Source organism: Nocardia heshunensis (assembly GCF_054782115.1).
Genome location: NZ_BAAGTC010000004.1, coordinates 398,088 through 511,917, shown reverse-complemented (window position 1 = coordinate 511,917; position 113,830 = coordinate 398,088). Strand labels below are relative to the sequence as shown.

Below are 113,830 nucleotides of genomic sequence, written 5' to 3'. Positions count from 1 at the left end.
CCGGGCCGGTAACCCGCACCCGATCGCGCAGCACCTCCAGCGCGATGGACCGCAACCCCGTCACCTCCAGGGCGGCATAGCTCGAGCGAGCCTCGAGATATGCCGCCCCATCGGCGTTTTCGGCGGCCGTGCGGGCGGCGGCCGCGGACATGGTCGGATGGATCTGGTGCGGCGGATCGAACCGTTCCGCCAAGGCGGTCAGCCGAGCACCCGAAACCGATTGTCCACCTGCCAGATCCAGGGCCGCGAGGGCCGAAAGCACCGCGCCGCAGGCCGTCAGCTCGGCCAGATGACCCGACGGTTGATCCGACGGCCGCTCCAGCAACGCGATCGCCTCGCCGGTCAACTCGGCGGCGAGCGCGGCGACCAGATCCGGCCGGGCCTGCCGGGCATGCGCCACCACCGCCGCGGATCGGCCCTCCAGCGACCACACCCGCACGCCGCGCGGATCCGGCCGCTGGAACGGATTGTCCGGATTGGACACCGATTTCACGATCTCCCGCCAGCGCCACAGGCCGTCCTCGACCTCACCGCGCGCCAGCCGCAACTCGGCGTGCGCCACCGGCGCGTAGGGGTGCGCGAACGGGTCGGCCCGATCCGGCACCTGGGCCAGCCAGTTTTGCGCACCGTCCAGGTCGCCCAGTTGCAGGGCGGTCAAGGCGGCGGCGACCAGCAGATCACCGAGATCCGGACGCGGACCCAGCCCGTCGACCTGACGCAGCGCGACCTCCAGTTCCGCGCGCGCCTGCTCCGGACGTTCGGACAGCAGCGCCAGATGGCCGATGCGGCAGCGGGCTTGGAAGTTCAGCCAGCCGCGCGGCATCGGATCCAGCGTGGTGCGCATGCGTTCGGCGGCGGCGAGGGCCGCGGCCCGATCCCCGAACTGTTCGGCACGCACGCTCACCACCAGGTGTCCGAGCGCGGCGAGCAGCGGACGATCGCTCTCGCACAGGCGATTCAGCGCTTCCGGATCTGGCCCGAGCAGCCGGGGCGCAGCCAGAAAGACCGCGGCCAGCGCCCGGGCCGGAGTGTCGGGCAAGGCATCCGACAATCGGCGGAGCAACAACAGCGACCGTGCGTCGAGGCGACCCTGCACCGCGGCGTGCACCGCGCCGACGACGGCGGCCGTGCGGGCCGCCTCCACGAATTCCGGTTCCGGCCGGAAACGCGAGAGCAGCCAGGCGCATTCGGTCGCGGCGTCCGCAACGCGCGCGTAGTGGGCGCCGACGAACCAGTAGGAGCCCAGCACCGACCACACGGCGGCCACCGCCGGGGCGTCGGCGCGCTCCAACCCGAGGGCCAGGGCCCGCACGAGGTTGTCCTGTTCGGCCCGGATGACCGTTGTCTCGGTCAACTCGCCGAAGGCGCGCGAAGTACGAGCAAGACCGAAATCCTGTGCCCAGGCCAGGAATTCCCGCAGCGCGCGCTCGTCCTCGCCCGACTCGGCGCGCTGTGCGGTCGCGAATTCTCGCACGGTCTCCAGCATTCGGAAACGGGTGCCGGATTCGGACTCGGTCACCTGGATCAGGGACTGGTCGGCCAGGTAGGTGAGCACATCGAGCGTATCGACGAGATCCCCGGCCAGCAGCCGGTTTCCGGACTCGGCGGTGAACCCGCCGGGGAAGATCGACAGCAGCCGCATGGCCGCGCGGCCGGGTTCGTCGAGCAGATTCCAGCTCCACTCCACCACCGCCCACAATGTCCGGTGCCGTGCCGGTGCGTCGCGAGAACCGCCGCGCAACAAGGTGAATCGATCGGCCAGTCGGCGGGACATCTCCTCCACCGACATCACCCGCACCCGTGCGGCCGCCAACTCCAGCGCCAGGGGCAGGCCGTCGAGGGCGGTGCACAGGGCCGCGATCGGCTCGCGCGGCAGCTCGAGGTCCGGCCGCACCGCGCGGGCCCGCTGGGCGAACAGTTCGGCCGCCCTGTCCGATCCCAGGGTCGGAAGCTGATGCACCGCTTCGGCGCTCACCCCGAGCGGGGCCCGGCTGGTGACCAGCACCCGCAGCTCGCGGGTCAACGACACCAGCGCACTGACCAGGTCCGCCGCACCGTCCAGCACCTGTTCACAGTTGTCCAGGATCAGCAGCGAATCCGCGCCGAGCTTGCGGGCGATCCCGGCCACCGCCGTGCCGCCGCCGGGTCCGGCCTCGCCCGCGCCGACCGCGGCCGCCACCGCCGCGACCACTGCGGCGTCGTCGGTGAGGGCGGCGAGTTCCACCAGAAACACCGACCGCTGCTCGGCGGCTGCGCCCACGGCGTGCACCAGTCGCGTCTTACCCAGTCCGCCCGGACCGACGATGGACACCACCCGGTGCCCGTGCAGCAGCGCGGTCACCGCGGCGAGGTCGCGCTCGCGGCCCACCAGCGGATTCGGATCGTGTCGGATGCCCTGCCGCACCGCGGGTTCGCCCGCACGCAGCAGTTGCCGGTGGATCGACTTCAGCGTCTCGCCGGGGTCGGTGCCGAGTTCGTCGCGCAGCAGGCGGCGGTAGCGGTCGTAGCGGGCCAGCGCCGCGGCGGGTCCGGCGGTGTCGGCCTCGGCGCGCAGGAGTTCGGCCAGCAGCTCCTCGTCGCGGGGTGCGCGTTCGGCGATCGCGAGCAGTGGCCCGAGCGCTTCGGCATACCGGCCGGACCGGGCCAGGCTGAGCGCCCGGACGGTGGCCAGCGTGCGATGCGCGGGCAGCCGGGCGGCCCGCAATTCGGCGATCGGGTCGGCGGTGTCACGGAGTTCGTCGACGTCGCCGTCCCACAGCGCCAGCCCGGCCTCGGCCTGGGCCAGCGCGGCCGCCAGATCACCCGCGCGGGCATGTCTTTCGGCTGCCGCCGCATGGATCTCCAGGGCCGCCGCGTCCACCTGATCCGGTTCCAGAGCGAGCCGGTAACCGTGGGGAGTGCTGGCGATGAGCTCCGCGCCCAGCTGCGCTCGCGTGCGCGAGACCAGCACCTGCAATGCCTTCGCGGGATTGTCCGGCAGCGCGTCGGACCACACTCCGTCCACCAGCCGGGCGGCGCTGCTGCCGGCCCGCAGATCGGTGGCCAGCACCGCCAGCAGCGCTCGTACCCGCGGACCGCTGATCTCCTGCCCGCGCAACGAAACAGACGGGAGCAGGGCCAGCTGAATGGTCACCGATTCACCGTAATCAGTACCCCGTCAGGGGCTTTCAGCGCGTGGTGACCTCGTGCCAGAGATCGGCGTCATTGCGCTGACGCAGCTTGGTGAGCCCGAACACGACGGCGGCCACGACAACGATCGTGAGAACGAATTTCATGCCACCCACCCTACGTGGCGGAGTCTTGACGAACAAACATAGGACTCCTATGGTTCTCGACATGACGATCCCCGCCCCCGCCGGATACACCTACGACAGCGCGGAACTCGCGCCCTCGCCGCTCACGCTCGACCAACTCGCCGAACTCCAGAGCTCCCTGCTGTGGAGCCCCGACGATGCCGCCGCCCTGCGCCGCGCCGGGGAAATCCTTGTGCCACAAACCGATCGGATCCTCGACGTCTGGTACGGCTTCGTCGGCTCACATCCCCACCTGGTCGCCACCTTCGCCGGGGCCGACGGGCAACCCGATCCCGCCTACCTGGCCGCCGTGCGCGCCCGCTTCGGGCAGTGGATCGCCGACGTGTGCACCCGCGAATACGACGCGAATTGGCTTGCCTACCAGGAGGAGATCGCGCGACGACACCACACCACCGGCAAGAACCGCACCGACGGGGTGGCCTCCCCCGCCACCCACATCCCGCTACGGCACCTGATCGCATTCATCGTCCCGATCACCGTCACCATCCGCGAGTTCCTCGCCGCCACCGGCGCACCCGCCGCCGAGGTCGACGTCATGTATCACGCCTGGTTCAAGGCGATCACCCTGTCGGCGACGCTGTGGGCCAGGCCGTACAGTCCTGACCTGTGGTGAATGTGGGAGACGGCGAAGTATCGGAGAAGGTGGTCGCGGCGCTGGACCGGATCGCCCGCGGCGTCCGCGCCCACCGCCAGGCCATCGCCTCCCGCACCGGCCTGACGCCCCTGCAGGCCGAACTGCTGCGCGTCCTGGCCGACGGCCCGCCCCCGGAACCCCTCACCGGGCTGCTGGCCACCGAACTCGGGGTCAGCCAGCCCACGGTGTCGGATTCGCTGCTGGCGCTGGAACGCAAGGGCCACGTGGCCCGGCAGCCAGCGCCCGGCGATCGGCGCCGCAGCACCATCGTCCTCACCCCCGCCGGGACGAAACTCTCGGCCGAGCTCGCCGCCGGGGACGCGGTACTGCGCGACTGCGTCGGCGCACTGCCCGCCACGCAACAGGATCAGACCCTCCGCACCCTGCTCGACCTGATAGCCGGTCTGCTCGACGCCGGGGTGGTGCAGGTGGCCCGCACCTGCACCACCTGCCGCTATTTCCGTCCCGCCCACACCGGCGTCCCGCACTGCGAACTACTCGGGCAACCGCTGCCGCCCGCGGACCTCCGCGTCAACTGCCCCGAGCACCAACCGGCCGACTGAGCACGGGGTTTGACCTGGGCCAAGTCCGACATGTAACTTCGTGCAGGTCCGGGGCCTTAGCTCAATTGGCAGAGCACTGCCTTTGCAAGGCAGGGGTTAGGGGTTCGATTCCCCTAGGCTCCACAACGAAAGCCGCGGGCTGCGAATGCAGCCCGCGGCTTTTTTGTTTGCCCATCAACAGTCCCCGGATGGAGATATGAAAAAAGCCTCCCGGGAATCCGGAAGGCATTTGATCTTTGGAGTGGGCCTAGGAGGACTTGAACCTCCGACCTCTTCGTTATCAGCGAAGCGCTCTAACCGCCTGAGCTATAGGCCCTTAGTGGGTGTTCGAAAGTGTGTCACTCGAACGAGGCAGAAGATTACCGTACCTCAGCGCCGATAACCAAAACGGCCGGTCAGGGGCTCGGAGTGAGCCGACCGGACCGGCCGTCTAGGCGGATCGAAACAGCGGGTTTCTAGTCGGGGTCGGCCAGGGTCACCTGGATGCCGCCGACCAGATCGGTGCACTGGTTGTAGACGAAGACGCCGACGGTCGACAGCGCGGTCAGCAGGACCACATTGATCAGGCCGATGACGCCCGCGTAGCCGAAGACCGCGCCCGCGTCGATGAGCGACGAGGAGCTGCTGTCCGAGCTGTCGGTGAAGGTGGAGACGGTGGAGTTCAATCGCTCCCACACGCCCATGCCCTCGAGCACCAGGTACAGCAGGCCGACCGCCAGCATCCACACGAAGAACATGGCGACGCTGATCACCAGCGAGACCTTCAGCGTGGACCACGGATCGATGTGGCGCAGCTGCACGGTGGCGCGCAGCGGCTCACCGGTGGCCGCCGCCTGCGCGACCGCCGCGGGAGCGGACGGCGAGACCGGACCGGCCGGCGCGATCGGCTCCGGCGGCGGCAGCGGGTGCCGCAGCTCGGACAGATCGGGCAGATCCTTGACCAGTTCCGGGCGGGCGATGCTGCGGGTCGGTCCGTCGATGCCGACGGACTTCACCATGGCCGCCTCCTTGCGGGCCGCCTTGGCCGCCAGGTCGGCGGTGGTGCGGGCATTGGAGACGCCCGCGTTCAGGCCGCCGCCCGACAGCCCGCCGCTGCCCTTGAGGCTGCCGGTGCTGCCCGGGGTCGGGGACTGACCCGGCCGGTACAGGTTGGACTGCGGCTCCCGCTGCGGCAGCTGCGACCAACCGTCCTGGAACGGCGAACCGCCCTGGGCGTCCGCGGATTCCGCTGCGGGCTCTGCCGAATTGTTACCTTCCGGCCCGAAATCACCGGACTGGTCCGACAATTCGGGAGATTGCGGCGCACCGCCCTCGTGCCCGCCGGGGCGCGGAATCGGCCGCGGCGGAATAGGGGACGGGGCGATTCTCTCGGTCACGCCGTTGGCATGACCGCGCTGGTCATTCGGCTGATTCGTGGTCAATGGTGAATCCTTCGATCCGTTTGTGCCGCCGCTGCTGTGGTGAAACTACTGCTTCGCCGAACCGCTGGTGTCATCTTCGGCAACCTGGTCGGGCTCATCCGCGTTCCGAGCGATCGCGAGCAAAATATCGCCCTCGCCCAGGTTCATCAACCGCACACCCTTGGTTTGACGCCCGGCCTTGCGAACCTGGTGCGCCAGCGTGCGAATGACACCGCCGCCGGAGGTGATCGCATACAGCTCATCCTCGTCGTTGACGATGAGCGCACCGACAAGACTGCCACGCTTCTGGTCGTACTGAATCGTCAGCACACCCTTGCCGCCACGACCCTGCGCGGTGTACTCGTCGATGGCCGTGCGCTTGGAGTACCCACCCGCGGTCGCGACAAGCAGGTAAATACCCTCCTCGTCCCGAACCACGTTGAGCGACAACAGCTCATCGTCGGTATTGAAGCGCATGCCCTGCACGCCGGAGGTGGCGCGACCCATCGGGCGCAGCACCTCGTCATTGGCGTTGAAGCGGATGGACTGGCCGTGCGCCGAAACGAGCAGCAGATCGTCGTCGGCCGAACACAGTGCCGCGCCGACCAATTCGTCCTCATCGCGCAGATTGACCGCCACGATGCCGCCTGTGCGGTTGGAGTCGAAGTCGGTCAGCTTGGACTTCTTCACCAGGCCCTTGCGGGTGGCGAGCACCAGGTAGGGCGCGTCCTCGTAGGACTTGATCTGGATGACCTGGGCGATCTTCTCGTCCGGCTGGAACGCCAGCAGGTTCGCCACGTGCTGACCGCGCGCGGTGCGCATGGCCTCGGGCAGCTCGTACGCCTTGGCCCGGTACACCCGGCCCTTGTTGGTGAAGAACAGCAGCCAGTCGTGGGTCGAGGTGATGAAGAAGTGCTTGACGATGTCGTCCTGCTTGAGACCCGCGCCCTGCACGCCCTTGCCGCCACGCTTCTGCGAACGGTAGAGGTCGGTCTTGGTGCGCTTGGCGTAGCCGGTCTCGGTGATCGTCACGACCACGTCCTCGCGGGCGATCAGATCCTCGTCCTGCACATCACCGTCGGCGGCGATGATCTTGGTGCGGCGCTCGTCGCCGTACTTGTCGACGATCTCCGCCAATTCGTCACGGACGATGGCGCGCTGCCGCTCCGGCTTGGCCAGAATGTCCTGCAGGTCGGCGATCTCGGCCTCGATCTTGGCCAACTCGTCGAGGATCTTCTGCCGCTCGAGGGCGGACAGGCGACGCAGCTGCATGTCGAGGATGGCGGTCGCCTGGATCTCGTCGATCTCCAGCAACTGCATCAGGCCGGTGCGCGCGGTCTCGGTGTCGGCCGAGCGACGGATCAACGCGATCACGGCGTCCAGCTGATCGAGCGCCTTCACCAGACCGCGCAGGATGTGGGCCCGCTCCTCGGCCTTGCGCAGCAGGTAGCGGGTGCGCCGGACGATGACTTCCAACTGGTGATTCACATACAGCCGGATCATCTGATCCAGGCGCAGCGTCCGCGGCACCTTGTCGACGATCGAGAGCATGTTGCAGCCGAAGGAAGTCTGCAGCTGGGTGTGCTTGTAGAGATTGTTCAGCACCACCTTGGCGATGGCGTCACGCTTGACCGTGACCACGATGCGCAGACCCACGCGGTCGGAGGACTCGTCGTGGATGTCGGAGACACCCGCGATCTTGCCGTCCTTCACCTGCTCGGCGATCGCATTGACGAAGTTGTCCGTATTGACCTGGTACGGCAGCTCGGTGATGACAATCGTGGTGCGACCCCGGTTGTCCTCCTCGATCTCCACTACACCGCGCATGCGGACCGAACCGCGACCGGTGGTGTAGGCGTCGATGATGCCCTGGGTGCCCACGATCAGACCCGAGGTCGGGAAGTCCGGGCCCTTCACGCGCTCGATGCACGCGGCGAGCGTGGTCTCCTCGTCGGCGTCGTGGTTCTCCAGCGCCCAATAGATGGCCTCGGCCAGCTCGTTCAGGTTGTGCGGCGGGATGTTCGTCGCCATACCGACGGCAATACCGTTGGAGCCGTTCATCAGCAGGGCCGGCACCCGGGCGGGCAGCACGGTCGGCTCCTGCGTCTTCCCGTCGTAGTTCGGGATGAAATCGACCGTCTCGTGGTCGATCTCGCGCAGCATCTCCATCGCCAGCGGCGTCAGACGGCACTCCGTGTAACGCATGGCGGCCGCGCCGTCATTACCGCGCGAACCGAAGTTGCCCTGACCATCCACCAGCGGGTACCGCAGTGCCCACGGCTGGGCCATACGCACCAAGGTGTCGTAGATCGCGGTGTCACCGTGCGGGTGGTAGTTACCCATGGTGTCGGCGACCGGGCGCGCGGACTTCACATACCCGCGGTCGGGCCGATACCCGTTGTCGTACATCGCGTACAGAATTCGCCGGTGCACCGGCTTCAGACCGTCGCGCACCTCGGGCAGCGCGCGGCCCACGATCACGCTCATCGCGTAATCGATGTAGGAGTTCTGCATCTCCTGCTGAATATCGACCGGCTCGATGCGGTCGCCACCCGAGGGCGGAAGCGAAGTCTCAGTCATGAATTGGTCTCCAGGGGAAGTCTTTGGTGTGTGCGGGCAGCGCAGCGGGGGTTCGGGGGCTGGCCCCCGAATGGGGGTTTGGGGGCTTAGCCCCCTCCTCCCCTACCCCGGTCCGGGGGTGACCCGATCACACATCGAGGAAGCGAACGTCCTTGGCGTTGCGGGTGATGAAGCTGCGCCGAGCTTCCACGTCCTCACCCATGAGGATGGAGAACAGCTCATCCGCGGCAGCCGCGTCATCGAGGGTGACGAGGCGCAGCACGCGGACCGACGGGTCCATCGTGGTCTCCCACAGCTCCTTCGGGTTCATCTCACCGAGACCCTTGTAGCGCTGGATGCCGTCGTCCTTGTTGATCTTCTTGCCGGAGGCGAGACCGCGCTCCAGCAACCCGTCGCGCTCCTTGTCGGAGTACGCGAACTCCGGCTCCGACCGCTGCCACTTCAGCTTGTACAGCGGCGGCATGGCCAGATACACGTGGCCGTGCTCGACCAGCGGCCGCATGAAGCGGAACAGCAGGGTCAGCAGCAGGGTCGAGATGTGCTGGCCGTCCACGTCGGCGTCGGCCATCAGCACGATCTTGTGATACCGCAGCTTGGCGATATCGAACTCGTCGTGGATGCCGGTGCCGAAAGCCGTGATGATGGACTGGACTTCGGTGTTCTTCAGCACGCGGTCGATGCGCGCCTTCTCCACATTGATGATCTTGCCGCGCAGCGGCAGGATCGCCTGGTACATGGAGTCACGCCCGGACTTGGCCGAGCCACCGGCGGAGTCGCCCTCCACGATGTAGATCTCGGACTTGCTCGGATCCTTGGAGCGGCAGTCGGCCAGCTTGCCCGGCAGGCCACCCAGATCGGTGGCGGACTTGCGCCGCACCAGCTCTCGCGCCTTACGCGCGGCGACACGGGCCTGCGCCGACGAAACCGCCTTCTGCACAATGGTCTTCGCATCGGCCGGATTGGCCTCGAACCAGTGCGAGATGTGCTCGTTGCAGGTGCGCTGGACGAACGACTTCACCTCGGTATTGCCGAGCTTGGTCTTGGTCTGGCCCTCGAACTGTGGGTCGGCGATCTTCACGCTCACGATGGCGGCGAGACCCTCACGGATGTCGTCACCGGTGAGGTTCTGATCCTTCTCCTTGAGGAGCTTCTTGTCCTTCGCGTACTTGTTCACCACCGTGGTGAGCGCCGCACGGAAGCCCTCTTCATGGGTGCCACCCTCGTGGGTGTTGATGGTGTTGGCGAAGGTGTGGACCGACTCGGAGTAACCCGAGTTCCACTGCATCGCGACCTCGACCTCGTGGCCGGTGCCCTTACCGGTGAACCCGACGATCGAGTTGTGGATCGGCGTCTTGGTCCGGTTGATGTGCTTGACGTAGTCCTCGAGCCCACCCGGGTAGTGGTAGGTGCGGGTCTTGATCTTCGGCGCCGCGACGGGCGCGTTCTCGTCGAGATGCTTGGGCGCCTCGGCGGTTTCGCTCACCACCTCGTCGATGACATCGCCCTCGGCCACCCGCTGATCGGTCAGCGTGATGGTGAGGCCCTTGTTCAGGAACGCCATCTCCTGCAACCGCCGCGCCACCGTCTCGAAGCTGAAGGTGGTGGTCTCGAAGATCTCCGGGTCCGGCCAGAACCGGATGGTGGTACCGGTGCGCTTGGTCGGACCGCCCTGCACGAGCTTGCCGGGCTTGGAGTCCTTGTACTCCTGCGTCCAGTGGTAGCCGTCGGTGTCCACATCGGCCTGCAGGCGGGTGGACAGCGCGTTCACCACCGAGATGCCGACGCCGTGCAGACCACCCGACACCGCATACGATTCGCCGTCGAACTTGCCACCGGCGTGCAGCTGGGTCATGACCACCTCGATGGTGGGCACACCCTGCGCGTGCATCGCGACCGGGATGCCACGGCCGTCGTCGACGACCTCGACGGCACCGTCGGCCATCAGCGTGACGTCGACGCGCGAGGCGTACCCGGCCATCGCCTCGTCGACCGAGTTGTCGACGACCTCCCAGATCAGGTGGTGCAGACCGCGCTCACCGGTGGAACCGATGTACATACCGGGCCGTTTGCGGACGGCTTCGAGGCCCTCGAGCACGGTGATGGATTCAGCACCGTAGTTCGACGGCTTGCCGTTCTTCGGCGGGGTCGAGCCTTCTGCGTTGGAGTCCATGGCAGCCACTGGTGGGTAGCTCTCCTTACTTGCTGATCCTCCCGGCACAGTGCGGTGGCACGCGTGAGGCCGTCAGACACTGTCTGCTCGAGCTCCAGACTGTGTCTGCTCGAGAATTACGGGGGCTCACGCGCGGGCGCTGCGGAACGCGCCGGGAGATATCGCCGCTAGTTACTCCCCCATCCTACTGGTACGACCGACAGAGAACCCACCTATGACACCCCTGAGTGGGCCGTACGGTCGTGAAATCGACCAGCGATATGACCGGTTATAGGCCCAGGGGGTCCGGAGAGCTTCAGCGGGCGATGCGCGAGTGGCTCGGAGAGCGTTTGCGCGAGGGTTCGCGACGATCTCTCGAGCGTTCCACGTGAAACAAGATCTACCCGTAGGTGTCGCGCGGACCTCGGCCTTTGACGTGGCGGTCGCCATGCCGCCAACTCGGCGCGGTCGGACCATTGATCTTGAGCTGTTTCACCACGCCGTTGCCCACCGCCGCGGCGATCTTGGCCAGGATCTGCGACTGGAACATGCGCAGCTGCGTCGCCCAGGCGGTCGACTCGGCCTGAATGCTCAGGATGCCGTTCTCCAGCGAGATCGGCGTGGCATGCGAGGCGATGTCCTCGCCGACCACGGCCGACCATCGGCCGAAGACCGTCCCCTCGGCGACCTTGCCGGACCAGCCGCGACCCTTGGCCAACGACATGGCCAACGACGAGAGCGTCTGCGGATCACGCTCGTCGGGGTGTGCACCCGACCAGCCGCTGCGGCGACGCAACGCGCGGATGCCGCCCTTACGCGGCGAGGCCCGGCCCTGACCCACCGACTTCCCGGCCGCACGAGCTGCCGCCCGCGCTTCCTCGAGAGCGCGTCGGGCCAGGTCGACCCCGCGCAACTCCGGTTCCTGGTCGGTGGGTGCAGGGTTCACCTCGGGAGTATTGCGGTCGTCGGCTTCCGGCGGCTGCGCCATCCACAACTCCTTCCACACCTGGGAATCCCGATGCTGCCAATCCCGAATGATCGCCTTCGGTTCGTCACGTGATTCTGCCGCATCCCACCGACGGACTCACCGATCACCACGGTGAAGTCACAAGGACGCCGACTCGGCTATCCGGGACGCGCGATGGTCGGCCTCGCCGGTGGTCTCCACCCGCAGCGGCACCGCCTCGAGTTCGGCCGGGACATCCTCCGGCACCGCGGCCGTGATGAACACCTGCTCGGCCCCGGCGGCCACGGCGGCCAGCGCGGTGCGGCGACGGCGATCCAGTTCGGCGAACACGTCATCGAGGATCAGCACCGGATCGGATCCGGCCGTGCGCAGTAGTTCGAACGCACCCAGCCGCAGCGCCAAGGCGAAGGACCAGGACTCACCGTGGCTCGCAAAGCCCTTGGCCGGAGCCGAACCCAGCATCAGCTCCAGATCGTCACGATGCGGACCGACCAGACAGACCCCGCGTTCCAGCTCTTTCTGGCGGGCGGCGGCCAACTCCCGCAACAGGATTCCTTCCAGAGCCGCTTCGTCCTCAGGCTGTGGAGAACGGGCCGGATCCAGGTATTCCGGCGGCAAACTCGCAGATCGGTAACCGATTGTGGCGGGCCGGGATTCGGGAGCGATACCTGAATAAGCCTGTGCAAGATGTGGATAAAGCTCGTGCACCAACCGCAGCCGCTGCGCCAGCAACACCGCACCGTGCGCGGCCAGATGCCCGTCCCACACATCCAGGGTGCCCATCTCCGCGCCCCGATTGCCCGAACGGGCATTGCGCCCAGCGGTTTTCAACAGCGCCGAGCGCTGCCGCAGCACCTTGTCGTAATCCGCGCGTACCCCGGCCAAACGCGGCAATCGGGCCGTGGCCAGCTCGTCCAGGAAGCGGCGGCGCTCGCCGGGATCGCCGCGCACCAACGAGAGATCCTCCGGAGCGAACAGGACGGTCTGCAGAATCCCCAGGATCTCCCGAGGCCGCCGCACCGGAGAACGATTGATCTGCGCGCGATTCGCGGTGCCCTGATTGAGCTCCATATCCACCCGCAGCTCGCGCCCGGTGTTGACCACCGTCGCCCCGATCCGCGCCTTCTGCGCGCCGATCCGGATGAGCGGGGCGTCGGCCGCCACCCGGTGTGAACCGAGTGTGGACAAGTAGCCGACGGCCTCGATCAGGTTGGTTTTGCCGTTCCCATTGGAACCCAGGAAAACCGTTCGACCAGGCGAAAGGTCGAGCTCGGCGGCCTCCCACGAACGGAAATCGCGCAGCGACAGCGCACGCACGTGCATCGCGTCAGTTCACCACGCGTGTCGCGTTTTTCACAGGTTTGTCAACACTGTGCACAGGTGTGGACTCCGGTGTGCGATCAGCCCGGCAACCGCACCGGCATCAGCAGGTAGATGTAGCTGCCCGACAGCGCCGAGAAGGCACCCGACTCCAGCTGGGTGGGCTCTTCCTCGGGAGCGGGCAGGAAGACCGCGGGACGACTCGGCGTGGTGAACCCGAAGGTCACCTTCTCCGAATGCGCGGCCGAGAGGCCATCGAGCAGGTAGCCGGGGTTGAAGGCGATGGTCAGCGGCTCACCGCGGAAATCGGCCTCCAGCCACTCTTCTGCGCGACCGGCATCGTCACCACCGGCGGAGAGCAGCAGGCCCTCCTCGGAGAACTCCAGCCGCACCTGGGCGCCGCGCTCGGCCACCAGGGCCACACGCTTGATGGCCTCGGTCAGCGAGCTCACCGTGATGGTCGCCAGCGAGGTGTGCTCCTTGGGGAGCAGCTGACGGAACTTGGGGAATTCGGCATCGAGCAGACGCGTGGTGGTGCGGCGGCCGCCGTTCACGATGCCGAGCAGCCCGTCGGTGCCCGTACCGAAGGCCAGCTGTACCGGCTGATCGGACGCACCAAGGGTTTTCGCGGCCTCGGACAGGGTGCGGGCCGGAACCAGCACCGCGGTCTCCACATCGGCGCGTCCGGGCTGCCATTCCAGCTCGCGCACGGCGAGGCGGAAGCGGTCGGTCGCGGCCAGGACCACCTTGGGGCCCTCGATCTCGACGCGGATACCAGTGAGCATGGGGAGCGTGTCATCGCGACCGGCGGCGACGGCCACCTGGGAAACGGCCGCGGAGAACAGATCCACGCCGAGTTCACCGGTCTGCGGAGGCAGCTCGGGAAGCTGGGGATAGTCCTCGACCGGCATGGTCGGCAGCGAGAACTTGGCACTGCCACAGGCGATCAGCACGCGGGTGCCGTCCACCGACACATCGACGGGCTTGTTGGACAGCGCCTTGGTGATATCGGCCAGCAGGCGGCCCGACACCAGCACCTGGCCCGGACCGGCGACCTCGGCGGCCACCCGCATCTGCGCGGAGACCTCGTAGTCGAAGCCGGAGACCGTCAGTCCATCCTCATCGGCCACGAGGAGCACGCCACCGAGCACGGGAACCGGAGGCCGCGACGGCAGGCTGCGGGCCACCCAGGCAACGGATTCGGCGAAGTCCTCGCGAGCGACTCGAAACTTCATGCTTGCAAGCTCCATCGCCCGGTCTGTCCTTCCCAGTGACTTCGGTGAACTCTGCGGATTGCTGAATCAGCCGCCCACCCAGTCTGGCACGGGGGACTGACAGTGAACCGTACCCGCGCACGGCCCGACAACCAACGCCGACCCTCCGGGGCATCCGATGCGCCGGAATCCTGCCGCCCCTCTTCTCCTTGCTGATCGATCGGGTGTGGAGGGGCTGCCCTCCGACCGTGCTCCCCCAACCCGAGTTTCCACACACCCTGTTTTAGAAGAGCCTTCTCTAGATGAATAACTGAAGTAGTAGTAGGTCCTGTTAGTTCTGTGGACTTCGCCCGTTTACGCAGGTGGGGCCGGGCGGCGGCGTGTGGATGTCGTCTGGGTGGCTCGAGGATGAACAGCGGGTGGCTGTGGAGTCGATCCACTACTCCACATTGCTCCTCGAGTCATCCTCGAGTTGCTCCCCCATTCCAGGCCCCGCTGCTCACATCTGAGCGAATCCGGGGACAACTCGAGGATTCCTCGAGGAGCTGACATGGATTCCTCGAGGAATCCACAAGGGCAGAAGCGCATCCGGGCAGGTCAGCCCTCGAGGATGAATCCACCTGTGGGAACTGTGCACTACCACCTGTGCATCGCCGTGCACAGCGACCTGGGGGCAAACCGGTGCACAACAGTGGGATTCCTCGAGGAATCCCCAACCCATCCTCGAGGAGTCCTCGAGGAATCCACACCCCCGAAAACGAAAGACCCCCACGTCAGGAGACGTGGGGGCCTGTGGACTGTGGATCAGCGCGAACGCTGTTTAATTCGGGCTGTGAGTTCCTGAACCTGGTCGTACACGCGACGCCGCTCGGTCATCTCCTTGCGTACCTTCTTGTCCGCGTACATGACCGTCGTATGGTCGCGACCGAAGGCCTGACCGATCTTGGGTAGGGATAGGTCTGTCAGTTCACGGCACAGATACATGGCGATCTGCCGGGCCTGCGCCAGCGGCCGGGCCTTACCCGGACCGGTCAGCTCCTCCAGCGTGGTGTTGAAGTACTCCGCGGTCACGGCCATGATCGTGGACGCCGTGATCTCCATGGTGGTCGAGTCCGGCATCAGATCCCGCAGCACCACCTCGGCCAGCGAGAGATCCAGCGGCTGCCCGTTGAGCGAGGCGAACGCCGTCACCCGGATCAGCGCGCCCTCCAGCTCGCGGATATTGCGCTCCACCCGGCTGGCGATGAGCTCCAGCACGTCGTGCGGCACATCCAGGCGATCCATCCGCGCCTTCTTGCGCAGGATCGCGATGCGGGTCTCCAGCTCCGGCGGCTGCACATCGGTGATGAGGCCCCACTCGAAGCGGGTCCGCAGCCGCTCCTCCAGCGTCGCCAGCTGCTTGGGCGGCCGATCCGAGGACACCACGATCTGCTTGTTGGCGTTGTGCAGGGTGTTGAAGGTGTGGAAGAACTCCTCCTGGATGCCTTCCTTGCCCTCGATGAACTGGATGTCGTCGACCAGCAGGATGTCGGTTTCGCGGTAGCGGCGCTTGAACGCCACCTTCCGGTCGTCACGCAGCGAGTTGATGAAGTCGTTGGTGAATTCCTCGGTCGAGACGTACTTCACCCGCATGCCCGGGAACAGCCGCTGCGCGTAGTGGCCGGCCGCGTGCAGCAGGTGCGTCTTGCCCAAACCCGAAGCGCCCCAGACGAACAACGGGTTGTAGGCGCGCGCCGGTGCCTCCGCGATGGCGACCGCGGCCGCGTGCGCGAAGCGGTTGGAGGCGCCGATGACGAAGGTATCGAAGGTGTACTTCGCGTTCAGGCTCGCCGAACCCGACTGCGCGGGCGCGGGCTCGCGCTCGGGTGGCCGGTTGAAATAGGTCGGCCACGAATTGCGGACATTGACCACCGGCTCGTCGTCGTGGTTCTCGTCCACCGGTCGGCGTGCGGCGGATTCGTCGGAGTACCGCTGCGGTTCGTCGTACCGCTGGGGCTCGTCCGAATAGCGCTGCGGCTCATCCGAGTACCGCTGGGGTTCATCGGCGTAGCGCTGCGGTGCGGGCCGGGCCGGTTCGTCGTCGGGTTCCGGGGAGAACAGCGACTCCTGTCCGGGCGGCATGGGCGCGCCGCGGTGATTCTCGCGTCGGCGCTGCGGTGCCTGCGGCTCTCCCGCCGGCATCGGGCGCTCCGGGGCGGCCGCCGGCAACTCCTCGGCCATCTGCGGCTGCGCGAATTCCACAGGTGGATAAGCATCCCGGTCGTCGTACTCGGCCGGGTAGTCCTGGGGAGGAAGATAGCGCGGCGGCGCGTACTCCTGGGGCGCCTGGTACATCTGCTGGGGACGCTCGGCGGGCGGCGGTTCGGGCGCGTAGACCGGGGGTGCGGGCTCGGCTTCGCGGGGCCGTTCCGGCCGCGAGGTCATGCGCGCGTGCCGGGGAGCATTGCCCGAGCGACCGGCCGGCGGATTCTGCTGGGCGCGGATGCGCACCCCCAGGCCCTCGACCTGGAGACCGCGGCGGGCCAGCGAGCGCAGAATGAGTTCCCGCAGGTCACGTTCGACCGTGACCTGCGCCATCGTGCCCGGCACCGAGAGCAGCGCGAATCCCTGCGCGAAAGTGATGGGTTCGATAGTGTTCAGCCACGCCTTGTGGGCCTTGCTGACCGGCTGGATCTCCCCGTCCGCGGAACCGCTCGCCAACTCGGCGATCACCTCCGGCCAGACAGCCGTCAGCACATTCTGCTCGTCGTCCACGAAACGTAGTCCTCCCCGGAAATAGGTCGACAGAAGCAGACGGTCTGCGCTGCTCGGCTCCCCCAGTAACCGGGCGTCGGCGAGGTACCGTCGGCCCTACGAATATGCCACTCCAGGGGTCTTTCCACACAATTATCCACAGATGTGGAAAACCTGGGGATACACGCGACCGCGTGTCTGATTCCCCGAATCCGGCGCGTACCTGCGGGTTCACAGCTATCAGCTGGCAAAGTCAACCGCGGTCGCAACGGGAGTCCCGTCGATGGCCTGGAAAGGACCGTACACGACCCCCGCCCCGCGACACGAACGCCCAGGAAAGCGCCGCGCGGAACGATCGATCCAGTCCTGGAAACAGCCTCCTACCCCCGAGTTTGACCCTCGTCCAGGGGGTAAGTACCCTTCTACAGTCACCCTATGGTGCGGTGGCGGCTGTCTGCTGCCCGCGCCGACAAGGGTATTGCGCCGAAGGACTCCCGTTCTTCGAGAGCACCGTTTCACCGAACAAACTTCGGGCGTCACCAGGCGTCCACCACTTAGAGGAGTGTTGACCGTGGCCAAGGGCAAGCGGACGTTCCAGCCGAACAACCGTCGTCGGGCGCGCGTCCACGGCTTCCGTCTCCGGATGCGGACCCGTGCGGGTCGCGCCATCGTGTCGGCGCGCCGTGGCAAGGGCCGCGCCAAGCTGACTGCCTGATTCGGTAATCCCCGGATGCGGCGTCGTATGAGCGCTTCGCCGTCCGGTCTCCGGTCCCCCTTCCGCCCGCACTCCGCTGGATGCTCAGGTGCTGCCTGAGCCCTACCGGCTGCACCGGCGCACCGACTTTTCCCGGACGGTGCGCCAGGGCCGGCGGATCGGGAGACGGGACCTCGTTGTGCACGTTCTGCTACACGACGATGAACAAGCCAGCGGACCGATACCACCCATTCGGGTGGGCGGTCCGCATTTCGGCTTGATCGTCAGCAAGGCGGTGGGTCCGGCGGTGGTACGCCACCGGGTGGCCCGCCGCCTGCGTCATATCTGCGCCGACCTGAGGGATGAATTGCCCGGCGGCGCAGACATTGTCATTCGCGCCCTACCGGGTGCCGCCGACGCGCCCTCCGAAGAACTGCTGCGGCAGTTGCGGAGCGGGCTGCGCAAGTTGGGCATCGACGCCAAGCCGATAGTTGGCACCGACTCATGAACGCATTGCGCGCGGCTGCCCGATTCCCGGCCAAAGCTCTGATATTCCTCATCGAGCTGTATCGGACCTATATCTCCCCCACCCGCATGCCGACGTGCCGCTTCACGCCTACCTGTAGTGAGTACGCCGTGACGGCCCTGCGCACCCGCGGACTGTTCGTCGGTTCTGGACTGGCAGCCGTCCGTTTGGCGAAATGTGCGCCCTGGCACCCTGGTGGGTGGGACCCCGTTCCGGAGCGTAAGCAACGGCACGCGGCATCAGCTTGTGAAGGGTCATCGTCCGCGGTGACCGGCGATACGAACGACGGGAGTGCATAGAGCCGTGCTCGACTTCATCTATTACCCGGTGTCGGCCATTCTGTGGTTCTGGCACCAGGCATTCGGGTATGTGCTGGGCAAGAACAGCGGATTCGCCTGGGCACTGGCCGTGGTGTTCCTGGTGTTCACGCTCCGGCTCGTGCTCTACAAGCCGTTCGTGAAGCAGGTCCGGACCACCCGGCAGATGCAGGAACTGCAGCCTCAGATCAAGGAGCTGCAGAAGAAGTACAAGAACGATCGTCAGCAGATGACGGTCGAGATGCAGAAGCTGCAGAAGGAACACGGCTTCAATCCGCTCATGGGCTGCCTGCCCGTGCTGCTGCAGGTGCCGGTGTTCATCGGCCTGTTCCACGTGCTGCGGTCGTTCAACCGCGTCGGTGGTGGCGGCGGCTTCGCCGGTTTCGGTGGCAGCCACGGCATGACCGCGGAGCAGAACGCCAACACCGCGAACTACATCTTCAGCCCCGGCGATGTTCAGTCCTTCCTTTCCGCACGGCTTTTCGGCGCTCCCTTGTCGTCGTTCATCACCCAGCCCATGGCGCAGTTGGAGTCCTTCGCGCACTGGGGCGGCATGCCGAGCAAGGTGGCCATCGCGGCGGTCTCGATTCCGCTGATGATCATCGCCGGTGTCGCGACCCACATGAACGCGCGCGCGTCGGTCCAGCGTCAGTCGGCGGAGGCCGCGGCCAACCCGCAGGCCGCCATGATGAACAAGCTGGCGCTGTACGTCTTCCCACTCGGCGTCATGGTCGGTGGCCCGTTCCTGCCCGTCGCCATCCTGATCTACTGGGTGTCCAACAACATCTGGACCTACGGACAGCAGCACCTCGTCTTCGGCAAGATCGAAAAAGAAGAAGAGGAGAAGAAGCAGGCTGCCCTCGAGCGTCGCGCGCAGAACGCCCCGAAGCCGGGCGCCAAGCCGGTCGACGTTCGTAAGAAGCCGGCCGGCAAGACCGATGGTGTCCAGGACGCGGTCGAGGATGCGCCGTCGGATGCTCCGCAGGCGTCACAGAACGGTGCGAAGCCCGCGCCCGGCGCCCGGCCGAACACCGCCAAGAAGCGGTCCGGTAATCGTGGTCGCGCCAACCAGAAGCGGCGTCGCTGAGAGACTTACAACTCCAGATGAAGGAAACAACCATGACTGTTGAAACCGACGGAGGGGATCCCACTGTGACGGCTGCGACGGCAGCGGACACTGCGAGTGACGCCGCACCCGATACCGAGGAAGCTCTCATCGAAGAGGGCGAGATCGCCGGCGACTACCTCGAGCAGTTGCTCGATGTGCTCGACTTCGACGGCGATATCGATCTCGATGTCGAGGGCGACCGCGCGGTCGTGAGCATCGATGGCGGTAAGGATCTGGCGAAGCTGGTCGGCCGTCGCGGCGAGGTGCTGGACGCGCTGCAGGAGCTGACCCGCTTGGCCGTGCAGCAGGCGACCGGCGTGCGCAGCCGGCTCATGCTGGATGTCGCGGGCTGGCGCGCGGGCCGTCGTTCGGAGCTGAGCGCGCTCGGCACCGAGGCCGCCAAGCGCGTGCTGGAAACCGGTGTGCGGGAGGAGCTCTCTCCCATGACCCCGTTCGAGCGCAAGATCGTTCACGATGCCGTGGCCGCGCTCGACGGTGTGGTGAGTGAGAGCGAGGGCGTCGAGCCCAACCGCCGCGTGGTGGTCCTCCCCGCCTGACGCGGTGACGACATGACCGTAGGGCCCCCGAGTCGGATGGACTCGGGGGCCCTACGCTTATCCGGATCCCCCTTGCCGCACTTCGCCGTTCATTCGGAAGGATGTTTCACGTGGAACCAGAGACCGAGATGACTGCGCCGGGTCCGGTCGAACCCCCGGCCGCTGCCGCGGTCGTGTTCGGCGATCGGCTCGACAAGGCCCGGCTCTACTACACGGCTCTGGCGACGGCGGGGGTGGAGCGCGGCTTGATCGGCCCGCGCGAGGTGCCGCGGCTGTGGGATCGCCACATTCTCAATTGCGCGGTGATCGGCGACCTCATCCCGCACGGCGTGCGCGTGGTCGACATCGGCAGCGGCGCCGGACTGCCGGGCATCCCGCTTGCCATCGCCCGGCCGGATCTCCGAATCACCTTGGTGGAGCCGCTGCTTCGCCGGACCGTCTTCCTGGCCGAGTTCGCGGCCGCGGCGGGACTCGACAATGTTCTCATCGTGCGCGGCCGGGCCGAGCAGGCCGGGGTGAAGAAGGAGGCGGGCGGCGCGGACATCGTCACCTCCCGGGCCGTCGCTCCCCTGGCGAAGCTGGCGGGTTGGTCCATGCCGCTGGTGCACGAGCACGGACGGATGTTGGCGCTCAAGGGAATCAGTGCCGCCGAGGAGCTCGAGCGCGACCGCGACGATCTGACCAAGGCGGGCGCGGGGCACGCCGAGGTTCTGGAATGCGGTGTGGGAGTGCTCGAGACGCCCACCTTCGTGATCAGTGCCGAGCGTCTCGCGCGCGCCGAGCGCCGCGCGGAGCGTAAGAGCGAACGACGCGGGACCCCGGGTCCGAAGCGTCACTGACGAAGCTCCGTCGACCCGATTCCGGCGATGTTTCATGTGAAACATCGCGCGGAAGTGTTGTGAAGACGCCGATTCCGCGTGTCGTGGTGCGAAGCTTCCGTTTCAACTTCCGTATTGTGTTCCGTACTGGCAAGCTAGTGAACGTCGAGCGTGAGCACAGACTTGCGATGGCGTCCCTCTCGCATCTCGCATCTCCTCGGTGACAACGCAGCGTTGCGGCGCTGCTGCCAGGTGTGCGAATTCTGCTCGGCCACGTGTCTTTGAGTTCTCGGGGTTAGGAGCCTCTATGTCCAACGGTCCGCGGAATGTTTCACGGGAAACAACGTCCCGGGTTCCCGGCATGCTCGATAGCGGTCCCTTCGACACCGACGAGTTCAGCCGCACTCCGTTCGGGAACATCTCCCCCACCGAGACGCCGATCGCCGCCGAGGCGCAGCGCGCCAGTCAGGTGCTATCGGGCACCAACGTCCACATCCCGCGCCCGCACGAACAGCGCATCATCACCATCGCCAATCAGAAGGGCGGCGTGGGCAAGACCACCACCGCCGTGAATCTGGCTGCCGCGCTCGCCATTCAGGGCATGCGGGTGCTCGTCATCGATCTCGATCCGCAGGGCAATGCCAGCACCGCCCTCGGCATCGAGCATCACTCGGGCATCCCCTCCAGCTACGAACTGCTTATCGGCGAGTGCTCGGTGAGCGACGCCATCCAGCAGAGCCCGCACAATGAACGGCTGCTCTGCATCCCGGCCACCATCGATCTGGCCGGCGCCGAAATCGAACTCGTCTCCATGGTCGCCCGCGAGGGTCGGCTCAAGGCCGCCATCCAGGAGGCCAACCTCGCCGGGTACGACATCGACTACGTGATGATCGACTGCCCGCCGTCGCTGGGTCTGCTCACCGTCAATGCGATGGTCGCCGCCAAGGAGGTGCTGATCCCGATCCAGTGCGAGTACTACGCGCTGGAGGGTGTGGGTCAGCTGCTCCGCAATATCGGTCTGGTGCAGGCGCACCTGAATCCCGAATTGCATGTCTCCACCGTCGTTCTCACCATGTACGACGGCCGCACCAAGCTCGCCGATCAGGTCGCGGAGGAGGTGCGCTCGCACTTCGGTGACGCGGTGCTGCGCTCGGTGATCCCCCGCAGCGTGAAGGTTTCGGAGGCGCCCGGCTACGGGATGACCGTGCTCGATTACGATCCGGGCTCGCGGGGTGCGATGAGCTACCTCGATGCCGGACGAGAGATGGCGGCGCGTACGGCGCGCCATGCCGCGGCGGAGCAGGCATCCGACGCACAATCCGGTGTGTAGTTCCGATCGATGAGTATCGGTGGCGGTGGTGAACCTTGGAAGGGGTCGGTAAGCCGATGAGTCAGGCGAAGAAGGGTGGACTGGGGCGCGGTCTCGCGGCACTGATCCCGACCGGCCCGGCGACCACGCCGGGCGGGCTCGGCAGTGCCGCCGCCAATGTCGTCATTGGCCTCGACCCGGCCGGGCCGCAGCCCGCGTCGGCCCATCTGCATCGCGTCCCCGATCCGGTCGACGGCGTAGACGCCACCGATGCGGGCGCGGTGTACCGGGAGATCCCGCCGCAGCAGATCGTCCCCAACCCGAAGCAGCCGCGCAGCGTCTTCGAGGAGGAGGCGCTCGCCGAACTGGTGCACTCCATCAAGGAATTCGGTCTGATGCAGCCCATCGTGGTGCGTCAGGTCGAGTCGCTGCCGGAGCCGCGCTATCAGCTCATCATGGGCGAGCGGCGGTGGCGTGCGAGTCAGGAGGCGGGCCTCGCGGCCATCCCCGCCATCGTGCGCGAGACCGCCGACGACTCCATGCTGCGGGATGCGTTGCTGGAGAACATCCATCGGGTGCAGCTGAATCCGCTCGAAGAGGCGGCCGCGTATCAGCAGCTGCTCGAGGAGTTCGGCGTCACCCACGAGGAACTGGCTTCGCGGATCGGGCGCTCGCGTCCGGTCGTCACGAATATGATTCGCCTGCTGAAGCTTCCGATTCCGGTGCAGCGCCGGGTCGCGGCCGGTGTGCTCTCGGCCGGGCATGCCCGCGCCGTGCTGGCGCTGGAGGCGGGAGCCGATGCGCAGGAGGCCCTCGCGGCGCGCATTGTCGCGGAAGGCATGTCGGTGCGTGCCACCGAGGAAGCGGTCACGCTGGCCAATCGGAATCCGGATGCGATCGCTCCCCCGGCGCCCAAGCGCAAGCCGATTCAGATGCCCGGTTTGCAGGATGTCGCGGAGCGGTTGTCGGAGTCCTTCGATACCCGCGTGACTGTTCAACTCGGTAAGCGCAAGGGCAAGATCACTGTCGAATTCGGCTCCATCGATGATCTGGAGCGAATCGTCAGTCTCATGGAGCAGTCGAAGCCCTAGGGAGGGTCCACCCCGAGGGTCGCAGTGGAAACGTCACTGTGACGTTCGGGTTTATGGCCCTGGAGAGGCGTACAGCGTTGATCGCTTATTCTTTGTGGCGAGCACTGTCTTTTTGGCAAGCACCGTGTGATGCGGCGTGAGTGTGGATGAATCGGAAAGCTGGAGGCTGAGCAGAGCGGTGTCGACCAGCGTGACCGCACTTACCCTCGGCGGACTCGACAAACTTCCGGTACACGCGCGAAGGTGCGTGTTCTGGGAGATCGATCCGGCGGTGGCGGCGGATTCCCATGACTTCAGCGATCCGGGCTTCGAAAAGGAGGCCTGGCTCTCGACCGTGATGCTGCAGTGGGGTTCCTGCGGCCAGGTCGCCATGGTGGAGGACAAGTCGGCCGGGTGTGCGCTGTACGCGCCGCCCAGCGCGGTGCCGCGGGCCGGACTGTTCCCCACCTCCCCCGTAAGCCCGGACGCGGTGCTGCTGACCACGCTGAGCTCCGAAATCCCCTTCCAGGGGAACGACATCGGCAACCAGCTCATCCAGGCTGTAGTGGCCGATCTGGTGCGTCGTGGCGTGCGGGCGATCGAGGCGTTCGGGATTCGCAAGGATCCGCCGACCAGTCCGATGCCGGCGGTCGGTTCCATGACGCTGCGAGAGCGCATCGGCACGCCCTTACGGTCCCCCGCCCCGGCCCCGTCGGGGTGCTCGCCCGAGCAGTGCATGATCGAGGCCGACTTCCTGGAGGACGTCGGTTTCAAGGTGGTCGCGTCGCATCACCGCTTCCCGCGGCTGCGACTGGAACTGGATCACGAGCACCTGTGGAAGGAAGACGTCGAGCGCGCGCTCGATCAGCTTCTGGCCGCGGCAGCCCTGACCATGCCCACCCGGATGGCCACGCGCTGAGGGCCCAGCCCCTATGTTTCACATGAAACAAACCCCTCCAACCCAGAAGGGTTGGAGGGGTTCTTGTTTGGGGGGTTTGGGGGCGTAGCCCCCATCATGCCTCGCCTCAGAGGCGGTCGGCGGCAGCCAACTCTTCTGCGAGCAACTCGGCGAATGTGTAAGTCCCCGTGGGCTGATCGTCCTGGCCGAGCAGGTACAGCCGCTTGACCGAGATCAGGATCGCCTCGGCGATCACATCGCGCATGCGCGGGTTGGTCAGCACGCCGGAGTCGTAATCATTGGAGAGGTAACCGATGTCGACCTGGACGGTCGGCATCTTGGTGAGGCGCAACAGGTCCCAGGTGCGGGCGTGAGTGCGGCAGTCCTGCAGGGAGGTCCGCGCCACGATCTCGCGCTGGATGAAGCCGGCCAGCACCTGTCCGATCATGGAGGTGGAGCCGTGCGAATTGCCGAAGTGGAAGCTGGCCACCCCGCTCGCGGTGGTGCTGTCGTTATTGGCGCAGCGCAGCGAGATCATCAGGTCGGCGTCGAAGGTGTTGGAGGTCTCCGCGCGCTCGGCATCCGAGGGGTTCGCGCCCCACGGCCGGGACAGGAAGGTCTCCATTCCGGTTGCGGCCATGCGCCCTTCGAGTCGGCTGGCCAGATCCCAGAGGATCTCCGATTCGTAGACGTCGCCGAATTCGGTCGGTACGCCCGAACCCTTGTCCGGCCCACCCAGACCCGGATCGATGACGATCCGCTTGCCGGTGAGCTGCGGTCCGGCCCGGTGCACCACTTCTTCCTCGGCGATGCGGTGCGGGTTGCCGCCGGTGACGCGGGCGCCCAGCAGATCCAGTGAGCGCAGCGTGTCCGGACCGCAGATGCCGTCCGAGGACAGCCCGATCTCGCGCTGGAACGAGGTGAGTCCCTCGTGTGTGTGCGGCCCGAAATAGCCGTCCACCCGGTGCACATAGAAGCCCAGATCCTGCAGTCGCCGCTGGAGGGTGGCGACATCGTCGCCGTACAGCGGCGCGGAGAGCTGATAGATCAGCGTCCGTGCGCCGAGTCGGTAGGAGGCTTCCTTCAGCGCTCGGTAGGTGGCCGGACCGACCACGCCATCGACCAGGAGTCCGCGGTGCTGCTGAAAAGCACGCACCGCGGAGTCGAGATCATGGTCGAAGGTCGCTTCCGAGTCCTTCCAGTACTCCCCGCCGAGAAACTCCCCACCGGAACCCGAAGGGTCGGTATTGGGATGGGAATGCAGGAACCCGAGGCTTGCCAGGGTGCTCCGAACCTCTGCTACGGCTGGTCCTGTATCGCCGTGACGAAGTCGGTGCATGCGTGAGAGCCCTTTCCTTCCGCCAACCCGGGTACCCACTCATGCGGCGGTTCACACCTTCGCACGACCGGAGCGTTGAATGATTGTTTCAGACCCGGACCGAATTTCGGCAACTGTCGAGTGCAGGCATCCTACGGCGAGTCGTTAAAGAACATCTTGTAGTTCACGCAAGAGGGCGGCTTTGCCCTTTGCTCCGACGATCCGCTTGGTTTCCTTGCCCCCTTGGAACAGGACCATGGTAGGCAACGAGAGGATCCCGTAGTGCTTCGAGGTCTCCGGGTTGTTGTCGGCGTCGAGCTTGGCGATGGTGATCTTGTCGCCGTTGGCGGCCGCGATCTCCTCCAGCACGGGGGCGACCATCTTGCACGGACCGCACCAGGCGGCCCAGAAGTCCACGAGAACGGGCTTCTCGCTGAGCAGTACCTCATCGGCGAAGGTGGCGTCGGTCACCGTCTTGGTGGCGCTGGTCTTGGCATCGGACATTGCCATGCTCCTTAGTTACTGACTTCCACCGGCTGACCGGCGTGATCGAGGGTGTTGGTGGTGATGTCACCCTGGTCGGCGAGCCAACGCTCGGCGTCGATGGCCGCGCGGCAGCCGGTGCCCGCGGCGGTGATGGCCTGACGGTAGGTGTGGTCCACCAGGTCGCCGGCGGCGAAGACGCCGGGCAGCGAGGTGTAGGTGCTCTGGCCCTTGACCTCCACGTAGCCCTCGCCGTCCAGATCGACCTGGCCGCGCACCAGTTCGCTGCGCGGGTCGTGGCCGATGGCGACGAAGAGGCCGGTGGCGGCCAGCTCGGAGGTCTCGCCGGTGCGGGTGTCGCGCACGGTGAGGTGGGTGACGGAGGTATCGCCGTGCACGCCAATGACTTCCGAGTTCAGCAGGAAGCGGATCTTGTCGTTGTTCTTGGCGCGCTCGAGCATGATGCGGGAGGCGCGGAACTCCTCGCGGCGGTGGATGATCGTCACCGAGCTAGCGAACTTGGTGAGGAAGGTCGCCTCCTCCATGGCCGAGTCGCCGCCGCCGACCACCACGATGTCCTGGCCCTTGAAGAAGAAGCCGTCGCAGGTGGCGCAGGCGCTGACGCCGCGGCCGAGCAGTTCCTGCTCACCGGCGACATTGAGGTAGCGGGCCGCGGAACCCATGGCGAGGATCACGGCGTGCGCCTCGTAGACCTCGCCGCCGACGGTCACCTTCTTGATGGGACCGGTCAGGTCGAGGGCGTCCACGTCCTCGGTGCGGATGTCGGTGCCGAAGCGCTTGGCCTGCTCCCGCATCTCCTCCATGAGGTCGGGGCCCATGATGCCCTCGCGGAAGCCGGGGAAGTTCTCCACCTCGGTGGTGGTCATCAACGCACCACCGAACTGGGTGCCCTCGAAGAGCAGCGGTTCGAGTTCCGCACGGGCGGCGTACACCGCGGCGGTGTACCCGGCCGGACCGGAACCGACGATGATCAGGTCGCGAACAGGCGTGCTCAAGGGGCCCTCCGAAGCTGTTTGCAGATTGGCTCGAATTTTTCGAGCGTGAGCGTGTCGGTCAACAACAGCCTAAACGCTGTTGTTCCCGACCCTGTTCGCCCTCGGGCCTCAGCCGATATCGGCGCGTCCGAGGATTTGCGGATTGCCTGCGCCGCAGCCGGTTCCGAGAACCGCCGCGGTGATCTGCGGCGGGGTGGGCCCGGCGAGCAGCACCAGCACGCCCGGAGTGCCCGAGAACACAACATTGCGGGAGCCGAGCACCTGATGGTCCAGCCCGGCCGCCTGTAGGCAGGTGCTGAGGGCGTTGCCGGCGGCCAGCGGACCGGTGATGTCGTGGTGCCCCATGGCGGCGAGCAGGTTCGCGGGCGGCATGGTGGGGTCCAGATTGGCGTCGGCGGCCGATTGGGCGGCCGGGGCCACCGTATGGGTGCCGAGCGCGTCCACGGCCACCACAGCGCCCGCGACGACGGCTGCCGCTGCCGCTGCGACGGTGAGCCAGCGCAGGCGGCGAGACGGGCTCTCGGGCGGGACGGGCTCGCCCGGTTCCTCCTCCGGCTCCGAATCCGTGGTCGGATCCTTGAGTTCGTGGGGGTCGAGTCGCCCGGTGTCGAAGATCGATCCGTTGAGGATCGGGATGGGTGCGGTGGCGGCGGGGGCCGGATGGGTGGAGCGGACCACGGGTGGGGGCGCGACGGGCAGCCGGGTGACGGTGGCCATCCGGTCGGTGCCGGTGGCGAGGTCGGCGATCATGGCCTCGAGCCGGTCGGCCACCTCGGCGGGCATGGGGTGCGCGATGTGCTCGTCCTGGCCGAGATCGCGCAGGCGGGCGTCGACGCGGTCGAGGGAGCTCAGGTACCGCATGGCGTCGGGATCGCGGCGAACCGCGGGCCAGAGCCGCTCGGATTCGTCGGGTGGAACGCTGCCGGCGTGCAGGTCGGCCAGCAGTTCGGTGGAGAAGGGCGGCGTGGGCACCGTGGTACCGGCCATTGCTCCTCCTGTTTCATCCATTGCCCCTCCAGGGCGTCGAGATGGGAATCGCAGACCTGTCTTTGTATCTGACGCACCGGAACCGTACAAGGTTCCGCTGATATCCAGTTATTGCCAATTTCCGGTCGTGCTAGCGCAATTCAGGTGTCGAGCGAGCGGAAGTGCGTTTCGAGTCGCCGCCGCCCGCGGGCACAGCGGCTCTTGACCGTGCCTTCCGGAATACCCAGCAGCGCAGCGGCATCCGCGATGGAGTAGCCCTCCATCTCGACCGCTACCAGGGCGGTGCGCTGGTCTGCGGGCAGCGTGAACAGCGCGGCGTCGACCAGTAGGCCGGTCTCCAGGGCGGCGTAATCGTCTCGGGGGCACCGGGGTTCGTTCGCGGTGTCCTCGGGCAAGGGTTCGGTGCGGCGCAGCTTGTTGCGGCGGATGCGGTCCAGGCAGGCATTGAGCACGATGCGGTGCAGCCAGCTGCGCACCTCGGCATCGCCGCGAAAGCGGGCCGCGCCCCGGTGGGCGGAGAGTAGCGCGTCCTGGAGCGAATCGGCGGCGTCCTCGGGGCCGTAGGAGGCGCGTAGCGCGGTCTGCCAGAGATGGTCGTAGTGGCGGCGGAGGAGTTCGGCGAAGGCGTACGGTGCGCCGCCTACGTGGGCCGACAACAGGTCGCGATCGCTGACCTGCCGCTCCTGCACGAGTTCGTTCGCTGACGACAATGCATCCCCTCAGACCGGCGGGCACGGCCGCAACCACGGCCGAACGTCACCGAGTTTTTTTGGCTGTCCTCCGGAACCGTGAGACCTGGCTTCCGAGAGCTCCCCTTGCCGAGAGTACGCAAGATCATATCGAAGATAACGATTCGATAGCAACGGATCGCGCGAAAAAAGCCCTGGTAGGCGGGCTGTTCGGGCGAATCGGACGGAAGATGACCGCCCAGAATGTGATCAACCGGAAGTCGTCACGGCTGTCTTGAAACCCCCAGAATCCCCGGTACTACTGCGCCGCTTCGAAGCGGATTTCCGCGATCGAGGACTGGAACTGTCCCCCGTTGTTGGCCAGCTGCGTGATCCAGATGAGCACGTACCGGGCGGGCTGGTCGGCCCGCACCGGGATCTCGGTGGTGCCGTCGCCGAGCACCGCCGACCCGATCAGCTGAGTCTGATCGAGGGTCGGCGAGGCGGTCGGCGAACTGCGGATCTCGACCTGCGTTCCGGGCGAGGGCGATTCGATGATCACCTTGGTCAGCTTGCTGGGGCTGCCCAGGGTGGTCAGCACGCCCACGCCCTTCTTCAGGGCCGGGAACTGCTGGAAATAGGCATCGGTGCGCCAGGTGGTGGCCGGATTGTTGTCCAGCACCGCCCCGACGCTGCCGATGTTGTCGGGCGTGCCCTCGGGCGAGAACACGGTGGCCCCGGTGACCGGCACCGGCACGCCGCCGGTGGCGGGCGCACCTGCCGGGGTCTGCGGAGCCCCCGGGCTCGGCGGCGGGGTCGCCGAGGTGGTGAGGCCGATATTGTGCTGCTCGTTGAGCGGAGCGTTGGAGGAGCCGGGCGCGAACACGCTCAGCAGCCACCAGATGATGACGCCGACCGCGAGCGCGCCGAGCACGCCGAGTCCGACCAGGATCCACATCATCCGCTGCGAGCGTTCCTTCTCGGCGGCGAGCAGGTCCGGATCGGCGAGGGTCTCGTCGGGTGCGCTGGACGGCTTCTGTCCCAGTCTCAGCACCGGGATGAAGTCGGTCTTCTGGTCCACCACCGACGCCTGTTCCAGCACGTGCTGGACGGTGGCGGCGGTGCGCACGCCCTTGTTGGACTCCATCGACCGCACCGCGACCGCGGAGATCTCGAAGGGCACCTCGGGCCGAATGGTCCTGGGCTCCACGGGGGTTCCGTCCGGCCCGAAGTCGGCCAGCGGCAGCCCGCCGACGGTGGCCGCGGTCCCGGAGACGCCGGGGATGCGGATGGGCCAGTGCGCCGTGATGAGGGCGTAGAGCATGGCGCCGAGACCGCGCACATCGGACTGGGCGTCCGAGTCCGACAGTGTGCCCGGGAAGGCCAGCACGGCGTCACCGGTGGAGCTGATCCGGATTCGGTCGGGATCGTCGATGGACAGCGAACCGCCACCGCGGTGCGCCATTTCGGCGGCCGCGGCCAGCGCGCGGATGGCCCGCGCCGCGCCGATGGGCGAGGGCACCGTCTCCGCCATCTCCCGCAACGAGCGGCCGGGTGTCCATTCGGCCACCACGATGCCGCCCGAGGAGCCGCGCACCACGTCCAGCACGCGGGCCAGGCCGGGCGAGTTGATCCGCCCCAGGCGCAGCGTGCGGGACAGAATGGCCTGCGGCCCATCGTGTCCGGAGTTGTCGGTGGCCTGCTGGTCGGCGTCGACGAAGGTGAGCGCGACCTCGCGGTCCAGCTTCACGTCCAGCGCCTGCCAGAACTTGAGTCCGCGCGCGCCGCCGTGGCTGGCCAGCAGCCGGTAGCGGCCGCCCGCCACGGACGCGCCGGGCGTCAGTTTGGGGCCGCGCTGGATGCGCTTGCTCGGTGATTCCACCCGCATGGGCGGCATCATCGGCGAGACAGCCTCGTACACACCGGTTTCGGGACCGGGGTGGTCCTCCTCCGGTAGGTCCTCCGGTTCGCCGCGATCGCCGGACCCGCCGGAGCGGGCCTTGGATTCGGCTGGGCCACCGGATTTTCCGCCGACCTTGCCGGCTGGAGGGATGTCCGTGGAGAGCCCGCCGCCCGCGGCCGTTGCGGATTCGGCGGCCGGGACACCGCCCGCCGCGTCGTCGCTCACCCTCGTTCCTCCTTCGCCCTGATGTGTCGAAGACCGATGTGTCGGAGCCGGAACCGCTGCGCCGGTCTCCGGAGTATTGCGGAAGCCGCCGTCCGATGTGCCGCGGGAACTGTCCGTGGGCATGCCGGGTCGAGCAGTTGCGTTTGCCTGCGGAACAGGGTACGGGAACTCACCCGTCCCGGTGATGTCAACCGCGTCGGGCCGGATGACGGGCAGCACCATGGTCTGCGCGTCGAGGTACGGGTCGAAGCGGTAGTAGTAGGGCGCCGCGCGCAGATCCGGCTTGGGCAGCAGGGTGGTCGAGTGGACGTCCTCGAGCGGCGTGCCGTCGAGGTCGAGATCGGGTGCGGGCGGCGTGAAGCCGAGCCGCCGCGAGATGGCCACGGTGATGGCGACGATCTCGGGGATGCCGAGCAGCCGCATCAGGCCGAAGGCCACGCCGAACATGACGATGGCGGTGAGCCCGACCCGCACCAGCGAGCCGATACCGCCGAAGGATTCCGAAAGCCGGTGCAGCTGCAGCACCTTGTCGACGATCAGCATCACCACGCCGCCGGCCAGCGAGGCCAGCACGACGCGCGTGATGGTGCGTCCGACATTGGCCATGCGCAGGTCGCCGAGGCTGCGGTGCAGCAGCCAGCCGCCGATGATGGCGCCCGCCAGGAAGCCGAGGCCGTTGGCGACACCGAGCGCGATGACCACGTGCCGGTCGTCGACGACGTAGGGCGCGATGGCCGACAGCACGATCTTGACGCTGGTGATGCCGAGGATGATCCAGGTCGGGGTCCACGCCTGTTCGCGGGCGTAGAAGACGCGCAGGTGAATCAGCACCAGCGCGTAGGGAATCAGCGTGAAGGCGGACCAGGACACAGCCTCGCCGAGGCGTCCGGCGTGGTGGCCGAAGCGGCCGTATCCGTAGAGCGCCATGCCGATCTGGGGTCCGGCGAAGGTCAGGAAGGTGACGATCGGCATCAGCGCGATCATGGTGAGCCGGGTGGCGGAGCCGAGATCGTCGACCACGGCGGGCGTGTCGTCCGCGGCGGCATTGCGGCTCAGGCGCGGCATGATCGCGGTGAGCAGGGTCACACCGATCACGCCGTACGGCAATTGCAGCAGCGCCCAGGCGTTTTGGTAGATCGCGGGTCCGGCCTCGTCGGCGTGCGAGGAGACGCGGGTGGCGAAGGTCCAACCGGCCTGGCTGATGAAGACGTACAGCATGATGGCCGCGCCCATGCCCGCGAACTGCTTGAGCCGCTGGTCGACTCCCCACAGTGGGCGCAGGTCGATGCCCGCCCGGCGGATGGCGGGGATGAGGCTGCCCATCTGCACGATGACGCCGACGGTGACGCCGACGCCGAGCAGCAGCAGTTTCGGCTCGCTCATCTTGACCGGGTTCAACGTGATCTCGCCCGGGGTGATCATGTAGAGGCACAGCACGACCAGCACCACCACGTTGTTCAGAACCGGCGCCCAGGCACCGGGTTTGAACATCTGATGGGTGTTGAGGATCGCCATCAGCAGCGCGGACATGCCGTAGAAGAGGATGGCGGGCAACAACAGATAGGTCAGCGCGGTGGTGAGCCCGGTGTTGACCTTGCCGTCGTTGGACAGGAACAGGTGCGTGGTGAGCACGGGTGCCAGCGCGGTGGTGATGATGGTGCCGGTGGCCAGGATGGTGAAGGCCGCGGTGACGAGTCGCCGGACGAAGGCCGCACCGTTGTCGGCGTCCTCCTTCTCCGCGCGCACCAGGGTGGGCACCACGATGGCGGTGAGCACCGCGCCGAGCAGCAGCTCGGAGATCATGGTCGGGATGGTGCTGGCGACGGTGAAGGCCGAGGCGATGGCCGGGCCCAGCACGGTCAGCAGCAGGAGCTGTTTGGCGAAGCCGGTGATGCGGCTGACCAGGGTGGCGACGGCGATGGATCCGGAGTCGCGCACGAGGCGGGTGTTCGAGTTGTCCGGGCGCTCTTCGACTTGCACGGGAGCGGCAGGCCGGCGCGGCACCTGACGCTGTTGACCGCTGGGCGGTCCGGAGCGCGGGTTCGACAGTGGCGGCGTGGGATACCTCTGGCCCGGCGGCAGCGAGCGGGGTCCCGCGCCGACGGCGGCGTTGCCCTCGGTGCCCGGGTGTCCCCAGTGGTAGCGCTCTTCGTTCGGCGGCGGGCGGTGTCCCGCGGCGGGATCGGGTCGGCCTTGCGGCTGCCGGGGGCGATGCATGATGGGGCCGGATTCGGGTCCGGGCGGTACCTGTCGCTGCGGACCGGACGGTTGACCCGGATACGGGCGACCCGGAACCCCTTGCGGATTCGGCGGAATCGGCCGCTGGGCGCCGGAGGGCGGGCCCTGCGGGCCGGGTACGCGCGGCTGCTGACCGGATCCGGGACCCTGCGGTCCGGGTACCCGGGGCTGTTGACCGCTGCGCGGCCCGGGGCGTGGCGGCACGCCACGTTCCCAGGGTGCCGAGGGCGCGCGCCGCGGCGGCGGCCCGTCGGGTCCCTCTGGTCGGCCGGATGAGCGCGGCCCGCCGTACTCGCTCACCGTGCCTCCTGTCGTTTCGACTCCCGTTTACGCGCGCGCCGACTCTGCCGCGTCCCCGGGTCGAACCCTTCGTCGGCCGGATCGGACTGTCCGCGGAAGCGGTGCCACAGTCGGCGACCGACCAGCAGGAGCAGCAGTGCGCAGGCGCACGCCGTAATTATTGCCAACACCTGACCGTAGGCGTTGGACCGCACGGATACCGATACCGCATTGCCGAGTGGCACGCCGTCGGGTGTGGTAAGCGCGATGGGAATGACCAGGTTTCGGCTGTCCGAAACCTCGGTCGGGATCTGGAAGGACCGATTTCCCTTGGCGGGCAACTGCTGTTCGCCGATATCAGTGATGTTCGTCTCGGCCGGGGCGTCGATCTTGAACCGCACCCGGATGGCCACCGGCAAATCGTTGCGGGCCACCAGCAGCAACGGGCTCTGCTCGGAGGCGAGGGTGTAGACGCCGCCGGGCGGCAGCACGGTCACCGAACCGAACAGGTTGTCCAGGGTTTTGGTGGTCTGGTCCAGGCGGCGCTGGGCATTGGTGTCCGCGGTGGCGGCCGAGGCGCGGCGATCCGACAGCGTCAGTGTCCGGATCAGGTCGTCGCGCAGCGGGGTGAGGAAGGCGCGCGGGCTGAGTTCCTGCTGCGGCACATCCACCAGCGCGCTCATCAGTTCGGTGATGCGCTGGGCTTGCTGGTGCACGGGTTCGGCGAAGTGCGCGGGCACCGCGTCGTCGGCGGCGGCCGCGAGGTAGTCGAGGTCGTAGGGCTGCGGATCGGGCTGCTGCGCAAGCAGATCGGTGAGCGGCCGGGCGGTGGCGAGGCTGTTGCGCAGCATCAGATCCAGCTGCCCGAGCACCGCGGCGGCCTCGTCGCGATTGGCCCCCCACTGCTGCGGCGGCATCAGCAGCGCCGAGCGGGGCCGTCCGGGCTCGGGGTTGAGCGCGGTCCACGACAGCGCGCCGAGCGCGTCCTGCAGCCGGGCGGCGCGGGAGTCGACGGTGACGTCGTAGCGGACCTTGTCCGGGGTGAACGGCGGTGTGGGCGGGTTGGATCCGATGGCGGCCAGTGCGGTCGCGGCCCAGATGTCGAAGGTGGCGGCGTGCAAGGCCACCGGTGCGGGCGGCGGGTTCACGCCCGGGGGCGGCGGCATCGTGATGTCGGCCAGGTTCACCAGGTCCGGGGTTCCGGGCTCGGTGGCGGCGGGCGCGCCGGGTGCGGTCGGGGTCTTGCCCGCGGTCAGGTTGGCGCGGGCGTCGCCGGTGGTGACGGCGCTGTCGGCGAGCACGGTGGTGGTGAACCCGTGGTGCGCGAGCAGAGTGGCGGCGTCGGTGTCGAGGGTGCCCGCGTCCGGAACGGCCACGCCGCGCACCGATTTCACCGACAGCAGCGAGTCCACCAGGTCGGCGGGCGCGTTGAGCGCCCGGTCGGCCAGGGTGACGTCCCCGGTGGCAGCCAGCGCGGTGGGGTCGACCTGCGCGAACGGCAGTGCCACCACGCACATTCCGGTGGCGACCGCGCGCAGTCGTTCCAGCCACGCCTTGGCGGCGTGGGTGCCGGTGCCGTCGCGGGTGGACCCGTCCGGATCCGACGGGCTGGCCAGCACCCGATAGTCCTTGGTCATGTCGGACACCGTGATGAGCAGGTCCGGGTCGACGGCCAGGCACAGCGCGTTGATCAGGTTCTTGTCGCGCCCGCTGTCGGGTTTGAGCACGCTCTCGAGCGCCGACAGCAATTGGTCGAGCCGCCCGCCCTGGGCCAGCGAACCGGCCAGATCGTCATCGGTGAGCAGCGCCGCACCGTCCGGCGAGCCCGGCTGCCCGGCCACCAGTCGGGGCCGGTCGGCCAGCGGCCACAGCATGGTGGTGGCCACCGGTCCCCCGTCCGGGGCGGCCGGAGTCGGCTGTGCGCCCTGGTGTTTCGGGTCGGTGCCGCCGGGCACCCCGAGCACGGGCAGCAGGAAGCGGGCGTCGTCGAGACGGGCCTGGCCGCCGTAGTCGGGCTGGCCGTTCACGTTCAGCAGCAGCGGGTAGACGCCGGGCGCGGTGATGTCGATCGGCGAGACCCCGCTGGGCAGTTCGGTTCCCGAGTGCAGGGCGATGGTGAGGCTGAACTGTTTGCGCTGCCCGGCGGTCAATTTGTCCGTGACATCCTGGAATTCACCGTTGACGTCGTAGTTGATCTGATCCAGCCGCAGTGCCGAGCGCAGCCCGCTGGGATTGGTGACCGCGGCCCCGCGCTGGATGCGGATGCTGATGTCGTTGACCGGCCGGTCGCCGATATTGGTGACGGTTCCGGCCACCACGAAGTAGGGGTCGCTGCTCGCGGTGATGGCGGTGGGCGTCACCGAATCCAGGGACAGTTTCAGGAATTTGGGTCCGGTGGGCTGTCCGCTGCCGGTGCCGGTGGGTTCGGCCGCGGCAATGGGCGTGCCGAGTCCGGGTCCGATGATTCCCAGTGACGTGAGCACCGCCAGCATTACCGCGACGAGTGAAAGCAGCGTGCGCTGCGATCCCGCACGCGTCATTGTCTGCCGTTCTCCATCCGGTCGATCAGCCGGTTGGCGACCTCGGCCAGCCTGCGCTCGTCAGCGTAGGCGAGCCGGGAGTCTAGTTCGCTCAAGGGAACCCAGGCCACCTTGGTGACTTCCACGTCGGCGTCGGAGAGCTCACCGCCGAGTGAACGCATCAAATAGTGGTGCACGGTTTTGTGTACCCGCCGGCCCTCGGTGACGAACCAGTAGTCGATGCTGCCGAGTTCGGCGACCACGGTGCCGTGGATGCCGGTCTCCTCCTGGACCTCGCGAATGGCGGTCTGTTCGGCCGTCTCGCCCTCTTCGATGTGCCCCTTGGGCAGCGACCAGAGCAGCCGGCCGCGGCGGTCGGTGCGTCCGATGAGTGCGGCACAGCGCTTTTCCCGCGGACCGTCGAGTCCGTCGACGACCAGTCCGCCCGCGGAGGTCTCGCGGACGGTGCGCATGCGGGGTTTCGGCGCACCCGTGCCCGCGCCCGTGGTTTTCGCCGCAGTACCGGCCGAACCGCGCCGCCGGGGCTGGCGGCGTCGACTGTTCGCACGATCGGCCGGGGACACTGCGCCAGTCTATAGGTGAGTGTGGCTCTGCCCGCCCCACCGCGGTAGCTCCTCTATATAGAGAGCCCTCATAGCTGGTAGATGCCGTTCACGGCGCGGCACGCCGGGTCCGCGGCGGGGGTGACCGGAGGCTTTTCGGGAATCGGGTACCCCACCGACTAAGCTGCGTCTTTGTGGTTTCGCCGAAGTCCGAGGAAGCAGCCGTGGAGGATCGCCGTACCCGATTGCTGGCCGCCGCGGCGATAACCCTGGGACGGTACTCGGAGGTGCTCACCCCACTGGGTGAACTGTTCGCTCAGCACGGGCATCAGCTGTATCTGGTCGGCGGCAGTGTCCGCGATGCGGTGCTCGGTCGGCTGGGGACCGATCTGGATTTCACCACCGACGCCCGCCCCGAACTCGTGCAGGAAATGATGCGCGGCTGGGCCGATCACCTGTGGGACACCGGCGGTCTGGCGTTCGGCACGGTGAGCGCGTCCAAGGACGGGCAGCAGCTCGAGATCACCACCTACCGCGCGGATTCCTACGATCGGGTCTCGCGCAATCCGGAGGTCACCTTCGGCGACACCCTCGAGGGCGATCTGGTCCGCCGCGATTTCACCGTCAATGCCATGGCCGTGCGCATCGGTGAACTGGGCGAGCTGGAGTTCGTCGATCCCCTCGACGGCATGTCCGCCCTGCTGGAGGGCGTGCTGGATACGCCTGCGCTGCCGCAGGATTCGTTTGCCGACGACCCGCTGCGCATGCTGCGCGGCGCCCGTTTCGTCTCGCAGCTGGGCTTCGAGCTGGCCCCGCGGGTGCGGGCCGCCATCGTGGAGATGGCCCCGGAGATCGATCGCATCACCGCCGAGCGGGTGCGCGCCGAACTCGACAAGCTGATCGGCGGCGAATACCCGACCGACGGCATCGACATCATGGTGGACACCGGGCTGGCCGAGCGGGTGCTGCCCGAGGTCCCGGCCATGCAGCTGGAGATCGACGAGCACCACCAGCACAAGGACGTCTATCAGCATTCGCTGACGGTGTTGCGCCAGGCCATCGATCAGGAGCAGGGCGATCCGGATCTGGTGCTGCGCTGGGCCGCGCTGCTGCACGACATCGGCAAGCCGCCGACCAAGCGCAACGAGCCCGGCGGCGGCGTCAGCTTCCACCACCACGAGGTGGTGGGCGCGAAGATGGTGCGAAAGCGCATGCGCGCCTTGAAGTATCCGAAGCAGTTCACCGAGGACGTGGCGCGGCTGGTGTATCTGCACCTGCGCTTCCACGGCTACGGCAAGGGCCAGTGGACCGATTCGGCGGTGCGCCGCTACGTGACCGACGGCGCGGAACTGTTGCCGCGCCTGCACAAATTGGTTCGCGCCGACTGCACGACCCGCAACAAGCGCCGCGCGGCGCTGCTGCGCTCCACCTACGACGATCTGGAAGTTCGGATCGAGCGGCTGGCCGAAGCGGAGGATCTGGAGCGGGTGCGCCCGGATCTGGACGGCAACGCCATCATGGAACTGCTCGACCTGCAGCCGGGTCCGGATGTCGGCAAGGCGTGGCGCTTCCTCAAGGAGCTGCGCCTGGATCGTGGTCCGATGGACCGCGACGAGGCCGAGGCCGCGCTGCTCGAGTGGTGGCCGACGCAGTCCTGACGCAGGGTTCGACGCTCAGAAGATGATGAGCGTCGTTCCGGCGACGATCGCCGAACGCATCTGGGCCAGGTCGAACGACCCGGTGATTCCCGGCAGGTCCGCGCTGAAATGCACGTGCTCGCCGACCCTTTCGGCCCGGCCGATGCGCGCATCGCTCGGCAGCCCGGTCAGCGGGATCGGGTTGAGCGTGGTGAATCGCTTGGGCGCACGCAGTTTTCGCCAATGCGCGCGATGCACGGTGATGGACAGGACATTGTCGGTGATCTCGGCCGTGGCCAGCGCCTTGATCTTGCGGTGCCGATGCCGGGCGAGGATCAACCCGTCCTCGGCCGGTTCCAGCTCCCAGTCGGGCTGCCAGCCGTTGATCCAGTCCAGCAGTGCGGCAAGGGATATCACGCCGCTGAGGTCGAGCTGGGCAGCGCGCACCTTGGTGGGCACGCCGGGGATGAGCCGCACACCGTGCGCGATGACGGTCAGTTCCTCGATGGGATGCCGGTTCCAGTGCAGTCCGGTGAGCACGGTCTTGGTCTGGAAGTGCGCCCCGCGCCGCCGCACCTTGAGCGTCTGCAGGGTGGCCCGCAGGTCGTGGCCCAGCAGGGTCGCGCTGACCTCCTGCCCACCGAACTGGCTGAGGATTCCCTCCGACAGCAGCGTCATGAGCACATCGGGCATCAGCGCGGTGACTGTTCCTGCTCCGAAGTCGGCGGCTGGTTCGAGCCAGGCGGCGGTGAAGCTGGTCCACGCGCGCAGAGGTGACCAGGCCTTCGGATCGAAATACGTGGCCATGATTTTTCCGAGCGTACTGGCCACCGGTGACGGCGCGTAGATCTGAAAAGTGAACAGAAACACGGTCCCGACCCCTGTGATCCGCATCTACGGTTATATACGATTCGTCCTCCCGCAGTTGCGGGTCTATTCTCCCTTTCATGCCCGATATCCGGATTCGTGACGCCGCGCAGCTGCTCGGCGTCAGCGACGACACCGTGCGGCGCTGGATCGACAGCGACGTGCTCTCGGGGCGCAAGGACGAATCCGGTCGCCTGGTGGTGGATGGCAAGGAGCTGGCGGAATTGGCCGTCGAGCAGGCCCGCACTCCGCAGACCCGGATGGCTAGTGCCAGCTCGGCACGCAATCGATTCCCCGGACTGGTCACCAAGGTGGTGGCCGATACCGTGATGGCACAGGTGGAGATGCAATGCGGACCGTTCACAGTGGTGTCCTTGATGAGCAGCGAGTCGGTGCGCGAGCTGGGCTTGCAGCCGGGGAGCGTGGCGTGGGCCAGCGTGAAGGCCACCACGGTGGTCGTGGAAACGGCGGCCGAGGCCGGTGGCACCGCCTAGGCACGAAATCCGGTGCGGTGCTGGCCGCTTCGGCGGTGCTGGGCGTCGGCCTGCTGTCCGGTTGTAGCTCGTCCTCGACCAGCAGTGACACCAAGACCATCACGGTCTTCGCCGCCGCCTCGCTCAAGCAGTCGTTCACCCAGATCGGCACCGAGTACGAGAAGCAGCACCCCGGTGTGAAGGTGTCGTTCTCCTTCGCCGGTTCGTCGGATCTGGTGGCGCAGTTGAACAATGGCGCGCCCGCCGACGTCTTCGCCTCCGCCGATCAGGCGAACATGGACAAGGCGGTGAAGGGCGGCCGGATCACCGACAAGCCCGCCGTTTTCGCCACCAACACGCTGACCATCGTGACTCCGCCGGACAACCCGGCGCACATCACCTCGCTGGCGGATCTGGCGAAACCGGATCTGCGCCTGGTGGTCTGCGCGCCGCAGGTGCCGTGCGGCGCGGCCACCAAGAAGGTGGCGGGCGACGCGAACGTGGCGATCAAGCCGGTGAGCGAGGAGTCCTCGGTCACCGATGTGCTGGCCAAGGTGACCTCGGGTCAGGCCGATGCCGGTCTGGTCTACGTGACCGACGCCGCCGGTGCCGGCAACAAGGTGCAGACGGTGAACTTCCCGGAGGCCGCCAAGGCCGTGAACAGCTATCCGATTGCCGCCGTGGCCGATTCGAAGAACTCGGGCGCGGCCAAGGACTTCGTCGCGCTGGTCACCGGCCCGGACGGCCGCAAGATCCTGCAGCAGAACGGTTTCGTCCTGCCGTGATGCGACCCCCGGTCTGGCTGCTGGCGCCGGCGGCCATCGGCTTCGTGCTGGTGGCCGGTCCGCTGGTAGCCCTGACCGGGGCGGTGGATTGGTCGCATTTCCTGGACCTGATCACCTCGGAGTCCTCCCGGGTGGCGCTGCTGCTGAGCCTGCGCACCTCGCTGGCGGCGGCCCTCGCGTGCGTCGTGCTCGGGGTGCCGATGGCGGCGGTGCTGGCGCGTTCGCGCTGGCGGCTGCTGCCGGTTTTGCGCGCACTCGTGTTGCTGCCCTTGGTATTACCGCCGGTGGTCGGCGGTCTGGCGCTGCTGTATCTGTTCGGCCGCCACGGACTGCTGGGCCGGGAGTTGGAGTCGATGGGGATTCGCATCGCCTTCAGCACGACGGCCGTGGTGCTGGCGCAAACCTTCGTGGCGCTGCCGTTCCTGGTGATCACCCTGGAGGGCGCGATGCGTACGGCGGGTGACCGTTTCGAGCGGATCGCCGCGACGCTGGGTGCGCGCCCCTCGATCGTGTGGTGGCGGGTGACGCTGCCGCTGCTGCGCCCGGCCCTGGTGTCGGGCACGATCCTGGCGTTCGCGCGGGCGCTGGGCGAGTTCGGTGCGACGCTCACCTTCGCGGGCAGTCTGCAGGGCACCACCCGCACCCTGCCGCTGGAGATCTATCTGCAACGCGAGTCCGATCCCGATGCGGCGGTGGCGCTTTCCCTGTTGTTGGTGCTGGTGGCGGCGGTGATCGTGCTGGTGGCGTATCGGCGGCCCGGCGTCGCGGCCGACCGGGTGCCGGGCGGTGCGAGCTAGCGTGGCAGGCATGTCATCGGTTTTCGTTCCCCGCGCCGAGCGCATCGTCGATGCGCTGCTGACCGCCGATCCGCACCTGGCCACCTCGGTCGGTGATCACCGGGTCGACGATCGGCTACCGGATTGGTCGCGGGCGGCGGTGCGCGGCCGGGTCGCCATGCTGCGCGAGGCCTCGCACGCGCTGGCGGAGGTCGACGACGAGGACCTCACACCCGCCGACCGGGTCGATCTCGCGCTGTTGCAGCAGCGGGTCGACGGCATGCTGTTCGAGCTCACCGATGTGTGCGAGCACGAGTGGAATCCGCTGGTGCACAACCCCGGACCGCTGCTGCACCACCTGCTGTCGCGCCCCTTCGCACCGGCCGAGGTGCGCCTGGAGGCGCTGCACGCCCGGCTGACGGCGCTGCCCGACGCCCTCGCCACCGCCCGCGCGGTTCTGCGTGATTCGCCGCGCGTGCACGTCGAGACGGCGATCGGCCAGTTCACCGGGGTGGCGGCGCTGGTGCGTGATCAGGCCCCGGCGCTGGCGGCCGAAGTCCCGGGCTTCGAGCTGGAACCCGTTGCCGCCGCGGCAATGTCGGCGCTCACCGAGTTCACCACCTGGCTGACCGATCGGCTGGATGCCTCCGATCGCGATCCGCGCCTGGGCCGCCGACTGTGGGAGGCGAAACTCTGGCACACCCTCGACACCGACCTGAGTTCCCGCGAGATCCTGGAGCGCGCGTCTGCGCACCTGGAACACCTGACCGGCGAGATCCGTTCCGCCGCGGGGGAACTGCTCGGCATCGCGAATCCGGACGACGACACCGTGCGCAAGGCGCTGGCGCAGCTCTCGTCGGACCGGCCCGGCAATGACACGGTGGTCGCGGTCGCGACGGACGCGCTGGCGGAGGCCACCGCCTTCGTCCGGGAGCACGACCTGGCCTCGCTGCTCGAGGATCCGCTGGTGATCCAGGAGATGCCGGAGTTCGCGCGGGGTGTCGCGGTGGCCTACTGCGATCCGGTCGGCCCGCTCGAAACCGCGGAGCTGCCAACCTACTTCGCGATCGCGCCCACCCCGGCCAACTGGTCGACTGACCGGGTTACCTCGTTCTACCGCGAATACAACAACCACATGATGCGCAATTTGACCGTGCACGAGGCGATGCCCGGCCACTATCTGCAACTGGCCCGCGCCCGCCGCTTCCGCGGCTCGACCCCGGTCCGCGCACTGTGCTGGAGCGGCACCTTCATCGAGGGCTGGGCCGTCTACACCGAGAAGCTCATGGCCGACACCGGTTTCGGTGGCCTGCCGGTGCGCCTGCAGCAGTTGAAGTCCCACCTGCGCATGACCATCAACGCCATCCTGGACCAGTCGGTGCACTGCGACGGCATGACCCGCGCCGAGGCCATGCACCTCATGCTCGACCGCGGCTTCCAGGAGGAGGGTGAGGCCGCCGGCAAGTGGCGCCGCACCCTGCTCAGCTCCACCCAGCTGTCCACCTACTTCGTCGGCTACACCGAGGTCGCCGCCCTGGCCGCGGCCCGCCCCATGGTCACCCCGCTGCGCGACTGGCACGACGCCATGCTCGCCCACGGCTCCCCCGCCCCGCGGCACCTGCGCACCCTGCTCGGCGCGGAGGTGAGCTGATCCGGTGAGCGGCCTGAAGGTGGCGGCGCGCCTGGCGGATCGGGACTTCCGGGTCGAACTGGAGGTGCCGCCGGGCGAAGTGCTGGCGGTGCTCGGGCCCAACGGCGCGGGCAAGTCCACCTTGCTGGATGTGGTGTCGGGGCTGGTGATTCCGGACGAGGGCGAGGTCCGGCTCGATGACCGGGTGCTCACCGACACCGCGAAAGGCATTGCGGTGCTGCCGCATCGGCGCGAGGTGTCGCTGCTGGCGCAGGACGCCCTGCTGTTCCCGCACCTGTCGGTCGAGTCGAATGTGGCGTTCGGTCCGCGCAGCCGGGGCATGCGCGGCCGCGCGGCCACGGCCCTGGCGCGGGAATGGTTGCGGGCGGTCGACGCCGAGGAATTCGCGAAGCGATCGCCCGGGTCACTGTCGGGTGGGCAGGCCCAGCGGGTGGCGCTCGCCCGGGCGCTGGCGGTGCACCCGCGGGTGCTGCTGCTCGATGAGCCGATGGCCGCCCTGGACGTGACCGCCGCCCCGGCCATGCGCGCCCTGCTGCGCCGGGTGCTGCGCGAGCCCGCGGCCTGGAGCCCGACCGGCACCATCCTGGTGACCCACGACATCATCGACGCGGTGACCCTGGCCGATCGGGTCGCGGTCATCGAGGCCGGGCGGGTCATCGAATCCGGTCCGGTGGCAACCGTATTGGCGCGTCCGCGCAGCGTCTTCGCCGCGCGCATCGCGGGCGTGAATTTGATTCTCGGGACCGCTGCGAGTGGTGGCAGTGCCGGGCTGGGTGCCGTCACCGACGGCACCGCCGAGGTTTTCGGCAGGTCCGAGGACGGCTGGTCGAGCGGTGGCCGGGCGGCGGCGGTGTTCTCACCGGTCGCCGTGGCGGTGCACCTGCACCATCCGGAAGGCAGTCCCCGCAATGTGTTCCGAGTGCAGGTGGCCGAAATGGAGGATCGCGGCGGCATCGTGCGGGTGCGCGCGATGGACGGTCCGGGGGCAACCGCGGGCCTGGCGGCGGATCTGACTCCCGCCGCCGTGGCCCAGCTGGGTGTGGCCCCCGGCATGGAGGTGTATTTCGCGGTGAAGGCGACCGAGGTCGACGTCTATCCCTATTGATGGGAATGGGATTCGATCAGGCGGTGGCCAGCGCGCGCAGTCCGTCGGCGCAGCCCGGGTATTGCGGCTTCCAGCCGAGGCCGGTCTTGGCTTCGGCATTCGCGACCAGCATGTTCGCCCGGACCATCTCGTACAGGTACGGCATGGGCCGCAGCAGTCCACCCGGCACCGTGAAAGGCTTGGGCGTGCCGAAGGTTTCGGCCACCAGCCGCACGTGCGCACCGAACCCGAGCGGATTGTCGTCGACGATGTTGTAGGCCGTGCCGGGCACGCCGCCCTCGACGGCGGCCGCGACCGCCGCGCCCGCGTCGGCAAGGTTCACCCAGGGCAGCACCCGTCCATGGTCGTTGACCGCGGGCAACTGCCGCTTGCGCAGCATGTCCACGATCGCCTCGGTGCCGCCCGCGCCGTAGAAGAAGCCGAAGCGCAGCGCGATTCCCTCGATGCCCGGGGTGCCGAGCATCAGCTCCTCCTTGACCCGCATGCCCTCGAGGTGACGGACGACGGCTCCCTTTCCGCCCCGGCCGAATTCGTCGTGCTCGGTGAGCACGTGGTCACCGAAGTCTCGGTAGCCGTAGCCGAAGACCATCGACTCGGCGATCATGCGCCGCGCACCGACCAGTTTCGCCGCCTCCACCAGATTGGCGGTGCCGGTGACCCGCAGGTCATCGGTGGCGAACATGTCCCGGTGTCGCATGGGAGCCTTGCGCAGCGCGGTGGCCGCGTGCACGACGGTGTCGACCCGCAGGCCGTCGACCGCGCGCAGCAACTGGTCGCGGTTCATCAGGTCGGCCACGACGTCGTTGCCGGTACCCCGGCCGAGGGCCAGGACGGTGTAGCCGTGTTGCCGCAGTGCGTGGGTGATGTGTCCGCCGAGGACTCCGGTAGCGCCGGCCAGGAGGACGTTCTTGGTGTCGTTCATGCCCATGGGACAAGGGATGCCCGCGGAAAGTGACACCACACCCGTGTGAGCCATGACACAGTTTTCAGCGTGACATTCTTGTCGCCGGATGCGGGCACGCCCACAATCGGATCACGACGACAGCTGGAGGACGCATATGACGCTGGATCTGAACAGCGACCTCGGCGAGGGGTTCGGCGACTATGTGATGGCCGATGACGCCGCCATGCTGGACGTGGTCACCAGCGCGAACATCGCCTGCGGTTTCCATGCCGGGGATCCGGCCATCATGCGCCGCACCTGCACGCTGGCCGTCGAGCGGGGCGTCCGCATCGGCGCGCACGTCGGGCACCGGGACCTGCCGGGTTTCGGCCGCCGCGCCATCGCCATCACCCCGGCCGATCTGCGGGACGAGACGCTCTATCAGATCGGCAGCCTGGACGGCTTCGCCCGCGCGGCCGGAGACCGGGTGCGCTACGTGAAACCCCATGGCGCGCTGTATCACCAGGCCGCCGCGGACCGTGCGCTGGCCGACGCGATCGTCGCGGCACTGCACGACTTCGGCACCGAGTTGATGCTGCTCGGCCCCGCCGACACCGAACTCGAGCGGGCCGCGCTGGCGGCCGGAACCCCGTTCGTGGGTGAGGGTTTCGCCGATCGCGCCTACACACCGGCGGGCCTGCTCGCGCCGCGCGGCCTGCCCGGGTCCGTGCTGGACGCGGATGCGGCCGTGGCGCAGGCGCTTTCGATCGCCCGCGAGGGCAAGGTCACCGGTGTGGACGGCGGCACGGTGGCGGTGTCGGCCGCGAGCATCTGCGTGCACGGGGATTCCCCGGCGGCGGTGGAGATGGCCCGGCGGATCCGGGCCGCCTTGGACGAATCCGGCACGCCCGTCCGGGCTTTCGCCTGATCGCGGGTGAACGGCCATGACCGATCGTGAAGAGTTCGACATCGCCGGTGAGGTGCGGGCGGCGGGTGACCGTGCGCTGCTGGTGATTCCCCCACTGCGGGAGATGATCGCCGACCTGGTGTCCGCCCTGCGCCCGCGCCCGGCGGGGGTGGTGGACGTGCTGCCAGCCGCCGAAACCGTACTGGTCACGCTGACATCCCCGCTGGTGGCGGAGCGGGTGCGAGCGCACCTGCTGGTGCTGCTGGCCCGCCTCGACGCCCGGGCCCGCGTCTCCGTCGGCGACCGTGCCCTGCCCGACCGACCCGCGGACCCGGGGCCCGGCCAGGGGCCCGCCGCCGATCTCGTCACCGTCCCGGTCCGCTACGACGGCGCGGACCTGGCCGCGGTCGCCGGGCTGCTGGGCCTGACCCCGGCCGAGGTGATCGCCCAGCACACCGGCACCGTATGGCGTTGCGCCTTCGTAGGTTTCGCGCCCGGTTTCGGCTATCTGGAATCCCCGGACGGCCGGTTGGCGGTGCCGCGCCGGACGCAGTCCCGGACCGCCATCCCGCCCGGCGCCGTGGCGCTCGCGGGCGGCTATTCGGCCGTCTACCCGCGCAGCAGTCCGGGCGGCTGGCAGTTGATCGGCACCACGGAACTATCGATGTGGCAAGTGGATCGGGAGCCGCCCGCCCTGGTGCGGGCCGGTACCCGGGTTCGCTTCATAGATGCGGGGGTGCGCTCGTGAACGGTTTGCGTGTGGAGCGGGTGGGCCCGCTGGCCACCATTCAGGATCTGGGCCGTCCCGGCTGGTTCGACTCCGGGGTGGGCACCGCGGGCGCGGCGGACCGCGCCTCGCTGCGGCTGGCCAACCGGCTGGTCGGGAATCCGGAGGGCGCGGCCGGAATCGAGGTGCTGCTGGGCGGTTTGGAGCTGGTGGCACAGCGGCACGCCACGGTGGCGGTGACCGGTGCGTCGGCCCCGATCACCGTGGACGACCGGCCCATGGGGACGGCCAGCGTGCTGGAAATGGAAGAGGGACAGCGGCTTCGGCTCGGCTTCGCGACCACCGGGCTGCGCGCCTACGTCGGGGTGCGCGGCGGGATCGAGGTCGCGCCGGTGCTGGGTTCGCGCAGCCGCGACACGCTCTCCGGCATCGGTCCCGAACCGCTGCGCTCCGGTGACCTGCTGCCCGTGGGCCGTCCGCCGCGCAACTGGCCGATCGTGGATGTCGCGCCGGTACCGCCGCTGGGCAACGATCTGCTCACGCTGCGGGCCGTGCCCGGGCCGCGGGCCGACTGGTTCGCCGATGCCGCAGCGCTGTTCGCGGGCGAGTGGACGGTGTCCGCGGACACCGACCGGATCGGCGCGCGCCTGGACCGCCGCAGCGGACCCGACCTGCGCCGCAGCGTGTCGAACGAATTGCCCACGGAGGGCATGGCATTGGGCTCGGTACAGGTGCCGCCCAGCGGGCAGCCGGTGGTGTTCCTGGCCGACCATCCGATCACCGGCGGCTACCCGGTGATCGCGGTGGTGGTGGACGCCGACGTGGATACCGTCGCGCAGGCCCGGCCGGGTCAGGCGCTGCGGTTCCGACGACTCGAATAGTCTTCCGTCACTTCAGCGCGGCGTGCATGAGGTACACGTTGTAGCTGCCCCAGGCCGACATGGTGAAGTACAGATCCTTCCCGGTCGACCACGGGTGGATGTACCCGCCGTAGGTCGTCGGATAGTCGTCGGTGTCGACCAGCGGCACCGGATCGGTCCACGCTCCTTGCGGTTCGGCGGCCGTACGCAGCACGATGGCGTGCCGGTCGAGATCCAGGTAGAGCATCTGCCACTGCCCGCTCGACTCGTCGTAGCGCACCGACAGCTCACCGGCGGTCCCGGAAACGATGGGCGTGGCCAGTAATTCGTCCGGCCCGATCGCGGGCACCCAGGTCCCGTTGATCCAGTACTGGTAGGCCGACTTGTTGAGTACCTGGTCCGCGCTCACCCGCGCCAGCCCGATGGTGCCGAAGCGGCCGTTGGGGGTGCCGAACATGTAGACGTACCCGTCGTGCGGGGCCATGCCCACCACCTGGAAGCGGCCGAATCCGAAAATGTTGTCCCAGCGCGCCCATTCGGACTTGGTCCAGGTGCTGCCGTTGTCGTCGGACCAGGCCAGCCCGCCCAGATTGGTCCACCACATGCCGGGCTTGTGCCGACTCCACCGGGCCACCGACATATAGGTCAGGTACTGCCGCCCGCCCAGCGCGAAACCGGAGGTGGGGATGGTGGTGATCTCGAAGTTGTCGATCTTGCGGCTGCCCAGGATCTCGGCCGCGTGGCAGCGGCTGTCCTGGGCGAAGGTGTCGAGCTTCAGGCCCTGCGACAGATCGCGATTGCTGCTGAAGGCGATCGAGTTGCTGCGCCAATCCTGATCCCCGGCGCCCGCGCCGGGCGGCTCCCAGCCCTTGCCGAAGGTGTCCCCGAACGCCACCGCGACCTGCCCGGGCTTCGACTCCCACAGGATGCCGAGGTCGGTGCCGTCCACCGACCAGCGCATATCCGTCCGGTTGGTGGAGCCGTGCCCGGTCACCTGATTCACCAGGTCCAGCGAGTCGAGCTCGCTCGGTGCCACGGGCGCGGCGACCGGCGCGGGCGCCGGGAGCTGCAGGGCCGGAGCGGGTTGCGGCTGGGGCGGGGGCGGATCGCCGCCGGGCACCGGGATCGGGATGGTCTCGGGAATTTGATCGAACTGCACCTTCGGCAGCCCGGGCAGTTGGAAACCGTCCGCACTGCTACCGGACTGCGGTGCGGACGGTGCCGGAGGCGGTGGCGCCGGTGTAGGTGTCGGCTCCGTCGTTGCGGTCGAGTCGGAGACGGGCGGATCGACCGGATTCGCCTCCGGCGCAGCGATTTCCGGCTTGGGGCTCTGATCGTTGCGGATGTCCGGGCATGGATTCCCGCACGGGTCCGTGGGCAGCGGTGCGGGATCGATCCGGGTGTTGTCCAATTGCGGCCCCGGCACGGGTACCTGGGTGAATTGCGGGACCGGGATCTGCACGTGGATGGTGTTGTCCGGCGCGGGCGGCGGCGGGGGCGGCGGCAGGCTCGGATCGGGTTGCCGGGCCAGCGGATCGAATTTTGTTTCGCCGCAGTCGTTCATGGTGGGCGGTTGCCAGGGGGCCAGCGGACCGGCGGTGGCCGGGGCGGCGGGCAACAGCATGGTCGCCAGTACCGCCGCTCCCGAGAATGCCAGGGCGGCAGTCGGTCTGGAGCGTGCCGTACGCATCCCTGCCACCGTAGCCCGCGTGACGGCATCCGGGTAGCGATCTTGGCGTGTCGCGGAAGGGGTGTGATCGAGCCGATACCTCGGCCGCCCGCTATGCCGGGGTCGCGCGCCGCGAATTGGCCGCGATCGCAGCGATACCGCAGGCGTAAATCGCCGCCGCGCCCATCACCACCGCGGGCGAGCGCCCGTCGGCGGGCACGATCAGCGCCGTGCTCGCCAGCGCCAGCACGAAGGTGATGTTGAAAACCGTGTCCTGCAGCGCGAATACCTGGCCGCGATGGGCGTCGTCGATATCGATCTGCATGGCCGCGTCCCCGGCCAGCTTGATCACCTGACCGGCCAGGCCGAGCAGGAAGGCCGCCGCCAGTAGCAGCGTCTCGGCCCAGCGCTCGGCGTCCCCGGTGGCAATCGTGATGGGCGTGACCAGCAGCAACTGCACCCCGATCGCGGCCACCAGGCAGGTCACCACCGTGCGCGGCCGCCCGAGCCGGGGAATCAGGAAGGGGGCCACCGCGGCGGCCGTCAGCATGCCCGCCCCGGTCGCGGTGATGGCGACGCTGAACTTGGCCAGGTGCGTCCCGACCGCGCTGTCGTCGCCGCGCCGCAGCACCAGCACCATGAGCAGGGTGTCCGCGCCGAAGACGATGCGGTGCGCGCCGATGCCGAGGAAGGTCGTGGTCACCTCCCGCGACCGCCAGGCCGCGGTCGCCCCTTCGCGCAGCCCCGCCGCGATCGCCCGCGCGGTGCCGCGTTGGGCGGCCCCGGTTTCGGGTCCCAGTGCGCGGGGCCGGAATCCGGCCACCACCAGCGCGCCCACCACCGAGCCGACGGCACCGACCGCCGCCGCCACTGCCGCGGCGAGATCGCCCGCGCCGATCAGCCCGATGATCGAAAAGGCCAGGCCCGCGCCCAGAATCGCGCAGCCGGAGGCGACCGTGGCCAGTACCGAGTTCATCGGCACCAGCCAGCGTTGCGACAACACCCGGGGCAGGGAAGCCGCGACGCCCGCGCCGACGAACCGGCTCACGCCGACCACCGCGAGCGCGCCGAGCAACAGCGGGGTGGCATGGATACCGGCAAGCAGACCGCCCGCCGTGAGCAGAATGAACACCGCGCGCAGCAGGTTCGCGACCAGCAGCACCAGGCGGCGATCCCAGCGGTCCAGCAGTGCGCCGGCATACGGTCCGATGATCGAATACGGCAGCAGCAGTGCCGCGAAGCCGCCCGCGATGGCCAGCGGGTCGGTCTCGCGTTCGGGGTTGAACAGGATCGCTCCCGAGAGCGCGGCCTGGAACATGCCGTCGCCGAACTGTCCGGCCAGGCGGACCGTGGTCAGTCGCAGGGTGCCGGGATTCTCGCGCAGTCCGGTGCGGACCGCCGCGAACCGCTCGCGCAGGGTGCTGGGGGGCGCGGCCGCGGTCACGGTGACATCCCGCTGATCACCTGGCGGGGTGCGTGGTGACGAGCGCGAAGACGGCGGCGCGCATATCGTCGGCCATGGGTAGGTTGTCGACGGTGTCGGCGTCGATCCACTGGTAGCGGTCGTGTTCGTCGGGATCGAGCCGGATCTCGCCGTCCTGCGCCTCGACCACGAAGCTGTACTTGCGCACTCGTGATTTGGTGCGGGTGGCGTAGTCGAATCCGCCCAGCACATCGGTGATTCGCAGCACCCGCAGCCCGGTCTCCTCGAACAATTCGCGGACCACGCACTCGGCGAAGGATTCCCCGGATTCCACTCCCCCGCCGGGCAGTTCCCACATCCCCGCATTCGAGCCATCCGCGACACGCCGCACGACCAGCAGTTTGCCAGCGCGGAAGACGGCCACGCCCACCACGAAGTGGACGATGCCCTCACTCCCGGCCTGCTGTCGGAGCTCGCGTTCGATGCCCGCGAGTACCTCGGGTCGCATCCCCCTGCTCTCCCTCCCGTTTCGCTTGCGGCACATCATGATACGGTCGCCGACCGCGGCCCGCCGGGGCGTGAACGGGTCGCCGGGTATTTGCCTGAACCTACTGCCTGGGCCGAAGTGCCTGGTCGGCAGCGGGCGGAGCCACGGTGCTCCCACGCTAGACTATTTACCTGGAGTTCAGCGCGAGGCATAGATTGTGCCCCTACCCTGGAACCCGATCGGTGCTCGCCGGTGAGAGGAGTACGGCGGTGTCCACCCTCACGACACCACACATCGATATCCATCGTGGCGGCGACCGCATGAAAACCCGTGTGGCGTGGCTGGATTCGAAGCATTCGTTCTCGTTCGGGGAACACTACGACCCCGACAACACCCATCACGGCCTGCTGCTGGTGAACAACGAGGACATCGTTCTCCCCGGTGAGGGCTTCGAAACCCATCCGCATCGGGATATGGAAATCGTCACCTGGGTCTTGAGTGGCAGCCTGGTGCACCAGGATTCGCTCGGGCACAACGGCGTCATCTATCCGGGCCTGGCCCAGCGCATGAGCGCGGGCACCGGCATTCTGCATTCGGAGAAGAACGATTCCTGGCGGATCAGTGCCGCGCCCGAACATCAGGAGCCGGTGCATTTCGTGCAGATGTGGGTGGTGCCGGACGATTCCGGACTGACGCCCGGCTATCAGCAGCTCGAGGTCGACGACGAGCTCGCGGGCGGCGGCCTGGTCACCGTGGCCTCGGGGCTGCCCCGCTATCGCGACCGCACCGCCATCGCCATCGCCAGCAGTCACTCCGCCCTGCACGTGGCGCGGCTGCCGGGCGAGGCCGCCGAGGTCCGCCTGCCGGAGGCCCCCTACCTGCATGTCTTCATCGCGCGCGGCGAGGTGGAGATGGAGGGAGTTGGCACCCTGTACGAGGGTGACGCGGTGCGGCTGGCCCGCAGCGGCGGTCAGCGCGTGGTCGCGAACCTGCCCTCGGAGATTCTGGTGTGGGAGATGCATGCCCGACTCGGTGGGCAATAGCATCGCCTCATGAACCAGTACCCGCCGCCGGAGCAGTACGGTCAGCCGGGACCGGGCCAGTACGGTCAGCCCGGCCCCTACGGTCAGTACCCGTCGGCCCCGCCCGGAAGCTATCCGCCGCCCGGCGGACCGCAGTACTGGCAGGAGTCGCCGCAGGGCAAGAGCATGGCGATCACCGCCCTGGTCTTCGGCATTCTGGGCCTGCTCACCTTCTGGACCATCCTGCTGACGATCCTCGGCGTGCTGTTCGGGCTGATCGCGATCGTGCTGGGCGTGATCGCGGTGGTCCGGGCGCGGCGCGGCCGCTCCGGCGGGTTCGGGATGGCGTTGACGGGCGCGATCATGGGCGCCATCAGCCTGATCGGCGGCGTGATCATCGGCCTGTTCGTCTGGGTGGTCTTCAAGGACACCGGCGGCACCGACCTGATCGACTGCATCAACAAGGCGGGCGGCGATCAGTCCAAGGTCCAGCAGTGCCAGGACGAATTCAACAAGCGCGTCGAGGACAAGTTCAGCGTCACTTTGACGCCGGCGCCTACCCGCTGACGGGGCGACACTCGCGGGTTGCTGCGAGTACCTCGGCGAGCTCCGGCCGAAAGTCGCCCTCCGGCGGGTGAATCCACACGCGGTAGCCGCTGTGCTCGTCCGACGGTGAGGGCAGCACGATGCTGCTGCCGGGCAGCGCTACGGACGCGCAATCGCGAAACAGGTCCGAGAACAGGTCGGTGTCGAGGTACGAGCCGTCCATCGGACCGGTCAGGAAGGTCCATCGCCCCGAGCGCGGGTGGGCGATGACGGGTCCGCACCGGTGCCCGGCCACGAGCCGGTCACGGACCTGCCGTCCCAGGTCGGTGGGCATGGTGACGGCGCCGACGGCCCCGACCTCCAACATGATTCGGCCCAGGGCCGAGTCCACTACGCCGTAGAGGCCGTGCTCCTTGCGGTAGCGGCGGCACCGGGCCAGTGCTTCCTGCGTATCCGTGTATGAGGACGGGTCCAGCGCGCTCATGGCGAACCTCCTGCTACCGACCCTATGCCGGGGCAATCGGTATGACAATAGTCACACGCCAGCGAGTTGAGGGCGTAGCATCACTGACCATGGCACCCGTCTCGCCCACGGTCGCCCGGTGGGAGCTGGTCCTGCGGCTGCGTGAACTACGCGAGCAGCGCGGCTTCGATTCGGCGACCTTCGCCAAGCGCGTCGGCTTCACTCCGGCCAACTGGTCGCATGTGGAGAAGGGCCGGCGCGTGCTCACCGCCACCAGCATCGGCCCGGTGCTGGAGCTGCTCGAGGTGGAGGGCGAGGAGCACGCGGAGCTGCTGGAGTTGCTGGCGTTGAGCAAGGAGCGCGGCTGGTGGGCCAAGTCCTCGGCCCTGATCGGCACGGAGCTGCAACGGTATTACGGCATGGAACTGGGTGCGGAGAGCATCCGCAGTTACGACAGCCTGGTGGTGCCCGGGCTGTTGCAGACCGAGGAATACGCCCGCGCGCTCATCAGCGCCGACGTCATGATTCGGCCGGTGCAGGTGGAACAGCTTGTCGCCGTGCGGTTGCGGCGGCAGGAGCGGTTGCGCGGCGACGATCGGGTGGAGTTGACCGCCGTGATCGGTGAGGCGACACTGCTGCAACAAATCGGCGGCCCGAAAGTATTGCGCGGGCAACTGGAACATCTGGCGGATCTGCTGGACGAACTGGATTCGGTTACGGTGCGGGTGATTCCGTTCACCGCGACCCGCGGCGCACTGCTGGGCGGTTCGAGTTTTCATCTGCTGGATTTCGCTTCCGAAAATCTTCCGACCTTCACCTGGGTGGAGAGCGCGGTTTTCGGTGGGGCCGTGGAGGATCCGGAGCAGATTCGCGATCTGCGGTTCGCATTTGTGCGTGCACTGGACCAATCTCTAGGTCGCGCAGAATCTTTGGAGCTGATCAAACATTATTCGCAAGGGTAGGAGACGCATGCGTAACTGTAAAATGCTGCCCATGCAAACCACCGCGAAGTACCAGCCGGAATCCACCGGCTGGTTCACGTCGTCTCGTACCAATAACGGAAATCAGTGCGTGGAGGTTCGATTCGACGGTGATGCGGTGCTCATCCGCGACAGCAAGTACCGGCGCAATCCGGAACATCGCCTTGACGACGAGCCCATCATCACCGTCGCAGCGGCCGAATGGATGTCATTCCTCGCCACTGTGCTGGGCCGCCATATCCACCGCACCGCGCTCATCGCGGAGACCGGTGCGGACGGCCACACGACTCTCCGGCGCGGAGAGATCATCCTCGTTTACACCCCTGGCGAATGGGATGCCTTTGTCGCCGGGGTCCGGGACGGGGAGTTCGACCGGACACCCATTACGGCCTGACACCGCATTGCGTTCACTGATCGTGAACGCAAGGGGTGCGAAGTTCACACACACCGGCCGTGTGCCACCGGAGTGGGCATACTGGGAATCGTGACTTCGCAGCTGACGCCTCCCTCCGGTATCGACCTGTCCTTCCGTGACGCGGACGTGCGGGTGCAGGATGACCTGTTCGCGCACGTCAACGGCAAATGGCTGGACAGTTATCAGATACCGGCGGATCGGGCGGTCGACGGTGCCTTCCGCACGCTCTACGACCAGGCCGAACTCGACGTGCAGGCAATCATTCAGGATGCGGCCGCGTCGGGTGGCGCCCCCGGTTCCGAAGAGCGCAAGATCGGCGACCTGTACAACAGCTTCATGGCCGCCGAGGCCATCGAGGCCGCGGGCCTGACCCCGATCGCCGAGGAGCTGGCCGCCATCGCCGCCGTGTCCGACCGGTCGGATTTCGCCGCGCTCATCGGCCGCCTGCAGCGCACCGGCGTGGGCGGCGCGCTCGCCTTCTACGTCGACACCGACGACAAGAACTCCACCCGGTACCTGGTGCACGCCACCCAGTCCGGCATCGGCCTGCCCGACGAGTCGTACTACCACAAGGACGAATACGCGGAGATCCGCGAGAAGTACGTCGCCCACGTCCGCCACATGTTCGAGCTGGCAGGTCTGGAATACGACGCGCAGCGCGTGTTCGACCTGGAGGCCAAGCTGGCCGCCGGGCACTGGGACGTGGTGCGCCGTCGTGACGCCGAATTGAGCTACAACCTCACCACTTTCGAGGCGCTGGCCGCGGAGAACCCGGAATTCGACTGGGCCGCCTGGACTTCCGCGCTGGCCACGGGCGCCGAGCGCTCGGGTGCCGACCTGTTCGCCGAAGTGGTGGTCCGCCAGCCGGATTACGTGCGCACCTTCGCGCAGGTGTGGGCCGCGGAATCGCTGGACGACTGGAAGGCCTGGGCGGCCTGGCGGGTCGTGAAGGCCCGCGCCCCCTACCTGACCGCGGAGCTGGTGGAGGCGAACTTCGACTTCTACGGCCGTACTCTCACCGGCGCGCAGGAGAATCGCGAGCGCTGGAAGCGCGGCGTCTCGCTGGTGCAGGATCTGCTGGGCGAGGCCGTCGGCAAACTCTATGTGGCCCGGCACTTCCCGCCGGAGGCCAAGGCCCGCATGGTCGAACTGGTGGAGAACCTCCAGGAGGCCTACCGCCGCAATATCTCCCGGCTGGAGTGGATGGGCGCGGACACCCGGCAGGCCGCACTGGCCAAGCTGGAGAAGTTCACCCCCAAGATCGGCTACCCGGACGAGTGGCGCGACTACGGCAATATCATCGTGGATCCGGCCGACGTGGTGGGCAACTACCGCAACGGCTATGCCGCCGAGCATGATCGGGACCTGAACAAGCTGGGTGGCCCGGTGGATCGCGGCGAGTGGTTCATGACCCCGCAGACGGTCAACGCCTACTACAACCCGGGCATGAACGAGATCGTCTTCCCGGCCGCCATCCTGCAGCCGCCGTTCTTCGACATGAACGCCGACGATGCCGCCAACTACGGCGGGATCGGTGCGGTCATCGGCCACGAGATCGGCCACGGCTTCGACGATCAGGGTTCGAAGTACGACGGCGACGGCAATATGGTCGACTGGTGGACCGAGTCGGATCGCACCGAATTCGGTAAGCGCACCAAGGCTTTGATCGCCCAGTACAACCAGTTCTCCCCCAAGGACCTCACCGACGACCACACGGTCAACGGCGAGTTCACCATCGGTGAGAACATCGGCGACCTGGGTGGTCTGTCGATCGCGCTGGAGGCGTACCGGATCGCCACCGAGGGGCAGGACTCCCCCGTCCTCGACGAGCTCACCGGCCTGCAGCGGGTGTTCTTCGGCTGGGCGCAGGTGTGGCGCACCAAGGCGCGCACCGAGGAGGCCATCCGCCGGCTCGCCGTCGACCCGCACTCGCCGCCGGAGTTCCGCTGCAACGGGGTGGTCCGTAACCTGGACAGCTTCCACGAGGCGTTCGCGGTGACCAAGGGCGACGCGCTCTACCTGGAACCTGCCGAGCGCGTGAAGATCTGGTAGCTCAGTTCGGGTTACCCGCGTGGGTCAGGGTTTCCCAGAGGCTGAACATCAGCACGCCTTCCGGGCGTAGTTGATCGGTCAGCTTCTGGGTTTCCGGTAGGTCCTGGCCCATTCGGTTGTGCAGGGCGTTCAGCGCGACCTCGGTGGTCGGGCCCAGTTTCTTGTCGAACTTGCCGCCGCAGATATCGGCCGGGAGCGGTTCGCCCAGTTCGTATCTGGCGTGGAACTCGAAGGCGGCCCGCAGCCGTTCGCCGACCTGCGGGTACAGATCCTCGTGCTGGATGCGGCTGGTTTCGGCGATGTGCGCGATGGCGGAGAGTCCGTAGCCGGTGTGCTCGAAGTCGCGGCAGGTCTCCTGGGCGAGGCCGTCGACGAAGACGGACTGGTTCTGCCAGTACCGGACGATCGCCTCCGGAGTGCGTAAGTTGCTGCGCGCCGAGATCTTCGGCAGCGGGCCGTCGGAGGACAGATAGATGTAGGCCGGGACGCGGTCGAGGTACATGCCCACGGCCTTGTCGTAGGTCGGCCGATCCTCGGTGTACACCGCGATGCCGAGGGTGGCCTCGAGCATGGTGAGTTCCCAATTGCCGTTGGACTGCGAGCCGTTGATCACCTTGGGCAGGTACACGTTTCGCAGCATGTCGCCGAAACGCCCGGCCCCGGGCCAGTTGTAGGTGTACCGGACGACCTCGGCGGCGCGCGTCCAGATGGACGCCGCCCAACCGCTCTGCAGCGGTGCATTGGCATTGGTGTGGTCGGTGACCGTGCCCGACCATGCGTCCATGATCTCGATCGCCTTGTCCGCGTAGCGGCCGTCGCCGGTGAGATACCAGGCCAGCGCGTCGGTGTAGGCCGAGACGGCGTCCTTGCGCTCATCGGTACACCCGTTGTCCGGCTTGGAATACGATCCGCAGTCCACCACAGCCCGGGGTACGGGCACGTGGTCGAGTGCTGCGTACGAGCTCGCGATCAGCTGATCGAACGCGCCCTTCCAGGGCTGCGCCCCGGCCGCGACCTGCTGCTTGGCGAAGTCGAGTTGTTCCCGGGAGACCAGCACACCGGGATGCGCGAACAGCAGCGGCGCGGCATGACCCGCCGCCGGGGCGCACCCCGGCAGCAGGCTCAGCGCGGCGGCGGACGCGAGCGCCGCCAGGCCGCCTCTAGCGAAGGCGCTCTTCGGTTTCCGCATCGAAGAAAAAGAGTTCATCCTGCTTGGGAGTCAAGTACAGCCGGTCGCCGAGCGCCACCTGGAAGCGGCGATCGACGCGGGCCACGACCCGTCCCGAGCGGCTGGACCACTCGTCGGCGATGCCGTGGGAGTAGAGGAACGATTCCGAGCCGAGTTCCTCGAGCAGTTCCACCTCGACCGCGAGCGCATTGCTCGAGTCGGTGGTGACCTCCCAGGATTCGGGGCGGATGCCCACGACCACGTTCTTGCCCTCGACCGTGCGCGGCAAGGGAATCCGCAGTTCGTCGATGACGGCCGCGCCCTCGCGCACCGGTGCGGTGAGCAGGTTCATGCCGGGCGAGCCGATGAATCCGGCCACGAAGGTATTGACCGGATTGTCGTACAGCTCCCGGGGCGCCGCGACCTGCTGCAGCTTGCCGTCCTTCATGACCGCCACCCGATGCCCCATGGTCATGGCCTCGACCTGGTCGTGGGTGACGTAGACGGTGGTGGTGCCCAGCCGCTTCTGCAGCGCCGCGATCTGCGAACGCGTCGAAACCCGCAGCTTGGCATCGAGATTCGAGAGTGGCTCGTCCATGCAGAACACCTGTGGTCGCCGCACGATGGCCCGCCCCATGGCGACGCGCTGACGTTGTCCGCCGGACAGGCGCGCGGGTTTGCGGTCGAGCAGCTCCTCCAGCTCGAGCATGGCCGCAGCCTCCTGCACCCGAACCAGGGTGTCGGCCTTGCTCATTCCCGCATTGCGCAGCGCGAAGCCCATGTTCTCGGCCACGGTCATGTTCGGGTAGAGCGCGTAGCTCTGGAACACCATGGCCACGTCACGTGACCGCGGCGGCAGGCCGGTCACATCCAGGCCGCCGATGCGGATGTGCCCGCCGGTCACCGCCTCGAGACCCGCCAGCATGCGCAGACTGGTGGACTTGCCGCAGCCCGAAGGCCCGACCAGCACCAGGAATTCGCCGTCGGCGATGTCCAGGTTGAGGTCTTCGACCGCGGGGCCGGGCGCGCCCGGATAGGTGAGGGAAACTCCCTCGAACTGCACAGTCGCCATGCCGGCGGATCTCCTCGCTCAGTAACTTACTTGGGCAGCTTCGGCGTGATCTGCCGGTCGATGATGGTCTGCAGCTGGTTGGTGATATCGGCGAAAGTGGCTGCCGTATCCCGGTTCTGCAGGCCCATCTGCTCGAGCCCGGTGCCGATGATCTGATCGCCGCCGGGCACGAACACGCGCGCGTAGTTCTGCGGCTTGGTCAGCGGCAGCTGATCGATGGCCGTCTTGAAGTTGGGGTTCTTGGCCAGGAAGTCGGCCATGCTCGGATCCTGCTGCGCCGACTTGCGCACCGGCACATAGCCGGTGGCCTGCGAGAAGTAGGAGGTGTTCTCCGCATTGGTGATGAAGTCGATGAACTTCAGCGCGTTCGCCTTGCGGGCGTCGCTGATCCGCGACGGAATCGCCAGGCCCGCACCGCCGGTGGTGGCGCCGGCCAGCCCGTTCGGGTGCGGCAGGAAGCCGGTGCCGTACTGCACCTTGCCCGCGGCATTGGTGTTGATGCTCTTGAGGTCACCGGTGGAGCCGATGGCGGAGGCGATGATGCCGTTGCCGAAGTCGACCGCGTAGGTGGGCCGGATGCTCGCGTACTTCTTGGTGTTCATCGAATCGCGCAGGTAGTTACCGGCCTTGATGGAGGCCGCGTCGTTGAACTTCAGCTTCCAGTCGTCGGAGTACGCGCCGCCGAAGGTCCACAGCGGGCCCTGGAAGGTCCAGGCCAGGTAGTTCTTGGCGTCACCCCAGCCGTGCGCCCACTTCTCGCCGCCGCCCATGACGCTCTGGATCTTCGGGCCCCACTCGTCGAACTCGTCCCAGCTGTTCGGGGTGCGGTCGGGCAGTCCGGCCTTGGACCACAGGTCCTTGTTGTAGTAGAAGACCTGCGTCGAGCGCGAGTACGGCAGTGCCCAGGTCTTGCCGTTGAACTTGTAGTCGCCGATGAAGGTGTCGACGTAGTCGGACACGTTCACATTGGCGGAGGCGAAGTGGCTGTCGAGCGGTTCGATGGTGCCGTTGAGCGCGTAGTTGAACCACCACACGTCCGACAGGATCACCACGTCGGGCAGGTCGCCGCCGGAGAGGGCCGCGTTGAACTTGGTCGCGACCTCTTCGTAGTTCTTGCCCGCGTCGACGAGGTTGACCTTGAGGTCCGGGTACTTGGCCTGGAACCGGTTGATGAGCTCGGTTTCCTGGTCCTTGGAGGTGCCGGGGTGGTTGGACCAGAAGGTGATGGTCTTGGAGTCACCACCCTGGGTGCCGCTGCCACCGGAACCGGCGCACGCGGTCAGCGCCGCCGCGCCCGCGGCCGCACCGGCCAGGCCGAGAAACCCGCGCCGTGACAGACCGGGAAATCGTGATTCGGACACGTGAATCTCCTTCTGGGACTTCATAGGTAAGGCACTCAGCCCTTGACCGCACCGGAGGTGAGGCCCTTGATCATCTGGCGCTGGAGTGCCAGGAAGACGATGAGGATGGGGAGCATGGTCAGGATGACGCCGGCCATGACCGGTCCCCAGTTGGTGACGCTGGGGTTCTCGGTGTTCTGCAGCAGGGTGAGGCCGACCGGCAGTGTCGCCACGCGCGCGTCGTCGGCCATCAGGAACGGCCAGAGGTATTCGTTCCACTCGTTCACCAGCGTGACCACCGCGAACGCCACCATGGTCGGCCCCGACATGGGCAGCACCACCCGGGTCAGCAGCCGCCACCAGCCCGCGCCGTCCATCCGCGCGGCCTCGATGACCTCGCTGGGCAGCGACAGGAAGTGATTGCGCATGAGGAAGGTGCCGAAGGCGACGCCGCAGAGCGGAAGAATGATGCCCGCGAACGTGTTTCGCAGACCAGCCTGCGACATCAGCGCGTAGTTGGAGATGATGGTGATCTGGTTGGGCACCATGAGCGCCGCGATGATCACCAGGAACACGATGTTCTTGCCGGGGAATCGCAGGAACACCAGCCCGTAGGCGCTCAGCACGCCGAGCACGAACTTCACCCCGGACACGATGACGGTCACGATGATCGAGTTCCGCAGGAACTGCCAGAACGGCAGTGTCGTGGTGGCTTCCTTGTAGTTCGACACCAGCCAGTGCTTCGGCCAGTACGTCACCGGTTGGGTGTAGACCTCCGCGTGCGCCATGAACGAGCGGGTCAGGATGTAGTACAGCGGGACGCCGACGATGATCAGCACGCACAGCATGGCGGCGTAGCCGAACACCTTCGCCCAGAGCTCTCGATTGTTGCTGAGCGCGTTCACTTCTCGTCCCCCCGGTCCATCATCCGCACCTGTACCAGCGTCACGATCAGCAGCACCAGGAACATGATGGTGGCGACCGCCGCCCCGTATCCGGCGCGCTGGTTGACCCAGGATTCGCGATAGACCTGATAGATCATGGTGGTGGTGCCGGTGCCGATGGGCCCGCCGCGCGTCATCACGTTGATGAGGTCGAAGACCTGCAGCGAATTGAGCAGCACCGTGATGGACAGGAAGTAGGTGGTGGGCCGCAACTGCGGCAGCAGCACCCGGCTGAAGGTGGTCCACCGGCTCGCGCCGTCGATCTCGGCGGCCTCCATGAGATCGGCCCGAACCCCTTGCAGCGCCGCCAGATAGATGACGAAGCTGTAGCCGAGGTTCTTCCAGATGTAGGTGACCGTGATCATGAACAGCGCCCAGTGCGGGTTCTGCGCGAAGTCGGGTGAGTGAATCCCCAGCTTGTCCAGTAGATCCGGGATCAGGCCGAAGCCCGGGTCGAAGATGAACTGGAAGCCCACGCCGATGGCGGCGCCGGAGATGACGTAGGGCGCGAAGATCGCGGAGCGAACCACATTGCGCCCGAACAGCTTGCGATCCAGCAGCATGGCCAGCGCCAGCCCCAGCAGCATGCTGCCGAGCACGGCGGCGACGGTGAAGATCACCGTGTTCTGCACGATCTGCCAGGAGTCCTTGCGGCCGAACCACTCGGTGTAGTTGCCGAAGCCGACCCAGTTCATCCCGGTCGCGGAGATGTTCCAGTCGGTGAAGGAGAGCCGGATATTGTCCGCGAGCGGCCGATAGACGAAGACGCCCAACAGGATCAGGTTGGGCACCACGAGCACGACGAACAGCGCATAGTCCTGCCAGGGTCTGCTTCGCCACCCGCGCCCGGGGGGCGTCGGGAGTACTCGTTCGGGCCATGTTCGCACCCGCGCAGCCTTGCGGTCTTTGGCTAATGGCTGGTTAATTCCAGATGGGAGCTCGTTTAACTGTCGGTCGACACGCGCCACCGACTGTTCACCGGACACACCTGAAGGGGGCGCGGACATGGGACGAATGGTACGAAAGCCCAATTGATTTGGTGACCAAAACCACGTGAACGATCGACCAACAGCAAGACGAATCGAACAACGGCAAGAAGAAGGGCCCCGCTCGATGGAGCGGGGCCCTTCGTGATCGAACCGGAGGCTTAGTTCCAGTCGCCCCAGCCGTCGCTGGTGCTGAAGGTGCCGATGGAGTTCTTCACGATCACCGGGTCACCCTTCTTCACGTTCTCCTGGAACCACTTGGCGTCCTCGGTGGAGACGTTGAGGCAGCCGTGTGAGGTGTCCGAATAGCCCTGCTGCGCAACGCTCCACGGGGCGGCGTGCACGAAGATGCCGCTGTTGGACATGCGGGTGGCGTACTCGACCTCGAGCTTGTAGCCCTGCGGATCGGTCACCGGCACACCGTAGGTCGAGGAATCCATGATCATCTTGCGGTTCTTCTCGCTGACGATGTAGGTCCCGTTCGGGGTCTCGTGCCCCTTCTTGCCCATGGAGGTCGGCATGGTCTTCACGACCTCGCCGTTGCGGGTGACGGTGATCTGGTGGGTGGCGTCGTCGGCGGTGGCGATGAACTCGTCACCGATCTCGTAGGCCACCTTGGTGTCGCCCGCCTGTACGGTCACCTGGGAGCCCGACGGCCAGAAGTCCTCGGGCCGCCAGCGCACCTGCTTATCGCCCATCCAGTAGAAGTGGCCGTTCACCTTGTTGGTGGAGGTGATGCGAATGGCCTTCTCGGCGCCCGCGTGGTCGCTGACCGGATCCTTGAAGTTGATGATCACGGGCATGGCCACGCCGACCACGTCCCCGTCGCCGGGGCTGATGTTCGGGGCCGCGAAGTTGGCCGGCGGGACCGGCGCCTTGGCATTCGGGTCGGTGGGCAGCGAGCCGTTCTCGGGCTGCGGCATGACGGCCGACGGCACGCCCGGCAGTTCGGGGCCGCCCGGCCATAGCGGGGTCGCTGATGCCGGTGCCACCACCACTGCTCCGGTCGCCGCGACAGCGGCGAGGGCGATCAGTCCCGTTCTCCGATAGCGGGTAAGCAGCACAGCAAGGTCCTCTCAGATCTTCGTACACACGCAAGAACTGCGGGCGCACTTCACCCGCGTAGGTCCCAACCCCGGCTCCATTACTACAGCGATCCGTCCCGCAAGCCAATTGGCTTGTGCCAGTTATGCATACCGACTCATTGGTGTGTGCCACGTCACATCACTGCGGGGTGGTTGCTCGCCTGGCGTGAATGCGCCGTTGGCGTCGGCGATTCCCCGAAAGTGACACCGCTGCGGCCGGTTTCGGAGTGAACGCTTCCTGAAACCTCACTGTGATCGAAATCACGGACGGCGCTTCAGGGTTGAACGTCGAACCTGATCGCCGAACGCGGGCCGACCGTGATCGTGTGGGGCACCGACCAGGGTGCGCCGAATCGAGCGAAACGCGGCGTCAGCCGCAGCCGCACGCCAGTCAATACAGTAGCCAACACAATTCGAAGTTCATAGTCCGCCAGCGTCGCGCCCACACAGCGCCGGTGACCGCCGCCGAAGGGTGCGAACTCGAAGGGGCTGTAGCGCCGTTCCAGAAACCGGTCCGGCCGGAACAGTCGCGGCTGCGGCCACACCGCCGGATCGGTGTGCAGCAACTGCACCGATATCCCCATGGTGTCCCCCGCCGCCAACGGCATCCCACGCAGGGTGAAATCACCGGTGAGCCTGCGCAATACGATCGGCACGGGTGGATGCAGTCGCAGCGTCTCCTGGCACACGGCGTCCAGGTACGGCAGCTGCATCAGCACGTCCGGCTCCGGATCGCTTCCAGCCGAGGATAATTCGTCCAGGAGCCGCTCGAGCGCGGCGGGCTCGCGATGCAGCCGGTACAGCGCCCACACCAGCGTGGTCGCGGTGGTCTCGTGCCCGGCGACCAGCAGCGTCCGCAACTGCTCACGCAGATCCACAGCGGTGATGACGCTGCCGTCCTCGTATCGGGTGTCCAGCAGCAGTGCGAGCAGGTCGTCCCCGCCGCCGTTCGCCCGCCGCCGCGCCACCTCGGCATCGATGAGTTCGTCGAGCCGATCCCGTGCGGCACCGAACCGCTCCCAGCCGGACATTCCGAACATATTGCGCCGCAAGGCCGGAACCAGAAAAAGAGCCGGACCGAAGGACTCCAGGAACTGCGTGGTGACCGCCGTGTATTCGGCCCGCCGCCCAGGATCGTCGATGCCGAACACCGCCGCCAGGATCACCCGCAGTGTCAGGGCCCGGGCCGCCGCCCGCGCATCGATCCGGGTGCCGGGCCGCCACGGGTGCCCGGTCCGCTCACCGCTCAGCTCCGCGCGGGCCGCCTCGCGAATGGTGTTGCCGTAGGCGCTGATTCGACTGCGATGGAAGGCGGGCGCGAGCAGTGCCCGCTCCCGCCGGTGCCGTACGTCCCGGGCCAGGATGAGCGAGGCCGCGCCCACCATCGGCTCGATCGGATTGGGCCGCGGCGGCTCGAGCAGTTCGACGGGGGCTCGGAACACCTCGCGCGCACCCTCGGCGGTGGCGGTGAAGGCGACCGCGCCCAGGCCGGGGATGCGCACCCGGAAGGGATCCCCGTTCCGGGCCCGTTGCCAGGACGCATAGCTCTCGAGGATGTCAGGCATGGCGCTCCCGGTTTCGCCGTTACGGATCGCTATACGAAATGATTCGCCGCCTCGGTTCGATCTTTGTCGGGTTCCGCGTGATATGCATGATCGAACTCAAATCTGCTTGTTTCGAAATATAGGACTCTTCCGTGTTGCGTCAGCAGCTTTCCGCCCGGATCGCCCTCCCCGCGATCTCCGTCGCCACCCTGCTGCTCGCCGGCTGCGGGAGCACCGTCACCGGCCATCCGCAGGCCGCGCCGGGCGACACTCTGATTCCCGCCGGGGCGCCGGCCACCACCGGGGCCAAGCCGACGGGCAAGCCCGGCCCGGGCGCGCCGAGCACCACCCCGCGCGCGGACCGCGGCGGTCACACCGACTTCCAGGCCTCGATCGGCGACTGCGTGAAGCTGGGCGGCACCACCACCGACGCCACCATCGATGCGGCCGTGTGCGGCAGCCCGGATTCCAACTACCAGGTGACCGGCAAGGCGCCGGTGAACACCCAGTGCGGCAAGGGCGCCGACCAGGTCTACTACGAGACCTACAACGGAGTCGAGACCGGCGCGCTGTGCCTGACCGTCGACTGGGTGGTCGGCGATTGCATGGAGATGGGTACCGATGTCGCACACCGCATTCCGTGTACGACCCACGACGCGTCCGATGGCGTGAAGGTCGTCTCGATCCTGCAGAACACCACCAGCGTCGACTCCTGCCCCGGGGACAACCAGGGCTATGTCTACGAGGAGCGCAAAGTGGTCGTCTGCGTGAATACCCTCTGACGGAATCCCTTCCGACGAGAAAGGGGCGGCGATTCGAAAATCGCCGCCCCTCACTACTTCTCGTGGCTAGACGGGGTAGTACCCCGAGCCGATCCCGCCGCGACCGTTGAGGTCCGCCATGATCGAGCTCATATTGGTGCCGACCTCGGGCCCGAAGCAGGCCACCGCCAGGTAGGCGTTGACCATGCCGACCAGGGTGGTGCCGACGACGACCGGTGCACCGGAATCGCCTTCCACCACACACATCTGGCTCCAGGTCTCGACACTCGTGTCGAAGACGTCACCCCAGGACAGCCCGCAGGTGTTGCCGGTGGTGCGGCCCTCCTTGCAGACGATCATGGGGAATCCCGGCGGACCGCCGAGCCCGGTGATGGTGACATTGCCGATCCGATTGACCGGGACGACCCGGTCCGGGTTGAACTGGATGACGGCGTAGTCGAGATCGTGGTTGGAGTAGACGAACTGCCCGATCTGCCCTGCGGCCCTGTCCTTCTCGGCCCAGACCTTGGCTCCGGCGTCGCCGCAGTGTCCGGCGGTGATCCCGACCAGCCGGCCCGCGCCGTCGTGACCGATGGTGGTCACGGTGCACTCGAACTGGTCGTCAATGATGATTCCCGAGCCACCACCGATGACGGCGGGCGCGGGATCGGCGGTGGCGGCTCCGGCGCCGAAGAGCGCGGTGCTCAGTGCGACGGCGAAAACCCCGGTCGCCCCGGCCAATTTCTTGATCATGTCCCTCCAGACGTCGGAAGCCGCACGAATCTCAACCTGCGGTTACTCATCCTGTCAGTATTCGTGCCCGGTTGCCTCTTGTACTGCCACATGTTGCGCAGCCGTGTCCTGCTGGGGTTCGGGGCGGATACCTAGTTGGATGGAGATATCGGAACAATGCACAAGCGCTATCGAATTCCGATAAATTTGATCCTATAAATTGTTACCCGGTAGGTGTTCACATCTGCGACCGCCGGTGAAAATTAGAACATGTTCTAGATAACTGCCTGGTTCTTTGGGCTCGAAACCAACCCTGATGTGGCTGTTCACAGCCATAAGACGAATGTGATCCGGGTCTATGACCGGAACCACAATCGGTGATGTGCTTTTCCTAACTCCGTAGTAAGGTGCGTCAAGCAACAGTCGCCGGAGACGGGTAACTCCGGCGTCGAGAGGGGTAGTCAGTGCACGTGACCACGAGCCCGGCGGACCAGGGGAGTCCACCAACGGCATCACGGATGAATGCGGCCGTGGATTGGGCCAAGGCGTACTGGCAGGACCATCCGAAACGTTCGCTGGAAACCGGCGGCCGGATGATGTCCATGGGTGTCTCCGCGGTAGCCGAACTTTTCATTGCCATTTTCCGCCGCCGCTTCCCCGTCGCCGAGTTCGTCCGGCAGTGCGCCTTCATGGCGAATGTCGCGGCCGCCCCCACGCTGCTGGTCGCCATTCCCATCGGCGTCATCGTCTCCATCCAGGTCGGCTCGGTCGCCGGACAGGTCGGTGCGACCTCCTTCATCGGTGCGGCCAACGGGCTGGGCATCATTCAGCAGGGCGCGCCACTGGTCACGGCGCTCATGATCGCCGGCGCGGTCGGCTCCGCCATCTGCGCCGACCTCGGCTCCCGCACCATCCGCGAAGAGATCGACGCCATGAAGGTGATGGGCGTCGACCCCATGCGCCGCCTGGTCGCCCCGCGCCTCGGCGCGGCCATGTTGGTCTCCGTACTGCTGTGCGGCTTCGTCGTTTTCGTCGGCTTCCTGACCGGCTACATCTTCAATATCTTCGTCCAGAACGGCACGCCGGGTTCCTACATCGGGACCTTCGCCTCCTTCGCGATCACCACCGACCTGGTTGTGGCGCTGCTGAAGTCGCTCATCTACGGGCTGCTCGCCGCCATCATCGCCTGCGATTCGGGACTCAATGCCAAGGGCGGCCCGGGCGGTGTCGCGAATGCGGTCAACACCGCGGTCGTGATGTCGGCCGTCATGCTCTTCGGCGTCAATCTGATCATCACTCAGCTGTACAACTCCTTCTTCCCGCCGCAGGTGGTCTGAGCCGTGTCAGCTACTTACACACCGCCGCTGCTGCGGCCGCTGAACAAGCTCAAGGGTGCGGCCGGTGCGCCGCGGGACTGGCTGGCGCGCATCGGCCACCAGGTCTTCTTCTTCCTGCGTTCGATCGGCTCCATGCCGCTGGCGTTCAAGCAGTACCCCAAGGAAGTCTGGCGGCTGCTGTCCGATGTCACCTGGGGCAACGGCAATCTCGTGGTCGGTGGCGGCACCATCGGCGTGGTGCTGATCCTGTCGGCATTCGGCGGCATGACCGTCGCCATCCAGGGCTACACCTCGCTGAACCTGCTGGGCCTGAGCCCCTTGACCGGCGCCATCTCGGCCTTCGCCACCACCCGCGAGCTCGGCCCACTGCTCGCGACCGTCGCCTTCGCCGCGCAGGCGGGCTGCCGCTTCACCGCGCAGCTGGGCGCCATGCGCATCTCCGAGGAGATCGACGCGCTGGAATCGGTTGCCATTCGGCCGCTTCCGTATCTGGTCAGCACCCGCATGATCGCGGCCATGATCGCCATCGTGCCGCTGTACTGCATCGCGCTGCCGCTGGCCTACATCTCCTGCTCGCTGACCGTGGCCCTGGTGGGCGGCACCGCGACAGGCACCTTCCAGCACTACTTCTATCAGTTCCTGATCCCGCACGATGTGCTGTACTCACTGCTGAAAGCAGTGCTGTTCGTCGCGCTCACCACGTTCGTCCAGTGCTACTACGGGTATTTCGCCTCCGGCGGTCCCGAGGGCGTGGGCGTGGCGGCCGGTCGCGCGATCAAGCTGTGCATCATCGCGGTCGTCTTCGCAGACCTGTTCATGACCTTGGCGATCTGGGGCGTCAACCCCGGCATCCGGATCTCGGGATAGGGGGCCGCACACCATGCTCATCGATCCGAGTGGACGCGGACCGACGATGCGGCAGCTGCTCATCGCCGGGGTCTGCGGCCTCACCGTCGTCGCCGTCGTGCTGGGCTTCCTGTTCGCCCGCTATCGCGGTTACGGCGTCGAAAAGGTCAATGTCACCGCCAATCTCACCACCACCGGCGACGGCCTGCCCGCCAACGCGGACGTGAAGTTCCGCGGCGTGCTGGTCGGCGCGGTTCACGATGTGACCGTCGCGGCCAAGGGCGAGAAGCAGGAGGTGCACATCGAGATGAAACCCGAGTACGCCCCCGGCATCCCGGCCAATGTCACCGCGCGCGTGGTGCCCTCCAACCTGTTCGCCGTCACCTCGGTCGAACTCGTCTACAACGGCACGGATCCCGCGCATCTGAAGGAGGGCTCGCAGATCGCGCAGGACGAGTCCAAGGGCACCATCGCCCTGCAGGACACCCTGACCAAGGTCCGCGACATCCTGGGCCAGATCGATCCGGTGCAGTTCGGCCGGGTGCTGGGCACCCTGTCCTACGCCCTGGACGGCAGCGGGCGCATGCCCGGCTCCACCGTCGAGCGGCTGGACCGCTGGCTCGAGCAGGTGCGCGGCTCGGTCCCGGACGTCGGCGGCTTCCTCGACGATCTCTCCGGCTCCATGCACGCGCTCAACCAGTCCGCGCCCGAACTCATGGGCGTGCTGAAGGATTCGGTCGAGACCGCCAAGACCATCTCCGACCGCCGCGCCGAGCTGACCTCGCTGCTGGCCGGCACCTCCACCACCATCGACAAGGTGAACGGGCTCTTCGCCCGCAACCCCAATGTCGGTAAGGACGTCACCACCGGCACCAGCGCCCTGTTCGGCGCGCTGTCGGACAATCCGGACGCCATCCCGCAGGCCATCTCGAATCTCAACGATTCGGTCCGCAAGCTGAGCTCGACCTTCAATTGGGGCCCGCAGCAACAGATGCGGTGGAACCTGGGCATCACCTTCACCCCGTACAAGCCCTACACCCGCGACGACTGCCCGCGCTACGGCGACCTGGCCGCCCCCAGCTGTGCCACCGCGCCGCTGGTGTCGGATCCGGGCACGCTGCCGGAGGCCATGCGGCCCAAGGCCATCGATGCGGCACAAGGTCTCCCGATCACGCCGCCGCCCGCGGGCTTCCCGCTGATCCCGGGCCTGACCACCACCGGTACCCCCACCGACGTGCCCGACGCCGCCCAGAAGCCGGGCAACGACCCGCTCGCGGGCACCCCGCTGCAGGGCCTGTTCCCGAACCTGGCCCCGGCTCCGGCCGCGGCCGCTCCGGCCGCCGCGCCGGGTTCGGTGCCCACCGCCGGAAATATCGCCCTCACCGGTGACGACGCCATCACCGCCCTGCTGGGCCGGCGTCCGACCGCGGCCGAATACCTGCTGTTGAGCCCGATCCTGAAGGGTGCCACGTTGCAAGTGACCGAAAACGGTGCCGGCCGATGAGCATTCGCAAACCGCTGATCGGATTCACCATCTTCGCGATCGTGTCCGTCCTGGTGACCGCGGTCATCTGGAACACGCTCGCACGCACTGTGTCGGGCAGCACCAACTCCTACAGCGCGACCTTCACCGACGTGCTCGGCCTGCGTCCGGGCGACGACGTCCGGATGGCCGGCGTGCGCGTCGGCAAGGTCGAGTCGATCGACCTGGACAAGAAGAACCAGGCGGTGGTGAAGTTCATCGTGCAGCGTGATCAGACGCTGTTCGGTGACACCAAGGCGCTGGTCCGCTACCAGAACCTGATCGGTCAGCGCTATGTCGCGCTGGCGCCGCCGGATCCGAAGAAGCCGCACACCGGTGATCATGTGGCGCTGAAGAACAACGCGTCGATTCCGCTGGAGCGCACCGAGCCGTCCTTCGATGTCTCCGCGCTGCTCAACGGTTTCCAGCCGCTGTTCCAGGTGCTGCAGCCGGAGCAGGTGAACAACCTGTCCAACACCTTCATCCAGGCGCTGCAGGGTGACAATGTGTCGCTGGCGGCGTTCATCACCCAGGCCGCCTCGGTGGCCTCGGACTTCGAACGCCGCGACGGCATTCTCTCCGACGTCATCACCAACCTCTCGGGCGTGATGTCCGGGCTGGCCAAGCGCGGCGACGAACTGGAGACGCTGGTCACCCAGACCCGCGCCCTGATCGGCGGGCTCTACGCGCAGGGTCAGTCGCTGCAGTCCTCGACGGTCCAGATCGCCGATGCCACAACCGCTCTGGTCGGCATGTTCGGCTCCATCCAGCCCAAGCTGGTGCTGGCGCAGAACTCCAGCCACGACGCGCTGGCGCTGCTGCTGAACAATGGCGCCAAGCTGGACCAGGCGGCGGTGGATCTGCCCGCGATTCTGGCCAACGTCGGCAAGTTCACCCAGAACGGCACCTACGCCAACGCCTACCTGTGCAGCCTGGACGTCTCGCTGTACGGCATCCTCTTCCCGCGCGGTCTGTTCTCGCAGATCGGCGGCAACTCCCACTCGGCGGTGTGCCGGCCATGATGACGAAACTCAAGTCTCGCTTCAACGCCAACAAGAACTTCTGGCTCGGCGTGGGCGGCGTCGCCCTGATCGCCGCGCTGCTGTTGGGCTCCACCGCCTACAAGCAGATCGGCATCGGCCAGCAGACCATCAAGGCCGAATTCGTGCAGACCGCCGGCGTCAAAGTCGGTGACAAGGTGGATGTCTCGGGTGTTCCGGTCGGCACCATCTCGGGCGCGGAGCTCGAGGGTGACCACGTGCTGATCACCCTGAACGTCGACAAGAAGGTCAAGCTCGGCCCGGACGCCAAGGCGTCGATCAAGATGGCGACCCTGCTGGGCGCGCGCTACATCGACCTCACCCCCGGCGACGGCTCCGGCATCAAGGGCAACCGGATTCCCAAGGCCAACACCGTCGTTCCCTACAACCTGGCCGACGTGGTGCAGGAGGGCACGCCCAAGTTCGAGGAGCTCGACACCAAGAAGCTGGCGGATTCGCTGAATCTGATCAACCAGCAGATGGGTGACACCCCGAACATGACGGTGCAGGCGCTCGACGCCATCGGCGCGCTGGCCAAGACCATGAACAACCGCAAGGACCAGGTCGACCAGCTGCTCAAGGACCTGGACCGGGTCACCAAGATTCTCGGTGACAACCGCAACAGCCTGCTGCTGGTGATCACCCAGGGCGACGCCATCGCCAGCCGGGTGATGGAACGCCAGGGCCTGCTCAAGAGCCTGCTGGACAATATCGCCACGCTCAGCGGGCAGCTGCAGCAGATCGGCGCGCAGAACCAGAATCAGTTCGGCCCGACCCTGATTCAGCTCAACACCATGGCCGACGGCCTGCAGAAGAACAAGGACAACCTGGACCGGATGCTCTCGATCCTGCCGCCGTCCGTCCGGCAGTTCAACAATGCCTTCGGCAACGGCAACTACGGCGAGGTCGCACTGCCGTGGCTGTTCCCGGACAACTGGCTGTGCTTCGCGCAGGTGAACGAGGGGTGCCACCAATGACACCGAACAAGCAGCTGACACCGAAGAAGCAGTGGCTCGGCCGAATTGCCAAGGCCACCATGATCGGTGCGGTCGGCCTGGCGGTCGGCTCGTGCTCCATCGTGCCGCTCGGGGTGAAGGACGCCACGGGTCAGACCAAGCACTTCACCGCGGACTTCCTCAATATCGCGGGCATGTTCGAGGGCAACCCGATCACGGTGCTCGGCCTGGAGGTGGGCCGGGTCGACAAGATCGTGCCCAAGGGCATGTACGCCGAGGTCCACATGACGGTGGACAAGGGCGTGGACATCCCCAAGAACGTTCAGGCCGCGCTGGTTTCGCCGTCCATCGTGACCGACCGCCACATCGAGCTGACCCCGCGCTACACCGGCGGTGACAAGCTGGCCGACGGCGCGCACCTGACCACCCAGCAGACCAAGACCCCGGTCGAGCTGGACACCATGATCAAGACCATCGACAGCTTCGCCGCCGCGCTGAAACCGCAAGAGGGACAGGACGGTGTCGGTCCGCTCTCGGGTCGCGTGCTGTACCCGATGATGAACGGCAACGGCGAGAAGATGCGCGATGTGCTCAATGCGCTCTCGGGCGCGTTGAAGACCGGCGTCGACAACAAGGACGCCATCTCCACCATCATCATCAAGCTCAACGAGCTGACCAGCATGCTGGCCGACAATGACGATTCGGTGCGCGGCTTCAGCAACAAGATCACCCAGATGACCGGGCTGCTGGCCGACCAGGCCCCGGGCCTGCAGGCCACGCTGGATCAGCTGAATGCCTTCCTGGCCAATACCTCCGGGGCGTTCTCGCAGTACTCCGATCAGCTCAACGGCACGCTGACCGGGCTGACCAAGGTCACCCAGCAGCTGCGCGACAACGCGGCCGGGGTCACCGAGATCGTCGACGTGGCACCGCTGCTCATGCAGAACCTCGACAAGTCGGTCAACCGGCAGGGCAACTTCATTCGCCTGCACGGCATCCTGGGCACCGCCCTCTCCGGCGAGATGATCAGCGTGTTCTGTGAGCGCATCCAGATGAAGTCGGACGGTTGCCGCACCGGCAAGATGGAAGACTTCGGACCCGATTTCGGACTCATGGCGGCGATGCTGGGGATGACCAAATGAGTAATCGCCTTCTGCGGGAACTGCGTTCGGGCCGCGCGGCCCGGCGCGCCATCGTCGCCATCGCGGTCTCGGCGACCGCGGTGGTCGCCTCCGGCTGCGGCCTCACGGTGGAGAGCCTGCCGCTGCCCAAACCCGGTGCGGGCGGCGAGACGTACACCATCCACGCCACCTTCGACAATGCGCTGAACCTGCCCGACCAGGCCAAGGTCAAGGTCGGCGGTTCCGATGTCGGGGTGGTCACCAAGATCACCACCAAGGACTTCCACGCCTACGTGGACATGGATATCCGCAAGGACATCGAACTGCCGCAGGGCACCACCGCCGAACTGCGCCAGGCCACTCCGCTCGGCGACGTGTTCGTCTCGGTGATCACCAAGCCCAAGACCGCGACGAACACGGTGATGCTGAAGAACGGTGACACCATCACCGACACCTCGGCGGGCGCGACGGTCGAAGAGCTGCTGATGTCGGTGTCGTTGCTGTTCAACGGCGGTGGCATTGCCAGCTTGTCCAAGCTGACCTCCGAAATGGACTCCATCGTCGGCGGCCGCGGTGAGCAGCTCGGTCACGTGCTCACCCAGATGACCAGTGTGATGGCCAGTCTCAACAAGAACAGCCAGCGCATCGACGGCACCCTCGCCGGCTTCAGCGCGCTGGCCGACACCATCGAGGCCAACCACCAGCAGCTCGGCCAGGTGGCCGACACCCTGCCCGGCATGATCGGCGCCATCGCCGAGAACAACCAGGCGCTCGGCGATCTGCTCACCAAGATCTCGACAACCAGTGCGGCGCTGGGTGATTACGCGAACACCACCTCGGATTCGCTGTCCAGCCTGCTCGACAATGTCACCCAGTTGATGACGGCGTTGTCGAAGACCGATCAGACCCTGGGCCCCGCGCTCGACGCCCTGCACGACATCCGGCCCAAGGCCGACGCCTCGTTCAAGGGCGACACGCTGGCGGTGGCCGCGACCCTGTCCATGCTGGACATCGGCCTGCTGACCGACCCGGCCAACAGCAAGTTCCCGGATCTCAAGGACCTCAACGACTTCGGGGGCAGCCTGATCCAGGTCCTGCAGATCATCTACGGCCGGATCAACGGGGGACACCGATGAACTGGGTGAAAAGCCACAAGAACCTGGTGTCCAACGCCGCGCTCGTACTGATCCTGCTGGTCGGCGCGTCCTACCTGGCGATCAGCGTGATGCGGGTGAACCCGCTGCGTGAAACCTACCGGGTGACAGTCAATCTGGACCGTTCCGGCGGTCTGCAGGCGGGCAATGACGTCACGCTGCGCGGCTATCGCATCGGCAAGGTCACCGACATCAAGCTCGTCGACGACGGTGCGGCCATCGCGGCCACCGCCGAGATCGACAAGAAATACTCCATCCCCACCGACACCGTGGTGGCGGTCGGCGCGCTCTCGGGCGCGGGCGAGCAGTACATCGACTTCCGCCCGAATGTCGAGTCGGCTCCGTTCCTGCACAACGGATCCGTCATCGCCTACGACGCGAACAAGGTCAAGACGCCCACCCCGGTGTGGTCGGTGCTCGACAATGCCAGCGCCATGATCTCCGAGATCGACCCGAACAAGTTCGGCGTCATCCTCACCGAACTGGACACCGCGCTCTCGGGCGGGCCGGATCAGCTGCGCTCCATGATCGATGCGATCAGCCTGGCCACCACCGGCCTGGACAATCTGCTGCCGCAGACCACCAATCTGCTCAAGAACCTGCAGACCATCACGGGCACCACCTCGCTGGCGCAGCCGGATCTGGGTACGCTGACCCGTAATTCGAGTGTGTTGTTCAATCAGTTCAACGACGCGAATGCCGAACTCCAGAAGATCCTGGAGCAGGCTCCCGGTCAGATGCAGGCCCTCGGCGCGGTCTTGGACAAGACCGCCGACCCGATGACCAGCCTGGCCACCAACTTCGCGGCCATCACCAAGGCCGCGCAGCTGCGCACGCCGGCGCTGCGGGCACTGTTCCCGTCGCTGGCGCTCGGCACCTCCGCCATGGGTGTGCCCGCGCACGACGGTGAGTTCTACACCATTCTCGACATCTGGCCGCGCACCTGGTGCGACTACGTCACCAAGAAGGTGGCGGCGGATGTGGCCACGGAGAGCACCTTCCCGAAATGGGCGAGCTACTGCCAGAACCCGCCCATGGATCAGCAGATCCGCGGATCGGGCAATGCTCCGCGACCGGACGTGCCCAACAACGGCGCGCTCCCGCCCGCCGGCTCGGATCCGAACGAACGGACCCTGCCGCCGATCAAGTGAGTGCCCTGTCGCTGCTCTTATGCGCGACAGGCATACTCGCTGACGAAACCTAGACGGTGCGTCCGCAGCGCACCGGGAAAGTGATCGATACATGTCGGATGACGCTGCCCAGGACAAGAAAACCGAAGACGATTCCATCGCCGAGGCCGATGCCCAGGACAGCGCCGCCAGCGCCGAACAGGCCACCGACAGCGTCGACAAGGCCACCGAGAAGCCGGAGCTGACCAAGGCGGAGCCGAAGGCTGAAGAGCCGAAGGTCGAGGAGCCGAAGGTCGAAGAGCCGGAGGCCGCGACCGAGGTGATCACGACTGCGGCCGCCGCCGAAAAGGCCGAACCGGCAGCCGAATCGGCCACTGCCGCCGCGGACCCCGAGGCGGACAAGCCGCGCGCCGCGCTGCCGAAGTCCGCGCTCGGCGGCAAGATCGCCGTGCCCATGGTGGCACTGATCGCGCTCGGCGTGCTGTTGGTCGCCTCGCTCGCCGGACTCGGCGCGTTCTGGTGGCAGTCGCACACCAAGAGCAACGAACTCGCCGACCGTGATTCGGCCAGCACGGCCGCCTGCGATTTCGCCAAGGCGGTCTCGGTCTACGACCAGAGCACCTGGAACGACTTCGGTCCCCGGGTGCAGGCGCTGATCACCGGCGAGTTCAAGACCATGTTCGATCCGATGGCCGGCGACGTGAAGGACATCCTGTCCAGCGCGCACGCCAAGTCCTCGCTGAACGTGCTGCGCTGCGGCTGGGAGTCCGGCGACTCGAACAAGGCGACGGTGCTGGTCAGCCTGACCCAGACCTCCACCAACGACTTCCACAACAAGCCCATCGTGCTCACCATCCCGACCTACGTCGAACTGGAGAAGCACGACGGCAAGTGGCTGGTCTCGAAGTTCCAGCCGGTCTACGCCGGTGACGAGAACCCGCTCTTCCCGGGCGGCGGTGGCGGCAACGACCAGCAGGGCGTCCAGCCCTCCGGCACCCCGAGCACTCCGGCGGCTCCGGCTCCCTCGAGCCAGGCCGCTCAGCCCGCGCCCACCAGCGCGGCCCCCAAGCCGGGCAACTAAGACATACGCGAGAGGGCCTGTCTCCGGAATCATCCGGCGACAGGCCCTCTCGTCATCCCGGCATGTTTTTGGCCGGGATCCACACGACGAGGCGTTGGATTCCGGCCAAAAGCGCGCCGGAATGACGGGGATCAGAACAGCGTGAGTGCCTCGGGCGCAGGCGTTTTGGTGGCCGCCGCGCGGACGCGTGGGGTCTGCGGCGCGGAATGCGTGGTGGCCGCGACCTTTTCCGCCCCCACCTTCTCCGCCTCGGCGGGCCGGGTGATGGGCAGTTCTTCGGTCTTCGGCTCCGTGATCGGCAGCGGCTCGGTCACCGGATCTAAGGGCGTCGGCTCTTCCGGCTCGGTGGCGCCGGAGGCGGCGGCCCGCCGGGCGGCCTGCCCGGCCAGCCCGTCGGCCTGCTCGTTGAAGTAGTTGCCCACGTGACCGCGCACCCAGCGGAAGCGGACCGGGCCGGGCCGGGTGGCGATGGCCCGATCGATCTGCTGGATCAGCTCGACATTCTTGACCGCCGCACCCGTGGAGGTCTTCCACCCGTTGTTGCGCCACCCGTTGATCCATTCGGAGGCGCACTTGATGGCGTAGAGCGAATCGCTCTCGATGAGCAGGGGCTCAGCGCCGGGATGCGCCCGGATGGCCTCGAGGAGGGCACGCAGCTCCGCGATCTGGTTGGTGCCCGAGGGCCCACCGCCGCTTGCCGACCCGCCCGCGTGATTGACCCAGGCCCAGCCGATCGCGCCGCCCGGATTACGCAGGCATGATCCGTCGGTGCTCACGATGATCATGCGGCCTACCCTACGCGATCCGGCCGACAAGATCGGTGCCGTGGAATTCCTCTATCTCCCTACGCAATTGCGACTCCGTTCGTCGGACCGTGGCCTGCACCAATGCCGCCGCCATCTTGCCGAGCAATTTGCCGGTGAGACCGCGCGGCACCCAATACTCGGTCTCCGAGGTCAGCACCGCACGGCCGTAGCCGAGCGGATCGAAGCGCAGGGTGATGACACAGAAGTTGGCGCACGCCGACGTCGGCTTCCCCGTCCGGCGTCGGCGCAGTGTGTACTCGATGACCGCGTTGCGGCGGTAGTCGGAGATCTCACACTCGATGGTGGGATGCCACAGGCCGACCCGCAGGGTCGCGGCGAAGACGGCTCCGGAACCGTGATCGGAATCCCCGATCGGCTCGAAGGCGACGACGCCGAAGGCCCAGTCGGGCACGAACTGATGGTTGTCCGTGTACGTGAACGCGACCTCCACCGGCGCACCGACGTCACTCGCGTACTTGAAATGGCCCATAGGCTGCTCCCTGTCCCACGGCTGCCACCAAAAGTACTACAGCAATCCTATTTATTGCAGGGAGTCGCTCAAAAGCGGTCGCTCAATCGGTGGACTCAGCGTCGGTCAAGCGGTCGACGATGTACTCGGCGATGGGCAGCGCGGAGGTCGCCGCGGGGGAAGGCGCGTTGAGCACGTGCACCGAGCGCGGGGTGCGTTCCAGCAGGAAATCGTGGGCGAGGGTGCCGTCGCGCAGCACGGCCTGCGCCCGGATCCCGGCCTCGCGGGGTTGCAGATCGGCCGCGGTCAGCTCCGGGCAGTAGCGGCGGCACTCGGCCAGATAGCCGCGCTTGAACAGCGAATTGCGCATTTCCCGCAACCCGGTCCGGACGTTGGCGGCGGCTACCCGGTGAAAACCCGGATAGCCCAGGATCTCCCGGGCATCGCGCAGATTCACGCTGCCCTTGCGGTAGCCCTCGCGCGCCAGCCCCAGCACCGCGTTCGGTCCGACGGTCAGCTCGCCGTCGATGGTGGGGCTCAAATGCACGCCCAGGAACGGCAATTCGGGATCCGGAATCGGATAGATGAGTGTGTTCACCAGACCTTTGCGGGCCGGCGGCAATTGGTAGTACTCGCCCCGGAACGGCACGATGCGCAGCGTGATGTCCAGGCCCGCCAGCCGCGCCATTCGATCGGCCTGCAGCCCGGCGCACACCACCAGCCGCCGGGCCTGCCAACTCCCGGCCGGTCCGGAAATGGTTACCGCTGAGTCTGTTTCGGTGATGGCCGTGATCTCGGTGCCGAGCGCGATCTCGCCCCCGCCCGCGCGGACCTGCTCCGCCAGTGCCCGGGTGACCCGGCCGTAGTCGATGATGCCGGTGCTCGCCACGAACAGCGCCCCGACACCGGTGATCCGCGGCTCGCGCCGGCGCAGCTCGGCGGCGTCGAGCAAGTCCACCGCGACGCCATTGGTGACCGACCGCTCGTAGAGCGCGAGCATGCGCGCGTGCTCGGCGGCGTCGGTGGCCACCAGCAGCTTTCCGCACTCCTCGAACGGAATCCCGTGCGCGGTAGCGAATTCCTTGGTGAGCCGCGCGCCCCGCACGCACAGCCGTGCCTTCAAACTGCCGGGCTCGTAGTAGATGCCCGAATGGATGACCCCGCTGTTGTGCCCGGTCTGGTGCAGGCCGAGTTGCCCGGCCTTCTCCACCAGCAACAGGCTCGCCCCCGGATGGCGTTCGAGAATGCGGTGCGCGGTGGCCACCCCGACGATGCCGCCGCCGATCACGCAGAAGTCGTACACACCCCGAAGTCTCACACAGCGGTGAGGCGCGAGTCTTCCCCGTGCGTCGGCGTGACCGAATCCGGCACCGGCGTGGCGGATTCGGCAGGGGTAGCGGATTCGGCAGGCGTGGCGGTCGCCGGGACGGGGTGCCGGGCGATCTGCACCCCGAAGCGCCCCAGCGACGGATCCGACAGCGTCAGCGTCACATCACCGTGGCTGTCCACATCGGTCCGCAGCTGGGTATTGGCCGTCGGATCGCCGGTGATGCCCAGCTGTTCGCCCAGCGGGCTGCGCAACAGCGCGTCGGCGAAGGTGGCGAAGAGATTGGTATCGACGGTGAGCGTGATCGAATTGTGCTGCGCCGCAGCCACTTGCGCGCCCAGATAGGTGGTTCCGAGCCGGACCTGACCGATGAGCGGGTGGGGTGCGTCGGCCGCGGTGGCGGCCCCGGTGCCGGGGATCCGGACCGGAATCGACCGGGTCGGGACCGATTCCATCGGGCTGGTGGTGAACAGCGAGGTGAGTCCGACCTTGTCCGACAGCGGCCCGGCGGACTGCGCGTTCGGCTGATCGGATCCGCCGCCGAGTTCGATGAGGGCCGGGTGTTCGGACGGCGGTGCGGCGAGCCGTCCGGGCTCGTGCGCCATCTCGTTGGCGATATAGGACCCGGCGGCGACGGTCAGCCCGATGCTGGCCATGCTCGCGGTGACGATGGCGCTGTAGCGGAACACCTGGGCGGCGCGACGGGTCGACCCGGCCACCTGCGCGGCGATTTCATGCGACATGACTGGTGCGTCCTTTCCCTCTCCCCTGGTCCCCCTGCGTCTGAACGACGCAGCGACCCGCACCATTGAAAGTCGTACGCGCGTCCAGGTTACGGTGACCTCAGGTAACACCGGCCACCGATATGACCAGTATCACAAGATGGAAAGGTTGGACATCATCAGGTTTTCCCCGTCGAAAGCCTGGGTAAAAACCTGATAGCGGCGAGCGCCAACTCGACTGCCATCGAAGAGACCTCCGGCCAACGGCGTCCGGTCGGCACCAGGCACGGCGCACCCAGGCTGGCGCTCGTCGCGCCCGAAAAGCCCTGTGGGAATTGGGGATTCTGGTCGGAGGCCGGGATAAAGCGGCGGGTCAGGCGAACTGACCCGCCGTTCGGCCGCTTCCGGGCGGACCGGCGAACGCCTGGGCCAGGCCCAGCCATTCGCGAGCGTCGTCCCCGGTCACCACGAGCGCCAGATCGTCGAAGTGCCGTCGCTGGGTCACCAGCTGGCAGAAGTCCAGGGCCGGACCGGTGACGCGCTGCGCGGCATCCTCGGGTCCCCAGGTCCACACGCTTCCGTCCGGTGCGGTCAGTTCCACCCGGAATTCCTCGCCCGGCGCGGTCTTGCCGTGCGTCATATACGCGAAGTTGCGGGTCCGCACGCCGATGTGCGCGATGTGCCGCAGGCGGGCGGTGGGTTCGCGGGTGACGCCCAGGCAGTCGGCCACGTCCTGCCCGTGCGCCCAGGTCTCCATCATGCGGGCGGTCACCATCGAGGCCGGGCTCATGGGCGGCCCGAACCACGGCAGTTTGGTGCCCGCCGGGACCGTGCGCAGCGCCTCGACCAGGGCGGCGCGGTCACGTCGCCAGTCGGCGAGCAGTTGCGGCGCAGGCGTTTTCGCGCCCGCCTCGGCAGCCTCGTCCACGAAGGTGAGGACCTTGGGCAGAGCTTCCTGGACCAATGCGTCGAACCGGACCGCGTCGGTGGCGGCGATGACGGAGACCTGATCGGTCCAGTTCAGATGGGCGATCTGATGGGCGATGGTCCACCCGGCGGCGGGGGTGTCCCGCTGCCAGTCGGCGGGGTCGAGGTCCGCGATCAGCCGATCGAGATCGGCGCATTCGGCGGTGAAGTCGGCGAGCAATGCCTCGAGATCGGCCACCCGGCCAGCATCGCAGCCGGTCCGGAAAAATGCAAGCACGCGTGCTTGGTTTTCCGGCGGTCCCGGTTGCTCGCCGAAAAGTGGCTGCTACCAGCCGAAAAGAATCAGATGCACGGCCCCGACCACCAGGCCCAGCGCCGCACCGTGCAGATACAGCAGCCACGCGTCCTGCTCGATCGAGGCGTAGAACATCTCCATGAATTCGCCGGGCGTGAGCTGCTGCAGCTTGCGGGCCGCGAACTCGTCGATCTTCTTGGCCTGGGCCGCCGCGAATTCCGGATCGTCGGCCAGGCTCGGGGCCAGGCTCACCGCGGCCGTGGTCGCGCCGATCTTGAGATTGTCGAACTGGCGCTTGCCGAAGACGCTGCGCACCACCGAATGGGTGGGCCCGAGCTGACGGTGGATCTCCTGGGAGATGAGCCGCTCCAGCAACTGCCGGGTCTTGTCGCCATTGGGCCCGTCGAGCAGTTCGCGGGCCAGGTTCGGCAGCGTGAGCACCTGGTAGGCCAGGATGTGCGAGAGATCGGCCGCGGCCTCGGGCTGCCGCTTGGCCAGCAGCGCCTGCTTCCACAGGTACTTGTAGCGCGGCTGCGGATCGCCCGGCTCGAACACCACCTTGACCGCGATCACGTTCACGATGACGCCGATCAACGCGGTGGCCGACAGGATGACGAACCAGCCCGGCAGCCAGCCCAGCACCGGAATGTGGTGGTGCACCTGCATATACAGGGCCAACAGCAAGCCGAAGGGCGCGCCCAGCAGGCCGACCTTCACCATGAACCGCAGTTCGGGAGCGGCGATGGTGGTGGTCAGGTCCTTGAGGATCTCCGGGTTCTCCCGCAGATACCGGATGACGAAGTCCTTGATGTCGATGAGCTGGTCGACATTGTCACCGAGCTGATCGAAGGCACGCCGGGCCAGCGTCGGCAACTCGCGCTCGATGCGCTGGTAGAGCACATTGCGCACGGCATTGGGCACCGCGCCCCACAGGTCCGGATTCTCCTGGTTCATGATCTCGTCGACCATGGACGGCACCTGCTTGCGGCCCACCTCGGCGATGTAGTCGGCAATGCCCTCGAGGTCGAGTTCGTGGATGAAGTCGCGGGGACTGCCGATCCGCATCAGCGCCTTGTCGACGCAGATGCTGGCCATCTTCTCCGAGCGCGCGGGAATGAAGCCCTGGAAGCCGAGTCGTTTGCCGTCGCCGGAAAAGGTGGGCAGCACCTGCACGCGACGCGGGAAATAGGGGTAGAGGTACTCCAGGCCGGGGATGCGGTAGCCCTTGAAATAGACCGGCCAGAACAACATCAGCACGCCGGTCCAGTTGGTGAGCCAGCCGGCGATGGCGCTGAAGATGGGAAAGCTGATCAGATCCACGACGAGTTCGGTCTGGCCGGTCAGTCGTTCCCAATCCAGGAACAGGCCCGAGGCCAGTGTCGTCATAGCAGCGTCCCCCTACGGCCGAGCTGATGGTGAGAAATTCGGACTCCCAAGAACGTACCGTGTCGTGGTCCGGACGGGCCGGTGACCGGGACGTAGTCTGCGGCGGGTTCCATGGTCGGGAATACTGGTCGATCGACCAATAATGCGAAGGTGGGAGTTCGGCATGTCATTGGATCGTCGAGGGTTCTTCACCGGCACCGCCGCGGCCGGGGTGGCCGCGCTCGCTGCCACGGGAGCGACCGCCCGGGCCGACAATGCCCCGGCCGACAAGTTCGCGCTCCCCGATTCCGACCGGCTGCGCATTCTGCTCACCGGTGACGCGGGCACCGGTGCGCGCCCGCAGTGGCAGGTCGCCGACGCCATGCGCGCCGAGCATGCGCGGCAACCTTTCTCCTTCGCGCTCGGCCTCGGCGACAACGTCTACGAGCAGGGCCCGTGGTCGGATGACGACGCCCAGTTCGCGGCCAAGTTCGAGGACCCCAACCACGACCTCGACTTCCCGTGGCTCATGGTGCAGGGCAATCACGACAATTCCTCGATCCTGCCCGGCGACGGCGGCTGGCTGCTGCGCGGCGACCACGAGGTGGCCTATCACGCCCGTTCGCGGCGCTGGTTCATGCCGTCGCGCTATTACTCGGTGCGGATTCCGCAGGAGCAGCCGGTCGTCGAATTCTTCGTGCTGGACCTCAATCCCATCGCCGCCTACCTGCCGCCGCTGTTCCAGCCGTACTGGGCCGCGGACGGCCAGTTCATGACCGAGCAGGCGGCGTGGCTGGACCGCGCCATCGACGAGTCGCCCGCGAAGTGGAAGATCGCCTGCACCCATCACCCGTACCTGAACAACGGGCCGCACGGGAATGCCGGGGAATACGAGGGATTGAGCATCGAGCCGATCGACGGGCGCTATGTGAAGGACTTCTTCGAGGCGCACGTGTTGGGCCGCTGCCAGTTCCTGCTCTCGGGGCACGACCATTCGCTGCAGGTGCTGGAGCCCGACACCGCCTCCAAGGGCACCCGGCAGATCATCTCCGGCGCGGCAGCGAAATCGGTGCACGACGAACCGCACGCTTCCGGGCGGCACACCCCGAATACCGCGCTCTACGAGAACTATTCGGATCTGGGCTTCATGGTGTTGGACCTGACCCCCACGTCCGCGGACCTGGGGGTCTACACCGTCGATCTCTCGAACGGTCAGTCCACCAACGCGTTCCAGCGTCGACTGGCCTAGGGCTTCAGAATAATCCGGATCGGGTTGCCTTCCTTGGCCTCCAGGGCGTGCACGGCCTTGGCGGCATCGGCCAGCGGCACCACCGCGCTGACCGAGCGGGAGAAGTCGACCCGTTGCAGCCCTTGCAGTTTCACCAGCTTGCTGACGTCCTCGGGGGCCGAGCCGTAGTGCCCACGCACCTGCTGCTGGAAGAAGCTGAACGTGGTCCCGCCGGTAATGGTGATCGGCTTGTCGGTGAGCCCGACCAGCACCAGACGGCCCTGCGGCGCGAGGCAGACGACGGCCTGCTCGCGCACCGGGGCCACGCCCGCGAAGTCGAAGGCGGCATTGAGTCCGGTCCCGGTCGCCGCGAACACCTTGCGCCGCAGGTCCGGATCGGCCGGATCCAGCGCCAGGTCCGCGCCGAACTCCAGCGCCCGTTCCCGCGCGGCGGGCAGTGGATCCACCGCGATGATCGGGGCGGCACCGACCAGGCGCAGCAACTGCACGCCGTGCGCACCGAGGCCGCCGACGCCCCAGACGCCCACGGCCTCACCGGCTTTCACCTCGGCGGTGGCGGTGATGGCGGCCCAGGGCGTGGACACCGCGTCCGGAATGAAGCAGGCCTGCTCGAACGGCAGCTCGTCCGGCAGCGGCACCAGCGTGTCCACCCGTGCCAGCGTGTACTCGGCCCAGCCACCGTCGTAGTCAACACCCCGGGTGAAGGTGGCCGCGCCGCGAAGTTCGCCCGCCTGCAACACCACCCGATCGCCCACCTTCGCGGTGGTCACGCCCGGCCCGAGCGCGTGCACGGTGCCCGCGACCTCGTGCCCGAGCGTCACCACGTCGCCCGGCAGGAACATCGGCGTCAGCGTCCCGTCGATGAGATGCACATCCGACAGGCACACACCCGCCGCTTCCACCTTGACCAGCACATGATCCGGTCCGGGTTCCGGAATCGGCACCTCGTCCAACTCCAGCCGCCGCGAGCGCGGCGACTCCGAGCGCGGTCCCAGGTGTAGTCGTGCGGCCAGCATGGTGCTCATACGTTCCTCGTTCCGGTTCAACGGCCCTCCCCGGCCGCCATCGTAGGCGCGTGTTCAGCGCGCGTGGTCGGTCTTGCCGACCCGGGCCGCGCTGAGGAATTCGGTGAGGATGGTGGTGACCTGCGCGGCCTGCTCGAGCATCGGGACGTGGCCGCCGTCGTCGATGTATTCGGCGCGATCCGGTTGCAGGCGGTCGTTGAGGGCACGGCCCGCGGTCGCCGACAGCACGCGGTTGCGACTCCCCCAGATCGTGCAGATCGGCGGAAGCCCGTCGCGATCGGGCCAATCATCCAGTGCGGCAAAGGAAGACAGGTCCTGGATGATGCGCAGCAGCGATTTGGCGGGATAGCCCGCCGACAGTGCGCCGGTGTACGGGGATTCGCGGAAGGCGCGGCGTCCGGTGAACCAGTAGCGCACGGTCGCCCGGGCCAGCCAGCGCGGCGTATGCCAGTGCTCGAGGGCGTGGATCACCGCCTCGGGCGCGGCGCGGTCGAGGCGGGCGGCCGGGCCGAGTCTGCCGTGCAGCACGGTGGATTCGGTCAGCGGATTCATGGCCACCGCCGCGCGGATCAGCTCCGGATGCTGCCGGGTGGTGTTCAGGGTGATCGCGCCGCCCAGGCAGTTCCCGATCAGGCTGACATCGGTGAGCTCGTGCTCGACCAGGAACCGGTGGATCAACTCGGTGTACCGCGCCAGCGTGAAACCACCCGCCGGGTCGTTCGTCAGGTTCTTCGCCGAGCTGCCGAATCCGGGCAGATCGAGCGCGTAGACCCGGTATTGCCCTGCCAGCGCGTTGATCTGGGGCATCCACACCACATGCGCCGCACCGGCGTGGTGCAGCATGACCACCGGTGGGCCGCTCTCGCCACGACGTAGGTAGGCGATCCGGACACCGTCGCACTCGTACTCTTCCATGGCACCCCAACACCCTCGTTGTCCGTGTTGGGTTCATGGTCCCGCAATTCGGTTCAGGCCGAGCCGATTTCGGTGAGGCCGCGATCCAGGAAGCGGATCATCCAGTCGAAGCTGTCCTCGGCGTCGTTGCTCCACTGGAAGCCGTCCGCGGCCTGCAGGGTGGCGAAGCCGTGGAACAGGCAGCGCAGCGTGCGCTGGGCGTGCACCATCTCGTCGGCGCCGATCCCGTAGCCGTGCAGCACCGCCGCCATCGAGTCCAGCACCCGCGAACCCGACTGCAGCAGTGGATCATCCGGCCCGGTGAACTTCGCGCCGACGGTCGCGGAGTAGCGCCCCGGATGCTCGACCACGTAGTCGCGGAAGGTGTTCGCGAAGGCGGCCAGCGCGGCGCTGCCGGATTTGCCGTGCATGGCGTCGCGGACCTGCTGGTCCACCTCGGCCATGGCCAGCGCCGCGATGCCATGCTGCAGGTCGGCGAGGCTCTCGATGTGCTTGTACAGCGAGGGGGTTCGCACCCCCAGCCGCTGTGCCAGCGTGCCCAGGGCCAGATTGCCGAAACCGACCTCGTCGGCGAGGGCGGCCCCCGCGGCGACGACGTCGGTTCGGCTCAGGCCCACCCTAGGCAAGGTTTTCCTTCAGGAAGGGCAGCACCAACTCTGCCACCTGGTCGGCCTTCTCGAACTGCGGGTAGTGGCCGGTGCCCGGGACCACGGCGAGGCTGCCGAGTCCGGCGGGCAGGGCCGCGACGATGCGCTGACCCTCGGCCTCGGGGCTCGGGAAGTCCGGGTCGGCGCCGCCCATGATGATGAGCGCGGGCTGGGTCACGTTGGGCACCTGGGCTTCCGCGTCCGCGGGGGTCGACTTGCCGGTCTTCATGAACTCGGCCATCCGGCCCGGCTCGGCCAGCTTGGCGGCCACCTCGGCCAGGTACTCGTCGCGGTCGGCCGGGTTGGAGGGCATGGCCACCTTCAGGTACTTCAGCCACTGGCCGACGCTCTTCAACATCATGGTGGCCATCAGCGGGATCATGCCGCTGCGGTGCCGCGAGTTGGTGAAAAGGGCTGCGACGTCGACCTTCTGGGTCAGGGTGAAGGGGTTGATCTCCACGACCGCCCGCACCAGGTCCGGCCGCAGCGCCGCGGCGATGGTGACCGAGCCGCCCGAGAGCGAGTGCCCGATCAGGACGGCGGGCTCGCCACCCAGCTGCTCGATGACGGCCAGCAGGTCGTTGGCGACGTCGGTGCGGCTGATGGCGGCCTTGCCGGTCTCCGAGGCCCAGTCCAGGCTCGACTCGCCGTGGCCGCGCATATCGGTGTTGATCACCCGGTAGCCGGCGGCCACCAGCAGTGGCATCAGGTGCTTGTTGACATTCCGGTCGATGCCCATGCCGTGCGACAGCACGACCAGCGGGCCCGTTCCGGCCTCGTTGTACGCGATCCGGCCACCTGCGATGTCCACGTACTCGGTCATGTCGTTCTCTCCCTAGCGAGTGAAGCTAACTGCGATAGCCATAAAGCTAATGCAGTTAGCCCAAGCCGTCAACCCCTACGCCGAGATTCGTCTACTGTGAGCCTATGACCAGCGAAAACGACAAGGAACCCCCCGCTCCCGAGGGCACCTGGGCCGGTATCCCGTACGACTGGCGACGCCCCACCCGCGAGCGGGTCCGCTCCCGCTGGTGGAATCCGGACGACCCCCGATTCCTCACCCCCAAGAGCTTCGGCTGGGGCTACAGCTTCAACCTGTATCGCCTGTTCCATCCGCGCGCGGGCCGCTCGAACCGGTAGTCGCGGGCCCGGGAACAACGGCATCCGGGACGTGTTGAACGCGGTATGAAGTCAGCGCTGGCGAATACCGTGTCGTCCCTGGTGATTCGGCTGGTGCTGGATGCCGCGCAGCCCGCCGGGCCGCAGGGACCGCAACTGGCCCACATCGGTGGACTGGATCGATCGCTGCTGCCCTACGACCGCACCCGGATTCCCACCGCCGACCTCTACCGGCTGTGGGAGGTGCTGGTCAGGACGGGTGGCCGCGAAGTGGGCGTGCGAGCGGCCGCCACCGCGGAATTCGGGCGACTGCACGTGTGGGACTACCTGATTCGCAGCGCGCCCACGCTGGCGGACGGTTTCCGGGACGCCGCGCGGTTCAGCGCCGCCATCTGTGATCCGTCCGTCGAGTTCCGCGTCGTCGAGGACGGTGATCAACTCCAGGTGACCTACGTCGACACCCCGTCCAAGGACGCTGTCGCCCAGGTGCATCGGGAGTTCGCCCTGGCCGTGGCCGTGCGGCGAGCCCAGGAAGGCTTCGGGCCGGCGGCGACGCCGGTACGGGTGGATTTCGCCCACTCCGCGCCGCCGCATCGCGAATACCTGGTGCGGGCCTTGGGAACCGACAATATTCACTTCGATCAGCGCTCGGACACGATCACCTTCCTGAACGCCGGTTCGGCGCGCGGCGCACACCCGCACGACCCGCAGCTGCGCGAGATCCTGCACTTCTACGCGCAGGCGCAGATCGACACTGCCCGGCCCGCATCCTCGTGGCTGGAGACCTTCCGGTCGGAGTTGCGTGAGTCGTTCTGCGTCACCGCCGATGGCACGGTCAGCCTGGAGGTGGTCGCGGACCGCCTGAACCTGAGCGGCCGCACCCTGCAACGCCGCCTGACCGAACAGGACACCACCTGGCGCGCCGAACTCGAGACCGCCCGCCACGAGCTGGCTGTCTCCCTCCTCCATGACCGGACCCTCTCGATCCAGGCCATCTCCCGCCGCCTCGGCTACCGCGACCACCAGACCATGGGCCGAGCCTTCCGCCGCTGGACCGGCCAGTCGCCCAGCGCCTTTCGCCGATCCCTCTGAACCTCGCGGCCCGGATCAGGCGGCCAGCAGCAGGCCCGCGCCGATCACCATCACCGCGGCGGTGGCGTGGTGCACGCCGAAGGCGGTGGCCTTGGGCCCGCCGCTGTGCAGCACATTGAAGCCGTCGATGACCGGAATCACCGCGCCCGCCAGCATGAACCAGCCCAGGGTATGGGCGGGGGCGGTGATCATCAGCGCCACGGTGATCGCGCCGAGGCCCAGATCCCGTCCGGCCTTGATCGTCATATAGGGCTCGAGTCCGGGGACCTCCGGAATGCCGTAGGAAGTGGCGGCGGCTTTGGGGACCAGCTGGGCACGGGCGCCGATCAACAGCAGGAGGGCGCCGGTGAGTCCGGTGATGCCGTAGCCGATGGAACTGAGCATGGTGTGGTCCTTCTTCAGAGCAGGGCGGAGCCCGGCGAGGGCGTCAAGCGGGTGGAGGTGACGCCGAGAATGGCGGATACGTCGAAACCCGCCATGTCGGCCCGCAATTCGGGACTGTTCAGATAGCGTTCGGCCACCTCGGCCGGATCCACTCCCTCGGCGAAGGACAGCAGCGCGTAGAGCCGGTGGCCCTCCTCGGTATTCGTCCAGATCCCGTGTGCGCCTATGCCGTAGGCGAGAAAGCTGATCAGGTGCCGGGGGTAGTGGATCCGCCGATACGTGTCGAGCGCCTCGGCGGTGGCGAGGGTGTAAACCCTGAGCTCATAACTGCGTGACATCACACCGACGCTAGGAGCGGCGTCCCTGCCCCGGTGCGCTGATTCGCGACGAAAACAGTGCATTCGCCGCCACTCTCGCCGCCACCTCGGGAGCAGGCATGTCGAGTCCGGGTTGCGGCGCGTTATGCCCCCCTGCGCGCACTTCCATCACGCATACGTTCAGCAGATGAGAAGCCGGATCGCCGATGGGATTGCACAGCCAGCCTTCGTTCTGATGTGGAGTAGTGCGTTCATCGCGGGGATCATCGGGGTGGGCGCGGCTCCGCCGATGGTGGTGTTGCTGGGGCGGTATGCCATCGCGGGGCCGCTGTTGTTGCTGTACGGCCTTGCGGTGCATGCGGTCTGGCCGCGTGGCCGTGAATTGCGGCACGTCATGGTCGCCGGTCTGCTCATGCAGATCGTGCAGTTCGCGGCCTTCTACTCGGCCATGGGTGAACACGTCTCGGCCGCGGTGATCTCCCTGGTGCAGGGGCTGAATCCGGTTGTCATCGCGCTGTTTTCGCGGGTCCTGGGTGAGCACATCAGCGTGCGGCAGTGGATCGGGTTCGGCATCGGCGGCATCGGCATCGCGCTCGCCGTCGGTGGGCAGTCCCATTTCTCGTGGCTCGGGCTGGTGTTGTGTGTCGTCGGTCTGCTCGGTCTCAGCCTGGGCACCGTCTATCAGAAGAAGTTCAGTCCCACCGTGGACAGCCGGGCCGCCACCGCCGTCCATCAGTTGGTCAGCGCGCCCTTCGCGGGCCTGCTGGTGTTGATCAGTGGCAACGTCCACATCAGCGACCCCGGCCGCTTCGCGATCTCCCTGGCCTGGATGATCGTCATCAACTCCATCGGCGTCTTCCTGCTGTTCAACGCCATGCTGCGACGCTGGGACGCCACCCGAGTCGGCAAACTCTTCTTCGCAACCCCCGCCACCACCGCGATCCTCGCCTGGCTGTTCATCGGACAACCGTTGCACGCCTTGACCATTGCAGGGCTCGGCGTCGGCGTCATCGGCATGGTGTTGGCTTCCTTGAAGCCGCACACCGCTGACCGCGCACCCGCCACAAACCCGGAGCTCGAAGGCTCTCAGGACCCGACCGCGCAAACCCCACTCGAAGAGATCAGGCTGTAAATCGGCAGGTCGGGCAGGCATCGGTGACCGTCGACGCCGTCGCTGCGCTGCCGCGGTGACCATACAATTCCTGAAATGACAGAAATTCCTGTCATTTCAGGAATTGTGGTGCTACGGTCTTGGTATGCCGCTTGCTGATGAGCTCAATTTCGTCGATGGGATCGGACGGCACTTCGCACGTCAGAACGGTCTGCCGCCGATGACCGGCCGCGTGATCGGATGGCTGCTGATCTGCGATCCGGCGCAGCAGAGCATCGCCGAGATGAGCGAGGCGCTGCGGGTCAGCCGCAGCGCGGTGGCCGCCGCGGTCACTCAGCTCGAAGAGTGGTCGTGGGTGCAACGGACGCGCACCGCCGGGGAACGAGTGGATCGGATCAACCTCGACCCCGGGATCTGGTTGCGGCTGCTGGACAAGAGCGAGGAATACCGCATGCTGGCCGCGATCGTTCAGCGCGGACTCGACCTGCTGCACGATTCGCCCGGCCCGCGCCGGGCCCGCCTGGCAGAGGCGGCGGCCTTCGCCGACTTCATCACCGAGCGCATGCCCGCGATCGCTGCCGAATGGCAGGTTCGCCGAGACGAACTACGCGCCGCGGGCACTCTGCCGACCACTTGATCCCACTTCCCTGATCACTGGTTCACGGACACCTGATGGGTGCCCGCGATGCCCCATGCCCATATTCGGGCGCAGACCGCCGCATACAGGCGGACACCTGATGGATAAGGAGAAGCCCGATGAGCTTCGATATCGCCGTATGGCAGGACCGCCTCGACGAACTGTGCGCGGACCACCACATTCCGGGCGCTTCGCTGGCGGTACTGACCGATGGCACGATCCATGAATTGGCCAGCGGTGTACTGAATTCCGCGACAGGTGTGGCCGTCACGACCGACTCGGTGTTCCTGTCCGGCTCGACCGCGAAGGTCTACACGGCCACTCTCGTCATGCAGCTCGCCGATGCCGGAAAGCTGGACCTGGACGCGCCGGTGGTGAGCGTTCTTCCGGAGTTCGCGACACCCGACGCTCGAGCCACGCAGCGGATCACCATCCGCCAATTACTCAGTCACACAGGCGGAGTCACCAATGACTTCAACTACGACTCCGGCCGCGGTGACGACTGCCTGGCCAAATACGTGGAAGCCGCACGCTCGGTGCCGTTGGATCTGCCGCCCGGCACCGCGTATTCCTACGGCAGTCTCGGTTATGTCGTACTCGGCCGCATCATCGAGGTGGTTACCGGCACGACCTGGGACCGCGCGCTCACCGACATGATCTTCACACCGCTGGGCCTGCGACGCTCGATGACGTTGCCGGAGCAGGCCCTTCGCTTCCGCGTGGCAATGGGGCACACGACCGGTCCGAATCCGGTACCCGCGTCGGAGTGGGACCTGATGCCGCGATCGGCCGGGCCGTACGGGAGGGTCATCATCTCCGCGGCCGATGTCGTGCGTTTGGCCCGGATGCACCTCGACGGCGGCATCGCCCCCGACGGCACCCGCCTGCTCTCGGCCGAGGCAGTGGCGACGATGCAGCGGCGCCAGGTCGACACCCCGGACAAGTGGACCATGTCCGCCGATGGCTGGGGTCTGGGCTGGGCGCTCTACGACTGGGACGGGATCACCGGTTTCGGCCACGACGGCAGTGCGGTCACCCAGCACTCCTACCTGCGGGTCGTCCCCGCCGCGGGAGTGGCGATCGCCCTGCTCGTCAACGGCGGCGAATTCACCCGGCTGTACTCGGATCTGGTCGGCGAATTGCTCGCAGAGCTTGCCGGGGTACGCATGCCCGCACCGTTCGCTCCGCCCGCCGATCCGCCCGAGGTCGATATGACTGCCCTCGTCGGTGCCTACAAACGCGAAGGCGTGCAGATCACCGTCGGCGACAACGCCGGCCGAGCGCGCATTCGATACGAGTTCATCGACGGCATGAAAGACCTGGCCCCGGCATTCGAGACGACTCTGACTCCCGTCTCGCAGACCGTATTCGCCGCCACCGGCGGTCCCGACGGCGAGGACTACACCCCCGTCGTCTTCGCCGTCACGGCCGACGGCACGCCTTGCGTGTACGTGAGCATGCGTGCCACGCCCAAAGTCGCCTGACATCCGTGTTGAGGAAACCTGATGAACATCAAGAAGTTTGCCCTGATCACCGCATTCGCGATCACCGTGACAAGTCTCGATGCGGGGGCCGCGGCCGCCACGCCGCCGCCCGGAACGGAAGGCGTCGCCTACGCCGCACGCACCACCGAATCGTCGGCGATCATCACCACCGATACCGGTTCCCTTACGATCGACAACAACGTATTCGAGATCAGAGCGGCCGACGGCACAGCCCTCGCCGGTACCGAATTATCCTTCCGCGTAAACGATTTCGTTTTCCCCATTGACGCGCAGATCGACGATCACACTGCTGTTCTGACGCCACGGCTCGATCTGCGGCACGCTGTCTACCGACCTGTCGCACTGCCTTTCGACGATTCAGCGGACTGGAAAAGTCCCTACGATCGCGAGGCGGCCGCCTGGAATCGGCTGGTCAGCACGATCAGTGTCGGCGCCGTCGCCGGCACCCTGCTCGGCACCCTCGGCGGCGCCGGAATCGGCTGCGCCCTGGGCGCTATCGCCGGCGCGACGGTCGCGGCAGCCACCGTCGTCGGACTCTTCGGGCCGTTCCTCCCCGCCGGATTGGCCGGCTGCCTCGGCGGCATCGCCGCATTCGGTGCGGTGGGCACGGTCGCCGGCCAGCTACTGGTGACCGCGCCGATCGCGATCGCCGCCGCCATCCAATACTTCACCACCATCAATCAAACGTTCGTGCCACCGAACAAATAGGGCTCACGGCGCCGCTCAGCGATCGTTCGCCCCCGGCGAACAACGGGCCGGAACAATCGGTATACCCCCGAGGTTGACAAGGTAACGCTCAACCTTGGAAGGGGTCGAAGACGTGACTACACCTCAGAACCTGCCGGTCCTGTTCCTGACCGATCCGATCGTGCTCCCGGGCATGGTCGTGCCGATCGAGCTGGACGAGTCGTCGCAGGCCGCCATCGATGCCGCCCGCGCGGGCAAGGTCAACCAGGTGTTGGTCGCGCCTCGCCTCGATGAGGGCTACGCCACCTACGGCGTGGTGGCGACCATCGAACAGGTCGGCCGCATGCGCGGCGGCGCGCCCGCCGCGGTCTTGAAGGCGGAGAGCCGGGCCAAGATCGGCCACGGCGTGACCGGACCGGGAGCGGCCCTGTGGGTCGAGGCCGAACCGGTCGAGATCCCGGCCGCCGACGGACGCACCAAAGAGCTTGCGGCCGAATACAAGAAGCTGGTCGTGTCGGTCCTGCAGCGCCGTGAGGCGTGGCAGGTCATCGACGCGGTCAATCAGATGAACGATCCGTCCACCCTGGCCGACGCCGCCGGCTGGGCCTCCTACCTCAGCAATGAGCAGAAGCGCGAAATCCTGGACACCCCGGATCCTTTCGCGCGACTGACCAAGCTGATCGAGTGGACCACCCAGCACATCGCCGAGACCGAGGTCAGCGAGAAGATCAGCGAGGACGTGCGCGAGGGCTTGGAGAAGACCCAGCGCGAGTTCCTGTTGCGCCAGCAGCTCAATGCGATTCGCAAGGAGCTGGGCGAGGACGAGCCGGACGGCGCAGAGGACTACCGCACCCGCGTCGAGAACGCCGACCTGCCTTCGGACATCAAGGAAGCCGCGCTGCGCGAGGTCGGTCGCCTGGAGCGTTCCAGCGATCAGAGCCCGGAGACGGGCTGGATCCGCACCTGGCTCGACACCGTCCTGGAACTGCCGTGGAATGTGAAAACCACTGACTCCACCGATGTTTCGGCCGCCCGCGCCCAGCTGGACGCGGATCACCACGGCCTGGACGAGGTCAAGGACCGCATGGTCGAGTACCTGGCCGTGCGTTCCCGCCGGGCCGCCCGCGGCCTGGAGGTCGTCGGCGGACGCGGTTCCGGCGCGGTGCTGGTGCTGGTCGGTCCGCCCGGTGTCGGCAAGACCTCGCTGGGTGAGTCGGTCGCACGGGCCCTGGGCCGCAAGTTCGTTCGCGTCGCCCTGGGCGGCGTGCGCGACGAGGCCGAGATCCGCGGTCACCGGCGCACCTACGTGGGCGCGCTGCCCGGCCGCATCGTGCGCGCCATGAAAGAAGCGGGATCGATGAATCCCGTTGTCCTGCTGGACGAGATCGACAAGGTCGGCAGCGACTTCCGCGGCGATCCCGCGGCGGCCCTGCTGGAGGTGCTGGACCCGGCGCAGAACCACACGTTCCGCGACCACTACCTGGACCTGGATCTGGACCTGTCCGACGTGCTGTTCATCGCGACCGCGAACGTCCTCGAGACGATCCCCGGCCCGCTGCTGGACCGCATGGAACTGATCAGCGTGGACGGCTACACCGAGGCCGACAAGGTCGCCATCGCCCGCGACTTCCTGATCCCGCGGCAGTTGGAGCGCAATGCTCTTACGGCCGAGGAGGTCTCGATCACGGACGAGGCGCTGCGCGAAGTCGCCGCGAACTACACCCGGGAAGCCGGCGTGCGGCAGATGGAGCGGCTGATCGCCAAGGCGCTGCGCAAGGCGGCGACGAAGCTGTCGGAGTCGGCGGACATCGCCGAGACCGAAAGCGTGATCAGCAACGGCGAATTCGTGCCGGAGGGTCTGGGCTACGACAAGAATCTGGGCTACGAGGCCGAAACCCCTGCGGCCACCGGCAAACTGGTGATCGGACTGGGTGACCTGAAGGACTACCTGGGTCGTCCGCGCTTCACCCCGGACGGGGTGGAACGCACCGCGGTCCCCGGTGTCGCGACAGGTCTGGCCGTGACCGGCGCGGGCGGTGATGTCCTCTACATCGAGGCCAACTCCGCCGACGGCGATCGTTCCCTGACCCTCACCGGTCAGCTGGGCGACGTCATGAAGGAGTCCGCGCAGATCGCCCTGACCTACGTCCGCTCCCACCTGGAAGAGATCGGCATCGAGCCGAGCGTGCTGGATCGCAATATCCACATCCACTTCCCGGCGGGCGCGGTGCCCAAGGACGGACCGTCCGCGGGCGTCACCATGGTCACCGCCCTGGTGTCGCTGGCCCTGGGTCGCCAGGTCCGCGCCGATGTCGGCATGACCGGTGAGGTCACGCTGAACGGACGCGTCCTGCCGATCGGCGGCGTGAAGCAGAAGCTGCTCGCCGCCCAGCGCAACGGCCTGAAGACCGTGTTCATCCCGGCCCGCAACGAGCCGGATCTGGACGAGGTCCCGGCCGAGGTGCTGGCCGCCCTGGATGTCCGCCCCGTCGCCGACGTGGCCGAGATCCTGGCCTACGCCATCGAGCCGGTGGCGGAACCGGCCTACGACGGGCGGGCGCTGAGCGCGACCGCGTAAACCGCGGGGAAAGGGGCCGTGCGTGTTCTCAGAACACGCACGGCCCCTTTCCTTTTTCGCCAAGCCCGGAACCAGACCGAGTCGTACCCTCGTTATGGATCTATCGGGGATCCGACGGAGGGCGAACGCAATGCAACCGAATCAGCCGAATCAGCCCGGCCAGCCGCAGCCGCTCGATCAGGTCGCGGGTGAGCGTCTCTCGCACGCGAACCGCATCTTCACCTCGGACCTGTCGGTCAACGAGTTCGCGCTGCTGCACGGTGCGGGCTTCGAGCCCATCGATCTGGTGATGGGCGTATCCGTCTATCACGTCGGCTTCCAGTTCACCGGCATCCGCCAGCAGCAGGAGCTCCCGGTGCTGACCGAGGCCACCTATCGGGCCCGTTGGAATGCCATGTCCCGCATGCAGGCCGAGGCCGACGCGCTCAAGGCCGACGGCGTGGTGGGTGTCCGCCTGGAGTGGCGACAGCACGGCGAATCCATGGAGCATCTGGAGTTCATCGCGGTCGGCACGGCCGTCCGCTTCACGAAGAGCCCCGGCAGCTACCGCCGTCCGAACGGCCAGGCGTTCACCAGTCACCTCTCCGGCCAGGACATGGTGACGCTGCTGCGCACCGGCTACGCCCCGGTCGCCTTCGTCATGGGCAACTGCGTGTTCCACGTGGCCGTGCAGAGCTTCCGGCAGATGCTCAGCCAGATGGGCCGCAATATGGAGATGCCGCAGTGGACCCAGGGCAACTACCAGGCCCGGGAACTGTCGATGTCCCGCATGCAGGCCGAGGCGGAACGCGACGGCGGGACCGGTGTCACCGGCGTCAGCTTCGATATCTCCAACTACGCCTGGGGTTATCACACGGTGGAGTTCTATGCCTCCGGCACGGCGATTCGCCGCATCGGTGACGGCGACCCGATCATCCCGCAGTTCACCCTTGGTTTGGACTCGTGACCGACTTCGATATCGAGACCGCCACCGGTGCCATCAATGCGGCACTCGGCGGTCCCGGTGGGCTGGGTCTGGTGTTCAACGTCTTCTCCGGCGTCCCCGGAGTTACCCGAACCCCGCCCCGCAAATCCATGTTCCGCTCGGATCCCGAACGGGTGCAGATCGGTTCGTGGCGCTACGAGGTGACCCGCGATCACCGCATCAAGGCCGGTCACATCGTCGGCGGGATCGTGCTGGCCGAGGAGTTGCTCCCGGCCGCGGGGATCGCACCGCACCTGGCCCGCGCGCTGGCCGAGATTGCCGCCTCCTACGGGCCACCCGCGCTGCCGCACCTGTCCGCCGCGCTGGAGGTGCTCGCCGGGGCGGGCTGAAAGAGCAACAGGCGAGCGAACTTTCGTTGTTTCACATGAAACCTAAGGGGGTGTGGGGGCTTAGCCCCCACACCCCCTTACTGTTTTCGAATGGAACGAAACCCGCACGGTCCGTGCGAATCTCATAGGGTGCTGTGGTGATCTCCGTAGCGACCTGGAATGTCCTGCACCGTGTCCACGCCGACAACTGGGTCAGCGATATCGCCGGGCTATGGCCGGAGGAGTCCAAGCGGATCGCCGCCGTGACCGCGACGGTCACGGCCCGCACCGAGACGGTCGTCGCGCTCATGGAGGTCAGCGGCGACCAGCTCGCGAGCCTCCGGAATGCCCTGCCCGGCAGGGAATTCCATGTGCTCGACTATCCGCGGGTGCCGCGTCCGCGCCGAGTGGCCAATGTGCTGGAAGACCGCAGTGAGCATCTGGTCATCCTGGTCGACGGTACCGCGCGACCGGTCGCGGCCGAATCCTTCGCCCTCGACCGTGGCAAGGGTGTCCTGACGATCGAACTCGACGGACTGCTCGTCGCCGCCACCCATGTGACCGGTGACGAACGCCGCGACGATCAGCTGAAGCGCCTGCGTGAACTCACCGTCGCGGGTCCGTCGGTGTTGCTCGGCGACTTCAATATCGATCGGACCGCCCTGGCCGCGGGCTTGGGAGCCGGCTACGCGGTCGGCGAGTTCCCGCCGGATTCCGTCCCGACCCGCCCCCGGGATTCGGGCTCTAAATCCCAGTTCATCGATCACGTGGTCGGACACGGAATCCCGGTGCGCGACGTGACCGTCGAGGATGTGGCCGGGGCCTCCGACCACAACCTCGTCCGGGCCGTAGTGGGCTAGAACTCCCCCGCGACCCCGAGCACCGTCCGGCCGGAGTGGGTGCCGTCCAGGATCGAATGCAGGACGGCCTCCGCCTCGGTGATCGGTGCGTAATTCTCCAGCAGCGAGAGATGCTGGGGCTTCAGATCCTTCGCGAGCCGGGCCCACAGATCGCGTCGCTGCGCGATCGGGAAGTGCGCGGAGTCGATGCCGAGCAGTGAAACCCCGCGCAGGATGAAGGGCATGACCGTGGTCGGCAGGTCGGAGCCGCCGGTGAGCCCCGAAACCGCGACCGCACCACCGTATTTGATGGAGCTGAGGATGTAGGCGAGCGAGGTGCCGCCGACGCTGTCGACCGCGGCGGCCCACTGCGCCTTGCCGAGCGCCCGGACCTTCTCCTCGCCGGGCAGCCGCCCGATCACGGTGTTCGCACCCAGTGCCGAAAGCAGTTCGCTCGCACCGATTTTCCCGGTGGAGGCGACGACCTCGAAGCCCAGCGCGGCCAGAATGTCGACGGCCACGCTGCCGACACCGCCGGTCGCACCGGTCACCAGGACCGGCCCGGCATCGGGGGTCAGACCCGAATCCAGCAGGGCCTGCACACTCATCGCCGCGGTGTACCCCGCGGTGCCGATGGCCGCGGCCTCGCGTGGGGTGAGCCCGTCGAGCTTCACCACCCAGCCGGCCGGTACGCGCGCGTATTCGGCGAAACCGCCGTGATGGGCCACCCCGATGTCGTAGCCGTGCGCGACCACCAGATCGCCGGGCGCGAATTCCGGATCGGTGGAGGCGAATACCTCGCCGGTGAGGTCGATGCCGGGGATGAGCGGGTACTGGCGCACCACACCGCCGCGCGGGGTGATGGCCAGTCCGTCCTTGTAGTTGGCGCTCGTGAAGTGCACCTTGATGGTCACCTCACCCGGCATCAGGAAGTCGTCGGTGACTTCCTCCCGGGTGAGGGTGATCCCACTGTCCGTTTCGTGTGCCACCATCGCCTGGAACTCCATGCCCCGAGCATAGGGCTCGAGGCGCTGGTCAGATCGGTGAAAGCGGCCGGGATCAGGCGAATTTCGGCCGCAGGCGAATTTCCGGCTCAGGTGAACTTGGGAGCGCGCTTGCCGGTGAATGCGGCGATGCCCTCCTGCCCGTCGACCGACTCGGCGCAGCGGGTGATGAAGGCGGCCTCGGTGTTCAACTGCTCCTCGAGGGTGTGCTGGGACGAGACCAGCAGCAGCTTCTTCACATTCGCGTTGGAGCCCTTGGGCCCGGTGGCGAATTCCTGTGCCAGCGCCTCCACCGTGTCGGTCAGCTCGGCATCCGGCACGACCCGGTGCAGCAGGTCCCACTCCAGCGCCTCGGCCGCGGACAGGGTGCGGTTGGTGAGCATCAGGTCCTGGGTCTTGCGCAGGCCGATGAGGCGGGGCAGGTAGTAGGAGGCGCCGCCGTCGGGGCTGAGCCCGATCTTGGTGTACGCCATGGTGAATTTGGCCGATTCGGCCGCCACCACCAGGTCGCCCGCGACCGCGAGGCTGAACCCGGCGCCCGCCGCGGTGCCGTTCACGGCCACGATGAGCAGTGCGTCCATCCGAGCCAGCGCGGAGACCGCGTGGTGCAGGGTGGCCGCCAGCTTCTCGATGAACCGACCGGCATCCTCGCTCTCGGCCATGGCGCGGACATCGCCGCCCGCCGAGAAGAAGCGCCCGGCCCCGGTCAGCACGACCACCTTCACGGCCGGATCGTCCGAGCAATACGACGCCGCGCGCACCAGTTCGTCCGCAAGCGCCTGGTCGATGCCATTGGCGGCACTGGGCCGGTTCAACGTGATGCGGGCGATCGGGCCGTCGTGCTCGAACAGGATGTTCTCGTAGTCGCGCCCACCCGTCGCCCCACCGCCGCCCCTATGGGAATCGCTGCGCGATGCTGAGTCCATTTGAATGCCTTCCGTCGGTGGAACCTGATCACAGCATGGCGTATTCGACCCGGACCCCGAGCAGCCGGATCGGCCGATCCAGCTCGAAGGAATGCAGGACCTGCAGTGCCGTCTGCACGATCTCATCCACATCGGCCGTCGGCGCGGGCAATTTCCGCTGTTTGCTGCGGGTGAAGAAGGTCTTGGTCCGCACCGTCACGCTGACCCGGCCGATGCCCCGCCCCTGCGCCACCGTCTCCTCGGCCACCTGGGTGGCCAGCCGGATCACCGCGGCATCGATCTCGGCGGGCTCGGTGAGGTCGTGCGGAAACGTCTCGGATCGGCTGTGGCCCACCGGCTCTCGTGGCTCGGCGATGTCGGTGTCGCCCGCGCCGTGGCCGAGCACCCACAGGTAGGGGCCGGTATTCGGCCCGAACTCCTGGGCCAGCACGTTCCGGTCTGCGGCCGCCAGATCCGCGACGGTCTCGATACCCAGGCCGCTCAACCGTTTCGCGATCCGCGCGCCGATTCCCCACAGCGCACCGGTGGGTCGGTGCGCCATCCGTTCCACCCAGTTGTCGGCGGTGAGCCGGAAGACACCGGTCCCGGCCTCCGGATCGGCCGGTTCGTCGGTCTTACCGGCCTTGCCTACGGCCTTGGCGAATCCGGTGGCCAATTTGGCGCGAGTCTTGTTGTCCCCGATGCCGACCGCGCAGGTCAGCGCCAATTCGGCGATGGCCGAGCGGATCTCACCGGCCAGTCGCTCGGGATCGTCGGTGTCCACCGCCAGGAACGCCTCGTCGAAGCCCAGCACCTCCACCCGCCCGGGAAAGGTGCGCAGCAACGCCATGATCTCGTCGGACGCCTCGGCGTAGAACGCGAGATCCTGCGGTAGGAACACGCCCTCCGGGCAGATCCGTGCGGCATTGCGCAGCGGCATTCCGGCGCGCACCCCGAAGGCGCGCGCCGGATAGGACGCGCAGGACACCACCTTGCGGGGTTCGGCGGGATCGCCGTTGCCGCCCACGATGACCGGCTGACCGCGTAACTCGGGGTGACGCCGGAATTCGACCGCGGCCTGGAATTGGTCGAGGTCGACGTGCAGCAGCCAGCGCGTCACCCCTCCGTCTTATCAGGCCGAGCGGCGTAACCACCGCAAGGGTGACCGGTACGCGTAGCGCGCCTTCACCACCCCGGTGTCGACCTGGCCGACGACCCGGATCAGCGGCGCGCCCGGAAAACGCGGCAGCCGGACCCGATTGGCGACCGTGCCGTTGCCGGGCGTGACCCCGTCCAGATCGACCCGCCAGCCGCGCGGCACGATCAGCACGATGGCCCCCGCACCCGCCTCGACCTGCACATCGATCTCGCGCCGCGAGCAGCGGGCCCGGGTGAAGTCGACCACCAGCTTGCCCGAAACACAGTCGGCCACCAGCTTTTTCGGAACCAACCAGTCGTCGTCTGTCCGCCGGGTCCCGCCGGTCACCCTGATCGTCAGGGGTGGCGCTTCGGTGGCGGGCTGCGGTCGCCGCGCACCGAACATGCGCTCGACATCGTCGACGTGGGTCGCGGGCGTCTGCCGCTGCACCTTGGTACGGGTCACCGAAACTCCTCCCCCGGCATGTGAAACGATCATCTGAGATATGCCATGGGAGCTCGAATTATGCCGCATAGCAGGGCATTTCGGGAGGTCGGAGCCGCGTCGGCGGGCACAACACGGTGTCGGTTCGGGCACGGCCAGATCACGACCGTGCCCGGCCATGCGGGCAGGCTATCGACGGACTATCGACGACCCAGGAATACCGTGGTCGCGCCCAGGATGTAAATGTCCTCGCGCGCACCGAGATACGTCTCGGCGGCCGGGGCCAGCAACGTGGCGAGGGTGGCCCGATCCGCCTCCGAGAGGCGATCCCCGACCCGCTCGCTCAATCCGCTCAGCCACGCGATGACGCTGTCGCGCACGGCCGGTGCGGGCGGCGCGGGATGATCGGTCAGCACGCTGAAGGAGGTGACCGCCGACAGCCCGGCCCGGCTGAGCGCCACATTCCAGCCGTAGGGCATGGGGGTGGAATCGGTGATGTCCGTGCGCATCTGGGCGAAGCCCGCCTCGCGCTGGGCCAGCAGCCGGTCCTGCAGGCCGGGCTCGCCGACACCGAGGTCCCAGGGCAGGCAGCGCATCGCCAGTCCGCCCTCGGCCAGTGCCAGCCAGCCGTCCGGTCGCAGCAGTTCGGCCAGGCGGGTGGTGCCCGCCTGTTGATCGGGCAGATGGTGGACCGAGCGCGAGGCCCACACCAGATCGGCGGCGGGCAGTCCCGCGCCGAACTCCGCGGCGGCGGCATCGGCACGCACCGTCTCCACCCGAACGCGATCATCGCCCGCGAGCGCGACCTTCACGGCCTGCTGCGCCACCTCGAGCAGTTCCGGCACCACATCGACGATGACCAGCCGGCCGCCGCCGCGGGCCAGCAGTTCGTGCGCGAACGCCACGCTCTGGCCGCCCGCACCGGCCCCGATGTCGATGACGGTCGGTTCGGTCCGAGCGGGAATCAAGCCGATCAGTCGCCGCGCGATCTCCGCATTGGCCTCCGCCGACATGGCATCGTCCCGCTGCAGATCCGGGATCATCGTCGCCCAGTCGATGTTGTCGTGGGTGTGGCCGTGACCGTGCCCATGGCTGTGGCCGTGCTGGTGGTCGTGCGTGCCCGTCTGTCCGTGCGAATGCGAATGAGATCCCATGCTCCCGACGCTAATCGTCCGTGCGCCGGGAGCCCCACTCCTTTTGCCGGTTCGGCAAGCCGAACCCCGCTACACCGCCGCGGGGCTCGCGTCGGCGAACTGGGTGCGGTACAGCTCGGTGTAGCGGCCGTCCGCGGCCAGCAGTTCGGCATGGGTGCCGCGCTCGACGATGCGGCCGTGCTCGAGCACCAGGATCTGATCGGCATTGCGGATGGTCGACAGCCGGTGCGCGATGACCAGCGCGGTACGGCCCGCGAGCGCCTCGCCCAGCGCCTCCTGCACCGCGGCCTCCGACGTCGAGTCCAGCGAGGCGGTGGCCTCGTCGAGGATCACCACGCGCGGCTGCTTGAGCAGCAGCCGGGCAATGGTCAGGCGCTGGCGCTCACCACCGGAGAGCCGGTAGCCGCGCTCGCCGACCACGGTGTCCAGCCCGTCGGGCAGCGATTCGAGGAGATCGCGCAACCGGGCCCGCTCCAGCGCATCCCAGAGTTCGGCCTCGGTGGCCTCCGGGCGGGCCAGCAGCAGATTCCCGCGAATGCTGTCGTGGAAGAGGTGCCCGTCCTGGGTGACCAGGCCGACGGTGTCCTGGATGGACTGCGCGGTCAGCTCCCGCACATCCTTGCCGCCCAGCAACACCGCACCGGAGTCCACGTCATAGAGGCGCGAAACCAACTGCGCGATGGTGGATTTCCCGGCTCCGGAGGAGCCGACCAACGCCACCAGCTGCCCGGGTTCGGCGCGCAGCGAGACCTGGTGCAGCACTTCCTCACCGCCGCGGGTGTCGAGCGTGGCGACATCCTCGAGCGAGGCCAGCGACACCTTGTCCGCCGACGGGTAGCCGAAGCTGACCTCGTCGAGCTCCACCGCGATCGGGCCGGCGGGCACCGGCACCGCCAGTGGCGAATCCTCGATCAGCGGCTTCAGATCCAGGATCTCGAAGACCCGCTCGAAGCTCACCAGCGCCGACATCACATCCACCCGGGCGCTGGCCAGCGCGGTGAGCGGCGAGTACAGCCGGGTGAGCAGCAGCGAAAGCGCCACCACCGCACCGGGTTCCAGCTGCCCCTTCAGCGCGAGGTAGCCGCCGAGCCCGTAGACCAGCGCCAGCGCGAGCGCGGACACCAGCGTCAGCGCGGTGACGAACACGGTCTGCAGCATGGCCGTGCGGACGCCGATATCGCGCACCCGCCCGGCGCGCAGGCCGAACTCCGAGGATTCCTGGCGCGGGCGGCCGAACAGCTTCACCAGGGTCGCGCCGGGCGCGGAGAACCGCTCGGTCATCTGGGTGCTCATGGACGCGTTGAGCCCGGCCGCCTCGCGCTGGATTCCGGCGATGCGCTCACCCATGCGCCGTGCGGGGATCACGAAGACCGGCAACAGCACCAGAGCGAGCAGGGTGATCTGCCAGGACAGCCGCAGCATCACCGCGAGGGTGAGCGCGAGGGTCACCACATTGGTGACCACGCCGGAGAGGGTGGTGCTGAACGCCCGTTGCGCCCCGATGACGTCGTTGTTCAACCGGCTCACCAATGCGCCGGTCCGGGTGCGCGTGAAGAAGGCGATGGGCATCTTCTGGACGTGGTCGAACACCGCGGTGCGCAGATCGAAGATGAGCCCCTCCCCGATGCGCGCCGACAGCCAGCGGATGACGATGCCCAGACCGGAGTCCAGCACCGCGACCGCCGCAATGATGGCGGCCAGCGTGATCACCGTGCGCGGTGCGCCGTGCCCGACGATGGCATCCACCACCCGCCCGGCCAGTACCGGCGTGGCCACCGCCAGCAGCGCCGAAGCGATACTGAACACCAGGAACGCCACCAGCCGCCGATGATGCGGGCGCGCGAAGTCCAGAATCCGGCGCGCCGTCACCAGCCGGAACGGCCGCTGCTCGGTGGGCGCGTTCATCTGCCGGTACAGCTGGCTCATCGCCACGGATTCGATACTCATCCCCGCTCCTCACATTCGGGTTCTATCGAACCCTGCACCACCGACACTAAGACCTCAACAAAGGTTCAGATCAAGCCCATCCGCCCGGCACAGTGGTTCGCGCTGAGCGAAATCCAGCGGCCGCCCGCCTAGGGTTGGGGCGTGAGCGAGGCGTGGGAGCGAACGTTGCGCGGGGCGATCACCGGCGAGGTCGACACCGATGCCCGGCGGCGTGCCGAGTACTCCTCGGATGCCTCCAATTATCGGGTGCTGCCGCGCGCGGTCGTTTTCCCGCGTGATGCCGCCGATGTGAGCGCCGCCCTGGATCTGGCTCGGGTGGAGGGGCTGGCGGTGACCGCGCGCGGCGCGGGAACCTCGGTGGCGGGCAATGCCGTCGGACCGGGGCTGGTGCTGGACTTTTCCCGTCACATGAACGCGATCCTCGAACTGAACCCCGAGCGGCGGATCGCCCGGGTGCAGCCCGGCGTGGTGCAGTCCTCGTTGCAGCGGCGCGCCGGGGCGCGCGGGCTACGGCTGGGACCGGATCCGTCCACGCAGAACCGGTGCACGCTGGGCGGGATGATCGGCAACAATGCGTGCGGGCCGCACGCCGTGGCCTGGGGGCGCACTTCGGATGCGGTGCGGGAGTTACGGATTCTCGACGGGCGGGGTGTCGAACGCGAGCTCGGTGGCGATCTCACCGTCATCCCGGGCCTGGCCGATTTCACCCGCGCACACCTGGCCCTGATCCGCACCGAACTGGGCCGGTTCGAGCGGCAGGCATCCGGCTATGCGCTCGAACATCTACTACCGGAACGTGGTTCGTCGGTGGCGCGCGCCTTCGTCGGCACCGAGGGCACCTGCGGGCTGCTGCTGGAAGCCACGGTGGAGCTGGTCCCGATTCCCGCCGCGACGGTGCTCGTGGTGCTCGGATACCCCGATATGCCCACGGCCGCCGACGATATCGCCGCGGTCATGGCGGTCCGTCCGCTCGCGGTGGAAGGCATGGACGCCCGGCTGGTCGAGGTGGTGCGCACCCATCGCGGCGCGGTGCCGGAACTGCCGCGCGGCGGTGGCTGGCTGCTCGTCGAAATCGACGGCGGCACACCGCAGGCGGCGCACGAGCGCGCCGAGCACCTGCGCACGACCGTGCACGCGCTGGATTCCCGATTGGTCCCGGACCCCGCGGAGGCGAAGGCGTTGTGGGGAATTCGCGCCGACGGTGCGGGCCTGGCCGGTCGCACCCCGGACGGCCATCCGGCCTGGCCCGGCTGGGAGGACGCCGCCGTGCCGCCGGAGCGGCTCGGCGACTACCTGCGCGACTTCGCCGACCTCACCCGCGAGCACGGCCTGGACGGCCTGCTCTACGGCCATTTCGGGGACGGCTGCATCCATGTCCGCCTGGATCTGCCGATAGCCGATGCCCCGCAACGCTTCCGGGCCTTCCTCGAGGACGCCGCCCGGCAGGTGGTGAAGTTCGGTGGCTCCCTCTCGGGCGAGCACGGCGACGGCCGGGCCCGCTCGGAACTGTTGCGGCACATGTACTCCGAGCAGGCGCTGGACGCCTTCGCCGAATTCAAGCGCCTCTTCGATCCCGGCGACGTCCTCAATCCCGGTGTGCTCGTGCACCCGCGACCCGTCGACGCCGACCTGCGGTTGGCGGGCCTGCGCCCGCTGCCGACCGTCGGCGGTTTCGCCTTCCCCGCCGACGGCGACCTGGCTACGGCCGTGCATCGCTGCGTCGGTGTCGGCAAGTGCCGCGCCGATACCAGCGCGTCCGGCGGCTTCATGTGTCCGTCGTATCTGGCCACCGCCGATGAGAAGGACAGCACCCGGGGTCGTGCCCGGGTGCTGCAGGAGGTCGTGCGCGGAGCCCTCGATCCGCGTTCGGCCGCCGTCGCCGAATCACTGGATCTGTGCCTGTCCTGCAAGGCATGTGGATCCGACTGCCCCGCCGGGGTCGATATGGCCACCTACAAGTCCGAGACGCTGTATCGCCACTACCGCCGTCGGATCCGGCCGATCGATCACTACTCCCTGGGCGCGCTGCCGCGCTGGCTCGGCGCGGCCACACGGCTGCCCCGGCTGGCGAATGCCCTGAGTTCCGTCGCCCCGCTGCGCACACTGGGGCTGCGGGCGGCAGGCATGGATCCCCGTCGCGAGGTGCCGCGCCTGGCACCCACGAGTTTCCGGCGTTCGGCGCGGGTGGCGACCGGTGGCGGGACCGGCGTCCTGCTGTGGCTCGACACCTTCACCGACGCCTTCGATCCCGAGATCGCCGGTGCCGCCGTGGAATTGATCGAATCGCTGGGCCATCGGGTGACCATCCCGGACCGTCAGGTGTGCTGCGGCTTGACCTGGATCAGCACCGGACAGCTGGATGCGGCGCGAAAGCGACTGCGCGCCACCGTCGATGCCCTGGACGCCCACGTCCGCGCGGGCGGCGTGGTGCTCGGCCTGGAACCGTCGTGCACGGCCGCCCTGCGCGAGGATCTCCCCCGCTTGATACCGGATGACCCACGCGCCGCCGCGGTGGCGGCCGCAATCGTGACCCTGGCCGAATTCCTGGAGACCCAGCCCGATTGGCGGCCGCCGGACCGCACCGGGCACACCGTCGTGGTCCAACCGCACTGCCATCAGCATGCGGTGCTCGGTTTCGAGGCCGACCGCCGAATTCTGCGGCGCACCGGCGCCACGGTGACCGAAATATCCGGATGCTGTGGACTTGCCGGAAATTTCGGAATGCAGCGCGGCCACTACGACGTCTCGGTCGCGGTGGCCGAGAACGGCCTGCTTCCGGTGCTGCGCGCGGCACCGGAAAACTCGATCCTGCTCGCCGACGGCTTCTCCTGCCGCACCCAGGCCGCGCAGCTCGCCGGACATTCCTCCCGGCACCTCGCTCAATTCCTGCTGGACGCCCCCGCTCCGTGAAAATGAAGGGCACCTGCCCCATCCGGTATGGATGTGGGGCAGGTGCCCTTCCCTCATCTTGCAATGCCGAACATTTGCCGATCGAGCAGATGATCGGCGTCCTCGCCCGTCGCGTTACCAAATAGAATGGCGCGGTGACTTCAGCGCCTCCCGCACCGACCAGTGCGGTGTCCGGCGCGCAAAACCGGACCGTATCCAGCGCCCGGCCGATCGATCTGGCCGCCACCATCTCTCCGCTGCGTCGCGGCCTCGGTGATCCCTGTCACCGCGAAACCCCGGACGGCGCGCACTGGCACGCCTCCCGCATGCCCTCGGGCGAGGTCACCTTCCGGCTGCGGCAGGCCGACCGGAACACCGTCGAGGCCCGCGCCTGGGGTCCGGGTGCGGAGGAGTTCCTGCAGCAGCTGCCCGCGATGCTGTGCCTCGACGAGGACGTCAGCGACTTCACCCCCGACCATCCCAAGGTGGCCGAGGCGCACCGCCGCAATCCGGGGCTGCGCATGCTGCGCACCGGCCTGGTGTGGGAGGCCCTGGTCCCGGCGGTGCTGGAACAAAAGGTGCACACCCGGACCGCGCACGCATCCTGGCGGAAACTGGTGTGGCGCTACGGAACTCCCGCGCCCGGCCCGGCCCCCGAGGGGCTGCGCGTGATGCCGGACGCCGAGACGTGGCGGCACATCCCGTCCTGGGTCTACCACCGCGCCAATGTGGAACCGCAGCGCTCGAAAACCATTGTGCTGGCGGCCCGTATCGCACCGAAGCTGGAACAGGCGGCGGCGCTGGATCATGCCGAGGCGGCACAGCGCCTGCGCACCGTGCCGGGGATCGGGGTATGGACCGCCGCCGAGATCGCGCAGCGCGCCTTCGGTGACGCGGATGCCCTGTCGGTCGGCGATTTTCATCTCGCGGCGACCGTCGGCTGGACCCTGCTGGGCAAGCCGATCGACGATGACGCGATGGTCGAGTACCTCGAACCCCTGCGCCCGCACCGGTATCGGGCGGTGCGACTGCTCGGCCTGGCCGGTTTCGTGCACAAGCCGAAGTTCGGCCCGCGGACGCCCTACACCGACCACAGCAGGATCTGAGCGCTCACTGCTGGGCGGCCGCTGTGTCTCCTGCCCGCTGTGCGCGGGTGAGCGCCTCGGCAACCGGGATCCGGCGCAGGTACATCTCGTCGAGAATGGGCGTCATCGCTTGCAGGGCGGCCGGGAATCCGGGCCCGCCACCGGCCCCGATCTCGTTGCCGCGCAACACATCGAAGAACGGCGACACGTCGACGCCGTGTCCGGCCCAGTAGTCGCGGTACTCCTGCTGCTCGCTGACCACCGCCGGAATCGTGGCTCCCGCCAGGCCGAGGTAGCGATTACCGGCCGCACTGCCCAGCCAGGCCAGCACCCGCCGCACTGCGGCCGGATGCGCGGTGGCGGCGTTGCCGGCGACCCCGATGGCATTGTCGGCGCTCACCCGCCCGGCGGGTCCCGCGGGAATCATGGCCAGCCCCCAATGGAATCGGGTCTGCTGCGCGACGGTGGCCAGGTTGAAGGTGCCGGACTGAAACAGCGCCATGCGGCCCTGCAGAAAAGCATTCTTGGTGAAGTCGCCGCTGGTATTGGTGTCGGCGGCCGAGGGCGAGAGCCCGTCGGCGACCAGCCCGACCGTGTATCCGAAGGCATCCCGCCCCTGCGGGGAGTCGAAGGCGAACCGCCCGTCGGCTTGCAACTGCCCGCCTGCCGACCCCAGATACGGCAGTGTGATGGATTGAAAGTCGTTGGCCGCGTTGTACGGCCAGGCGGATCCGGCCGCCAGCCGGCGCAGCAGCGGCCGGAAGGTGTCCGAGCCCGGATCCGGGCTCCACCGGGCCGCCGCGAGCTCGGCGGGATCGACTCCCGCCCGGGCCAGCAGGTCCAGGTTGACGTACATCGCCGTGCCGCCGTCCACGAATTGCGGTACCGCCCAGAGCTTTCCGCCTCGGGTGTACTGCCGGACTGCCTGGGGATCCCAGCCCTGCGCCGCCTGCGGTCCCAGCGCCGCCCCGATGTCCATCAGGTGCCCGCTGTCGGCATAGTCCTCGTAGAGATTGGTCCAGAACAGGTCGTCGGCGATCCCGCCCGCCACGTCCAGTCGCAGCTTCTGCTGGTAGGAAGCCCACGGCACCAGCGTGATCCGCACCTCCAGATCCGGATTGGCGCGTTCGAACTCGTCGAGCGAGGCCCGGTAGGCCGACACGAAACTCTGATCCCAGATCCGCAGCCGCACCACCGTGCGCCCACCGCCCTCGGTATCGCGCCCGAGCCACAGCACCGCCGCCACCAGCACAACGGCCACCGCGGCGATGCCGAGCACCGCGCGGGTCGAGTCCTTGATCGGCACCGCCCACCCCGTCTTCATTTCAGCCCCGTCACCGCGACGGACCGCAGCACCTGCCGCTGGAACACCACGAACAGCACCACCAGCGGTGCGATGGCCAGGGTGGTGGCGGCCATGATCAGCGTCCACTGCGCGTTGTACTGCGTCTGCAGATTCGCGGTGGCCACGGTCAGCACCTGCCATTTCGGTCCGGAGGCGGCGACCAGCGGCCACATGAAACTGTTCCACTGCGACACCACGGTGATGATGGTGAGCGTGGCCAGGATCGGGCGGCTCATCGGCACCACCACGCTCACCAGGATGTCGAGGGTGGCGGCTCCGTCCACCCGCGCGGCGTCGATGATCTCCCCCGGAATCGCCCGGAAGTACTGGCGCAGCAGGAAGATCGCGTACGGCGACCCGAACAGGAACGGCAGCACCAACGCCCAGAACGTATTGAGCCAGCCCAGTTTCGCGAACATCAGATACAGCGGCACCAGCGTGACCGCGCTCGGCACCATCATGGTGCCGAGATAGACCCAGAACAGCACATCGCGGCCGGGAAAGTCGGTGCGCGCGAACGCGTATGCGGCCATGATCGACACCAGCAGCTGTCCGGCGGTGATGCAGACGGTCATCAGCGCGGTCACCAGCACCGCGCGGCCGAGTCCCTGATCCAGCACCGTCCGGAAGTTGTCGAGGGTGGCGGGATGCGGTGTGGCCAGCGCGGATTCGCTCGCGAACTGCGCAGGCGTCTTCACCGCCGTCATGGCGCTCAACACCAGCGGCGCGACCGTCACCAGCGCACCCAGGATCAGCACCGCGTACGCAGCTGCGGTCCGTAGCCATCGCTCAGTACCCATAGCTGGTCCGATCCCGGAAGTACCGATGCTGCGCCACCGTGATCACGAACATGACCGCGAACACCACCACCGCCATGACCGCCGCACGCCCCGGATGCGCGGCCTCGAACGCCTCCGAATAGATCCGCATGCCAACCACATCCGTGCGGTGATCCGGCCCGCCCCGCGTCAGGGCGTATACCGCGTCGAAGGTCTGGAATACGCTCAGCACCCCGGTGACCAGCACGAAGAACATGGTCGGCCGCAGCAGCGGCAGCATCAGCCACCGAATCCGGCGCCAGCCGTCGGCCCCGTCCAGCGCGCCCGCGTCCAGGATCTCCGCGGGTATGGCCCGGATCCCCGCCACGAAGAACAAGGCCACATACCCGACATTCATCCAGATGATCACCGATGCGGCCGAGGGCAGCGCCAACGTCGGCGAGCTCAACCATTCGATCCGCCGTCCCAGCAGCGCGTTCAATGCCCCGCCGGTGGGCGCGAAGATCCACTGCCACACCACGCCGACCGCCACCGGCGCGCACATCCACGGCAGCGCGTAGATCACCCGCAGCACGGTCCCGCCGCGTCCGCGCCCGGCGACCAGCGCGGCCACCGCGAAGCCGAGCGTCGTCTGCACCGGCACCACGATCGCCGTCAGCGCCAGCGTGACCAGAATCGAATGCCCGAACTGGCGGTCGCTCAGCACCGACCGCCAGTTGCTCCACCCGGTGAAGGTCATGGGCCCCAGCAGATTCCAGCTGTGCACACTCAGCCACAGCACCACCGCGATCGGGAGCAGCAGAAAGCCGCCCACCCCGATCAGGCTGGGCAGCAGCAGGGCATAGCCGACCGCGGCCTGTCTGCGTCTCGCCGTGTTCACGATCGGGGACGCTACCGGCGCGGTCTCGATCGCCGTCCGACCCACGCCCGATCTGCCCGATATTGTGCTGTGCCCGACGCGATTTCGAGGCTGCCTTCCACCCGGTGCGCGCGCCTGGCGCATGATAGTTTCAGCCGCGCTCGTTCATAGCGTTACCGGCGGGGCTGGCCACGACAGGGCAGGGGCAGGCGTCGATGAGAATCAAGCCACGGGAACAGATCCTCAGTGTCTGGCGGTCGCTGCTGACCGCCTGTTACCAGGATGACGACTGGGTCTGGGGCGGGCGCAACGGCTCGAACTCGATCAGCGACGCCGAACAGCTGCTGTGCCTGCTGTATCCGGCCACCGAGATCGACGGGTTCGGGCTGGAACGTCCGGACGAGATCGCCGACGACATTCGCGCGGTGCTCTCCCCGCTGGGTGACAGCGGCCTGCGCATCGGCGAGCGGGTGGTGTGGCTGCTCGAGCAGTACATCGACCGGCACACCGAGGGGGAAGCCGGCGGCCCCGACGAACTGCCGATCTTCGCGGCGGGCAGCTACCTGGCCTCCTCCGACGGCGGCGAACCGACCGTCGAGCAGCGCGCGCTGGATGTGGTCGACTCCTATTCCATGTCGCTGACCCTGTGTCTGGCGGCGTTGAAGTTCCTGCGCGGCTTCCGCGGTCCGGTCGCCGAGCTGGCGGTGGGCCGCCGCACCCGCCTCGCGGTGGAGGTGCTGCCCCGCATCGAGGCGCTCGATGCCCGCGTCAATGTCCGGCTCACCGCCGCCATGGTCGGGCTGATCCGCAGCTTCGTGGTCAACACCGTCTCGCCGAAGTCCGAGGCCGGGATGGCGATGCTGTCCATGCTCAATCAGACCGGCGGTCCCACCGAGGCGGTGGTGCACGCGGTGCAGACCCGGCTGGACCGGGTCCGGATCCGACTACGCAACGACGCCACCCTCAGTCAGGTCGAGGGCGTCGATCTCGACAGCGAGGACATGCTGTTCGAATGCGGGTGGAGCTGGGCCATCGTGCGCAAGGCGGCGGCCATCGATTTCGTGGACATGGCCATCGCCGATCAGACCGGCTATGCCATCGCCCGGCCCTACCTGCACTTCACGGTGGTCGCCCTGGACGGCATCAACGACCTCACCTCGACCCGCACCCGCGAACTCGACCTGCTCAACGGCCAGCAGCGCCGCCTGGCCGAGGCATTGCAGCTGCGCTGGGATCTGGCGCAGCGCTACTGGGCGGCGGTGGCGCGCTTCGGAACCGGGCGCTGGCCACTCGAGGACATTCCGTGGCGTACCTCCGACGGCGAGGAGTCGGACTACTTCAGTCTGATCGTGTCCGCGGTGCTCATGCAGGATCTGCTCAACCGCGAGGCCAATGACGACGACCTGGACCGGGCCGCAACGATTTTCGACGAACTGGCCCGCCGCGGCCGGATCATCCGCCGCTTCACCGAGGACGACCCGGCCCGCATCATGCACACCCCGGGCGTGAGCCTGCGCCTGCTGGGCAGCGAGGAACTCGACGGCCCACTGCTGCTGTGGACCGTATCCGATTACGCCACCGTGCTTTTGAAGCGCACGCTGCAGGCGGCCCGGCTGTCGGGCACTGTCGAGACCCGTGATCAGTTGATGGCGCTGGCCCAGGCCACCATGGATCATCTGGATCTGCGCGCCTTCCGCGCCGGCCCGGCCACCGGTCTCTGGGACGACCCCAGCCGCATCTTCGGTACCGCCGAAAACCAGCTGCCCTCTTGGTATCTCACCGAGCGGGTGGTCGAGTGCATGGTGACCGCCGCCCGCATGTACCGGGAGCCGCCGCTGCGTTCGCCCACCTCGGTGACCCGCGCCATGGAACTGTTGATGGAGGCCGAGCACCTGCTCAATCGGGAGATGCTGGAGCTCAGCGAGGTCGACGTGTCCGCCGGGCGCACCGCCCTGGTGCTGGCCGAGCAGCGCTTGGAGCGGGCCCGGGAACTCATCGACGAACGTCCCGGTACTGCGGTGAGTCTCGCCTCGCAGGCCCTGCTGGAACTGGACGAGCTCGCCTACGCCCGCTTCGACGCCACCAGGAGTGTGTGACCGTGCTCGTGTTCTCCGCCTCCGACAAGGGCGGCACCGGCCGCTCGGTCACCAGCTGCAATATGGCGTACTGGCTGAGCATGAAGGGCTACAAGGTCGCCTACCTGGACTTCGATTTCGGATCGCCCACGGCCGGTGGCACTTTCGAGATCAGCCGGATCGACAACGGCGTGCGCGACGGCTCGGGCCTGCACGCGTTCCTGCTCGACGAGAACGGGACGCCCGCCCGCCTGAGCGTGCGCTCGGAGACCGATCGCCTGGAGCTCAGCCGCTCCCGGCACCCGTCCGGGCGACTGGTGCTGTTCCCCGGCGACCTCGGCGGTTCGGAGTTCACCACGCTCGACGACTGGATGATCGACCGCTGTGCGGCCCTGTTCGCCACCTGCGAGCAGGAATTCGACATCACGTTCGTGGACCTGAGCGCCGGACGCTCGATCGCGCTGGCGCTGGCGCTGAGTGCGACCAAGCGTCCGCAGCTGGCGCAGGCGGTGTGCCGGTGGCTGATCTTCCACCGCTGGACGCGTCAGCACATCGCCGCGGCCCGCGGTCTGGTGCACGACGAGAACGGCGTGCTGGCCACCGGTGAGGTGTGGGGGCACGACCGGACCGAGCTGATGACCTCGCTGCGTTTCGTCCGCACGGCCGTGCCGGAACTCAACGCGGCCCCCGGATTGCGCCCGGCGCAGGCCGCCTGGCTGCAGGAACAGCACAACACCCTGACCCGCGCGGCGAACCGGCACGGCATGGGCGAGAGCGGGATACTCGGGACGATCCCGGTGGAACCGATGCTGCAGTGCCGGGAACAGGTGATCCTTGATGTGGACGTGGCCGCGCATGTGGCCAATGCCGCGACGGTGGCGGCGTTCCGGGATTTGACCGAGAAGCTCGTGAACGACGCCGTCTGGGAACAGGTGGAGGTGCGCAGATGAGTTCCGCGACCGACTACAGCGAGGCCGGTG

General features: G+C 67.6%; 104 protein-coding genes and 2 tRNA genes (3 of these 106 cut by a window edge). 53 read left to right on the top strand and 53 right to left on the bottom strand.

What is annotated here, in order from left to right; translation table 11 throughout:
- Positions 1-12, top strand: the 3' portion of a protein-coding gene (locus tag ACYVN4_RS14975) for an ABC transporter permease (RefSeq protein WP_460721403.1). It extends 783 nt beyond the left edge of the window; 12 of the gene's 795 nt are visible here — the last part of the coding sequence; the start codon falls outside the window, past its left edge; the stop codon is at positions 10-12.
- Here the strand turns inward: ACYVN4_RS14975 and ACYVN4_RS14970 are convergent.
- Positions 1-3,133, bottom strand: partial view of an ATP-binding protein gene (locus tag ACYVN4_RS14970; protein WP_460721401.1) — the 5' portion only. 11 nt of this gene lie to the left of the window's left edge; only the first 3,133 of its 3,144 coding nucleotides appear in the window; its start codon is at positions 3,131-3,133; its stop codon lies beyond the left edge, outside the window. The genes ACYVN4_RS14975 and ACYVN4_RS14970 overlap by 23 nt on opposite strands.
- A gap of 34 nt (positions 3,134-3,167) precedes the next feature.
- Entirely contained in the window at positions 3,168-3,275 is a 108-nt protein-coding gene (locus tag ACYVN4_RS14965) for a DLW-39 family protein (RefSeq protein WP_460721399.1), read from the bottom strand.
- Between the two features lie 61 nt (positions 3,276-3,336).
- On the opposite strand from ACYVN4_RS14965, the gene ACYVN4_RS14960 reads away from it, so the two are divergent.
- The 3 genes from ACYVN4_RS14960 (at position 3,337) to ACYVN4_RS14950 (ending at position 4,634) form a co-directional block, all read left to right on the top strand.
- The gene (locus ACYVN4_RS14960) at positions 3,337-3,927 is read left to right on the top strand and encodes a protoglobin domain-containing protein (protein ID WP_460721397.1); all 591 of its coding nucleotides are present in this window, start codon (positions 3,337-3,339) and stop codon (positions 3,925-3,927) included.
- Positions 3,921-4,511, top strand: a complete 591-nt coding sequence (locus tag ACYVN4_RS14955) for a MarR family winged helix-turn-helix transcriptional regulator (protein ID WP_460721395.1) — start codon at positions 3,921-3,923, stop codon at positions 4,509-4,511. Before ACYVN4_RS14960 ends, ACYVN4_RS14955 begins: the two co-directional genes overlap by 7 nt.
- 50 nt (positions 4,512-4,561) lie before the next feature.
- Positions 4,562-4,634: transfer RNA gene (locus ACYVN4_RS14950), tRNA-Ala, on the top strand.
- A 119-nt stretch (positions 4,635-4,753) separates the two neighbouring features.
- Here ACYVN4_RS14950 and ACYVN4_RS14945 read toward each other — a convergent pair.
- From ACYVN4_RS14945 to dnaA, 8 genes are all read right to left on the bottom strand, one after another.
- Positions 4,754-4,827 (bottom strand) — tRNA-Ile (locus ACYVN4_RS14945).
- Positions 4,828-4,966: 139 nt separating this feature from the next.
- Entirely contained in the window at positions 4,967-5,932 is a 966-nt protein-coding gene (locus tag ACYVN4_RS14940; protein WP_460721393.1) for a DUF3566 domain-containing protein, read from the bottom strand.
- Between the two features lie 45 nt (positions 5,933-5,977).
- Complete coding sequence (gene gyrA / locus ACYVN4_RS14935) at positions 5,978-8,491, bottom strand: DNA gyrase subunit A (protein ID WP_460721391.1); 2,514 nt, start codon at positions 8,489-8,491, stop codon at positions 5,978-5,980.
- Positions 8,492-8,618: 127 nt separating this feature from the next.
- Complete coding sequence (gyrB, locus tag ACYVN4_RS14930) at positions 8,619-10,661, bottom strand: DNA topoisomerase (ATP-hydrolyzing) subunit B (protein ID WP_460721389.1); 2,043 nt, start codon at positions 10,659-10,661, stop codon at positions 8,619-8,621.
- 379 nt (positions 10,662-11,040) lie between these two features.
- Positions 11,041-11,628: a DUF721 family protein gene (locus ACYVN4_RS14925; RefSeq protein ID WP_460721387.1), complete on the bottom strand. Its 588-nt coding sequence runs from the start codon at positions 11,626-11,628 to the stop codon at positions 11,041-11,043.
- A 117-nt stretch (positions 11,629-11,745) separates the two neighbouring features.
- Entirely contained in the window at positions 11,746-12,930 is a 1,185-nt protein-coding gene (recF, locus tag ACYVN4_RS14920) for a DNA replication/repair protein RecF (protein WP_460721385.1), read from the bottom strand.
- A 77-nt stretch (positions 12,931-13,007) separates the two neighbouring features.
- Positions 13,008-14,177 (bottom strand): DNA polymerase III subunit beta, encoded by a 1,170-nt coding sequence (gene dnaN / locus ACYVN4_RS14915; RefSeq protein ID WP_460721383.1) that lies wholly within the window; start codon positions 14,175-14,177, stop codon positions 13,008-13,010.
- 768 nt (positions 14,178-14,945) lie between these two features.
- Positions 14,946-16,895 (bottom strand): chromosomal replication initiator protein DnaA, encoded by a 1,950-nt coding sequence (dnaA, locus tag ACYVN4_RS14910; RefSeq protein ID WP_460721380.1) that lies wholly within the window; start codon positions 16,893-16,895, stop codon positions 14,946-14,948.
- 550 nt (positions 16,896-17,445) lie between these two features.
- Between dnaA and rpmH the strand changes: the two genes are divergently transcribed.
- The 9 genes from rpmH to ACYVN4_RS14865 all read left to right on the top strand — a co-directional run bounded on the left by rpmH (position 17,446) and on the right by ACYVN4_RS14865 (position 24,192).
- Positions 17,446-17,589 (top strand): 50S ribosomal protein L34, encoded by a 144-nt coding sequence (gene rpmH / locus ACYVN4_RS14905; protein ID WP_033085250.1) that lies wholly within the window; start codon positions 17,446-17,448, stop codon positions 17,587-17,589.
- Between the two features lie 88 nt (positions 17,590-17,677).
- The gene (gene rnpA, locus ACYVN4_RS14900; protein WP_460721377.1) at positions 17,678-18,076 is read left to right on the top strand and encodes a ribonuclease P protein component; all 399 of its coding nucleotides are present in this window, start codon (positions 17,678-17,680) and stop codon (positions 18,074-18,076) included.
- On the top strand, positions 18,073-18,393 hold the full coding sequence (yidD, locus tag ACYVN4_RS14895; protein WP_379359157.1) for a membrane protein insertion efficiency factor YidD: 321 nt from the start codon (positions 18,073-18,075) through the stop codon (positions 18,391-18,393). Before rnpA ends, yidD begins: the two co-directional genes overlap by 4 nt.
- Positions 18,394-18,397: 4 nt before the next feature.
- Positions 18,398-19,498, top strand: a complete 1,101-nt coding sequence (gene yidC, locus ACYVN4_RS14890; protein ID WP_460721375.1) for a membrane protein insertase YidC — start codon at positions 18,398-18,400, stop codon at positions 19,496-19,498.
- A gap of 32 nt (positions 19,499-19,530) precedes the next feature.
- Positions 19,531-20,076, top strand: coding sequence for a Jag family protein (locus tag ACYVN4_RS14885; protein WP_460721373.1), 546 nt, complete (start codon positions 19,531-19,533; stop codon positions 20,074-20,076).
- A 101-nt stretch (positions 20,077-20,177) separates the two neighbouring features.
- Complete coding sequence (gene rsmG / locus ACYVN4_RS14880; RefSeq protein ID WP_460721371.1) at positions 20,178-20,915, top strand: 16S rRNA (guanine(527)-N(7))-methyltransferase RsmG; 738 nt, start codon at positions 20,178-20,180, stop codon at positions 20,913-20,915.
- A gap of 340 nt (positions 20,916-21,255) precedes the next feature.
- Positions 21,256-22,224 (top strand): ParA family protein, encoded by a 969-nt coding sequence (locus ACYVN4_RS14875; RefSeq protein WP_460721369.1) that lies wholly within the window; start codon positions 21,256-21,258, stop codon positions 22,222-22,224.
- A 56-nt stretch (positions 22,225-22,280) separates the two neighbouring features.
- Complete coding sequence (locus tag ACYVN4_RS14870; RefSeq protein ID WP_460721367.1) at positions 22,281-23,294, top strand: ParB/RepB/Spo0J family partition protein; 1,014 nt, start codon at positions 22,281-22,283, stop codon at positions 23,292-23,294.
- Positions 23,295-23,472: 178 nt separating this feature from the next.
- Positions 23,473-24,192, top strand: coding sequence for a GNAT family N-acetyltransferase (locus tag ACYVN4_RS14865; RefSeq protein ID WP_460721365.1), 720 nt, complete (start codon positions 23,473-23,475; stop codon positions 24,190-24,192).
- Positions 24,193-24,298: 106 nt separating this feature from the next.
- On the opposite strand, the gene ACYVN4_RS14860 is transcribed toward ACYVN4_RS14865, so the two are convergent.
- From ACYVN4_RS14860 to ACYVN4_RS14825, 8 genes are all read right to left on the bottom strand, one after another.
- Positions 24,299-25,510, bottom strand: a complete 1,212-nt coding sequence (locus ACYVN4_RS14860; RefSeq protein WP_460721363.1) for an N-acetylmuramoyl-L-alanine amidase — start codon at positions 25,508-25,510, stop codon at positions 24,299-24,301.
- A gap of 144 nt (positions 25,511-25,654) precedes the next feature.
- Entirely contained in the window at positions 25,655-25,993 is a 339-nt protein-coding gene (gene trxA, locus ACYVN4_RS14855; RefSeq protein WP_452397674.1) for a thioredoxin, read from the bottom strand.
- An 11-nt stretch (positions 25,994-26,004) separates the two neighbouring features.
- The gene (gene trxB / locus ACYVN4_RS14850; RefSeq protein ID WP_379359139.1) at positions 26,005-26,988 is read right to left on the bottom strand and encodes a thioredoxin-disulfide reductase; all 984 of its coding nucleotides are present in this window, start codon (positions 26,986-26,988) and stop codon (positions 26,005-26,007) included.
- A 108-nt stretch (positions 26,989-27,096) separates the two neighbouring features.
- On the bottom strand, positions 27,097-27,975 hold the full coding sequence (locus tag ACYVN4_RS14845; RefSeq protein WP_460721360.1) for a hypothetical protein: 879 nt from the start codon (positions 27,973-27,975) through the stop codon (positions 27,097-27,099).
- Between the two features lie 140 nt (positions 27,976-28,115).
- The gene (gene sigM / locus ACYVN4_RS14840; protein ID WP_460721358.1) at positions 28,116-28,685 is read right to left on the bottom strand and encodes an RNA polymerase sigma factor SigM; all 570 of its coding nucleotides are present in this window, start codon (positions 28,683-28,685) and stop codon (positions 28,116-28,118) included.
- 277 nt (positions 28,686-28,962) lie between these two features.
- Positions 28,963-33,309, bottom strand: a complete 4,347-nt coding sequence (locus tag ACYVN4_RS14835; RefSeq protein ID WP_460721356.1) for a murein biosynthesis integral membrane protein MurJ — start codon at positions 33,307-33,309, stop codon at positions 28,963-28,965.
- Positions 33,306-35,828, bottom strand: coding sequence for a DUF6049 family protein (locus ACYVN4_RS14830; protein ID WP_460721354.1), 2,523 nt, complete (start codon positions 35,826-35,828; stop codon positions 33,306-33,308). Before ACYVN4_RS14830 ends, ACYVN4_RS14835 begins: the two co-directional genes overlap by 4 nt.
- A complete protein-coding gene (locus ACYVN4_RS14825) occupies positions 35,825-36,391 on the bottom strand; it encodes an NUDIX hydrolase (RefSeq protein WP_460721353.1) in 567 nt (188 codons plus the stop codon). Before ACYVN4_RS14825 ends, ACYVN4_RS14830 begins: the two co-directional genes overlap by 4 nt.
- A 203-nt stretch (positions 36,392-36,594) precedes the next feature.
- On the opposite strand from ACYVN4_RS14825, the gene ACYVN4_RS14820 reads away from it, so the two are divergent.
- Positions 36,595-38,028 (top strand): CCA tRNA nucleotidyltransferase, encoded by a 1,434-nt coding sequence (locus ACYVN4_RS14820; protein WP_460721351.1) that lies wholly within the window; start codon positions 36,595-36,597, stop codon positions 38,026-38,028.
- A 15-nt stretch (positions 38,029-38,043) separates the two neighbouring features.
- On the opposite strand, the gene ACYVN4_RS14815 is transcribed toward ACYVN4_RS14820, so the two are convergent.
- A complete protein-coding gene (locus ACYVN4_RS14815; RefSeq protein WP_460721349.1) occupies positions 38,044-38,901 on the bottom strand; it encodes a hypothetical protein in 858 nt (285 codons plus the stop codon).
- A 53-nt stretch (positions 38,902-38,954) separates the two neighbouring features.
- On the opposite strand from ACYVN4_RS14815, the gene ACYVN4_RS14810 reads away from it, so the two are divergent.
- From ACYVN4_RS14810 to ACYVN4_RS14790, 5 genes are read left to right on the top strand one after another with little or no spacing between them, the layout of a single operon-like run.
- The gene (locus tag ACYVN4_RS14810) at positions 38,955-39,368 is read left to right on the top strand and encodes a TOBE domain-containing protein (protein WP_460721343.1); all 414 of its coding nucleotides are present in this window, start codon (positions 38,955-38,957) and stop codon (positions 39,366-39,368) included.
- Positions 39,369-39,385: 17 nt separating this feature from the next.
- Positions 39,386-40,132, top strand: a complete 747-nt coding sequence (gene modA, locus ACYVN4_RS14805; protein WP_460722671.1) for a molybdate ABC transporter substrate-binding protein — start codon at positions 39,386-39,388, stop codon at positions 40,130-40,132.
- Positions 40,132-40,929, top strand: coding sequence for an ABC transporter permease (locus ACYVN4_RS14800; RefSeq protein WP_460722669.1), 798 nt, complete (start codon positions 40,132-40,134; stop codon positions 40,927-40,929). Before modA ends, ACYVN4_RS14800 begins: the two co-directional genes overlap by 1 nt.
- A gap of 10 nt (positions 40,930-40,939) precedes the next feature.
- Positions 40,940-42,559: a DUF885 domain-containing protein gene (locus tag ACYVN4_RS14795; RefSeq protein ID WP_460721341.1), complete on the top strand. Its 1,620-nt coding sequence runs from the start codon at positions 40,940-40,942 to the stop codon at positions 42,557-42,559.
- A gap of 4 nt (positions 42,560-42,563) precedes the next feature.
- A complete protein-coding gene (locus ACYVN4_RS14790; protein ID WP_460721339.1) occupies positions 42,564-43,664 on the top strand; it encodes a sulfate/molybdate ABC transporter ATP-binding protein in 1,101 nt (366 codons plus the stop codon).
- A 16-nt stretch (positions 43,665-43,680) separates the two neighbouring features.
- On the opposite strand, the gene ACYVN4_RS14785 is transcribed toward ACYVN4_RS14790, so the two are convergent.
- Positions 43,681-44,592 (bottom strand): NAD-dependent epimerase/dehydratase family protein, encoded by a 912-nt coding sequence (locus ACYVN4_RS14785; protein ID WP_460721337.1) that lies wholly within the window; start codon positions 44,590-44,592, stop codon positions 43,681-43,683.
- A 130-nt stretch (positions 44,593-44,722) separates the two neighbouring features.
- Here ACYVN4_RS14785 and ACYVN4_RS14780 point away from each other — a divergent pair, with 130 nt between their 5' ends.
- Genes ACYVN4_RS14780 through ACYVN4_RS14770 form a run of 3 tightly spaced genes read left to right on the top strand, consistent with a single transcriptional unit; the run spans position 44,723 to position 47,062 of the window.
- Entirely contained in the window at positions 44,723-45,475 is a 753-nt protein-coding gene (locus ACYVN4_RS14780) for a LamB/YcsF family protein (protein ID WP_460721335.1), read from the top strand.
- A 16-nt stretch (positions 45,476-45,491) separates the two neighbouring features.
- Complete coding sequence (locus ACYVN4_RS14775) at positions 45,492-46,202, top strand: 5-oxoprolinase subunit B family protein (RefSeq protein ID WP_460721333.1); 711 nt, start codon at positions 45,492-45,494, stop codon at positions 46,200-46,202.
- The gene (locus ACYVN4_RS14770; protein ID WP_460721331.1) at positions 46,199-47,062 is read left to right on the top strand and encodes a 5-oxoprolinase subunit C family protein; all 864 of its coding nucleotides are present in this window, start codon (positions 46,199-46,201) and stop codon (positions 47,060-47,062) included. The genes ACYVN4_RS14775 and ACYVN4_RS14770 overlap by 4 nt, the downstream gene beginning before the upstream one ends.
- A gap of 7 nt (positions 47,063-47,069) precedes the next feature.
- Here the strand turns inward: ACYVN4_RS14770 and ACYVN4_RS14765 are convergent, their stop codons facing one another.
- The 3 genes from ACYVN4_RS14765 to ACYVN4_RS14755 all read right to left on the bottom strand — a co-directional run bounded on the left by ACYVN4_RS14765 (position 47,070) and on the right by ACYVN4_RS14755 (position 50,641).
- Positions 47,070-48,731, bottom strand: coding sequence for a DUF4185 domain-containing protein (locus ACYVN4_RS14765; protein ID WP_460721329.1), 1,662 nt, complete (start codon positions 48,729-48,731; stop codon positions 47,070-47,072).
- Positions 48,732-48,822: 91 nt separating this feature from the next.
- Positions 48,823-50,154 carry an MFS transporter gene (locus ACYVN4_RS14760; RefSeq protein ID WP_460721327.1) on the bottom strand — a complete coding sequence of 444 codons (1,332 nt, stop codon included), beginning with the start codon at positions 50,152-50,154 and terminating at the stop codon, positions 48,823-48,825.
- A 16-nt stretch (positions 50,155-50,170) separates the two neighbouring features.
- Complete coding sequence (locus tag ACYVN4_RS14755) at positions 50,171-50,641, bottom strand: NUDIX hydrolase (RefSeq protein WP_460721325.1); 471 nt, start codon at positions 50,639-50,641, stop codon at positions 50,171-50,173.
- 248 nt (positions 50,642-50,889) lie between these two features.
- Here ACYVN4_RS14755 and ACYVN4_RS14750 point away from each other — a divergent pair, with 248 nt between their 5' ends.
- Positions 50,890-51,663 carry a pirin family protein gene (locus ACYVN4_RS14750; RefSeq protein ID WP_460721324.1) on the top strand — a complete coding sequence of 258 codons (774 nt, stop codon included), beginning with the start codon at positions 50,890-50,892 and terminating at the stop codon, positions 51,661-51,663.
- Between the two features lie 9 nt (positions 51,664-51,672).
- Positions 51,673-52,209, top strand: a complete 537-nt coding sequence (locus ACYVN4_RS14745) for a DUF4190 domain-containing protein (protein ID WP_460721322.1) — start codon at positions 51,673-51,675, stop codon at positions 52,207-52,209.
- Here ACYVN4_RS14745 and ACYVN4_RS14740 read toward each other — a convergent pair.
- On the bottom strand, positions 52,199-52,672 hold the full coding sequence (locus ACYVN4_RS14740; protein WP_460721320.1) for a hypothetical protein: 474 nt from the start codon (positions 52,670-52,672) through the stop codon (positions 52,199-52,201). The genes ACYVN4_RS14745 and ACYVN4_RS14740 overlap by 11 nt on opposite strands.
- An 89-nt stretch (positions 52,673-52,761) precedes the next feature.
- Here ACYVN4_RS14740 and ACYVN4_RS14735 point away from each other — a divergent pair, with 89 nt between their 5' ends.
- The 3 genes from ACYVN4_RS14735 to ACYVN4_RS14725 all read left to right on the top strand — a co-directional run bounded on the left by ACYVN4_RS14735 (position 52,762) and on the right by ACYVN4_RS14725 (position 56,098).
- Positions 52,762-53,613: a Scr1 family TA system antitoxin-like transcriptional regulator gene (locus ACYVN4_RS14735; protein WP_460721318.1), complete on the top strand. Its 852-nt coding sequence runs from the start codon at positions 52,762-52,764 to the stop codon at positions 53,611-53,613.
- Between the two features lie 31 nt (positions 53,614-53,644).
- Positions 53,645-54,025 carry a DUF397 domain-containing protein gene (locus tag ACYVN4_RS14730; RefSeq protein WP_460721316.1) on the top strand — a complete coding sequence of 127 codons (381 nt, stop codon included), beginning with the start codon at positions 53,645-53,647 and terminating at the stop codon, positions 54,023-54,025.
- Between the two features lie 90 nt (positions 54,026-54,115).
- Complete coding sequence (locus tag ACYVN4_RS14725) at positions 54,116-56,098, top strand: M13 family metallopeptidase (RefSeq protein WP_460721314.1); 1,983 nt, start codon at positions 54,116-54,118, stop codon at positions 56,096-56,098.
- A gap of 1 nt (position 56,099) precedes the next feature.
- Here ACYVN4_RS14725 and ACYVN4_RS14720 read toward each other — a convergent pair whose 3' ends face one another.
- The 7 genes from ACYVN4_RS14720 to ACYVN4_RS14690 form a co-directional block, all read right to left on the bottom strand.
- Positions 56,100-57,287 carry an alginate lyase family protein gene (locus ACYVN4_RS14720; protein ID WP_460721312.1) on the bottom strand — a complete coding sequence of 396 codons (1,188 nt, stop codon included), beginning with the start codon at positions 57,285-57,287 and terminating at the stop codon, positions 56,100-56,102.
- On the bottom strand, positions 57,259-58,338 hold the full coding sequence (locus ACYVN4_RS14715) for an ABC transporter ATP-binding protein (RefSeq protein WP_460721310.1): 1,080 nt from the start codon (positions 58,336-58,338) through the stop codon (positions 57,259-57,261). The genes ACYVN4_RS14720 and ACYVN4_RS14715 overlap by 29 nt, the downstream gene beginning before the upstream one ends.
- 26 nt (positions 58,339-58,364) lie before the next feature.
- Complete coding sequence (locus ACYVN4_RS14710) at positions 58,365-59,723, bottom strand: ABC transporter substrate-binding protein (RefSeq protein WP_460721308.1); 1,359 nt, start codon at positions 59,721-59,723, stop codon at positions 58,365-58,367.
- 11 nt (positions 59,724-59,734) lie between these two features.
- The gene (locus ACYVN4_RS14705) at positions 59,735-60,526 is read right to left on the bottom strand and encodes a carbohydrate ABC transporter permease (protein WP_379359624.1); all 792 of its coding nucleotides are present in this window, start codon (positions 60,524-60,526) and stop codon (positions 59,735-59,737) included.
- Positions 60,527-60,579: 53 nt separating this feature from the next.
- The gene (locus ACYVN4_RS14700) at positions 60,580-61,509 is read right to left on the bottom strand and encodes a carbohydrate ABC transporter permease (protein ID WP_460721306.1); all 930 of its coding nucleotides are present in this window, start codon (positions 61,507-61,509) and stop codon (positions 60,580-60,582) included.
- Between the two features lie 260 nt (positions 61,510-61,769).
- Positions 61,770-62,672 (bottom strand): L,D-transpeptidase, encoded by a 903-nt coding sequence (locus ACYVN4_RS14695; protein WP_460721304.1) that lies wholly within the window; start codon positions 62,670-62,672, stop codon positions 61,770-61,772.
- Between the two features lie 296 nt (positions 62,673-62,968).
- Complete coding sequence (locus ACYVN4_RS14690) at positions 62,969-64,258, bottom strand: cytochrome P450 (protein ID WP_460721302.1); 1,290 nt, start codon at positions 64,256-64,258, stop codon at positions 62,969-62,971.
- A 131-nt stretch (positions 64,259-64,389) separates the two neighbouring features.
- Here ACYVN4_RS14690 and lppU point away from each other — a divergent pair, with 131 nt between their 5' ends.
- Complete coding sequence (lppU, locus tag ACYVN4_RS14685) at positions 64,390-65,019, top strand: LppU family putative lipoprotein (protein ID WP_460721300.1); 630 nt, start codon at positions 64,390-64,392, stop codon at positions 65,017-65,019.
- Between the two features lie 66 nt (positions 65,020-65,085).
- On the opposite strand, the gene ACYVN4_RS14680 is transcribed toward lppU, so the two are convergent.
- On the bottom strand, positions 65,086-65,751 hold the full coding sequence (locus ACYVN4_RS14680) for a chymotrypsin family serine protease (RefSeq protein ID WP_460721298.1): 666 nt from the start codon (positions 65,749-65,751) through the stop codon (positions 65,086-65,088).
- Between the two features lie 497 nt (positions 65,752-66,248).
- On the opposite strand from ACYVN4_RS14680, the gene ACYVN4_RS14675 reads away from it, so the two are divergent.
- The 9 genes from ACYVN4_RS14675 to ACYVN4_RS14635 all read left to right on the top strand — a co-directional run bounded on the left by ACYVN4_RS14675 (position 66,249) and on the right by ACYVN4_RS14635 (position 75,917).
- Positions 66,249-67,067 (top strand): MlaE family ABC transporter permease, encoded by an 819-nt coding sequence (locus tag ACYVN4_RS14675; protein ID WP_460721296.1) that lies wholly within the window; start codon positions 66,249-66,251, stop codon positions 67,065-67,067.
- A 3-nt stretch (positions 67,068-67,070) separates the two neighbouring features.
- Positions 67,071-67,934 (top strand): ABC transporter permease, encoded by an 864-nt coding sequence (locus tag ACYVN4_RS14670; RefSeq protein ID WP_460721294.1) that lies wholly within the window; start codon positions 67,071-67,073, stop codon positions 67,932-67,934.
- A 13-nt stretch (positions 67,935-67,947) separates the two neighbouring features.
- Entirely contained in the window at positions 67,948-69,417 is a 1,470-nt protein-coding gene (locus tag ACYVN4_RS14665) for an MlaD family protein (RefSeq protein WP_460721292.1), read from the top strand.
- Entirely contained in the window at positions 69,414-70,457 is a 1,044-nt protein-coding gene (locus tag ACYVN4_RS14660) for an MCE family protein (protein ID WP_460721290.1), read from the top strand. The genes ACYVN4_RS14665 and ACYVN4_RS14660 overlap by 4 nt, the downstream gene beginning before the upstream one ends.
- Entirely contained in the window at positions 70,457-71,452 is a 996-nt protein-coding gene (locus tag ACYVN4_RS14655) for an MCE family protein (RefSeq protein ID WP_460722667.1), read from the top strand. Before ACYVN4_RS14660 ends, ACYVN4_RS14655 begins: the two co-directional genes overlap by 1 nt.
- Positions 71,449-72,573 carry an MCE family protein gene (locus tag ACYVN4_RS14650; protein ID WP_460721288.1) on the top strand — a complete coding sequence of 375 codons (1,125 nt, stop codon included), beginning with the start codon at positions 71,449-71,451 and terminating at the stop codon, positions 72,571-72,573. Before ACYVN4_RS14655 ends, ACYVN4_RS14650 begins: the two co-directional genes overlap by 4 nt.
- Positions 72,570-73,688 (top strand): MCE family protein, encoded by a 1,119-nt coding sequence (locus ACYVN4_RS14645; protein WP_460721286.1) that lies wholly within the window; start codon positions 72,570-72,572, stop codon positions 73,686-73,688. Before ACYVN4_RS14650 ends, ACYVN4_RS14645 begins: the two co-directional genes overlap by 4 nt.
- Positions 73,685-74,857: an MlaD family protein gene (locus ACYVN4_RS14640; RefSeq protein WP_460721284.1), complete on the top strand. Its 1,173-nt coding sequence runs from the start codon at positions 73,685-73,687 to the stop codon at positions 74,855-74,857. The genes ACYVN4_RS14645 and ACYVN4_RS14640 overlap by 4 nt, the downstream gene beginning before the upstream one ends.
- Before the next feature lie 91 nt (positions 74,858-74,948).
- Positions 74,949-75,917, top strand: coding sequence for a hypothetical protein (locus ACYVN4_RS14635; RefSeq protein WP_460721282.1), 969 nt, complete (start codon positions 74,949-74,951; stop codon positions 75,915-75,917).
- A gap of 131 nt (positions 75,918-76,048) precedes the next feature.
- Here ACYVN4_RS14635 and ACYVN4_RS14630 read toward each other — a convergent pair whose 3' ends face one another.
- The 6 genes from ACYVN4_RS14630 to ACYVN4_RS14605 all read right to left on the bottom strand — a co-directional run bounded on the left by ACYVN4_RS14630 (position 76,049) and on the right by ACYVN4_RS14605 (position 81,849).
- A complete protein-coding gene (locus ACYVN4_RS14630; protein ID WP_460721280.1) occupies positions 76,049-76,702 on the bottom strand; it encodes a ribonuclease H family protein in 654 nt (217 codons plus the stop codon).
- A 10-nt stretch (positions 76,703-76,712) separates the two neighbouring features.
- Complete coding sequence (locus ACYVN4_RS14625) at positions 76,713-77,213, bottom strand: SRPBCC family protein (RefSeq protein WP_460721278.1); 501 nt, start codon at positions 77,211-77,213, stop codon at positions 76,713-76,715.
- Positions 77,214-77,295: 82 nt separating this feature from the next.
- Positions 77,296-78,495: an L-2-hydroxyglutarate oxidase gene (gene lhgO / locus ACYVN4_RS14620; protein WP_460721276.1), complete on the bottom strand. Its 1,200-nt coding sequence runs from the start codon at positions 78,493-78,495 to the stop codon at positions 77,296-77,298.
- 11 nt (positions 78,496-78,506) lie between these two features.
- Positions 78,507-79,262 (bottom strand): hypothetical protein, encoded by a 756-nt coding sequence (locus ACYVN4_RS14615; RefSeq protein WP_460721274.1) that lies wholly within the window; start codon positions 79,260-79,262, stop codon positions 78,507-78,509.
- Positions 79,263-79,614: 352 nt separating this feature from the next.
- The gene (locus ACYVN4_RS14610) at positions 79,615-80,406 is read right to left on the bottom strand and encodes a TIGR03084 family metal-binding protein (RefSeq protein ID WP_460721272.1); all 792 of its coding nucleotides are present in this window, start codon (positions 80,404-80,406) and stop codon (positions 79,615-79,617) included.
- Between the two features lie 87 nt (positions 80,407-80,493).
- Positions 80,494-81,849: a DUF445 domain-containing protein gene (locus tag ACYVN4_RS14605; protein ID WP_379359053.1), complete on the bottom strand. Its 1,356-nt coding sequence runs from the start codon at positions 81,847-81,849 to the stop codon at positions 80,494-80,496.
- Positions 81,850-82,012: 163 nt separating this feature from the next.
- On the opposite strand from ACYVN4_RS14605, the gene ACYVN4_RS14600 reads away from it, so the two are divergent.
- A complete protein-coding gene (locus ACYVN4_RS14600; protein WP_460721270.1) occupies positions 82,013-83,077 on the top strand; it encodes a metallophosphoesterase in 1,065 nt (354 codons plus the stop codon).
- On the opposite strand, the gene ACYVN4_RS14595 is transcribed toward ACYVN4_RS14600, so the two are convergent.
- From ACYVN4_RS14595 to ACYVN4_RS14580, 4 genes are read right to left on the bottom strand one after another with little or no spacing between them, the layout of a single operon-like run.
- Positions 83,074-84,102 carry a zinc-binding dehydrogenase gene (locus ACYVN4_RS14595; protein ID WP_460721268.1) on the bottom strand — a complete coding sequence of 343 codons (1,029 nt, stop codon included), beginning with the start codon at positions 84,100-84,102 and terminating at the stop codon, positions 83,074-83,076. The genes ACYVN4_RS14600 and ACYVN4_RS14595 overlap by 4 nt on opposite strands.
- A 54-nt stretch (positions 84,103-84,156) precedes the next feature.
- A complete protein-coding gene (locus ACYVN4_RS14590) occupies positions 84,157-85,017 on the bottom strand; it encodes an alpha/beta fold hydrolase (protein WP_460721266.1) in 861 nt (286 codons plus the stop codon).
- Between the two features lie 53 nt (positions 85,018-85,070).
- A complete protein-coding gene (locus ACYVN4_RS14585; protein WP_379359046.1) occupies positions 85,071-85,634 on the bottom strand; it encodes a TetR/AcrR family transcriptional regulator in 564 nt (187 codons plus the stop codon).
- A gap of 1 nt (position 85,635) precedes the next feature.
- Entirely contained in the window at positions 85,636-86,487 is an 852-nt protein-coding gene (locus ACYVN4_RS14580) for an alpha/beta fold hydrolase (protein ID WP_460721263.1), read from the bottom strand.
- A 104-nt stretch (positions 86,488-86,591) separates the two neighbouring features.
- Here ACYVN4_RS14580 and ACYVN4_RS14575 point away from each other — a divergent pair, with 104 nt between their 5' ends.
- Both ACYVN4_RS14575 and ACYVN4_RS14570 read left to right on the top strand, forming a co-directional pair.
- On the top strand, positions 86,592-86,804 hold the full coding sequence (locus ACYVN4_RS14575; protein ID WP_460721261.1) for a DUF5808 domain-containing protein: 213 nt from the start codon (positions 86,592-86,594) through the stop codon (positions 86,802-86,804).
- Positions 86,805-86,849: 45 nt separating this feature from the next.
- Complete coding sequence (locus tag ACYVN4_RS14570) at positions 86,850-87,875, top strand: helix-turn-helix transcriptional regulator (RefSeq protein ID WP_460721259.1); 1,026 nt, start codon at positions 86,850-86,852, stop codon at positions 87,873-87,875.
- A 15-nt stretch (positions 87,876-87,890) separates the two neighbouring features.
- On the opposite strand, the gene ACYVN4_RS14565 is transcribed toward ACYVN4_RS14570, so the two are convergent.
- On the bottom strand, positions 87,891-88,259 hold the full coding sequence (locus tag ACYVN4_RS14565) for a DUF4267 domain-containing protein (protein ID WP_460721257.1): 369 nt from the start codon (positions 88,257-88,259) through the stop codon (positions 87,891-87,893).
- Positions 88,260-88,273: 14 nt separating this feature from the next.
- Positions 88,274-88,597, bottom strand: a complete 324-nt coding sequence (locus ACYVN4_RS14560; RefSeq protein WP_460721255.1) for an NIPSNAP family protein — start codon at positions 88,595-88,597, stop codon at positions 88,274-88,276.
- A 214-nt stretch (positions 88,598-88,811) separates the two neighbouring features.
- On the opposite strand from ACYVN4_RS14560, the gene ACYVN4_RS14555 reads away from it, so the two are divergent.
- The 8 genes from ACYVN4_RS14555 (at position 88,812) to ACYVN4_RS14520 (ending at position 97,247) form a co-directional block, all read left to right on the top strand.
- Positions 88,812-89,708, top strand: a complete 897-nt coding sequence (locus ACYVN4_RS14555; RefSeq protein ID WP_460721253.1) for a DMT family transporter — start codon at positions 88,812-88,814, stop codon at positions 89,706-89,708.
- Between the two features lie 124 nt (positions 89,709-89,832).
- Positions 89,833-90,324, top strand: coding sequence for a GbsR/MarR family transcriptional regulator (locus tag ACYVN4_RS14550; protein WP_460721251.1), 492 nt, complete (start codon positions 89,833-89,835; stop codon positions 90,322-90,324).
- A gap of 119 nt (positions 90,325-90,443) precedes the next feature.
- Positions 90,444-91,808: a serine hydrolase domain-containing protein gene (locus ACYVN4_RS14545; RefSeq protein ID WP_460721249.1), complete on the top strand. Its 1,365-nt coding sequence runs from the start codon at positions 90,444-90,446 to the stop codon at positions 91,806-91,808.
- 21 nt (positions 91,809-91,829) lie between these two features.
- Positions 91,830-92,537 carry a hypothetical protein gene (locus ACYVN4_RS14540; RefSeq protein WP_460721248.1) on the top strand — a complete coding sequence of 236 codons (708 nt, stop codon included), beginning with the start codon at positions 91,830-91,832 and terminating at the stop codon, positions 92,535-92,537.
- Positions 92,538-92,709: 172 nt separating this feature from the next.
- Positions 92,710-95,094 (top strand): endopeptidase La, encoded by a 2,385-nt coding sequence (gene lon / locus ACYVN4_RS14535; protein WP_460722665.1) that lies wholly within the window; start codon positions 92,710-92,712, stop codon positions 95,092-95,094.
- Between the two features lie 130 nt (positions 95,095-95,224).
- Positions 95,225-96,040, top strand: a complete 816-nt coding sequence (locus ACYVN4_RS14530) for a heavy metal-binding domain-containing protein (protein WP_460721246.1) — start codon at positions 95,225-95,227, stop codon at positions 96,038-96,040.
- Positions 96,037-96,408 carry a DUF5073 family protein gene (locus ACYVN4_RS14525; protein ID WP_460721244.1) on the top strand — a complete coding sequence of 124 codons (372 nt, stop codon included), beginning with the start codon at positions 96,037-96,039 and terminating at the stop codon, positions 96,406-96,408. Before ACYVN4_RS14530 ends, ACYVN4_RS14525 begins: the two co-directional genes overlap by 4 nt.
- Positions 96,409-96,545: 137 nt before the next feature.
- On the top strand, positions 96,546-97,247 hold the full coding sequence (locus tag ACYVN4_RS14520) for an endonuclease/exonuclease/phosphatase family protein (RefSeq protein ID WP_460721242.1): 702 nt from the start codon (positions 96,546-96,548) through the stop codon (positions 97,245-97,247).
- On the opposite strand, the gene ACYVN4_RS14515 is transcribed toward ACYVN4_RS14520, so the two are convergent.
- The 6 genes from ACYVN4_RS14515 to ACYVN4_RS14490 form a co-directional block, all read right to left on the bottom strand.
- Positions 97,244-98,233, bottom strand: a complete 990-nt coding sequence (locus tag ACYVN4_RS14515) for an oxidoreductase (RefSeq protein ID WP_460721240.1) — start codon at positions 98,231-98,233, stop codon at positions 97,244-97,246. The genes ACYVN4_RS14520 and ACYVN4_RS14515 overlap by 4 nt on opposite strands.
- A gap of 86 nt (positions 98,234-98,319) precedes the next feature.
- The gene (locus ACYVN4_RS14510) at positions 98,320-99,156 is read right to left on the bottom strand and encodes an enoyl-CoA hydratase/isomerase family protein (RefSeq protein WP_460721238.1); all 837 of its coding nucleotides are present in this window, start codon (positions 99,154-99,156) and stop codon (positions 98,320-98,322) included.
- A gap of 28 nt (positions 99,157-99,184) precedes the next feature.
- Positions 99,185-100,255: a DNA polymerase IV gene (locus ACYVN4_RS14505; RefSeq protein ID WP_460721236.1), complete on the bottom strand. Its 1,071-nt coding sequence runs from the start codon at positions 100,253-100,255 to the stop codon at positions 99,185-99,187.
- A gap of 12 nt (positions 100,256-100,267) precedes the next feature.
- Positions 100,268-100,738, bottom strand: a complete 471-nt coding sequence (locus ACYVN4_RS14500; RefSeq protein ID WP_460721234.1) for a hypothetical protein — start codon at positions 100,736-100,738, stop codon at positions 100,268-100,270.
- Positions 100,739-100,917: 179 nt separating this feature from the next.
- The gene (locus tag ACYVN4_RS14495; protein ID WP_460721232.1) at positions 100,918-101,871 is read right to left on the bottom strand and encodes a class I SAM-dependent methyltransferase; all 954 of its coding nucleotides are present in this window, start codon (positions 101,869-101,871) and stop codon (positions 100,918-100,920) included.
- A 69-nt stretch (positions 101,872-101,940) separates the two neighbouring features.
- Positions 101,941-103,818 carry an ABC transporter ATP-binding protein gene (locus ACYVN4_RS14490; RefSeq protein ID WP_460721230.1) on the bottom strand — a complete coding sequence of 626 codons (1,878 nt, stop codon included), beginning with the start codon at positions 103,816-103,818 and terminating at the stop codon, positions 101,941-101,943.
- A gap of 141 nt (positions 103,819-103,959) precedes the next feature.
- On the opposite strand from ACYVN4_RS14490, the gene ACYVN4_RS14485 reads away from it, so the two are divergent.
- The gene (locus ACYVN4_RS14485; RefSeq protein ID WP_460721228.1) at positions 103,960-106,728 is read left to right on the top strand and encodes an FAD-binding and (Fe-S)-binding domain-containing protein; all 2,769 of its coding nucleotides are present in this window, start codon (positions 103,960-103,962) and stop codon (positions 106,726-106,728) included.
- A 134-nt stretch (positions 106,729-106,862) separates the two neighbouring features.
- The gene (locus tag ACYVN4_RS14480; RefSeq protein WP_460721226.1) at positions 106,863-107,813 is read left to right on the top strand and encodes a DNA-3-methyladenine glycosylase family protein; all 951 of its coding nucleotides are present in this window, start codon (positions 106,863-106,865) and stop codon (positions 107,811-107,813) included.
- 4 nt (positions 107,814-107,817) lie between these two features.
- Here ACYVN4_RS14480 and ACYVN4_RS14475 read toward each other — a convergent pair whose 3' ends face one another.
- The 3 genes from ACYVN4_RS14475 to ACYVN4_RS14465 are packed head-to-tail and all read right to left on the bottom strand — an operon-like array spanning position 107,818 to position 110,796.
- Positions 107,818-109,092: an extracellular solute-binding protein gene (locus ACYVN4_RS14475; RefSeq protein ID WP_460722663.1), complete on the bottom strand. Its 1,275-nt coding sequence runs from the start codon at positions 109,090-109,092 to the stop codon at positions 107,818-107,820.
- 20 nt (positions 109,093-109,112) lie between these two features.
- On the bottom strand, positions 109,113-109,937 hold the full coding sequence (locus tag ACYVN4_RS14470) for a carbohydrate ABC transporter permease (protein WP_460721224.1): 825 nt from the start codon (positions 109,935-109,937) through the stop codon (positions 109,113-109,115).
- The gene (locus tag ACYVN4_RS14465; protein ID WP_460721222.1) at positions 109,927-110,796 is read right to left on the bottom strand and encodes a carbohydrate ABC transporter permease; all 870 of its coding nucleotides are present in this window, start codon (positions 110,794-110,796) and stop codon (positions 109,927-109,929) included. The genes ACYVN4_RS14470 and ACYVN4_RS14465 overlap by 11 nt, the downstream gene beginning before the upstream one ends.
- 194 nt (positions 110,797-110,990) lie before the next feature.
- On the opposite strand from ACYVN4_RS14465, the gene ACYVN4_RS14460 reads away from it, so the two are divergent.
- The 3 genes in view from ACYVN4_RS14460 to ACYVN4_RS14450 are tightly spaced (each overlapping or abutting the next) and all read left to right on the top strand, a layout consistent with a single transcriptional unit that may run on beyond the window.
- Positions 110,991-112,871 (top strand): SCO2524 family protein, encoded by a 1,881-nt coding sequence (locus ACYVN4_RS14460; RefSeq protein ID WP_460721220.1) that lies wholly within the window; start codon positions 110,991-110,993, stop codon positions 112,869-112,871.
- On the top strand, positions 112,868-113,800 hold the full coding sequence (locus ACYVN4_RS14455) for an SCO2523 family variant P-loop protein (RefSeq protein ID WP_460721218.1): 933 nt from the start codon (positions 112,868-112,870) through the stop codon (positions 113,798-113,800). Before ACYVN4_RS14460 ends, ACYVN4_RS14455 begins: the two co-directional genes overlap by 4 nt.
- A protein-coding gene (locus ACYVN4_RS14450; protein ID WP_460721216.1) for an SCO2522 family protein crosses the window boundary here: on the top strand, positions 113,797-113,830 show its 5' end (the start). The gene runs 1,013 nt beyond the window's last position; the window shows 34 of its 1,047 coding nt (coding positions 1-34); its start codon is at positions 113,797-113,799; its stop codon lies off the right edge, out of view. The genes ACYVN4_RS14455 and ACYVN4_RS14450 overlap by 4 nt, the downstream gene beginning before the upstream one ends.

What these genes read in the sequence shown, in the direction of transcription:
- ACYVN4_RS14565 (WP_460721257.1), bottom strand. Translation starts at nt 88,259, where the DNA reads ATGCTCAGTTCCATCGGCTACGGCATCACCGGACTCACCGGCGCCCTC.
- ACYVN4_RS14730 (WP_460721316.1), top strand. Translation starts at nt 53,645, where the DNA reads ATGCAAACCACCGCGAAGTACCAGCCGGAATCCACCGGCTGGTTCACG.
- ACYVN4_RS14640 (WP_460721284.1), top strand. Translation starts at nt 73,685, where the DNA reads ATGAACTGGGTGAAAAGCCACAAGAACCTGGTGTCCAACGCCGCGCTC.
- ACYVN4_RS14720 (WP_460721312.1), bottom strand. Translation starts at nt 57,287, where the DNA reads ATGCGGAAACCGAAGAGCGCCTTCGCTAGAGGCGGCCTGGCGGCGCTC.
- ACYVN4_RS14665 (WP_460721292.1), top strand. Translation starts at nt 67,948, where the DNA reads ATGCTCATCGATCCGAGTGGACGCGGACCGACGATGCGGCAGCTGCTC.
- ACYVN4_RS14860 (WP_460721363.1), bottom strand. Translation starts at nt 25,510, where the DNA reads ATGCACCGACTTCGTCACGGCGATACAGGACCAGCCGTAGCAGAGGTT.
- ACYVN4_RS14765 (WP_460721329.1), bottom strand. Translation starts at nt 48,731, where the DNA reads ATGCGTACGGCACGCTCCAGACCGACTGCCGCCCTGGCATTCTCGGGA.
- ACYVN4_RS14515 (WP_460721240.1), bottom strand. Translation starts at nt 98,233, where the DNA reads ATGGAGTTCCAGGCGATGGTGGCACACGAAACGGACAGTGGGATCACC.
- dnaN (WP_460721383.1), bottom strand. Translation starts at nt 14,177, where the DNA reads ATGGAGCTTGCAAGCATGAAGTTTCGAGTCGCTCGCGAGGACTTCGCC.
- ACYVN4_RS14615 (WP_460721274.1), bottom strand. Translation starts at nt 79,262, where the DNA reads ATGTCGCATGAAATCGCCGCGCAGGTGGCCGGGTCGACCCGTCGCGCC.
- ACYVN4_RS14715 (WP_460721310.1), bottom strand. Translation starts at nt 58,338, where the DNA reads ATGGCGACTGTGCAGTTCGAGGGAGTTTCCCTCACCTATCCGGGCGCG.
- ACYVN4_RS14705 (WP_379359624.1), bottom strand. Translation starts at nt 60,526, where the DNA reads ATGCTGTGCGTGCTGATCATCGTCGGCGTCCCGCTGTACTACATCCTG.
- ACYVN4_RS14630 (WP_460721280.1), bottom strand. Translation starts at nt 76,702, where the DNA reads ATGATCATCGTGAGCACCGACGGATCATGCCTGCGTAATCCGGGCGGC.
- ACYVN4_RS14800 (WP_460722669.1), top strand. Translation starts at nt 40,132, where the DNA reads ATGCGACCCCCGGTCTGGCTGCTGGCGCCGGCGGCCATCGGCTTCGTG.
- gyrA (WP_460721391.1), bottom strand. Translation starts at nt 8,491, where the DNA reads ATGACTGAGACTTCGCTTCCGCCCTCGGGTGGCGACCGCATCGAGCCG.
- ACYVN4_RS14780 (WP_460721335.1), top strand. Translation starts at nt 44,723, where the DNA reads ATGACGCTGGATCTGAACAGCGACCTCGGCGAGGGGTTCGGCGACTAT.
- ACYVN4_RS14600 (WP_460721270.1), top strand. Translation starts at nt 82,013, where the DNA reads ATGTCATTGGATCGTCGAGGGTTCTTCACCGGCACCGCCGCGGCCGGG.
- ACYVN4_RS14735 (WP_460721318.1), top strand. Translation starts at nt 52,762, where the DNA reads ATGGCACCCGTCTCGCCCACGGTCGCCCGGTGGGAGCTGGTCCTGCGG.
- gyrB (WP_460721389.1), bottom strand. Translation starts at nt 10,661, where the DNA reads ATGGACTCCAACGCAGAAGGCTCGACCCCGCCGAAGAACGGCAAGCCG.
- ACYVN4_RS14925 (WP_460721387.1), bottom strand. Translation starts at nt 11,628, where the DNA reads ATGGCGCAGCCGCCGGAAGCCGACGACCGCAATACTCCCGAGGTGAAC.
- ACYVN4_RS14810 (WP_460721343.1), top strand. Translation starts at nt 38,955, where the DNA reads ATGCCCGATATCCGGATTCGTGACGCCGCGCAGCTGCTCGGCGTCAGC.
- ACYVN4_RS14775 (WP_460721333.1), top strand. Translation starts at nt 45,492, where the DNA reads ATGACCGATCGTGAAGAGTTCGACATCGCCGGTGAGGTGCGGGCGGCG.
- ACYVN4_RS14510 (WP_460721238.1), bottom strand. Translation starts at nt 99,156, where the DNA reads ATGGACTCAGCATCGCGCAGCGATTCCCATAGGGGCGGCGGTGGGGCG.
- ACYVN4_RS14555 (WP_460721253.1), top strand. Translation starts at nt 88,812, where the DNA reads ATGTGGAGTAGTGCGTTCATCGCGGGGATCATCGGGGTGGGCGCGGCT.
- trxA (WP_452397674.1), bottom strand. Translation starts at nt 25,993, where the DNA reads ATGTCCGATGCCAAGACCAGCGCCACCAAGACGGTGACCGACGCCACC.
- ACYVN4_RS14755 (WP_460721325.1), bottom strand. Translation starts at nt 50,641, where the DNA reads ATGCGACCCGAGGTACTCGCGGGCATCGAACGCGAGCTCCGACAGCAG.
- ACYVN4_RS14965 (WP_460721399.1), bottom strand. Translation starts at nt 3,275, where the DNA reads ATGAAATTCGTTCTCACGATCGTTGTCGTGGCCGCCGTCGTGTTCGGG.
- yidD (WP_379359157.1), top strand. Translation starts at nt 18,073, where the DNA reads ATGAACGCATTGCGCGCGGCTGCCCGATTCCCGGCCAAAGCTCTGATA.
- ACYVN4_RS14575 (WP_460721261.1), top strand. Translation starts at nt 86,592, where the DNA reads ATGACCAGCGAAAACGACAAGGAACCCCCCGCTCCCGAGGGCACCTGG.
- ACYVN4_RS14540 (WP_460721248.1), top strand. Translation starts at nt 91,830, where the DNA reads ATGAACATCAAGAAGTTTGCCCTGATCACCGCATTCGCGATCACCGTG.
- ACYVN4_RS14605 (WP_379359053.1), bottom strand. Translation starts at nt 81,849, where the DNA reads ATGACGACACTGGCCTCGGGCCTGTTCCTGGATTGGGAACGACTGACC.
- ACYVN4_RS14745 (WP_460721322.1), top strand. Translation starts at nt 51,673, where the DNA reads ATGAACCAGTACCCGCCGCCGGAGCAGTACGGTCAGCCGGGACCGGGC.
- ACYVN4_RS14595 (WP_460721268.1), bottom strand. Translation starts at nt 84,102, where the DNA reads ATGAGCACCATGCTGGCCGCACGACTACACCTGGGACCGCGCTCGGAG.
- ACYVN4_RS14655 (WP_460722667.1), top strand. Translation starts at nt 70,457, where the DNA reads ATGACGAAACTCAAGTCTCGCTTCAACGCCAACAAGAACTTCTGGCTC.
- ACYVN4_RS14590 (WP_460721266.1), bottom strand. Translation starts at nt 85,017, where the DNA reads ATGGAAGAGTACGAGTGCGACGGTGTCCGGATCGCCTACCTACGTCGT.
- ACYVN4_RS14495 (WP_460721232.1), bottom strand. Translation starts at nt 101,871, where the DNA reads ATGGGATCTCATTCGCATTCGCACGGACAGACGGGCACGCACGACCAC.
- ACYVN4_RS14570 (WP_460721259.1), top strand. Translation starts at nt 86,850, where the DNA reads ATGAAGTCAGCGCTGGCGAATACCGTGTCGTCCCTGGTGATTCGGCTG.
- ACYVN4_RS14690 (WP_460721302.1), bottom strand. Translation starts at nt 64,258, where the DNA reads ATGCCTGACATCCTCGAGAGCTATGCGTCCTGGCAACGGGCCCGGAAC.
- ACYVN4_RS14875 (WP_460721369.1), top strand. Translation starts at nt 21,256, where the DNA reads ATGCTCGATAGCGGTCCCTTCGACACCGACGAGTTCAGCCGCACTCCG.
- ACYVN4_RS14680 (WP_460721298.1), bottom strand. Translation starts at nt 65,751, where the DNA reads ATGATCAAGAAATTGGCCGGGGCGACCGGGGTTTTCGCCGTCGCACTG.
- ACYVN4_RS14625 (WP_460721278.1), bottom strand. Translation starts at nt 77,213, where the DNA reads ATGGGCCATTTCAAGTACGCGAGTGACGTCGGTGCGCCGGTGGAGGTC.
- ACYVN4_RS14460 (WP_460721220.1), top strand. Translation starts at nt 110,991, where the DNA reads ATGAGAATCAAGCCACGGGAACAGATCCTCAGTGTCTGGCGGTCGCTG.
- ACYVN4_RS14470 (WP_460721224.1), bottom strand. Translation starts at nt 109,937, where the DNA reads ATGGGTACTGAGCGATGGCTACGGACCGCAGCTGCGTACGCGGTGCTG.
- ACYVN4_RS14675 (WP_460721296.1), top strand. Translation starts at nt 66,249, where the DNA reads ATGAATGCGGCCGTGGATTGGGCCAAGGCGTACTGGCAGGACCATCCG.
- ACYVN4_RS14785 (WP_460721337.1), bottom strand. Translation starts at nt 44,592, where the DNA reads ATGGGCATGAACGACACCAAGAACGTCCTCCTGGCCGGCGCTACCGGA.
- lon (WP_460722665.1), top strand. Translation starts at nt 92,710, where the DNA reads ATGGTCGTGCCGATCGAGCTGGACGAGTCGTCGCAGGCCGCCATCGAT.
- ACYVN4_RS14845 (WP_460721360.1), bottom strand. Translation starts at nt 27,975, where the DNA reads ATGGCCGGTACCACGGTGCCCACGCCGCCCTTCTCCACCGAACTGCTG.
- ACYVN4_RS14710 (WP_460721308.1), bottom strand. Translation starts at nt 59,723, where the DNA reads ATGAAGTCCCAGAAGGAGATTCACGTGTCCGAATCACGATTTCCCGGT.
- ACYVN4_RS14560 (WP_460721255.1), bottom strand. Translation starts at nt 88,597, where the DNA reads ATGTCACGCAGTTATGAGCTCAGGGTTTACACCCTCGCCACCGCCGAG.
- ACYVN4_RS14490 (WP_460721230.1), bottom strand. Translation starts at nt 103,818, where the DNA reads ATGAGTATCGAATCCGTGGCGATGAGCCAGCTGTACCGGCAGATGAAC.
- ACYVN4_RS14545 (WP_460721249.1), top strand. Translation starts at nt 90,444, where the DNA reads ATGAGCTTCGATATCGCCGTATGGCAGGACCGCCTCGACGAACTGTGC.
- ACYVN4_RS14815 (WP_460721349.1), bottom strand. Translation starts at nt 38,901, where the DNA reads ATGCGGATCACAGGGGTCGGGACCGTGTTTCTGTTCACTTTTCAGATC.
- ACYVN4_RS14660 (WP_460721290.1), top strand. Translation starts at nt 69,414, where the DNA reads ATGAGCATTCGCAAACCGCTGATCGGATTCACCATCTTCGCGATCGTG.
- ACYVN4_RS14635 (WP_460721282.1), top strand. Translation starts at nt 74,949, where the DNA reads ATGTCGGATGACGCTGCCCAGGACAAGAAAACCGAAGACGATTCCATC.
- ACYVN4_RS14650 (WP_460721288.1), top strand. Translation starts at nt 71,449, where the DNA reads ATGACACCGAACAAGCAGCTGACACCGAAGAAGCAGTGGCTCGGCCGA.
- ACYVN4_RS14960 (WP_460721397.1), top strand. Translation starts at nt 3,337, where the DNA reads ATGACGATCCCCGCCCCCGCCGGATACACCTACGACAGCGCGGAACTC.
- ACYVN4_RS14550 (WP_460721251.1), top strand. Translation starts at nt 89,833, where the DNA reads ATGCCGCTTGCTGATGAGCTCAATTTCGTCGATGGGATCGGACGGCAC.
- recF (WP_460721385.1), bottom strand. Translation starts at nt 12,930, where the DNA reads ATGCACGTGCGTGCGCTGTCGCTGCGCGATTTCCGTTCGTGGGAGGCC.
- ACYVN4_RS14645 (WP_460721286.1), top strand. Translation starts at nt 72,570, where the DNA reads ATGAGTAATCGCCTTCTGCGGGAACTGCGTTCGGGCCGCGCGGCCCGG.
- ACYVN4_RS14870 (WP_460721367.1), top strand. Translation starts at nt 22,281, where the DNA reads ATGAGTCAGGCGAAGAAGGGTGGACTGGGGCGCGGTCTCGCGGCACTG.
- ACYVN4_RS14740 (WP_460721320.1), bottom strand. Translation starts at nt 52,672, where the DNA reads ATGAGCGCGCTGGACCCGTCCTCATACACGGATACGCAGGAAGCACTG.
- ACYVN4_RS14530 (WP_460721246.1), top strand. Translation starts at nt 95,225, where the DNA reads ATGCAACCGAATCAGCCGAATCAGCCCGGCCAGCCGCAGCCGCTCGAT.
- ACYVN4_RS14795 (WP_460721341.1), top strand. Translation starts at nt 40,940, where the DNA reads ATGTCATCGGTTTTCGTTCCCCGCGCCGAGCGCATCGTCGATGCGCTG.
- ACYVN4_RS14580 (WP_460721263.1), bottom strand. Translation starts at nt 86,487, where the DNA reads ATGACCGAGTACGTGGACATCGCAGGTGGCCGGATCGCGTACAACGAG.
- ACYVN4_RS14885 (WP_460721373.1), top strand. Translation starts at nt 19,531, where the DNA reads ATGACTGTTGAAACCGACGGAGGGGATCCCACTGTGACGGCTGCGACG.
- rsmG (WP_460721371.1), top strand. Translation starts at nt 20,178, where the DNA reads ATGTTTCACGTGGAACCAGAGACCGAGATGACTGCGCCGGGTCCGGTC.
- ACYVN4_RS14830 (WP_460721354.1), bottom strand. Translation starts at nt 35,828, where the DNA reads ATGACGCGTGCGGGATCGCAGCGCACGCTGCTTTCACTCGTCGCGGTA.